Origin of the sequence: Colwellia sp. C2M11 (genome assembly GCF_018860915.1) — a bacterium.
GTDB lineage: Bacteria > Pseudomonadota > Gammaproteobacteria > Enterobacterales > Alteromonadaceae > Colwellia.
In genome coordinates, this window is record NZ_JAHKQD010000036.1 from 57,672 (window position 1) to 147,942 (window position 90,271).

General features: G+C 35.3%; 69 protein-coding genes and 1 tRNA gene. 24 read left to right on the forward strand and 46 right to left on the reverse strand.

The window, feature by feature from the left end:
- The first annotated feature begins 153 nt into the window (after window positions 1–153).
- The 5 genes from KO509_RS09270 to prsT all read left to right on the forward strand — a co-directional run bounded on the left by KO509_RS09270 (window position 154) and on the right by prsT (window position 7,452).
- Window positions 154–1,008 (forward strand): ThiF family adenylyltransferase, encoded by an 855-nt coding sequence (locus tag KO509_RS09270; protein ID WP_215972997.1) that lies wholly within the window; start codon window positions 154–156, stop codon window positions 1,006–1,008.
- An 80-nt stretch (window positions 1,009–1,088) separates the two neighbouring features.
- Window positions 1,089–2,429, forward strand: a complete 1,341-nt coding sequence (locus KO509_RS09275) for a UDP-glucose/GDP-mannose dehydrogenase family protein (protein WP_215972998.1) — start codon at window positions 1,089–1,091, stop codon at window positions 2,427–2,429.
- A gap of 129 nt (window positions 2,430–2,558) precedes the next feature.
- Window positions 2,559–3,563 (forward strand): NAD-dependent epimerase, encoded by a 1,005-nt coding sequence (locus KO509_RS09280; protein ID WP_215972999.1) that lies wholly within the window; start codon window positions 2,559–2,561, stop codon window positions 3,561–3,563.
- Between the two features lie 281 nt (window positions 3,564–3,844).
- The gene (locus tag KO509_RS09285) at window positions 3,845–4,717 is read left to right on the forward strand and encodes a PEP-CTERM sorting domain-containing protein (RefSeq protein WP_215973000.1); all 873 of its coding nucleotides are present in this window, start codon (window positions 3,845–3,847) and stop codon (window positions 4,715–4,717) included.
- 113 nt (window positions 4,718–4,830) lie between these two features.
- Window positions 4,831–7,452 carry an XrtA/PEP-CTERM system TPR-repeat protein PrsT gene (gene prsT / locus KO509_RS09290; protein WP_215973001.1) on the forward strand — a complete coding sequence of 874 codons (2,622 nt, stop codon included), beginning with the start codon at window positions 4,831–4,833 and terminating at the stop codon, window positions 7,450–7,452.
- Between the two features lie 156 nt (window positions 7,453–7,608).
- Here the strand turns inward: prsT and KO509_RS09295 are convergent, their stop codons facing one another.
- Window positions 7,609–8,703 (reverse strand): glycosyltransferase, encoded by a 1,095-nt coding sequence (locus tag KO509_RS09295; RefSeq protein WP_215973002.1) that lies wholly within the window; start codon window positions 8,701–8,703, stop codon window positions 7,609–7,611.
- A gap of 96 nt (window positions 8,704–8,799) precedes the next feature.
- Here KO509_RS09295 and KO509_RS09300 point away from each other — a divergent pair, with 96 nt between their 5' ends.
- Window positions 8,800–9,966 carry a GNAT family N-acetyltransferase gene (locus tag KO509_RS09300; protein WP_215973003.1) on the forward strand — a complete coding sequence of 389 codons (1,167 nt, stop codon included), beginning with the start codon at window positions 8,800–8,802 and terminating at the stop codon, window positions 9,964–9,966.
- On the opposite strand, the gene KO509_RS09305 is transcribed toward KO509_RS09300, so the two are convergent.
- The 4 genes from KO509_RS09305 to KO509_RS09320 form a co-directional block, all read right to left on the reverse strand.
- Window positions 9,950–10,990, reverse strand: coding sequence for a FemAB family XrtA/PEP-CTERM system-associated protein (locus tag KO509_RS09305; RefSeq protein ID WP_215973004.1), 1,041 nt, complete (start codon window positions 10,988–10,990; stop codon window positions 9,950–9,952). The two genes, KO509_RS09300 and KO509_RS09305, sit on opposite strands and share 17 nt — an antisense overlap.
- Window positions 10,991–11,062: 72 nt before the next feature.
- The gene (locus KO509_RS09310) at window positions 11,063–12,085 is read right to left on the reverse strand and encodes a hypothetical protein (protein ID WP_215973005.1); all 1,023 of its coding nucleotides are present in this window, start codon (window positions 12,083–12,085) and stop codon (window positions 11,063–11,065) included.
- 48 nt (window positions 12,086–12,133) lie between these two features.
- Window positions 12,134–13,333, reverse strand: coding sequence for a cysteine desulfurase (locus KO509_RS09315; RefSeq protein ID WP_215973006.1), 1,200 nt, complete (start codon window positions 13,331–13,333; stop codon window positions 12,134–12,136).
- A gap of 12 nt (window positions 13,334–13,345) precedes the next feature.
- Window positions 13,346–14,767, reverse strand: a complete 1,422-nt coding sequence (locus KO509_RS09320; RefSeq protein ID WP_215973007.1) for a hypothetical protein — start codon at window positions 14,765–14,767, stop codon at window positions 13,346–13,348.
- Window positions 14,768–14,951: 184 nt separating this feature from the next.
- On the opposite strand from KO509_RS09320, the gene KO509_RS09325 reads away from it, so the two are divergent.
- Window positions 14,952–15,845, forward strand: coding sequence for a polysaccharide deacetylase family protein (locus KO509_RS09325; RefSeq protein WP_215973008.1), 894 nt, complete (start codon window positions 14,952–14,954; stop codon window positions 15,843–15,845).
- Window positions 15,838–17,058: a glycosyltransferase gene (locus KO509_RS09330; protein WP_215973009.1), complete on the forward strand. Its 1,221-nt coding sequence runs from the start codon at window positions 15,838–15,840 to the stop codon at window positions 17,056–17,058. Before KO509_RS09325 ends, KO509_RS09330 begins: the two co-directional genes overlap by 8 nt.
- 4 nt (window positions 17,059–17,062) lie before the next feature.
- Here KO509_RS09330 and KO509_RS09335 read toward each other — a convergent pair whose 3' ends face one another.
- The 15 genes from KO509_RS09335 to KO509_RS09405 all read right to left on the reverse strand — a co-directional run bounded on the left by KO509_RS09335 (window position 17,063) and on the right by KO509_RS09405 (window position 38,214).
- Window positions 17,063–19,027, reverse strand: a complete 1,965-nt coding sequence (locus KO509_RS09335) for a cadherin repeat domain-containing protein (protein ID WP_215973010.1) — start codon at window positions 19,025–19,027, stop codon at window positions 17,063–17,065.
- A gap of 44 nt (window positions 19,028–19,071) precedes the next feature.
- Window positions 19,072–20,259, reverse strand: a complete 1,188-nt coding sequence (locus tag KO509_RS09340) for a glycosyltransferase (RefSeq protein ID WP_215973011.1) — start codon at window positions 20,257–20,259, stop codon at window positions 19,072–19,074.
- Window positions 20,260–22,215 carry an acyltransferase family protein gene (locus KO509_RS09345; RefSeq protein ID WP_215973012.1) on the reverse strand — a complete coding sequence of 652 codons (1,956 nt, stop codon included), beginning with the start codon at window positions 22,213–22,215 and terminating at the stop codon, window positions 20,260–20,262.
- Window positions 22,216–22,217: 2 nt separating this feature from the next.
- Complete coding sequence (asnB, locus tag KO509_RS09350) at window positions 22,218–24,101, reverse strand: asparagine synthase (glutamine-hydrolyzing) (RefSeq protein WP_215973013.1); 1,884 nt, start codon at window positions 24,099–24,101, stop codon at window positions 22,218–22,220.
- A 7-nt stretch (window positions 24,102–24,108) separates the two neighbouring features.
- A complete protein-coding gene (locus KO509_RS09355; protein ID WP_215973014.1) occupies window positions 24,109–25,164 on the reverse strand; it encodes an acyltransferase in 1,056 nt (351 codons plus the stop codon).
- Between the two features lie 64 nt (window positions 25,165–25,228).
- Window positions 25,229–26,413 (reverse strand): glycosyltransferase family 4 protein, encoded by a 1,185-nt coding sequence (locus KO509_RS09360; RefSeq protein WP_215973015.1) that lies wholly within the window; start codon window positions 26,411–26,413, stop codon window positions 25,229–25,231.
- A 113-nt stretch (window positions 26,414–26,526) separates the two neighbouring features.
- Window positions 26,527–27,675 carry a glycosyltransferase gene (locus KO509_RS09365; protein ID WP_215973016.1) on the reverse strand — a complete coding sequence of 383 codons (1,149 nt, stop codon included), beginning with the start codon at window positions 27,673–27,675 and terminating at the stop codon, window positions 26,527–26,529.
- A 12-nt stretch (window positions 27,676–27,687) separates the two neighbouring features.
- Window positions 27,688–29,139 (reverse strand): lipopolysaccharide biosynthesis protein, encoded by a 1,452-nt coding sequence (locus KO509_RS09370; protein WP_354668415.1) that lies wholly within the window; start codon window positions 29,137–29,139, stop codon window positions 27,688–27,690.
- Window positions 29,140–29,229: 90 nt separating this feature from the next.
- Entirely contained in the window at window positions 29,230–30,507 is a 1,278-nt protein-coding gene (locus tag KO509_RS09375; RefSeq protein ID WP_215973018.1) for an O-antigen ligase family protein, read from the reverse strand.
- 3 nt (window positions 30,508–30,510) lie between these two features.
- Complete coding sequence (locus tag KO509_RS09380) at window positions 30,511–31,656, reverse strand: glycosyltransferase family 4 protein (protein ID WP_215973019.1); 1,146 nt, start codon at window positions 31,654–31,656, stop codon at window positions 30,511–30,513.
- Window positions 31,653–33,548, reverse strand: coding sequence for an asparagine synthase (glutamine-hydrolyzing) (gene asnB / locus KO509_RS09385; RefSeq protein WP_215973020.1), 1,896 nt, complete (start codon window positions 33,546–33,548; stop codon window positions 31,653–31,655). The genes KO509_RS09380 and asnB (KO509_RS09385) overlap by 4 nt, the downstream gene beginning before the upstream one ends.
- A gap of 5 nt (window positions 33,549–33,553) precedes the next feature.
- Window positions 33,554–34,378 carry a glycosyltransferase family 2 protein gene (locus tag KO509_RS09390; protein ID WP_215973021.1) on the reverse strand — a complete coding sequence of 275 codons (825 nt, stop codon included), beginning with the start codon at window positions 34,376–34,378 and terminating at the stop codon, window positions 33,554–33,556.
- A gap of 14 nt (window positions 34,379–34,392) precedes the next feature.
- The gene (xrtA, locus tag KO509_RS09395) at window positions 34,393–35,892 is read right to left on the reverse strand and encodes an exosortase A (RefSeq protein ID WP_215973022.1); all 1,500 of its coding nucleotides are present in this window, start codon (window positions 35,890–35,892) and stop codon (window positions 34,393–34,395) included.
- Window positions 35,889–36,749 carry an XrtA system polysaccharide deacetylase gene (locus tag KO509_RS09400; protein ID WP_215973023.1) on the reverse strand — a complete coding sequence of 287 codons (861 nt, stop codon included), beginning with the start codon at window positions 36,747–36,749 and terminating at the stop codon, window positions 35,889–35,891. Before KO509_RS09400 ends, xrtA begins: the two co-directional genes overlap by 4 nt.
- Window positions 36,750–36,810: 61 nt before the next feature.
- Complete coding sequence (locus tag KO509_RS09405) at window positions 36,811–38,214, reverse strand: TIGR03013 family XrtA/PEP-CTERM system glycosyltransferase (protein WP_215973024.1); 1,404 nt, start codon at window positions 38,212–38,214, stop codon at window positions 36,811–36,813.
- Window positions 38,215–38,535: 321 nt separating this feature from the next.
- Here KO509_RS09405 and KO509_RS09410 point away from each other — a divergent pair, with 321 nt between their 5' ends.
- From KO509_RS09410 to KO509_RS09430, 5 genes are all read left to right on the forward strand, one after another.
- Window positions 38,536–39,171, forward strand: coding sequence for an XrtA/PEP-CTERM system exopolysaccharide export protein (locus tag KO509_RS09410; RefSeq protein ID WP_215973025.1), 636 nt, complete (start codon window positions 38,536–38,538; stop codon window positions 39,169–39,171).
- 124 nt (window positions 39,172–39,295) lie between these two features.
- On the forward strand, window positions 39,296–40,885 hold the full coding sequence (locus KO509_RS09415; RefSeq protein ID WP_215973026.1) for an XrtA system polysaccharide chain length determinant: 1,590 nt from the start codon (window positions 39,296–39,298) through the stop codon (window positions 40,883–40,885).
- A gap of 3 nt (window positions 40,886–40,888) precedes the next feature.
- Window positions 40,889–41,815: an XrtA-associated tyrosine autokinase gene (locus KO509_RS09420; protein ID WP_215973027.1), complete on the forward strand. Its 927-nt coding sequence runs from the start codon at window positions 40,889–40,891 to the stop codon at window positions 41,813–41,815.
- A complete protein-coding gene (locus KO509_RS09425) occupies window positions 41,778–43,391 on the forward strand; it encodes a TIGR03016 family PEP-CTERM system-associated outer membrane protein (protein WP_215973028.1) in 1,614 nt (537 codons plus the stop codon). Before KO509_RS09420 ends, KO509_RS09425 begins: the two co-directional genes overlap by 38 nt.
- A gap of 1 nt (window position 43,392) precedes the next feature.
- A complete protein-coding gene (locus KO509_RS09430) occupies window positions 43,393–44,445 on the forward strand; it encodes an XrtA/PEP-CTERM system-associated ATPase (RefSeq protein ID WP_215973029.1) in 1,053 nt (350 codons plus the stop codon).
- 94 nt (window positions 44,446–44,539) lie between these two features.
- Here the strand turns inward: KO509_RS09430 and prsR are convergent, their stop codons facing one another.
- From prsR to KO509_RS09450, 4 genes are all read right to left on the reverse strand, one after another.
- Window positions 44,540–45,889, reverse strand: a complete 1,350-nt coding sequence (gene prsR / locus KO509_RS09435; RefSeq protein ID WP_215973030.1) for a PEP-CTERM-box response regulator transcription factor — start codon at window positions 45,887–45,889, stop codon at window positions 44,540–44,542.
- A 126-nt stretch (window positions 45,890–46,015) separates the two neighbouring features.
- Window positions 46,016–48,043 carry an XrtA/PEP-CTERM system histidine kinase PrsK gene (prsK, locus tag KO509_RS09440; RefSeq protein ID WP_252727475.1) on the reverse strand — a complete coding sequence of 676 codons (2,028 nt, stop codon included), beginning with the start codon at window positions 48,041–48,043 and terminating at the stop codon, window positions 46,016–46,018.
- Between the two features lie 3 nt (window positions 48,044–48,046).
- Complete coding sequence (locus KO509_RS09445) at window positions 48,047–51,130, reverse strand: efflux RND transporter permease subunit (RefSeq protein WP_215973031.1); 3,084 nt, start codon at window positions 51,128–51,130, stop codon at window positions 48,047–48,049.
- Between the two features lie 5 nt (window positions 51,131–51,135).
- The gene (locus KO509_RS09450; RefSeq protein ID WP_215973032.1) at window positions 51,136–52,182 is read right to left on the reverse strand and encodes an efflux RND transporter periplasmic adaptor subunit; all 1,047 of its coding nucleotides are present in this window, start codon (window positions 52,180–52,182) and stop codon (window positions 51,136–51,138) included.
- Between the two features lie 294 nt (window positions 52,183–52,476).
- Between KO509_RS09450 and KO509_RS09455 the strand changes: the two genes are divergently transcribed.
- A tRNA-Arg gene (locus KO509_RS09455) sits at window positions 52,477–52,553 on the forward strand.
- 215 nt (window positions 52,554–52,768) lie between these two features.
- On the opposite strand, the gene KO509_RS09460 is transcribed toward KO509_RS09455, so the two are convergent.
- Window positions 52,769–55,870: an efflux RND transporter permease subunit gene (locus tag KO509_RS09460; protein ID WP_215973033.1), complete on the reverse strand. Its 3,102-nt coding sequence runs from the start codon at window positions 55,868–55,870 to the stop codon at window positions 52,769–52,771.
- On the reverse strand, window positions 55,870–56,937 hold the full coding sequence (locus KO509_RS09465) for an efflux RND transporter periplasmic adaptor subunit (protein ID WP_252727476.1): 1,068 nt from the start codon (window positions 56,935–56,937) through the stop codon (window positions 55,870–55,872). Before KO509_RS09465 ends, KO509_RS09460 begins: the two co-directional genes overlap by 1 nt.
- Before the next feature lie 413 nt (window positions 56,938–57,350).
- Here KO509_RS09465 and KO509_RS09470 point away from each other — a divergent pair, with 413 nt between their 5' ends.
- Window positions 57,351–58,541 (forward strand): PepSY-associated TM helix domain-containing protein, encoded by a 1,191-nt coding sequence (locus KO509_RS09470; RefSeq protein WP_215973034.1) that lies wholly within the window; start codon window positions 57,351–57,353, stop codon window positions 58,539–58,541.
- Window positions 58,541–59,014 carry a hypothetical protein gene (locus KO509_RS09475; RefSeq protein ID WP_215973035.1) on the forward strand — a complete coding sequence of 158 codons (474 nt, stop codon included), beginning with the start codon at window positions 58,541–58,543 and terminating at the stop codon, window positions 59,012–59,014. Before KO509_RS09470 ends, KO509_RS09475 begins: the two co-directional genes overlap by 1 nt.
- Window positions 59,015–59,263: 249 nt before the next feature.
- Here KO509_RS09475 and KO509_RS09480 read toward each other — a convergent pair whose 3' ends face one another.
- From KO509_RS09480 to KO509_RS09510, 7 genes are all read right to left on the reverse strand, one after another.
- Complete coding sequence (locus tag KO509_RS09480; protein ID WP_215973036.1) at window positions 59,264–60,898, reverse strand: M28 family metallopeptidase; 1,635 nt, start codon at window positions 60,896–60,898, stop codon at window positions 59,264–59,266.
- A gap of 127 nt (window positions 60,899–61,025) precedes the next feature.
- Window positions 61,026–62,285, reverse strand: a complete 1,260-nt coding sequence (locus tag KO509_RS09485) for a response regulator (RefSeq protein ID WP_215973037.1) — start codon at window positions 62,283–62,285, stop codon at window positions 61,026–61,028.
- Window positions 62,286–62,328: 43 nt separating this feature from the next.
- Window positions 62,329–64,503, reverse strand: coding sequence for a DNA helicase II (gene uvrD / locus KO509_RS09490; RefSeq protein ID WP_215973038.1), 2,175 nt, complete (start codon window positions 64,501–64,503; stop codon window positions 62,329–62,331).
- A 100-nt stretch (window positions 64,504–64,603) separates the two neighbouring features.
- Window positions 64,604–65,341, reverse strand: coding sequence for an HAD-IA family hydrolase (locus KO509_RS09495; protein ID WP_215973039.1), 738 nt, complete (start codon window positions 65,339–65,341; stop codon window positions 64,604–64,606).
- Window positions 65,342–65,389: 48 nt separating this feature from the next.
- Complete coding sequence (locus tag KO509_RS09500; protein ID WP_215973040.1) at window positions 65,390–66,076, reverse strand: DUF484 family protein; 687 nt, start codon at window positions 66,074–66,076, stop codon at window positions 65,390–65,392.
- A gap of 131 nt (window positions 66,077–66,207) precedes the next feature.
- Window positions 66,208–67,038 carry a diaminopimelate epimerase gene (gene dapF, locus KO509_RS09505; RefSeq protein ID WP_215973041.1) on the reverse strand — a complete coding sequence of 277 codons (831 nt, stop codon included), beginning with the start codon at window positions 67,036–67,038 and terminating at the stop codon, window positions 66,208–66,210.
- Complete coding sequence (locus KO509_RS09510; RefSeq protein WP_215973042.1) at window positions 67,038–67,214, reverse strand: lipoprotein; 177 nt, start codon at window positions 67,212–67,214, stop codon at window positions 67,038–67,040. Before KO509_RS09510 ends, dapF begins: the two co-directional genes overlap by 1 nt.
- Before the next feature lie 124 nt (window positions 67,215–67,338).
- Between KO509_RS09510 and cyaY the strand changes: the two genes are divergently transcribed.
- The 5 genes from cyaY (at window position 67,339) to KO509_RS09535 (ending at window position 72,045) form a co-directional block, all read left to right on the forward strand.
- The gene (gene cyaY / locus KO509_RS09515) at window positions 67,339–67,665 is read left to right on the forward strand and encodes an iron donor protein CyaY (RefSeq protein ID WP_215973043.1); all 327 of its coding nucleotides are present in this window, start codon (window positions 67,339–67,341) and stop codon (window positions 67,663–67,665) included.
- Between the two features lie 24 nt (window positions 67,666–67,689).
- The gene (hemC, locus tag KO509_RS09520) at window positions 67,690–68,631 is read left to right on the forward strand and encodes a hydroxymethylbilane synthase (RefSeq protein ID WP_215973044.1); all 942 of its coding nucleotides are present in this window, start codon (window positions 67,690–67,692) and stop codon (window positions 68,629–68,631) included.
- 46 nt (window positions 68,632–68,677) lie between these two features.
- Window positions 68,678–69,475, forward strand: coding sequence for a uroporphyrinogen-III synthase (locus KO509_RS09525; protein ID WP_215973045.1), 798 nt, complete (start codon window positions 68,678–68,680; stop codon window positions 69,473–69,475).
- A 69-nt stretch (window positions 69,476–69,544) separates the two neighbouring features.
- Window positions 69,545–70,822 carry a uroporphyrinogen-III C-methyltransferase gene (locus KO509_RS09530; RefSeq protein WP_215973046.1) on the forward strand — a complete coding sequence of 426 codons (1,278 nt, stop codon included), beginning with the start codon at window positions 69,545–69,547 and terminating at the stop codon, window positions 70,820–70,822.
- Entirely contained in the window at window positions 70,819–72,045 is a 1,227-nt protein-coding gene (locus KO509_RS09535) for a heme biosynthesis HemY N-terminal domain-containing protein (protein ID WP_215973047.1), read from the forward strand. Before KO509_RS09530 ends, KO509_RS09535 begins: the two co-directional genes overlap by 4 nt.
- Here KO509_RS09535 and KO509_RS09540 read toward each other — a convergent pair.
- The 6 genes from KO509_RS09540 to KO509_RS18280 all read right to left on the reverse strand — a co-directional run bounded on the left by KO509_RS09540 (window position 72,042) and on the right by KO509_RS18280 (window position 78,806).
- Complete coding sequence (locus tag KO509_RS09540; RefSeq protein WP_215973048.1) at window positions 72,042–73,574, reverse strand: flavodoxin domain-containing protein; 1,533 nt, start codon at window positions 73,572–73,574, stop codon at window positions 72,042–72,044. The two genes, KO509_RS09535 and KO509_RS09540, sit on opposite strands and share 4 nt — an antisense overlap.
- Before the next feature lie 62 nt (window positions 73,575–73,636).
- Window positions 73,637–74,470 carry a DUF4198 domain-containing protein gene (locus KO509_RS09545; protein ID WP_215973049.1) on the reverse strand — a complete coding sequence of 278 codons (834 nt, stop codon included), beginning with the start codon at window positions 74,468–74,470 and terminating at the stop codon, window positions 73,637–73,639.
- A 54-nt stretch (window positions 74,471–74,524) separates the two neighbouring features.
- Window positions 74,525–75,064: a DUF2271 domain-containing protein gene (locus KO509_RS09550; protein ID WP_159816836.1), complete on the reverse strand. Its 540-nt coding sequence runs from the start codon at window positions 75,062–75,064 to the stop codon at window positions 74,525–74,527.
- Window positions 75,065–75,088: 24 nt separating this feature from the next.
- Window positions 75,089–75,688: a PepSY-associated TM helix domain-containing protein gene (locus KO509_RS09555; RefSeq protein ID WP_215973050.1), complete on the reverse strand. Its 600-nt coding sequence runs from the start codon at window positions 75,686–75,688 to the stop codon at window positions 75,089–75,091.
- A gap of 64 nt (window positions 75,689–75,752) precedes the next feature.
- Window positions 75,753–78,131 (reverse strand): TonB-dependent receptor, encoded by a 2,379-nt coding sequence (locus KO509_RS09560; RefSeq protein ID WP_215973051.1) that lies wholly within the window; start codon window positions 78,129–78,131, stop codon window positions 75,753–75,755.
- A gap of 453 nt (window positions 78,132–78,584) precedes the next feature.
- Window positions 78,585–78,806: a hypothetical protein gene (locus KO509_RS18280; protein WP_215973052.1), complete on the reverse strand. Its 222-nt coding sequence runs from the start codon at window positions 78,804–78,806 to the stop codon at window positions 78,585–78,587.
- 25 nt (window positions 78,807–78,831) lie between these two features.
- Between KO509_RS18280 and KO509_RS09570 the strand changes: the two genes are divergently transcribed.
- The gene (locus KO509_RS09570; protein ID WP_215973053.1) at window positions 78,832–80,376 is read left to right on the forward strand and encodes a TonB-dependent receptor; all 1,545 of its coding nucleotides are present in this window, start codon (window positions 78,832–78,834) and stop codon (window positions 80,374–80,376) included.
- Between the two features lie 181 nt (window positions 80,377–80,557).
- On the opposite strand, the gene KO509_RS09575 is transcribed toward KO509_RS09570, so the two are convergent.
- The 7 genes from KO509_RS09575 to trxA all read right to left on the reverse strand — a co-directional run bounded on the left by KO509_RS09575 (window position 80,558) and on the right by trxA (window position 88,064).
- Window positions 80,558–81,460, reverse strand: coding sequence for a hypothetical protein (locus tag KO509_RS09575; RefSeq protein WP_215973054.1), 903 nt, complete (start codon window positions 81,458–81,460; stop codon window positions 80,558–80,560).
- Between the two features lie 378 nt (window positions 81,461–81,838).
- Window positions 81,839–82,552, reverse strand: a complete 714-nt coding sequence (fre, locus tag KO509_RS09580) for an NAD(P)H-flavin reductase (RefSeq protein WP_215973055.1) — start codon at window positions 82,550–82,552, stop codon at window positions 81,839–81,841.
- Window positions 82,553–82,566: 14 nt separating this feature from the next.
- Complete coding sequence (gene ubiD / locus KO509_RS09585) at window positions 82,567–84,063, reverse strand: 4-hydroxy-3-polyprenylbenzoate decarboxylase (RefSeq protein WP_215973056.1); 1,497 nt, start codon at window positions 84,061–84,063, stop codon at window positions 82,567–82,569.
- Window positions 84,064–84,140: 77 nt separating this feature from the next.
- Window positions 84,141–84,860: a transporter substrate-binding domain-containing protein gene (locus tag KO509_RS09590; protein WP_215973057.1), complete on the reverse strand. Its 720-nt coding sequence runs from the start codon at window positions 84,858–84,860 to the stop codon at window positions 84,141–84,143.
- 86 nt (window positions 84,861–84,946) lie between these two features.
- On the reverse strand, window positions 84,947–86,206 hold the full coding sequence (gene rho / locus KO509_RS09595) for a transcription termination factor Rho (protein WP_159816824.1): 1,260 nt from the start codon (window positions 86,204–86,206) through the stop codon (window positions 84,947–84,949).
- A 268-nt stretch (window positions 86,207–86,474) separates the two neighbouring features.
- Complete coding sequence (locus tag KO509_RS09600) at window positions 86,475–87,527, reverse strand: CNNM domain-containing protein (protein WP_215973058.1); 1,053 nt, start codon at window positions 87,525–87,527, stop codon at window positions 86,475–86,477.
- A gap of 210 nt (window positions 87,528–87,737) precedes the next feature.
- A complete protein-coding gene (trxA, locus tag KO509_RS09605; protein WP_215973059.1) occupies window positions 87,738–88,064 on the reverse strand; it encodes a thioredoxin TrxA in 327 nt (108 codons plus the stop codon).
- Window positions 88,065–88,235: 171 nt separating this feature from the next.
- On the opposite strand from trxA, the gene rhlB reads away from it, so the two are divergent.
- Both rhlB and KO509_RS09615 read left to right on the forward strand, forming a co-directional pair.
- Window positions 88,236–89,504, forward strand: a complete 1,269-nt coding sequence (gene rhlB / locus KO509_RS09610) for an ATP-dependent RNA helicase RhlB (protein WP_215973060.1) — start codon at window positions 88,236–88,238, stop codon at window positions 89,502–89,504.
- Window positions 89,505–89,521: 17 nt separating this feature from the next.
- Window positions 89,522–90,271: phosphatase (locus KO509_RS09615; RefSeq protein WP_215973061.1), on the forward strand; the 750-nt coding region annotated here is incomplete at its 3' end.

The following is a 90,271-nucleotide window of genomic DNA, read 5'->3' on the forward strand; positions in this document are numbered from 1 at the left end:
CAAAAAAAACATATAAGCGTTTTAATATTTTATTTGATATAACAGCTATAAATTTAAATTCCATATTGATTTCTATATGAATTATTTTCTATTAAGCACTATACTTTTTCATCTATTTCAAATAACTAGTTTTGCTTTATAAGGGAGTATTAAATGTTCGATTACGAAAAAGCTTTTTCCAGAAACATTGGCTGGGTAACAAAAGAAGAACAACAAATACTTAGAGGTAAAAAAGTCGCCATAGCGGGTGCAGGAGGCGTTGGTGGAGTACACCTTTTAACCCTCGCGCGTTTAGGTGTCGGAAATTTTTACATATCAGATTTTGATGATTTTGAAGTACATAACTTTAACCGACAATCTGGAGCTTTCATATCTACACTCGGGCAGCAAAAAGTTGATGTAATGGAGCGTATGGCTAAAGACATCAACCCAGAAGCAAATATAAAGTCTTTTCCTGAAGGTATCTTTGCACATAATGTAGATGAATTTCTTGAAGGGGTAGATCTATATGTTGATGCCTTAGACTTTTTTGCTCTTCAAGCAAGAAAAATAGTTTTCAAAAAATGTTATGAAAAAAATATTCCCGTAATAACAGCTGCACCATTAGGTATGGGCTGTGCTTTTCTCTGTTTTATGCCTGGAAAAATGAATTACGAAGAATATTTTCGCTTTGAAGACAAAAAAACTGAGGATGATCAACTCATACAATTTTTAATTGGTTTATCGCCAGCCATGCTACAGCGTTCATACCTAGTCGATAAAAGTGCGGTTAATTTTAAAGAGAAGCGAGGCCCTTCAACCTCTATGGCAGTTAACCTTTGTGCTGGAATAGCCGAAACATACGCTCTTAAAATATTATTAGATCGTGGGGAAATAATTTCGGCACCTTACGGACTTCATTTCGATGCTTATCGTAATAAATACAAAAAAACGTGGAGACCATTTGGTAATGCTGGATTAATGCCAAGAATAATGTTTAATATTGCTAAAAGAATAGTTGCCAAATAGCCTTTTACGATAGAAAACAAATCAAAAAAAAGCTATATTCTGTTTAATTATAAATTGATTGCCATCATTGAAGGAAGATAATGAAAGTTACAGTTTTTGGAATTGGATATGTAGGGTTGGTTCAAGCAGCTGTTTTAGCTTCAGTGGGTCATGATGTTGTTTGTGTTGATATAGATCAAACGAAAGTAGATAACCTTAAAAAAGGTATAATTCCAATTTATGAGCCTGGTTTAACTCCACTGGTACAAGAAACACATAAAAATGGTCAACTAAATTTTACCACTGACGCTAAATTAGGTGTAGAACACGGTGAAATTCAATTTATTGCGGTAGGAACACCTCCTGACGAAGATGGTTCTGCTGATTTAAAATATGTTCTTGCTGTTGCTGAAACAATTGCTACTCATATGACAAGCCCAAGAATAATTGTCGATAAATCAACAGTACCTGTTGGCACAGCTGATAAAGTAAAAGCTAAAGTCGTTTCAGTGTTAAATCAACGAAAAATAAACATTGAATTTAATGTCGTGTCAAACCCTGAATTTTTAAAAGAGGGGGCTGCCGTTAGTGATTGCATGAAACCAGATAGAATTGTAATTGGCACTGAATCAGAAACAGCTAAAGCTGCAATGCGCGAGCTTTATGCACCATTTAACCGTAATCATGACCGTATGATATTTATGGACGTACGCTCTGCAGAGTTAACTAAATATGCTGCTAACTGTATGTTAGCAACTAAAATTTCATTTATGAATGAAATGTCTAACTTAGCTGAATTACTGGGCGCTGATATAGAAGCAGTTCGACATGGTATTGGATCCGATTCACGCATTGGTTATCAGTTTATTTACCCTGGTTGCGGTTATGGTGGTTCATGTTTTCCTAAAGATGTACAAGCATTAGTAAGAACAGCTCATGGCATTGAATATAAACCCGCTTTATTAGAGGCTGTTGAAAGTGTTAACTACGCTCAAAAACAAAAACTATTTAACAACCTAAATACCTACTTCAATGGCGATTTAAAAAATAAAACAGTTGCCGTTTGGGGTCTGTCATTCAAACCACAAACAGATGATATGCGAGAAGCATCATCAATGGTGCTGATGGAATCGTTATGGGCCGCTGGAGCCAAAGTACAAGCTTACGATCCGGAAGCCATGGAAGAATGCCAACGTATCTATGGTGTGCGTGATAATTTATCATTGGTTGGAACCAAAGAATCCGCATTAACTGGCGCGGATGCTCTAGTAGTTTGTACTGAATGGAGTCAATTTAGAGCGCCTGATTTTGATTTAATTGAAAAATCATTATCACATAAAGTTATTGTAGATGGTCGTAATTTATACGACCCGGTACTATTGAAAGAACGTGGTTTCTCATACTATGGTATAGGTCGTGGTGACAGTATCAAAAAAATGTAAGTTGTCATTCCTTCTGACATGGGCAATAAATTCTAACCTACATAGGTAAAACCAAGGTAGGTTAGAATTTATTCTGACAACATGGGTAATGAAGTATGCCCTCAAGATAAATAATATTTAGGAAACAATGTGAAATTTTTAGTTACGGGTGCAGCTGGCTTTATTGGTTTTCATGTAGTGCAACGCTTATGTAAACAGGGACATGAAGTTATTGGTATTGATAACCTTAATGATTATTACGATGTTAACTTAAAATTAGCACGTTTAAATGAATTAAAGGCATATAAATCATTTAAATTTATCAAGTTAGATCTTGCTAACCGAGAAGGTATAGCTCAGTTATTTGCAATAGAAAAATTTAACCGTGTTATACATTTAGCCGCACAAGCAGGTGTTCGTTACTCTATTGATAATCCAATGGCTTATGCTGATTCTAACTTGATTGGCCATTTAACTATTTTAGAAGGGTGTCGTCATAATAATGTTGAACACCTTATTTATGCATCATCTAGTTCAGTTTATGGCTTAAACAATAAAACACCATTTGCCACGTCTGATAGTGTTGATCATCCTATTTCATTATACGCTGCTACTAAAAAATCAAACGAATTAATGTCTCATACTTATTCTCATTTATATAACATTCCAACAACCGGCTTAAGGTTTTTCACTGTTTATGGACCTTGGGGTCGTCCAGATATGGCTTTATATAAGTTTACTAAAGCTATAATCAACGGTGATCCAATTGACGTATACAACCAAGGTGATATGCGAAGAGACTTCACTTATATCGACGATATTGTTGAAGGCATTATAAAAATTCAAGACATTATTCCTGAAAAAAACAAAGATTGGCAGGTAGAATCTGGCTCTACAGCTGAGAGTTCAGCACCGTATAAAATCTTTAATATAGGTAATGGTAACCCTGTAAAATTATTAGACTTCATTGACTCATTAGAAAGTTCGCTCGGTATAAAAGCAACGAAGAATTTCATGCCTATGCAAGCAGGGGATGTATACCAAACTTATGCTGATATTGAAGAACTGTTTATAGCTACCGATTATAAACCTTTAGTCGCAGTTAGTGATGGTGTTAAAGAGTTTGTAAATTGGTATAAAGGTTTTTATCAATAGTATGAACTATTCATTAGAGTGCTTTATCACCCAAAAATAATAGTGGTGTGTTCCGAATAAACACAAGATAAGAAACGTGTCAGATTTTTTTACACTATTATTTATGATAAATAGTCACAGTTTATCATCACTACACTTTAACCTTTAACATCAACAGCTTAAAAAAAATAAAAAAGTTGGCACCTTGCTTGCTTATACAGAGTAGAGAATAAAATCTATTACATTGCTTTTAAAAATACTAATGCAGTGTTATTACAATTATTATGTTTAAAGGATAAATCATGAAATTAAAAACTCTATATACAGCATCTGCATTATTATTAGTATCTGGTGCTGCAAGTGCAGACCCAATTAGTATTTCTACTCCGTTTGGAGCAACATCTTTCTTTAATGCTTTAGGTGCGACTAACTTACCAGTAACATCTACATATGTTAATGATGGCACTATTTCTATGGGTTCAGAAGCTAGTGACCTTGTTGGTGCTTCTCTTGCTTTTACTGATATGGGCGTTGGTACTATTGGTCAATTATCACCTTTATTAGGTACAGGCACTACCGCTAGCTACGGTAACGATTGGGTATTAGACTTTACTTATACACTAACTGGTGTTGCAGAATTCATAGATGGTGGTGCTGTTGGTGGCCTTATTACTGATAATACTTTAGATGCAGATGGAAATGGTGTTATCGATTTTGTAGATGCTATTTCTCCTACATATACTGGCGGTACTTTTGAATTTTTCTACAGAAATGTAACTACAGCAAACACAACTAAAGTATTAGAGCTAGACTTAAATAACTTTGATGTGAACGGACCTAATGTTGTATTTAACAGTGTTGTAAATTATGACTGGTATACAGCTGGTAGTGATGCACTAGTAGAGAACTTGTTCATTGATGATTCTGGTTATACATTCTATGAGTTAGCAACTGCTGGTGGCACTATAACTGAAGCTCAAGATATATCTTTCCGTACTGATTTTAACATAGACCCTAATCTATTACCTACTTGTGACGATGCAACTTGTGACACAATATCTCGTACTACAGATATTAATCTTTCAGGTGTATTTGCAGTTCCAGAGCCAACATCAATTGCAATTTTAGGCTTAGGTTTATTAGGTTTAGGTTTAAGAAGAAAAACTAAAGCATAATGACATAACCTTATCTAGTATAGATACCAAAAAAAGTGACCTTTAGGTCACTTTTTTTATGCCTTTAACTTTATCATATGCTAACGTATCACAAATACTTTGAAGGAACTCCAATGATGAAACGTCTCCACATTCTAATAATTGTTATAACATTTACTTTTCTTAGTGGCTGCGAAAACAATAATACTCCAGAACAAGTTTTACTAATCGCTAAGCAAGCCATTGATGATAATAAAAGTAGCGAATTAAATAATGCTATTATTTCACTTAAAAACTCTATTCAACAACATCAAAATAATCCCGAGTTAAGAGCTTCTCTTGGAAAAATATATTTAATGTTAGGTGATTTAGGATCAGCAGCAAAAGAATTAAATAAAGCCGAAAGCCTTGGTGCCCCAGCGGAAAAATGGTTGCTGTCTTTAATGCAAGTAGACTATCTTCAAAATGAGCATGATAGCGTTTCACGTTTATGGAAAAAATATAACAAAGACCTAAACCCCAAAAGTCGCTATAATGCTAACCTTTTCTATGCCTTATCAATATTATCTCAAAAAGAAAGAGCTGAAGGCTTAATAGAATTAGAAAAACTTACCACTGATACAAACAATAATAATCCTAATCAAATATTAGCATTAAACTTATTAAAATTAATGTCGCCAAATATAAAAACTAATGATATTGCTAATAGTATTGCAGAACTAAAAATATTTGCTAATGAAAATAAAAAAAATTGGTTAGCCTGGTTACTACTGTCAAAAGCTCAATTTTCATTCAAAGATTTCGAAGAGGCCGCTGCAAGCTATCAGCACTTAGCTAAATTATTGCCAAAATATAGCGTTGCCAAAATTTATGAAGCAGAAAGCAATATTGAAGCTAGAAATAATGAAGCAGCAAAGGGGGTATTACAAGAGCTCCTAAAACAATACCCTACACAACCTTATATTAACTTTCTATCCGCTAAAAATAGCATAATGATGAAAGATTATACCAACACTAAAGTAGCGATAGAAAAAACCCTTGCATCTAATTACTCAAACGATACCATAAAGCTTATCGCTGGTATTACCTATTACCAATTAGCAGAATACGAAAATGCTCACTCTTATTTAACCTCTATCGCGAAAAACCTTCCTTCCGATCACCCGGCAAGAAAAATTTTAATAGCCACTCAAATTAGACTAGGCTATATCGATAATGCTTACACAGAACTAAACGATGGAACAATTGATAATGATGAAACAGTATTAGTAGCTGCTGTAGCACATTCTTTACTAGCAACAAATAAACCCCAACAAGCATCGCAACTATTAAATCAAATAAATATATCACAAGCCCCTACGCCAGCACTGGCTTTAGAAATAGGTAAATTGAAGTATAGGGTTAATGATCAGGAATCACTTGTTGGTTTAGAAGAAATAATTAAAAATATTACAAATGATATCGCTATATCAGCTACGGATGTCCAGCAAGCCAGAACAATGGAATTAGCTTCTCTAGTTCAAAAAAATCAGCTAGATAGAGCAAAGGAAATGACTCAAAATTGGATAGCACAAGAACCTAACAACATAGGGAATTATCTTCTATTAGTCGAAATAACAAAGAGAACGAAAAATACAAGTGAAATAGCTGGCTTGTATCAAAAAATGCTAAAAATTGACCCTAACTTCATTACAGCAAAACTATATTTTGCTGCAAAAAGTTTAAGTGAAAATAAAAATACACAAGCAATAAAGGCCTATAATGACATCCTCAATACAGAGCCAAAAAACGTCAAAGCAATAATTGGAAAGTATCATGCCTTAGTGGGACTGAAAAAAGATATAGAAGCTAATACCTTTATACAAGAATCGTTAAGTAAAGAAGAAGACCCTACACTTAGCTTAGTTTTAGCAAAAAGTTACTATCAAATGGGAAATATAGATCAAGCATTAAACGTGTTATCTAATAGAACTTACCTATCCAACAGGAACAACATTGAAAAATACAATATTCTTGCTCTTTCTTACTTGAAACAAGAAAACAAACCTAAAGCCATTGCAGCTTATAATTCAATTTTAGAAATAGCCCCTAACAATATCCTCGCTTTTACTAAAAAAATATTAACGATGGAAAGTATCGGGCTATATAAAGAAATATTGATTGATATTGAAAATTTTAAAAGTAATCTACCGACTGAGGATCCCCGTATTAATTTGATGCATGCAGAGTATTTAGTTAATGCAGGTAAAGCCAAGGAAAGTATGGATATTTTAAATAGTTATAAACAAACGAATATTGCTGAAAGCCCAATATACAAAGGTATTTTTGGCAAAACTTTATTTTTGTTAGAAGACTATACTACAGCAAAGCCACTACTTGAAAAAGAATACAAACGGCTAAATAGCTCACGCACAGCAACAATGTTATATAACACGTACATGCTTACTAATGAGCCTGAGCGAGCAATTACACTTGTTCAAAATCATTTGCATAAAGACCCTGATAATTTGTTATTTCTTAACCTCTACGCAGAATATTTATTTAAAACCGATAGAAATAAGTCTATCAACGAATATATCAAGTTACTTGCTCTTGATAAGACAAATGGTATTGCTTTAAATAATTTAGCTTGGATTTATTATGAGAAACAAGAGTACAACAAGGCTAAATCTTATATTGATAAAGCGCTAGAATATTATCCAAATAATAAGAGCATACTAGACACTGCAGCTAAAATTTCAGCCGCAACCAACTAAGAAATAACGAGATAAGAAGATCACACTCCCCTATAATTTCTGGTAAAATCATTTTAAATTATAGGGGATAAAATGCAATTTTTACTAATACAAAAAGCACTATACAGTTATCATCATGCCATTGTAATAATAAGTGCAAGTGTTGATACTATTAATCTACAGTAGGAGGTTTTTTCTTATCGTGTATTTCTCCATATATGCTTTAACCATCTGTTTAACAGCATATTTTTCATAAACTAATGTATATGCTTCATTCGCTTTTAATAGTCGCTTTTCACTGCTATTTTTTACTTCATTTAACTTATTTGTCAAAGCCTCGCAATTGCTAGGCTCTACAAACCAAGCTTGTTCTTCTGTAATAAATTGAGAGATACCGCCAACGTTTGTGCATATAACAGGAGTTTTATTGGCCATAGCCTCTAAAATAGTCATAGGCATAGCTTCATACAACGACGACAATACAAATATGTCAGACTCATCAAGAATGGTTGTTATATCCTCTCTAAAGCCCAATAAATGTATATGGTTTTGCATATTTAATGATTCTATTTGTAATTGTAATTCCGTAAACAAAGGGCCATCACCAACAATGTTTAAAGTACATTGTTCAAAGCTCGGAATAGATTTAACAGATTGAGCAAAGGCGTCAATTAAAAGCTTCTGATTTTTAACTTTATCTAAACGCCCTATCGTTACAAATGTTTTTGGATCATCAATACTACATTTCTTTTCTTGCGGAACTACCACGCCATTAAATAATAATGTTAGTTTAGATGGTTTAACCTTAATATCATTTAAGATCCATTGAAACAAATCATATGAAACAACAACATACTCAGTAATAAATCGAGCAATAAACTTTCTAAATGTATTATGAAGTTTATTCTTACCTAGAGGGTCATCACCACCTCTTCCGTGGTCACTATGAACACGTACAGGAACACCTGCAACTGCCGCTACAAAATGGTACTCTATTGTGCCAAAATTATAAGTATTGATTGCTCGAGGCTTTAGCTTTTTCAATAACGAAAATAATTTAATATGTGTTCTGATATCATTGCCAGACTTTTTATCCAGTACAAATACTTGGATTTTTTTATCAACTTGATCCAACATACTTACATCATCTGTTAATGACACAAGTACATGTTCAACATCATACTCTTCAGAGTTATTTATTAAATTAGCGATTACTTTTTCAAGACCTCCACAGCCAAAACTGTAAACGAGATGCACAACTTTATTTGTCATTTTCAAATATCAGCCCTTTACTTTCCATTGAACTAACAACACAATAAAAAGATAAGATTCATAAGTGTGGTTATATTATCGTAATAGGTATCTAAATTGAATTTAAAAAAAGCACAATTTGAGTTAGATAACATTCATATTACTATCCTACCGCTTATTCCCGAAAAAATTGAGCAACTTAAAAAGAGCTGGCTTCGATTAGAAAGTATTGCTTCACCTTCATTTTTTTTAACATGGCGCTGGATAGGCTCTTGGTTAGAACAAATAAAAAACACATCAAAGTTGATATTAGTAGAAGCTACACAAAATGATCGAACAGTTGCCTTGGGTATTTTTATTGAAAAAGACACAACCAAATATGGCTTATTTAAAAGAAAGCAGTGGTATCTGCATAGAACGGGGAACGATTGTAAAGACCAAATTTGGATTGAAAACAATACATTTCTAACAACGAATGAAAATAAAGATGTTATTATTCAGGCGATATGGCAGACACTACTTTCTCACTACAACCACGTTGATGAATTTATAATTGCAATCAATAATGATCAACCGTCAAAAGAGCAATTATCCTGTACAAACAAATACTCAATAATTAAAAATAATACTGAAAATGGCTACTTCATCACGCTAGATAAAATAAATACTATTGATGATTATTTTTCTTCATTATCTAAAAGTACCCGAAAACAACTCAAACGAAGCCACACGTTACTAACGCAACAAAACGAATTTAAATTTTCAGTCACTATCGCCCCAGAACAACAGACTCAAATCTTGAGCAAATGCCAACAATGGCACATTGATAAATGGAAAGACACCGAGACCCCTAGTGGCTTCACTAATCCTCAATTCACGGGTTTTCATAAAAACTTAATCCATTCTGACCATACTACTTCTAATACCGTTGTCGCCAGCTTAATGATAAACAATGAACTGTACGGTTGTTTATACTGCTTTTTAAACCATAATTGCGCTTATTTCTATCTAAGTGCTTTAAAACCAATAGCAGACAACCGTATAAAATTAGGATTGAGTTTACATGCATTATTTATTCAATGGTTAATTGAAAACAAACCTAATATAAAAAAATATGACTTTTTAGCAGGAGAAGCAAGATATAAACAATCACTATCAAATCAAAAAAATGAACACTGTTATTTAGTAATACAAAAAGAATCAATCAAATTCAAATTGGAAAATTTATTAATTAACCTAAAAAACAAATTGCAAAACGGTGATGATGTCAAGGTAAATTTTTAACTAATAATGGACCTATTGTATTAGCAATAGGTAGTGGCAATTTTTTCCACACTTTAATCGCCAAATCAAATTTAGCATTACTAGGAGATAGGTTCGGTAATTCACCACCTTCAGGAATCCAATGATACCAATAACATTGCTGTGGTTCAGACTTCCATTGCTTTTTAAATCGATACGTTCCCTCGTCGACAGTAGAACGACCAAAGTCGAACTCAGAAAGGCCTTGTTCAATGGCATATGATAGTATTTGCCAATATAAATACATATTCACTGAAATTCGGTTTGCATAACTTAAAGTGCTCGCCCAAGGTATTTCCATACGATCTTTATAACTAATTAAGAAACCAGCTGATACAGGTTTTCCTTGCCAATACACAATACAAATAGAGCAATGCTCTTTAAATGTCTCTAAAATGTTTATAAAAAAAGATTTTCCATAAACAGGTGTACCTAAATCTCTCATATTCTCACAAAACACCTGATAAAAATCATCAAATAATTCGACCTTACCTATTTTGTGACTAACCCCTTCTTTGATTGGCCGCTTAATTTGTGATCTTCTTTTAGAGCCAATTAACTTACCTAACGCTTCAGCTGTTTCAGGTAACTGTAAAACCATATTTACTTTGCCGGTAGAAACAGGTAATACATTATCAATACGTTCAACTGATTCACGGTATTGAATATGGCTTACTTTGTTTATTTCTGCTTGGTTTTGTAAGTGTTGATTTAATTGGTTAGCAATCTCACTTGTATCAGCAATAACGCCACCGTAATTAAAAAAAGGCATGCTTACAATGAAATTACCAAACAACTTACTTTTCAAGTTAACACTTGGTAATACACCACAAATATTACCGTTTTCATTTAACGCATAATAATATAAACATTCATGTCCAAACGTTTTTTCAATAAGTAACTTCCACGCAGATAAATGATATACCGATGCAGATTCATGCTGATTAACATAATCATCCCAACGTGATAAATCATTTGCTGAAATGGAATGAATGGTAATAGTCAATTTTACAACCCTCTAAATTTATTAATACTTTTAAAACACATCATAGTAAACCACCATGCGACATAACTTAAATTATTTTCTACTTCCAACAACGCTTATAGAGTTAATAAGTTGCTTTAACTCTGAAATTTCTGGTAGATAGGGATATGCCTTAAGCCTTGCATCTTCACGACTAATATACCAAGGATTTTTCTTACTAAATTCATTAGGATATAAAAAGTCACCGACAATAGTATTATCATATATTTCAACAGTATTTGCTTGTTTATGCATAATAATCACATTGGCTTTTTCTCTATCTAATAATAGAAGATTATTTCTAATTACTATTCTATTAACCTCAAAATTATTTTTTACTTTTTCTAACCCATAAGAAATCAATTGGCTATTCGAGCTATTATTCCCTTGTTGTAAAATACTATCTTGTATGATTAATTCCCCGTAATTTGCAACATCAATTAATCTACTATCTTTAGCATCGAGTGATGCTAGAATACTATTTTTTACAACTGTTTTTCTAGAACGCGACTTTAAGCCACTTCCTTCTTTACCTGTTGACAATACTTGAGAATAACTAAAATAAAACTCTCCTACATTGGCATAAATAGCATGAGCATACCCTCTACCGGTTGCTTTTCCACCTAATCGCTCAAATTTAGAAAATTCAACATGTAAAAAACCTTCGTAATTATGAGAGGTCATAATGCCTGATTGGCTATCATGAGCATACAAGTTACGAACGGTTAAATTTTTCCCTTCAAAACGAATACAAGCTCCATTATGATCACGCACACTTATATTTTGGCACTCAATACTCTCAACAAGAACATTATCACCGGAAAGAACTAGCGCTGCTTTACCATCAACAGCAGCATCATCAAAAATGACATTATCCTCACCTATTATACTGATATTATCCTCTTTTATATAAACCCCTTGAGTATATATACCTGCTTTTAAGTAAATTTGGCTACCATCAACAATTGCTGATTTAGCTTCCTCTAAAGAAAAAAATTCTTTGCCATCAACAAATACATGCTCTGCATTACAATAATGAACTGTCATAAATAAAAGCATTGCAAAAATATTCTTCATAATTACCTACAGTATTTACATGTAAAAGTATAAAAAGTGAATGCTGACTTAATTTGACTTAACTAAGTTAATAAAGTTAGCTATTCCTTTAATCGCTTGTTCAATTTCATCTTTCGTATTATACAGCCAAAACGACAATCTTATAGAGGCACCTACATTGTAAAAATCATGCAGAGGTTGAGCACAATGAAAACCTGAACGTAAACAAATACCATATCTATCACTCAAACCACGTGCAACAATATGAGGAGAAATACCAGGTGATGTTAAGCTAAATGGACCTTGAATCTTGTCTTTTCCTCCAATAACATTCACCAATGGTAAGTTCTCGCGTAGGCATATGCTTGTATATTCAGATAAGGACTTAAAATGAGATTCGACATTATCCATGCCTAAGTCTAACAAAAATAAAACGGCGGCCTGTAAACCCACAACACTTTCTATTGCTGGCGTACCTGCCTCAAACTTCCACGGCGAGTTCTTAGCTTCAATACTATGTTGAGTGACACTTTCAACAGTAGAGCCACCATGCAGCCAATAGTCCATTTCTTCTAATAGCTCGGCTTTCCCAAAGAGTACTCCAACCCCCGAAGGAGCACCCAATTTATGACCACTAAAGACCAAGAAATCACATTGTATTTTAGCAACATCGATTTGGGTATGAGGAATAGATTGAGCACCATCGATCATTACTTTTGCGCCTGACGCATGACACATATTAACGAGTTTTTCTAAATCAAGCATATAGCCTGTTACATTTGAAGCATGCGTCAGGCTAACTAGCGCTACATCTCCCTTTAACAATTCTTGCTCTAATTCAAACCAGTTAATATCGCCATTGTCATCAAGACTTAACCGATGCACATCATGCCCCTGCCAAGGTAAATAATTTGAATGATGCTCACCAACGCTAGAAATGATTCGTCCTTTACCCGAAAAAGCTTTAGCAACTAGGTTTAGTCCTTCTGTCGTGTTCCTTAAAAACACAATTTCATTGGCTTCTGATCCAATAAAAGCGGCAACAATATCTCTAGTGCTTTCATAAAGTTCAGTTGCTTCATCACCTAAAAAATGAACCGAACGATGTATATTCGCGGTTCTATTCGTTAAAACATCAGTCACCGCATCAATCACACATTGTGGTTTTAATGCCGTGGCTGCGCTATCTAAGTAGATAAGTGGCTTTCCGGTAGGTGTTACTCTTTCCAAAATAGGAAATTGTGCTCTTATTCCATTAATATTTTTCAAAATCATCCTTAATTATCTTTTATTTCTAGTTTTAACCGATAAGAATTTTCCACTTTGCTCTGGCAGAATAAATTCACTAATTTTTATAACAGGAGACTTAGGTAATTCAAGTAAAACTTGAAGTTGTTCTGATAGCTTTTTTGTATCGAAATCATTTAAACATACAATAACAACTTTAAAAATTTTAGGGGTAATAATTTCTAACTGAAAGTTAATAATATCGGGAAATTGAAAAAAAACATTCTGAATCTCAATAGTCGTTAGATATTTTCCTGATGGTAAATTAAAGCACTCCTGTTTTCGTCCTAAAATTTCTATTTTTCGAGGCAAACTATTTTTAGTGTCATATTCAATAACCTTAGCGATATCACCAATCTCATATCGAATAATTGGCATAGCATAATTATTAAGATCGGTAACAATAACTCTACCAGGTGTATTTAATTCAGCATATTCACCTGTGTTATCGAGCACTTCCAAGCATACCATAGCAGAATAAATATCAATTACATGAGAATCAGACATTGTACAGCCAATAGATCCTACTTCACCCGTGCCATATACATTAATATATTTAGCTTGAAAAACACGCGTAATACTTTCAACTAGCGCTTTTCCTGCCAAGCCACCATAAGGTAGAAGAGTTTTAACATCAGGAAATATAAGTTGTCGTTGTTCTGCACGTTTAGCTAGCCACAAAAGAAAATGAGGTAGCGCTCTAATAATTCGTACTTTATTTGCAATTATACTATCTAAATACAGATCTAATTGTTGACACATTTTCTCCCAAGGAGCGGAATCTATAGGCATTAACACTTTACGATTTAACATAATTTGTCGTTCAAACCGACCGCGTAAATCTGACAAGGTAGAAGGTGTAAATAATTTATTATTTTTGAAAGCCCACCAAAAAAAACCACCTATAGGCTCTGGTCCTTGATCAGAGAAACCACAGACAACATTACAAGCACTAGGAGGAATATCAACAGATTTATAACCCAGCGCAGACCCCGTTGCGAGTTTAAGGTTCAAATGCTCTGCTGCCCTTAGATAATCCCTTTTTACAAAGTCGACAACTACAGTCATTCTACCGGTAGTACCTGCTGAAGATAAGTATTGCCAATCCTCAGTACGATTTTTCACAGTAACTTGGTCTGGAAACCCTTGGGCATAAGTACTTTTTTGTGTGATAGGAATAATTCTGAGTAATTGGTAAGTCGTTAAACCTGGTTTTGTTTTGATTTTGTTAGGCCAAAATTCAGTATTATCAACGGCATGGTTTAAGATGTTTTCTAGCTTTAACTCTTCTGCAGTATATGTGTATGTTGAACGAGTAAGGAAATTAAGCATCTCTTTATAAATAGACCAAAAATTAGTTTTTGAGCACTTTTCAAAAAGAGGTATAAAAATCTTAGAGAGAAAAAAAGTCATCATGAAACCTATACCCCTTTATTTATATAATATTTACATCTAGCCAATTGTAAATATTACTCGATAGATTAAACTGAATACTATTAAAAACAAAAACTGTTATTAAAAGGATATAACTTCCTTCATGTTAAACCTACTATTATCGATAATTTATTGCCGCTCACGAACAAAGCTAAAAGAAAATCCCTTGGCAATTTTATATTATCATCATGTTTTTGAAACAAAAAACCAATATCATCCAGATGATATTATTGCAGTTGAATTTGATAAGAAAATAAAGTTTCTTAGTAAGTATTTTACTATATTATCATTACCAGATGCCATGAGGTTGCTAAAAACCAAGCGCCTCCCCCCTAAAGCTTTAGTTATTACCTTTGATGATGGTTATCAAGATAACTTTACCATAGCGGCACCCATATTAAAAAACCATGCATGCCCCGCCACATTTTTTATATCAACTCGTGGTGTTGAACAAGGTTACTTATGGAACGATGAAGTTGAACAGTTAATAAAAAACACGACAAAAAAAGTGATATCAAAAGATATTATTGGTGAAAAAATAACAATTAACAACAATGATGAAAAAAAACAGGCATTTGAGCTATTACTTAGCAAATTAAAATTCTTAAGCGATAATAAAAGAACATTACAATTAAAAAAACTTGCGGATGAACTAGGAAACATTGAATTTAAGCGTACTATGATGACAGAGCAACAAATTAACACATTGCATAATGACGGATTCACGATAGGTGCTCATACCCATAGCCATACCATTGTATCAACTGAAACAAACGAAAATTGCCGAGCTGAATTATTAACCAATAAACAAAAACTTGAAAGCATAATAAAAAGCCCTGTGGACTATTTGGCTTTTCCCAATGGTCTGTATGGTCGAGACTTTCAAAAAAGTCATTGTGACACAGCAAAAGAATTAGGCTTTAAAGCTGCTTTTTCAACCAATGATGGTGGCGCTATAAGCACCAATACAATATGGCAAATCCCTCGATTTATGCCTTATAGAAAACAACATTCTTTATTTTCTCTTTCCATAGCCAAAATAGCAGGCGAACATGTCTAAAACAATATTAATGATTGCATTTGAATTCCCACCAAGTAATGGCGCATCTGTACCGAGAATAGAAAGCTTTTATCGATACTTAAAAGCATGGGGATGGAAAGTTATTGTACTAACCGCCAAACCGCATGCCTACCTCAATAAAAATGAAGATTATATTCAACACAATGATGACTTAGTCTATAGAACTACTGCTTTAGATGTTCAACGTCAATTGTCGTTCAAAGGTAAGTACCTTGAAGTAATGGCAACACCTGATCGTTGGGGCTTAACATGGATCCCTTCAGCAATAGCAAAAGGACGTACATTAATAAAAAAATATCAACCTGATGTCATTTGGTCGTCCTCACCAATACCTAGTACTCACTTCATTGCTAATAAGCTATCAAAAGGATCACACATTCCTTGGGTAGCCGATTACAGAGACCCTTTTCATTATATGAATGGTACCGCTGGCAAGTGGTTAGACAAATTCCATAAACGAATAGACCAAACAACTCTAAACAACGCCTCTCATATAACGTTTGCGACATCAGCGGTTAGAGATCTTTACGAACAACAGTACCAAGAAATAATTACAAAGAAAAACACGGTAATTGAAAATGGTTACGATGAAGCGAATTTTGAAAAGCTGGCGACATTAAAAAATAAAGCAACACCTTTTTCAGAGCAAAAGTTCTCCTTATATTATAGTGGTGTTTTATACGCCAATGGGCGAGATCCTGTGCCTGTTTTTAAGGCACTTTCAGCACTCAAAACATTAGGTCACATTTCAAATGATGATTTTGAATTAGTTTTTCAAGGTGCCGGTAATGGTGAGGATTTTAATGACCTCATATCAGAGCTTAATATACAAAACATGGTTAAGTTTATTAGTCCTGTGCCATTTTTAAACGCCTTAAATAATATGACTAATGCAGATGCATTATTACTTATTCAAGATAAACGCTTTAACAAACAAATACCTGGTAAAATATATGAATACTTAAGAACCAACAAACCGCTGCTAGTAAAAGCAGACACTAATGGAGAAACCTATAAACTAGCTACTCAGTTTCAAAATGTTCATGTAGGGAATACTACTGAAGAAATACAATCATCAGTATTAACCTTAATACTAAAAGACAAAATTATAAGCGAAAGAAACCTTGATAATTATAATAGAAAAGGAAAAGCTAAAATTTTAGAAAGTATTTTGATCAAACAGATTACTTAGTAGGTTATCGTAAATAATAATCAATAATTTTTATGTTATCGGTAGGGGCGTCATGACCGTCCCCTTTATTATATGGCCAACGAGTGCCTATGTGTTTACCTAATTTTGATACATCTTTAACAGCAAAAAATACTTTTTTATAATTATTTTCCACTTCATCTGGTAGCTCAAACCGAGTCCAAACATTAGATGTCCAACCATTAGATCGTCTTAATAAATACTCACTATTCACTCCCGCAACCTCTATGCCACTATAGAACATAGGTTTAATAAGTGTTGCTGCATAGAAATTATCATTGGTAATAGGCGCTGTAGACCAACGAACTTCAAAAGTAGAATTCATGTCGTCATTATATTGTTGATAAGACTCATCATGAAAGCCTATTTCCCATACGTCTTTACTTTTCCAGTAACCTATCCACAATGAAGTGATAGATTCATCATTTTGCTCGGTTTCAACCATATCATTAGAGCTAAAGTAATTTAACTCATCAATATTAAAACTAGTTTTAACGCTTTGCTGCTCTCTGATCTCAAAATAAAAACGGCTAATCTGCTCAAAATAATTTTTTTGATATGACTCCTGTGGAGGATTATTCTGGAGTGTACCTTTACCCCCTCTTATATGTTGAGGATGTTGGTCTAATAAAACATGTATCCAAGCACCAGGATTTATAGCTAAATAATGATAGTAATGCTGATTACCTTTACCTTCATACGGACAACCATCACCAGTGCCATAAGCTGGCTCATTTGCTTCCCAACACAAGTAAGTGCCTATATGGAAATTATTACCAATACTTTCTTTACCGCCATCATCATTTAACTCCTTCATACCTTCGGTTTTCAGATAAAAACTCATTCGATCTGTTTTAGCATTGGTTATACCACGATCCGATAAAGGCTTTCCATCATACCAAACCCACCAAGTACTACGATGATCGGTGCTATTAGCTGTTTCTGTTACTTGTAAGCTACCACCTATACTAGTTGACGGACTAATATCTACAGTATCAATTAAAGCAGTATTGTCTTTACCGTAATCCCCTTTATTAAAAGAACGAGCCCCCCAACCCCATTGATATTGTTCTCCGCCACCAATAGGTCCATCATCGTTTAGTAACCACCCTGGGTTGCCGTAAGCAATATCATTATGCCAAGTCCAGCCATCGAAAAATTTCTGTGAGCCCTCATTCCAATTAAGCAAAGTATTATACTGACTTACGATAGGTATATCATTTTCATAATTAGGAAGAACATCCACTACAAATTTTTTACTGCTTGCTGTGCCATCGGTACTATTCGCTTCTATTTCAATTTCATGAGCTAGTGCCTGTTGTGCATTAAGTATACTGCCATTGGCAACCGTTACTACACCTGAACCATTATCAACCTTAAACCTTCCAGCACCATCTTCTAATAGCTTGTAAGCCACACTATCTTTAACGTCTATTGCATTCGCTGTTATTCCTACCTCTACCCCATTTTCAACACGTTCTGAAATCTCATTTGGTAGAAGATTTATATCAATTATCCCGCTGATAGGTAATTTCTCAGTGCTTACATCGATAGTAAATTCTTGTGTATTCTTTTGACCATCTTGATCAGTTGCTTGTACATTAATAGTGTGATTAGATAACAGAGACCCATTAAACAAAAGATAATCAGATACATATACTACACCACTATTTTCATCAATTGAAAATCGCCCTTCTGCAGAATCAAGCATTTGATAAGTAACTGTCCCAGTACCTTCAGCATATACAGTAATACCAACATTAACCTTATTCACTAATATGGAGTCATTTACTTGATTAGGAGACAAATCTTGATCAACAAGTTGACTTAGCGAATTATTATCGTGACTTACTTTATTTGCCAGCTGAGGTGTATCTTCGCTGCCGCATGCCTGTAAAAACAAGCAGAGCATTGTGAATAACGCAGTTAAGATAATTTTTAAATTTAGCATCAGGTAATATTTCGTGTGAGTTAAATAGCTTTGCTTTGTTTAGTTTAGTTTAGTACATCCATAACTTCTTTCGCACACCAATCCCAAGTATACTTTTTAAATACTAATGCCTGTTTATTACGATCATGCTCACTAGATAATAAATCAATAAGGCGATTAGTTATTTCATTTTGATTTTCATTCTCTACATAATACCCCAGATTATCTTCACTTGTCATAATTTCAGGCACACTACCTACATTCGTTGCCACAGCTGGCGTACCACAAGCTAATGCTTCGGTTAATACATTGGGACTTCCCTCTCCTCTACTTGACAAACAAAAGACATCCGCAGCATTGTACCAAGTAATCAATTCGCTATTAGCAACAGCACCAACAAAGACCACCTGTTCTTGTAAGTTATGTTGTTCAATAAACTGATTAAGCTCTCTACGGTAATCACCTTCTGGCCCTTGAGACCCTAAAATATAAAACTTAGTGTTTTCTAAACCTTTCGTGGCAATTATTTTCTTTAAGCCTTTAATAACCAAGTCAAAACCCTTACGATAAATAAGTGCACCAACACCTAGAATAATTTTTTCATTTAATGGCAAATTTAATTTTTCACGACATTCTTTTTTATCTAAATAATAAAACTTATTGGTATCAACACCGTTTCTTATGACCGTGGTTTTATTAGCCGTTTCAGCCAACTCATTAGCCGTTTGTGCCATTTCCTCGCTAAGAGAGATAACTTTATCTACTTTTTTAAGATAATAACTAACAATGTGCTTACGTAAGCCGGAATCTTGAAGATGAAATGCCTCCATACCACGTAAAGTAACATTAAAAGGAATATCAAATTTTTTCGATAGCCATGCCCCGGTAGGTAAATCAGGAAAGGTCCAATGTAAATCAATTAAATCAAAATCGGCCGGTAACGTTTTAACTATTGACCATACTGCCCGTCGATAACTAATAACCTCTAATGATTTTAAATGTCCTGGAATTGAAAAAAAACGCGGGTGATAAACATGTACTCCAAGAAGCTCTTCTTGCAACGGAATTTTTTGCAAACCTTTGAATTTATCAATATGCTTATGGACAGGAGAATCAGCAATCGGGTTAATTACCGTAATATCAGCATATTTACTCATCGCTTTTAAACGGTTTAATACAAAAATACCGTGATTCGGTTGTTCACTATTAGGAAATAAATAGCTAATCGCTAATATTTTTTTTCTTTTGTGCATTTATTCTCTCGTAAGTTTTAAAACGTTAAATAGTTTTGGAATTTGATCATTCTCGATTAATTCTTTACCGATTTGCCAAGACGATTGGATTTCAATATGACTCGAATCAAAATATATAGATTTTCCTCTCTTATATGGGCTGCAGCCGCCTTCACATAACACCGCATTAAAGTCAATATATTGAACATGCGATAACGTTTGAGAAAATGTTAATAATCTAGTATTTATAGCATCAATTTCGGCTTTATAGCTCTGTTCTAGATTAGAGCAATCTTTCCAAGGGTAAGTAATACTTTTAGCTAAGCAATGACGATCAAAGTTAATAAAAACAGGTGCTTTACCGATAATTATAACCTGGTGATTCTTTTTAACGAGAAAACTAATCGTTTGCTCAAAATCATCCATAAATCTAGGAGATCTTCTAGCATAATAATTATACGCCGCCGATATAAATATCGTTTTATATTGATCGAGTTTCGACTTGACCAAATCAAGAGAAGCCTGGCAATCATCATACCTTTCTACTTTTACATATGGTTTGGCATCATTGAATATAGGAGGGCATGCAGCATGAGAAACATTTCTAAATGCCCATTTTTGTTCCTTCGCTATACTTCCTAATACTCCTATATAATGAGCCGCATTAGAATCACCCCACAATAATATATTTGTATTTTTGTTACTACCAACAATACAGTCGGGATTAGAAAAATGTTTGTCTTCTAAACGCCAATATTGACAAATGTAGTCATACCGACTTGTTGTTTTAGCATAATTTGTTAATTCTTTTACTTCCGTTACATAGTTAGCGTTATAACTACGTATACCGACTCCCTTTGTAGTAATAACAAAAGCTGCCAATACAAGAATAGCCAAAGAAGGTAGAAATAATTGTTTAATTGTAAGCTGTGCAAAAGATAAATTTACATATCTAAAACGTTCTTCAACAAATTTCCAATTTAGCCACGACAAAAATAAAATACCGATAAATAACGCTATTGAGACAATGGCTGTCGGCTCACCATAGCCATAACGATAAAAAGCTAACAGTGGCCAATGTACTAAGTAGGCTGAATAAGATACTTTACCTAACCATAAAATTGGTTTAGTGGTTAACCAAACGGAAAAAGCAGATGATTGATTAAATCCAGACCAAATAAATAAAGCGGCTGATACCGTTGGAATTAAGTAAAGCCAACCAGGGAAAATCATATCTGGGGTGATAAAAAGACAAGATGCAATAATACAAATGATAGAAGTAATGAACAAAAAGCTATTATTTATAGGTTTTTTTATGACATTAAAATGTAGCAATGCTGCTAAAAGCGCACCAACTAAAAGTTCACCTGCTCTTGTTGGCAACATATAATAAACAAAAGAGTGATGATCTTTCAGTAAAAGTTGAGCAATCGTCGCAGATGCAATAATAGTCAAAATTAAAAGCGCAATAAGAATAAATTTATTGAGCCTGGGCAATAACAATAAAACCATTAATGGCCAAAAAATATAAAACTGCTCTTCTACCCCTAATGACCAATAATGTAAAAGAGGTGTTGTATAGCTTCCTACGGCAAAATAACTTGTATCTTGAAACTTCCAAAAATAAATATTAGATAAAGAAAATGTTGACCAAATACCCGAATTTGCTACTTTTACGGCATCTTCAGGTAAAAACAAAAATTGCGCGAGTAGAATAGTAATAAAAATAACCGAAAAAGCCGCAGGTAAAATGCGTTTTATTCGCTTTGCATAAAAATCTTTTATTGAAAATGTATTTTTCGAAACAGATTTGAAAAGCTGACTAGAAATTAAAAAACCAGAGATTACAAAAAAAATATCAACGCCCACAAAACCACCAGGCAAGTATTCATGGTTTATATGAAAGACAATAACTACAAATACTGCAATAGCTCTTAATGCATCAATATGTGAATAGTAGCCACTTTTATTACTCATTATTAATCCGTATTATTCCTAAGCCATTCTTCTAACACCACTAATTGCCATAATGTTTTATGGTGGTCAAACTTATCACTATTATGTTCTTGAATAAGTTGTTTAATACGCGATTTTTTAAAAAACTGATGTAACTTAGTTTCAGCTGATAACAATAAATTTTCAGCGTAATCTCTCAATTCATTTTGAAACATTAATTTAAGTGGTGTAGGGAAACCCATTTTTTTACGATAAATAATGTCGTTGGGTAAAATACCTTCCATCATTTTCTTTAATGGGTATTTGCCTTCGCCTTTTTTAATTTTATGCTTACTTGGAATAGTCGCCGCAAATTCAACTAAACGATAATCTAAAAATGGAACTCGTAATTCAAGCGATGCGGCCATACTCATTCTGTCAGCTTTAATTAGTAAATCATCAACTAACCAAGTTTTCGTATCAAAATAAAGCATTTTACTTAATGCATCGGCTTTTTTTGTTTTTTCAAAAAGGCTTTTGGTGTAATCACGGCTAGATACTTGTGAGTCTTGTTCAATTTCAGCTTTAAATTCGGGTTTATAAAGCGCTTCTTTTTCATGGTCAGGGTAAGTAGACATACCTTTATAACGTTGTTCTATGGGTAACGTAGCCATGGTTAAGTACTTAGATATTTTATGGCTCTTACCTAACACCTTATTCGACACACCAGCAAAAAAATTACTGCCAGTTTGCCCGACTACGGCACGATATTTATCTAAGACATTCATGTATTGATATAAGTCATAACCTGCAAATATTTCATCTGAACCTTCACCTGACAAGGCAACGGTTACTTTTTCTTTTGCTAACTTAGCAACAAAGAATAATGAAATAGCTGCCGCTTCAGTAACAGGCTCATCCATTAAAGAAATGTATTCAGGAATAAATTCTTTAAATTGAGCCGGTGTTATTTTTATCTCGTGATGATCTGTTTTAAATTTATCGGCAATAATTTGTGCATACGGTGTTTCATCAAAGCCTTTACCAAAGTCATAACCTATAGAAAAAGTTTTTAATGGCTCTGTAACTCTATCAGCAAGTAAACCAACAACTGCACTAGAGTCGATACCACCACTGAGGAAAATACCTAAGGGCACGTCACTGCGTAAACGTAAATCTATAGCGCTGTCTAATAATTTTTTACTACCATCAACATAATAATCAAAACCTTTGTCATCACTATTATTAGCAAACGATAAGTCCCAGTATTGTTTGATAGAAAAACTACCGTCTTTAAAAATACCATAATGTCCTGGCATTAAACGCTTAATACCTTGGTGTAAGGTGTTTTCACCTGGGATATAACCAAAGCTCATGTAACTATCGATTAATTGCACATTGAGTGCAGGCTTTTTATCTAAACCTTTTAAAATAGCTTTGGTTTCAGAAGCAAAAATAAATTCTTCATCACTTTGAAAATAATAAACAGGTTTTATTCCTAAACGATCACGCGCTAGAAATAGCTCTTTTTTATTACCATCCCAAATAGCAATGGCAAACATGCCATTAAAATGTTTTAAGCAATCAACCCCATATTCTAAATACGCTTTAAGAACAACTTCAGTGTCGGCACCGGTTTCAAAGGTGTAACCTTTAGTTTCTAGTTCCGCACGTATTTCAAGATAATTATACACTTCACCATTATAGGAAATAACACAATTATGTGCAGCTTCAACGCGTGGTTGATGACCAGCGGGTGTTGGATCAAGAATACTTAAGCGTAAATGCGCCAAGCCTATTTTTTCAGCCTCATCAAACCAAAGACCGTTACTGTCAGGACCACGATATGGCATAGTATCGCGCATTGATTTAAAACGACTTTTGTCGATTGTCCCATTAAAATGAATTTTTCCTAAAATACCGCACATAATGCTTTCAATTTCCTTTAAAAGAGGCTAGTTTCATTAGTTGTTTTTTGCAAATTCTATTTGTCGTTGTCTCAACATATTTATTAATGATTAATGCTACAAGAACACATGCCACGGTAGTGAGAATAATAGATATAACAATAGAATGCGTATATTTATACATTGACTCTATTATTACATAGCCTACTTCCTGGTGAATTAAGTATAATGAATATGATATTGCACCCAATTTTATCAGAATTCGATTCTTTAAAAATTCCAATTTATTATTTATAAATAAATGGAATAATAAAAAATACAAAGAAACTAATGTGGATGAAATAATATTAACTCTATTAATTTCAAATAGGCACAATATCCATTGAAATAACATGAGAGTATATATAAAGACATACGTAGAAATACTTATATTGTTCAAACTATTAACATCTTTTTTATATTCCCATATTTTATAAAAAACAATACCAGCCCAAAATAAATGTAGATGAGGAAATAGTGATATGTATTGTAGTTTTATATGTACGGGATATAGAATATTGAATATTGTAAAAAACAAAAAGCCTATAAAAGTTATAATTAAAGGTTTTATTGTAATCTTTCCTGATTTACCAAATAAAATGGCAATCATAAAATAAAAAAACAATTCATACATTAAGGTCCAATATGAACCATCAATAGGTTCTCTCCAAAAAAACTGTGGAGCCATTGTTAAATTAAATAAAAATTGGTCCCAATTAATAGTACTCTGCTCACGAAAGAAATAAAGCACTAAACTAGTAAAAATCACACAAAACCAATAAGTAGGAAATAATCTAGAGAATCGTGAGATAGCAAATGCAGTAACATTGCGCCCTTTCTCTAACGTTAATGAAATAACAAAACCACTAATAATAAAAAACAGTTCAACACCATAACGGCCTATACTCAATTCTAACCATTCAGGGGGATACTGCTGAGCTCCATATCCATATTTAATACCATAAACCACAATAAAATGATGCAATACAACAGCTAACGCTGCTAAGCCTCTTAAGCTATCGAGAACCTGTAATCTTTCTTTCATTTATTGAAGTTCCGCTATTTATGCTAAGCATATGAATAAACATTTTTATTAACAAATCAAAATTTTAACTAATTGATTCTACTTGATGAAATAATTTTATATAAGAAGAGAATACTACTTTACTACTAAAGCGCTTATCTATTGTAGTAGAAAAATTTTCAATTAGGCAATTAATTTCATGTTCATTTTTTAAAAACCTCACCAACTGTTGATACCACACCAGTGCGGTATTTTCCGTTATTAGTATGCCATCATAATCAGGTGAAATTATTTCTTTCACTCCTCCTACTGCATGAGCCATTATTGGAATATTTAACAAGCCTGCTTCAAGTAAAGCTAGACCAAAAGGTTCATCCCTAGATGGTAATAAAAACAACTCGGCTTTACTTAAAATTTGCATTACATGCTTATGAGAAAGATCGGTATAAAATACAATACGATCAGATAATCCGAGTTGATTAACCAAATTTTTAAGTTCCATTAAATATTCGGTTTGCCTGCCAATAAATACAAGTTGATGATTATGAACTGGATAATTTTCATTTAATAATTGAAAAGCATGAATCAATATATCCTGTCCTTTTTTAGGTTCAAATGTGCCTATATTAACAAAATAAGGATTTATTAATGATTTATTTTCATTAATAGGGAATGAATAGTTTTTTATTTTCTCGCTATCAATCCCATTAGGTATCACTACTATTTTTTCACTATATAAACTAGATTTTTTAATTAATCTTTCTTTCATTGATAAAGAACAAACAACTATTCGGTAAACAAGTCTAGAAAAATATTTTAGAGCCTTTTCTGTTGTAGTTATATGCAATTGGTCGATATCAGCCCCATGAAAACTAAAAACCAACCTAATTTTAAATAACTTACAAATGTTTAGTAAGCTCAATACATTCGCAGTTGGAAAGTGAACATTAATCACCTGAACATTATGCTTCTTAATTACCATATACCATTGAAAATACATTTTAGGCTTTTGAATAAAAAGGTACTTAATTTTTTTTGCGTAGGTATTACAACAACTTATATCTGTTGTGGGTATTCTGATAACTTCATATTCTTTGTTATCATCGTTAGTCTTCTTTTGCCAATTATTAATATGTAATATGACATTATAAGGGGAGTCTGGTAACACAAACTGACTAATGAGATCTTTAACAACTGTATTTACACCACCTTTTTTATAAAGCTCCCATGGTATAGATAGGACCACAGAGGGCTTATTACTATTTGCCATTTAATTACCCCCCCTACTCCTATAATGCTTATGTAGATTACGTATAGCAAAGTAATTAAACATAAAACAGTTATTTCAAATTTTATTTACAACATCTTGTCTTATAATCTCCCCTAAAGTATTTCCGATATAATATTTAAAATTGATTCTGTCCTCTTTTTCCATGTATTATTTTGCGCTACATTTTTACGAAGTAAAACATTTTCGTCTGTATCTTTACTACTCAATAAATTATTTATTTCGTTCACCCATTCATCAACCTCGTGTCTAATTGCGATAACATTTTCAAATTCGAATGCACTATCAATAGGAGAACAAATAATTGGTTTACCAACAGTTAAATATTCATGTAATTTAAGAGGGTAACCTGCATTTGCAAATGAATCAGGATCTGTGCGGTAGGGAATAATGTTTATATCCATAGCATTCATATAACTAGGTACATCAGCTAACTTCTGATTACCTAAAAAATAAACATTAGAAAGAGCTTTAAGTTTACCCATATCTTCATTTTGAAAGCTATCGATTGTTCCCTCAGAACCTACAACATAAAAATCACAATGACTTAACGATTGAAATAATTGCAACAGAAGTGAAATATCAATTTTTGCATTTATTGATCCTGTATAACCCACTTTAGGACGATTAATTTCACTATTAATGCCTATTACTTTGTTATTTACGTTAGAAAATAGTGTGAAATCTACGCCATTTGGTACGAAATATACCTTTTCAGGCTGATGAAAGCGCTCTATATAATTTTTTTGAAGAAGTTTAGACGTTGTAAACATGACATCTGCTTTTTTTAATAAAAGTTCTTCTCCATTTTTAGCTACATCATCAGAATACAAGCTATTAAAGTCATCATAAGGATGGTAAACAAGAAAATCATGAGGTATCTCATCAATATATTCACCATATATAGGATTGAAAACATACAAGATAGTACGATAATCAGAATCTATACGGCGTTGAATCTGCTTTACAAAATTCTTTTTTACGAGGTTGTCCCAACTCTTCAACTTTGTAATACGTAACATGTACTTAGGGAATTCTATATTATAAACGTTGTTAACCTTAGTATTGGTACCAAAAAAAGGCGCAGCCTTAAACCTCGATAATTTTCTATCCCAGTGCTTAAAAGGTGCGTTCGAATATATTACATTATGCTCTTCACCTATAATCGAAAACAAGTGTTGCCTATTCATCCAAACACCCTCCCACCTATTTGGTGCGAGAACAATAAAATTATATTTTTCCAAAACACATTCCTTTTAAATAATCTTTAATTTACTGAGCATTTGCATTTCTATCCCTTTGGGTTTACCTACAGCCCACCAAAAGAATAATATACAGCTAACGTAAGTGATGACACCAATAACAATCAATAACATCAAATTTAAAAAATCTACATCAATGATATAAAGTGATTTCATTACCCATATCATAATACTCATTATTAATGATGAGAGGACAGGCCTATATAAAATAGCCATCATACTTCTGAAAGAAATATGAATTTCAAATTTTAACCATGAAAATGAAATAAAGAAGTTAATAATTGCACTGCAAAGCAATGCCTGCGCCGGACTTGATATGTTATCAAAGGATATGATGCCAAATAACATAATTAATAAAATAATGATCCTAATACCTGAAATCATAGTGGTTATTTTGGGTTTTCCTATCGCCATAAAGATATAACCATTATTTGATGACAGTGAAGTAACAAAAGCCGCTAACGATAACAACTGAATAACTTCAATAGCCCCTATCCACTTTTCACCTAAAACTACTGGAACAAAGTAATCGGAGACACTAAACAGACCTAAAGCAGCAGGAAGCGCTAATATTGTGATCATCGAACACGTACTATAAAATAATAAAGTTAATTCTTTTAAGTTATCTTTTGCTTTAGAATATGCTGGATATGAAGCCTTATTAATTGGTGCACCTATCTCTGAAACAGGTAAAGTCGCCATTTCTTGACTTATAGAATAGAGCCCTGCAGCTTTTGTAGAAATCATTTTTCCTACAATCAAATCAATACTTTTATTGTTTATATAATAGAAAATATTATTAACCATTAACCATTTAGAGAATCTAAATAGTTCTTTTCCCCCTTTCATAGATAATGATGGAGAATAAGGTTTCATGATATAACTTTGAATTACGTTAAAAAGTGAAAGCGCTAACATACCATAAACTAATGCCAAGTAATTTCGCAAATACCACGCTAAAAATAAAGTAACGAAAAAACTAAATAATTTAGGAACTAACTGTAAGATCAGCTCTTTCTTAAAGTTCATATCCCTCTGAAAGTCTACAACTTTAATATTGATTAATGCATTAAACAAGAACATTAGCGCAACCCATCTAAACACTTCTATTAGTCGTTGATCATCAAAGAATGAAGCTAAGCTGGATGCCATAAAAAACATTAAGCTTGATGCTATTATGCCGAAGCATAAATTAATCGTAAAAGTAGTATCATAATCAGATTTTTGAGGGTCGGTTTTTTGAATAATTGCAGCATTGAAACCAAATAAACCAAATAGCTCGATAAATGAATAAATTGACATAACAATTGCTATAACCCCAAAATCCTCAGGAGTTAAAAGCCTAACTAAAATAAGAGAACTAATTATCCCTAAACTTTTTACTAACAATCTAGTAATAAGCATCCAGATAGCACTAGAGCCTAACTTTCCCGCTAAAGTAGACATTTAGGTTTAACCTTATTTATTTTCCTAAAATGAAAGATTATATAAATTAATATCGGTGTTTTTTTTATGAATTTAAGTATTATCTGCATTTTATTTCTGATTGTTTTCTACTAGGGGTCTATTCAAAATATTACTAGCAATTATTATAAGCGCAATCATCCAAATTGTTATTTCTAACACTTTACTATTGGAAAACTGACTTGCTGCCATAACCCCAATCATTCCGCCAGTTAAACCCAACATGATAAGCCTTAGATCACGATCATATTCTTTATTTTTTGACATTGATAAACCTCTTTTAACCACACCCAAAATAATCAGAAAAAAGAGTCCTCCTCCTATAATTCCATGATCAGCTAACATTGTCATTGTTAAGTTATGCGAGCCACGTAATGCTCCTGCGGTAGTATTCGTTAAGTATTTTTGATCAATATATAACGGACTTAGTAGTAGTGTTGTACGATGACCATTTCCTATTAAAATATCCTCTTTAAACATTTCTATTTGCGCATTAATAATAATCATTCTTGATTGAGCGCTAACATCTATTTCTTCAGAGCTTTCTGCTGATATAATAGATTCTATTCTATTAACAATTAAATCGATCGACACAAACGATAAGGCAATTAATGCAACAGCTCCCCACTTTATTAATGTACCTTTAAATTCTTTTGCCGAGAATAAAACTAAAAACAAGCCGGTTGCAACTAAAGCCCCTATTGCTCCGCGACTACCCGACATAATAATGAGATTACCTGCAAAAGCTAACGGGATAAGTAACCAGTATTTCTTTTTGATTGCATTACTCAGGAATAAGAAAGCTGCTGTTACTACTATAGGAATAACATGTATTGCGAGTAGATTGGAGTCATCTATACTTGGCAAGCCCGCTCGTTCAAACCTACCTCCACTGTGCGTTTGCAAAGCAGTAAAGCCAATATAAGCACAACCGATTAAGTTCGTTAAAATTACAACAATAAGCTTTTGTTTTGTATTAACTATTGTTATTAATAAAAAGTATAGAATGAGCAACTTTACTAATAAAACAAAATATATTTGATGCCATCCGGTACTTAAAACAAAAGGAAATTGAAGTCCAACAAATACTACAAACGCAATCAATAATTTTGTTTCTTTAAACTTAAGCCAGTCCCTTTTGTTTTTTTCATGTATAAATACGCTAATTAGCGTTAATACAGCAACAATCAATGTCCATCTCATTTCCGGCAAAAAAGCCCCCCAATATTTACCAGGAGGATGCATATAAAAACAAAAGAAATATAGCAAAATACCTGCCATGGGCTTTTTTAATGTATATAATGCTCCAACCATAAAAACAAGAACAAAACCAATCGCTGTAATAGGCATAACTTATCTCTTTTGGGTACTATTTTCAGTTTCAAATAGCTTAACAATACGCTTAGCGTTCTCTTGCCAAATAAATTGCTTATCTACCACACTCGATTTAACTGCATTACGAAGAACGTCTAACTCATTAATATGCTCAATAGCATACTCCAATTTTTCAATAAATGATGTTTGATTACCTTTTTCAAAAAACAATGCTGTTTCATCACTTAGTATTTCTCGAATATTTGGGTACTCTGGCGCAATAATTACACTACCGACAGCCATGTATTCAAACATTTTAAGGGGCGATGCATAAGCGGTAACGTCTGGTTGTAAAGCAATGTCAAACTGTTCAACATAATCAAGCACTTTATCGCGAGTGACCAAACCTGCGAATTCAATTTTATCACTAATACCAAGCGCCTCTGCTTGGGCTTTTAATTCTGGCAATATATTACCATCACCCACACAAATTAGTTTTAGCGGTAATGCTTTATATTTTGCTATGGCGTCAATAGCTTTGTCCATGCCATGCCAAGGGTGAATAAAACCCGTAAAACCAATCACAATGTCTTTTTTATCTTGTTGTATTGGTTTAGCAAGCATTTCATCAATAAACGATTGGTTAACTCCATTATGTATAACCGTGATATTGCTTTCTTTTACACCCACAATACGAAGATGCTCTGCTAATACGTTAGTAACTGGCAAAGTGTGTGTTGCATTCTTCCACGTGTAATTTTCAATCCATTTAGCGAACTTTACTAACGACAAACCACTATAACGACTACGCTCCTCAACCAAAGGAGCATTCACCTCTAAAATTAAGGGTATCTTAAATAACTTACTCGCCCATATTCCTGCTGGTTGATAAAGATTATATCGCTCATAAATAAATTCAGGTTTGAATTGTTTTATGGCTATCACTAACTTAACGAATATCCAAAAACTGTATGTGAGCTCTAATAACTCGTATAACGCTCTAGGTAATTGTTTTTTTAGTTTTGTTACAAAGCCACCGTCGTGGCCAAAATCGCTATTTTCATTAAGCGATGGGGCTACAAACTTAAGTTCATGCCCCTGTTCAAGAAGCGCATTAGTTAATTCTTCAACATGCACAAATTGACCATCTTTTGAAGCAATACGATGATGATATAAAATTTTCATAATTTATTATTATTTTTCCTAAAAAAAGCTTCCAAAATAAGAATTGCCCAAATTAACACGCCATTATTTTTTTTTCGTTTATGGTGATCGTTTAGTAACTGCCTAAGGTGTAGTGCATTAAAAATATTTTCTGATAGTAAATGCTCTGATAAAATACGTTTTTCTAATGTATCTAAAGGGATTTGTCTTATCCATTCATCAAGCGGGGCTGTAAACCCCATCTTCTCACGATTAAGAACAAATTTTGGAACAATACATTTGAGCGACTCAGCCAAAGCAGCTTTAACTTTTCTTCCTTTCAAGTTTACGCTAGGCGCTAAACTTAAACCATATTCTACTAGATTATGATCTAAAAACGGCACTCGAGCTTCTAATGAACCGGCCATACTTGCCCTGTCAACCTTAGTTAATATATCGCTTGGTAAGTAGGTTTTAAAATCAATATACTGAACCTGTTTTAATACACCTAGTCCTTTCACTTCACTCGCTAATTTTTGAAAAAGTGATAACGAAGTATAACCATTTAATTTGGAGATAAAATCTAATGAGTACAAATACGTAATTGTTTTATTATCAGCTAACGACATTGAATTATGGTGACTAGTTATCCCATCACTACTTAAGGAGTTGAACGTAGATTTTGCTCTCATGAATCTAGGTAGGCTATTGAAGCGTGGGTATATTTTACCTAGAAATGAAAATATTGGTTTGTTGATACCACCAGGGAAAAACCTTCTAATTTTTTCTTCCATATTAAGCATTTTATAATTCCGATAACCAAAAAAAAGTTCATCGCTACCGTCTCCCGACAGAACGACTTTAACACTTTCTTTAGCGGCTTTGCTTAGTATTAGGGTTGGTATAGCTGAGTTGTCAGCAAAAGGTTCGTCAAATACATCAACAAGTAAATCAACTAGCGATAAATCGTGTACGGACACATTAGTTGTTGAATGCTGAGTTTTAAATTCTTGTGCTACTCTTTCTGCAAAACTTGATTCATCATATTGAGAAAGATCAAAACCTATTGAGCATGTATTAAGATTTGTCGTTATTTGTTCGCTCATTAATGCGACAATAGCAGTTGAATCTAGCCCTCCGGATAAGAATGCCCCCAAGGGCACATCAGCTATCAGACGTTTTTTCACCGACTCATTAAGTAATTTTTGCAAATGTTCATTGTTACATTCTTTATTATCTTCAGAAATGAAGGTCTTAACATCCCAATAACATGTAGTTTCTACATTCTTATCTTGTTCATTAAGTAATATATAATGGCCTGCAGGAATTTTGTGAATACTTTTATAAATCGACTTGGGTTCAATAACATAACCCAGTGTTAGAAAGTCCTCTAAAGCTGCCTCATTAATACTTGAATCTATATCGCAATGTCGTTTTATTGCTTTTAATTCGGATGAAATAACTAGCTGATTTTTGTTTGTTATCGCCCAATGCAAAGGTTTAATGCCTAGTCGATCTCTAACTGCGAATAAAACTCGAGTTGCTTTATCCCACAACACAAATGCAAACATTCCATTAAATTTATCAACACATTTTGTATTCCAAGCCAGCCATGCATTAACAATAACTTCAGTATCACTATTCGTATTAAATGAAAAACCAAGTGCTATTAACTCACGCTTTAGTTCTTTAAAATTATATATTTCACCATTAAAGGTAACCGCTATAGTATTAGTTGCATCAACAAGCGGTTGTTGTCCGGTTGCTAGATCAATAATAGAAAGACGACTATGCCCTAGCCCGACATATTCATTAATATATATACCATTACCATCTGGGCCGCGATGATGTTGACTGGAATTCATGTGCTCTAAAGTATTTTTACCTTTAAAACTATCCCTGTCTAACTCATAAATTGCTACAACACCACACATAAAAACTAACCAAACCTATTTAGTCGTTTATATAGTTTATTTAATCCCCAAAAATAATGGTGTTTATTCATTAAATAAAATAACCCTTTTAAATGGGAGAAGTGAAATTTAGAAAGCTTAAAACCACGAGACAACTCTTGTGCATCATGAATAACTTTTGCGTGTGGAAGATAAGTAATTTTATATCCTTGCTCCCATACTCGTAAGCAGTAATCTACATCTTCTGGTGAATAAAATATTTTTTCATCAAATAAACCTGTCTTTTTAAACGCTTCACGCGAAAGCATCCAACAGGCTGAAATAGCATAATCAACAGTCATTGGCTCAGTAGCTAATTGAAGTGCATGTGGCTTTGCTTCAATATTTTTTAGAAATAAAAAGCGCTTTAACTTATGAATAAGTGTAGGGAAAACATCGCAAGACAACTGAAAATTACCACTATTGTATGAGAGCCTCGGTACAGCCATACCTACATCTTCATTATTTTCCAGATATGATAGTAAACCTTGAATGGCACTATGATTAATATAGGCATCTGAATCAAGTACTAAAATAAACTTACCTTGCGCTTTCTGTAATGCTGCATTTCTAGAATAAGTTGTCCCTGTGTTTTCACTAAAAAAAATAGGTTTTATTAATTCTGGATGTGAGCTTTGATATTTATTTTCATACTCTTTAATTAATTCAACGCTTCCATCTTTGGAGCCGTTATCAACAATGAATATTTCACTTTGCTCGTCAAATTCTAACAACGAGCTTATTAAATCATCTAAACAACGCTTTATTGGAGCAGCAGAGTTGTAAGAAAGAATAACGGTAGAAACTAACATAAATTACTGCATTCCTATTCTATCAAAATGGTATGTTGTTTAATTTTCATAAAACCTTCATACATAAGTTTGTCTAAATTACTATCAGCGTTAGATTGATCAGGAGATGATAATACAATAACCTCTCCACCAAAATCAGTCATCATTATTTTATTAGTGAGTTGCAATAACTTAAACTCAATTTTATTAGCTGACAGCATATTATTAACTTTATACGTAACCCTAATTTTGCGCTCTTTACCTTGTATATTAACTATAGAAAGTGATGTATATGGTATATTGTTATCACTGATATCAGTTATTTCATGAGAAGAAATACTTTTAAGTGACCAAAGATCTTCATCAAAAAATCTGTTTTGATAACTGATTATTTCTTTATCATCTGTTTCAGCATGATACTTAGCTATAAAAATCTCTACGTTGTCTGAAGTTGATTTCGATATGTATATTTCATCTGCTCGAGGGAAACTTGGTATCCAATTATTGTCAAACTTAGGGATATCTTTAAAGTTGGTTGATGTTAGTGAAATTTCATCTATTTGCTCTGTTAATAAACTTACATTTTTTTCATATTTATATTTTAACAAAGGCCCTATAAACAAAACTAATAAAGTAAATATAATAAAGACTAAAGATGGGAATTTTTGTTTTACTTGTTTTTTTTGCTTAGCTTGAGACTCTTCTGATTCAATAAGTGGGTCACTCATATAATGACCAATAACAAATATCAAGCCTAGTATAAAAGCAAAAAATACCCAGCCATAAACTAAGTGGTCAAATCCTACAGCAGCCTTCATATCAGATAAATGACCAATAAGAATAATTAAAAATGCCCTTAAACCGTTACCAATAATAGCAACAGCACAACATATAAATACAAAAAGTATTTGCTTATAAAGTTTAGTAAAGTTTAAGTATGAATATAAAACACCAATAGTAATAGTTGAAATTAAAAATCTGATACCACTACATGCTTCAGCAACAACAAAATTACCGTTTGGTATTTGTATATACATTCCATCCCTATAAACAGGAATACCTAAAATTTTAATCATATATACAGAGATATCAGCTGTAACAAACTGTAAATAGGGAATTAAAAAGTCACCTATAGGAATTGAAAAATATAAAAAAGCTAAAGGAAATCTTAGGAAAAAAACTACTTTCCAACCAAAAAAAGCCCACGTTAAGACTATAAATAAACTAAATAATGCAAACTGCTCTAAGACATTGATATAGGAAACAACACTAACAAACCAGAATAGCGAGGTTAGACCCACCAAAACCAAGCCTAATAAAGATGGTTGTGCCTCAATTAATGCAAGTTCATTCTTTTTACGATGTATTAACCATAACGTAGTAGGTAAGATTAAAAAACCATGTCCGTATGTATTGGAGTATTCCCAAATTAGTGCGAGCTTATTAAAAGAACCATTAAAAGCTAAAAGTAATGAAAAGATTAAGCTACTAATTAATATTATATTTTTTGTATACGTGCTCTGTATGATGGTCATATAACTCCCTTTTTATTTACATCATCTTCATTCAAATAAACATTCTTCATTGTTGACCATTTAAAATCCATTAATAAATGTTCTATTTTATTCTCCATTCTAGACAAATTAATATAGTGTCTAAATTTCGATTTAAGTGAAGCTTCTTTAACCCTAGGTTGTTTAGGATCAATTTCCCATGGATGAAAATAAAAATTATAAGGCTGCTGCTCTTGCTGATGGAACTTATCAATACGATTTTTAGAGAGCCAATAAGGATATAAGCGGAAATAACCTCCACCACCTATCCCTGTATTTTCATCATTTTTTCTAAGTGTAGGAATAGGAATTTCAATTATCCCTTCCTTACGCAGATGTTTGAATCGAGGCCACTTAGGTGTACCATATAGGTCGTGCTCTATTGGGTATGTGCTGGAGCTATATAAAATACCTAATTCATGTAACAACTCAAATACCCATTCATTATTTTCACCTATAGAAAAGCTAGGAGCTCTATACCCTAAAACTTTTTGCCCTGACAACTGCTCCAATAAATCAATACTTTTAACAATGTCAATTTTGAGCTCTTCTCGTGATTGCGTAGAAGCTCTTCTATGGTTATATCCATGACTGGCAATTTCATGGCCTGCATCTGCAATATCCTGCATAAGTTTTGGGAAGGCATTAGCAACCCAGCCTAAAATAAAGAAGGTTCCTTTTACTTCATATTTCGCAAATATATCAAGTATTCTTCTCGTATTATAATCAACCGTAGGCTTACAGTTTGACCAGTCTTGTGGCTGAATAACTTTTTCAAAAGCAGAAACATGAAAATAATCTTCTACATCAACTGTCATCGCATTTATAATGTTGCTCATGAATAAAAACCTTTATAGACTATAAACCAAGTAGCACTGATAAAAAATAAGCAAGATAGCATTAGCGTCCCTTACCAAACAACACAATCTCAACTGTTCTGATCAAAATTAACAGGTCCAGCAAAAAACTGCGATGCTTAATGTAATACAAATCATATTTAAGCTTTTCTAATGAATCCGCTTCCGTAGCACCATAAGGATACTTCAGTTGCGCCCAGCCTGTTAATCCAGGTTTAACATTATGACGTTCATTATAATAAGGAATATTTTTAATTAAACTTTGCACAAATTCTGGTCTTTCAGGTCTAGGGCCAACAAACCCCATATCACCACGAATAACGTTATAAATTTGTGGTAATTCATCAATACGATATTTACGTAAAATATTACCTATTTTGGTGATACGAGGGTCATCTTCCGAAGCCATTTGAGCACCAAATTTTTCGGCATCTAAACGCATACTTCTAAATTTAATTATATTAAAAGGTTCACCGTCTAAACCAACACGTTCTTGGTAGTAAAAAACAGGCGCTTTCAACCCCTCATCTAATTTAATTAACACAGCAGTTAACAGCATTATTGGCCAAGTAACAAATAATAGTATAGAAGCCATTGCCGCATTAAATATCCAATCTAATGTATTACGCAAATGATTTGCTGAAGCAAAACCGTTCGAATAAATAACCCAACTCGGATAAATAAGATTTACTGCTATTTGTCCTGTTTCTCGTTCAATGAAGTCTAAAATTTCAGTAATTTCAATACCACGAATTTTACAAGCAAAAAGCTCATCAATAGGAATGTTATTACGGCGTTCATCACTCGCCACAACGATTTCATCAATTTGATTATTTAACGCATAATTCACTAGTGAACCCTTAAGTTCGATTCTTGTTTCTTGTTTTATACCTTCTTCAGCGTCGCCATTCATAACAACATAACCATGCACTGAAAAACTTTGTCTATCGACATCTCTGCGCATTCGCCTTTCTATTATCGATGCCCTTTCACCTGCACCAAGTACTAAAACAATACGTTTATTAAAACCAAAAAAGTCTATTTGAACCGTTAAGTATCTAAAGAAGCTAATCAATATAAAGCTAACTAATGACGCTATCGCTAATACTTCTATTGGCAGCGCATAAGTACCATAAAGAGGATTAATGATAGTAAGAATAAAAAAGGCAACTGCAACACACATTAATACTCGGCGAATAACGCCTCGAAAGTTAACTCGTAATTTAGAGTTATATAAACCTAACGCGAGTGAAGTTAATTGATTAAGTAGAGCAAAAACTACCGAATAAATCAGTAAGTAATTATCAGGAATAGCAGAAAAGTGACTTTCCATAACAAAGCTACTACCATATATAACAAAAGGCAATGCACTTAAAAACAGTAGAAACTCTATTAATATCAACGATTTGCTTGCAATTGATAAATCTCGAAATTTGGGGCTAGACATAATAGACTAGATTCCTTGATGAATTATATTTGTCGGAATGAATTCCACCCAAAAATAGGGGGCGTAAATAGATGTAATTTAGAATTTATTTTAGCTATTAGGGTAAGGTTAATTTTTGATAGATATATTAAATTTCTATGAAAGACATCACCCAATTAACACAAAAAACTCACACTACAAATCTAAAAGAAATGATTCTATCAAAAATGTAGCTAAAGTTAAGGTTTTATTTACCGTTGTTAAAATGTGGCATCTATGAAAAAAATACCATACAATCAATAATCGAATTACAAATAATTTTTGATGTTGAAGGTATATACCATGGATAAAAAATTTACCAAGTCACTTAAAGTAATCGTTGTTTTACTTTTAGCTCAAATCATTTCAGCCTGTTCTACTAATCAATTACCAACAGCTACACTCCACTCTTCGAATACCGACGATATTAACTCTTATAAATACCTTATTGGTGCTGGAGATGTACTGAATATATTTGTTTGGCGTAATCCTGAGGTTTCAGGATCATTCGTTGTTCGTCCTGACGGCATGATTACTACTTCACTGGTAGAAGATATAAAAGTATCGGGTAAAACGCCTACTGAGCTAGCCCGTTCAATTGAAGAGATATTAGGAACTTATTTAAGAGACCCTATTGTGACTGTTACAGTAAATAGTTTTGTTGGCCCATTTAGCGAACAAATCCGTGTTATTGGTGAGGCAGCACAACCACAAGCGATCAATTATACTCAACACATGACATTATTAGATGTAATGATACAAGTAGGTGGCTTAACGGAATTTGCTAATGGTAATGGTGCTGTATTAGTTAGAATTGAAGATGGTAAGCAACAACAATACGACATCATGATTGACGAATTATTAAAAGATGGGGATATTAGCGCCAACGTTGATATGTTACCTGGTGATATTATCATTATTCCTGAAGCTTGGTTTTAATCAAGTAGCCTTTTAGTCTGATTAGAGAATACTAACTTATCTTCTAAGCATGATTAAACTTAATGTAGGTTGGACTTCTGTCTGACAGCGGAAAAAATATAATTAATGAAGGTTAGTAATTAGAATGCAAGAAATATTTAATGATCTACTCGATTATTTAAAAGGTATTTGGATTAAACGTCGGTATATTATTATATCGACTTGGCTTATCTGCCCGATCGGATGGGGTGTTGTTTCAATGATGCCCAATGTATATGAATCTGAAGCACGTGTATTTGCTGATACTCAATCAATATTAGCACCATTACTGAAAGGCTTAACGGTACAAACCAATCCAGACATTCAAATCAATTTAATGATTAAAACATTACTTAGTCGCCCTAATTTAGAGCGTATTTCACGAATGACTGATTTAGACATTCAAGCTGAAACACCGCAACAATATGAAGCTATTATAAATCGCTTACGAGAAAATATAAAAATAGTAAAAACCCGAGGAAGAGATAATATATTTACTATTTCCTTTGAAGATAAAAGCCCGGAAATGGCTAAAAATGTTGTACAATCAGCATTAACCGTATTTATAGAAAATACTCTTGGCCAAAATCGAACAGATTCAGATTCTGCACAGAAATTCTTAAAAAGCCAGATAGCCGATTATGAGAACAGGTTGACAAGTGCAGAGGGTCGCTTAACAGACTTCAAACAAAAATATAGCACCATGCTACCCGACCAAAATGGTGGTTATTATACTAGGCTTAATCTTGCCAAAGAAAACTTAGAAAAAATTGAACTTGAATTAAAAGAGGCTGAAACACAATTAGCATCTGCTAGAGCTCAATTAGGCACTGTACCTAATGAGTCAAGCTCAAGCCAAAATAAAATACAAACAGCCAACTCTATTAAAACTAATTTTGATGATCGTATTACGGAATTAGAATTATCATTAGACGCTTTGCTCTTAAGATATACTGATAATCATCCTGATGTAGTCGAAGCCAAAAGACGTCTAGAGCACTTAGAGAAAGAACGCAGCAACGAAATTGAAGAATACTTAAATGAAGCAAGTAATAATGATAGCAACTCATTAATCACGAGCCAAAACCCTGTTATTCAAGAATTACAAATTCAAGTTAATCAATTTGAAAATCAAGTAGCCTCAATGAAAGTTAGAGCTAATGATTATCGAAATAAAGTGAGTGAGCTTGAAAGTAAAATTCATGTATTACCTGAAATTGAAGCTGAATTGGTTGCACTAAACCGTGGTTATGAAATTACTAAAAATAAGTATGAACAATTATTGAATCGACAAGAAACCGCTCAGTTAGCACAACAAGCAGATGAAACAACCAATAAAATACAATTTAAAGTGATAGATCCCCCTAGAGCTGCAGATAAACCTTCAGGGCCTAAGCGAATACTATTCTTTATATTCGTAACTTTTTTGGGTTTTGGTGCAGGGATTGGTTTATCATTATTATTCAGTCAATTATCACCGGTAGCAACGTCTACTGCTCAGCTATCAAAAGCAACCGGCGTACCTATATTTGGTGTGGTATCCGCTAATGAAAATTTGGGCCTACAAAAATGGCATAAAAAGAAGACAATTCTTTTTATTATATCCAATCTTTGCCTACTAATTATTCTGATGATGTTTATGAGTTATTTTTTATTTCCTGATGCCATTCAAGCCCCATTGAAAAGGATATTATAAGCCATGAGCACTATAGAAAAGGCATTGGCCAAACAAAAAAAAGCGGCGCAAGACAATAAGAGTAATATTGAAGCGCAAGATATCAGCTTGAAAGAAAGTAATGATGCAACAAGTGCTGAAATATCGCACCAAATAATAGATACCCAAACTGCTTTGAAAAGCTCTACGTCTACTAAAACATCAAGAGCAAATAAAGAAGTAATCACTTTAAATGGTGAGCACCTAACTGAGCGTGGATTTATTTTCAGTGCTAACAGTGCTCATCATATACAAGAAGAATTCCGCCATATTAAACGTAAGTTAATCAACAATGCTTTTGGGCCTACCTCGAAAACATTAAAGCACAGTAACTTAATTATGGTGAGCAGCTCTAACCCTAATGAAGGTAAAACTTTTATCTCAATTAACCTTGCTTTAAGTATTGCACTTGAACAAGATAAAACTGTTTTATTAGTTGATGCTGATGTATTAAGACCAAGCATACACAGAGAGTTAGAATTTGAAAGTAAGCAGGGTTTACTTGAATATCTACTTGACGAAGTACCATCATTATCTGATGTTATTTATAATACCAGCATTGATAATTTAAAATTAATCCCTGCCGGTAAGCCACATCATTTAACCAATGAGTTACTAGCTAGTGCTAAAATGGCTTCATTAGCAGAAGAGCTTGCTCAACGCTATCCAGACCGTATTGTTATATTTGATTGTCCACCTATACTAGGTGTTACTGAGACCCCTGTATTATCAAGCTTAGTGGGACAAGCAGTTGTTGTGGTTGAAGAGTCCAAAACAAAATTAGATAGTGTAAAAAAAGCGGTTGCTCAACTTAACGAAGATATCGCTGTCGGCTTTGTAATGAATAAAACAATCAGATCTAAAAAGGATGAGTATGGCTATTATGGCTATGGCTACGGTAAGAAAAGCTAATAATTTTCACTTAGCCAATGTTTTAACATTATTAACATGCTCAATTTTCGTAACTCCGACCATGGCCGGAGAGTGGCAGTTTGTGCCCACTTTTGGGATAGAAGAAACCTATACCGATAATGTAGAATTAACGATTACTGACCCCACTTCTAGCCTAGTATCTCAAGCGATTTTAGGAGTGGGGGTAGATTACCAATCTCGCTTTGCTAACTTTTCTTTTACTGGCGAGAACAATAACCTCTTCTTTAGTCATGATAGTAGTATTGATGACAATTATTTAACGCTGAATAGTCAGGGAAGTTTATACCTCTGGTCTGATGGACCAGAGATTTTTGCGACAGCTGTCGTCGATAATACCAGTAGAAACTCAGCTAGCAATAGCCTTGCTGATTTAGTCTCTGGCGATACAGTCCAGTCTGAAAGTTATGCTACAGGTCTACGTTATAACGTCAATAACAGCAGTTTCGCTCTACAATCTGCAGTTACATATAGTACCAGTAGGTTTGAAGATAATATTGGTGATTATGATAGTGAATCTATTTATATAAATACCAACAATAATAACAATGCACGTCTCGTTTTTTGGCAGCTAAATAGTAGTTATTCAAAAAGAGAACAGAACTCTTTAGGTATTACTAGAGATGGAAAGCAATATAGTGTCGATGCAAAATTAGGCTTAATAACTCCGATAGATCTCAATCCTTTTATTCGTTTCTATGATGAGGATTTCTCAGGTACTTTTGGCAATCAAAGCCAACCGACGACGTCTTCATGGGGCCCTGGTTTCCGCTGGTTAGTTTCACAACACTTACAATTAGATTTGTCTTATAACTATGTTACCGATGATGAAGTTAGTGATGATTATGTCGCCGCATCAATTCAATGGGATCCTTCAGCAAGAACTTCATTAACAGCAGGCTACAGCCAACGTTTTTTCGGCGATTCATATGACCTCAGTTTTCAACATAGAACAAAACGTTTAACCAACACTATTTCTTATGATGAAACTCTAGAAGTGTTTGATCGAAATAGTTTCCAACAAATAGATCTAGGTGCATTCTGGTGCCCAACAGGCTCTACCATCGCAAATATTGCTAACTGTTTTGCCCAATCAGAGCAACCAGACGATAGTCAATTTCAATTAACAAACTTTTTTTACTTAGAGCCAGTTGAGAGTAACGAATTTTCGTTAAATAAACGCTTTTCTTGGAATTCAACATTACAACTTGCTAGAACCTCTTTTACTTTTAGCGCCTCAGGTACTAGACGTGAAAGTATTGAATCTGAAATAGTAGACGATACCTTGTCAGCCTCGTTCACAATAAATCGTAGAATTAGTGGTAAAAGTAAGTTAACGCTATTAGCTAAGTACGACAACAATATTTATGACAAAAATAATCCCGCAGGGAGTAGACAAGAAGATGATTACAGAACATTATCTGCCACTTACACTAAAAATTTAGCATCATCTTTATCAACTCATTTTACGCTTCAACAAGTCAATAGAGACTCAACGGTTGAGCAGTATACCTACGATGAATTACGCGCAATAATTAACGTAACCAAAGAATTTTAATATGTATGAAAGTTACTATGGTTTTAAAGAAAAACCTTTCCAGTTAAGTCCTGATCCTCGTTTCTTCTTTGCAACCAGCCATCATCAACGTGCATTATCTTATTTACAGTATGGCTTAGACCAAGGTGAAGGCTTTATTGTTATTACAGGTCCTATTGGCACAGGAAAAACGACCATTGCTCGAAATTTATTGGCTTCTATAGGCGATGAAAATATTGTTGCTGCACAACTTGTGACAACAAAGCTATCACCGGATGAATTACTTGAACTAGTCGCTGCCGAGTTTAAAATTCCTTTAAAAAGCAACAGTAGCAAGGCGGAAGTATTACGCAATATAGAAGCTTTTTTAATTCAACTTAATAAGCAAGGAAAGCGCGCCTTACTGTTAGTGGATGAAGCACAAAACCTACCTTCTGAAACGGTTGAAGAATTGAGAATGCTTTCAAATTTTCAACTTGATGATAAACCGCTTATTCAAAGTTTTTTACTCGGTCAAGAAGAGCTTAAAGATATTATTCAAGCGCCTAATATGGAGCAATTTAGACAGCGTATTATTGCCTCTGCACACTTAAAACCATTAAGCATTGAAGAAGTAAAAAGTTATATTAATCACCGATTACAACAAGCGGGTTGTAAAAAAGAAGCACTTTTTTCTGATGATGCGTTTGAATTCATTCACCAAAAAACATTAGGTGTACCACGTAAAATTAATATTTTTGTCGACCGTTTGTTATTGTTTGGTTTTTTAGAAGAAGTATCTCATTTTACAGTTGATAATATTAATGAAGTTGCGCAGGAAATGTCGGTTGAACTAACCGGTTCATTAAGCTCAAAGACTCTTGAGAATACTCAATCACCAAACCAATCCGCCACTCAACAATTTGTCGTTAACTCGAGTGAAAATGTTGAAAATATAAAAGAAGTTTTAAGAGAAGTAGAAGAGATCTTAGAAGCTAACATTAAACAAAAGATAAAAATGGCGCGTTATGTTGATAAACTACTTAAGCAGAAAAATCGCCAATACGCTCAAGAGCAAATAGAAAAAGATATATAGTCAGTACTTACAATGCTTTTAAGATTCAAGTTGTTGTGACTGTAAAAGCTATTGCGGGTTAAAGTGTTATTGATAACCCGCAATTATTAGTAAATTAACTGTTAATACTCAGCTCATATTTTTCAATTAATGAATACAGTGTAGGCCTAGTAACCCCCAAAAGTTCTGATGTTTTAGACATATTCCCCTCAGACAGCGCATATGCCTTTTGAATAGCCAAAGATTCTGCTTGCTCTCTTACCGTACGTAAATTCAATGAAAGCTCATAATTGGTATCACTGTGGTCGAAGAAGCCTAAATCAAAAGCAGTGACCTGCACGCCGGTACTCATGACCACGGCGGATTTAACTTTATTTTGTAATTCTCGAATATTTCCCGGCCATTTATGTGTGTTAATAGCACCGATAGCGTCTTCAGAGAAAGATTTGGCATTACGTTTATACTCAGTAGCATAAAGCTGTAGAAAATATTTAGCGAGAATTAAAACGTCTTCATCGCGATCACGTAATGGCGGAATATTTAACGTTATTTCACTCACACGATAAAATAAATCTTCTCTAAATTCTTTATTGGCAACCATCTCTTCTAAGTTTTGGTTCGTTGCACAAACCACCCTAACATTAACCGGAATCTCTTCTCTACCGCCTAAACGTTCAATAATTTTTTCTTGTAAAAAACGCAGTAATTTAGCTTGTAAATTAAATGGCATATCGCCAATTTCATCTAGAAATAAGGTGCCGCCTTCTGCACATTCTATTTTACCTTTCGTGGTTTTATGGGCGCCAGTAAATGCCCCTTTCTCAAAACCAAATAATTCACTTTCTAATAATGTTTCAGGAATAGAAGCACAGTTAATAGCAATAAAAGGCTTATCTGCACGATCACTAGCCAAGTGTACTGCTTTTGCCGTGACTTCTTTACCAGTACCGCTTTCACCTAATAATAAGGCGGTGATATTCGTTGGTGCAATCCGTTTGACCATAGTACATAAGCGATCAATCGCCTCACTATTACCAATAATACCAATATTACTATCGGTAACCGCCCGCATAGAGCGGTTTTCACTTTCAATATTAGCTAACGTGAAAGCTCGAGAAATAATGACATTAATAACTTCAGCATCAATGGGTTTTTGATAAAAATCATAAGCGCCTGCAGCAATCGCTTCTAGGGCATTAACTCTATCTTCATTGCCTGTAATAACAATAACTTTGGTATGAGGAGCAATAGCAAGAATTTCTTCTAACGCTTTCAAGCCTTCGCTTGCATTGGTTTCATCTGGTGGTAAGCCTAAATCTAAAGTAACTACTTTAGGCTCATGGCGTCTTACGGCAGCAATTGCAGATTCTCTATCTCCAGCTAAAATAGGGCTATAATCAGACAAACTCCATTTCAGCTGTTTTTGAATGCCTTTATCGTCATCAACAATTAATACTTTTTCCATTAGTTCCTTTCCCAATTATTTTTACTAATATACTAATCAAATCACATATTTGTGTTTCATCATAGAATGCAATTACCCTAACGCATACAGCACTAAAGTAAAGCCTGTAGTGTAAATATGCTTTATTTATATAGGTAAAGAAATCATCATTTTGGTTCCTTGCCCTTCAATACTTTCAACCGTTAAGCTACCTGCTACACTTTCAAAAAATTGTTTTGCGTCAAAAACACCTATCCCCATACCAGCATTCCCTTTGGTGGTATCGAAAGGTTTAAACAATCGAGTTTTAATGAAAGTTGCAGACATACCACAGCCATTATCGCTCACGGCTATATTTATTCTCTCTCCCTGCTTCTCTAGAATAACGTCTACCCTGCCATCTGCAGCACTTGCTTCTTGTGCATTTTGAATTAAATGATTCATCACTGAAAAGAACCGCTCGTCATCAAGTGTTGCTAAACAGTTGTCAATTTTTTGCAAGTAAACTCGCGGTTGTATTACATTTCGCTGCTCTATAACACGCTCGATAATGTCACCCAGATCAACTTTTCTACTTGTTGATTGTGCGACCTGCTTATTTCTCAGTTGTGTTAATACCTTCGCTAACCTCTCTGTTGCTGACTCTACTGTTTCAAAGACATCATCCACAAATTCAGGGTTATCCCGATGCTGTATCGCATTAGAGGTAATTAACGCTAATTGGGCTTGAATGTTTTTGAGATCATGCACGAGAAAAGCTGACATTTGATTAAATGCATCAAATTGTTTAGCTTCGGCTAGTTTATCATTGGCCTCATTTAAAGAAATAAAATTACCTAATTGTTTCGAAATAGCAAACAATAAATCTCGGTCTTCCCAATTAAGTTTATTTTCTTCATTGCTATTTGATAACACAAAAAAACCATAAAAAGTTTTTCCGATAAGGATAGGTACTAGGATATTTACCCCCACAGCATGCCAAATTTTAGGCTGAATAAATAACCCAGGATATGACAATGGATTTTCGCTGTATTCATTAATATCGATAATCCATCCTTGACGTTTAGTAAAATTTTCAAGTAGCTCTAGATCTTTGTCGAACGATTCATCTAATTCAATTCCATCACTATGAGGCACAACAAAACGATTATTCTCCATCGCTTTTAAGATAACCCCACCCGTCGCATCTACTTTAGACATCATAATTTGTAATGACATTTGATAGTAGTTTTCAGCTGTAGCCGTTTCAATTTTCTCAATTAACTCTAACCATTCTTCTCGATATTCATATTTATTCGCAAAAAAATGTTTTGAAATAAAAACCTTCACTCGACGACGTACACTTTCTGTAATGAGTAATACTGCAAGCACAATACTGCCGAGGATGAAGAAACCGAAACTAACCAATTCTCCCCACTTTCCACCAAAATAGTTTATCAAATAACCTGCGACAGCCATTGCTAATAAATACAATCCTGCAATCATTAACATTGAACTATAGAAAACGACATTACGCGACACAAATACTCGTACTGTGCCGGCTTTAAAGCGCCTCACACTGACTAATAACAATGGTACGGCTAAAGCGGACAAATACCCTCTTATGTACCAAAATTGAAACTCAATTCCACCAACCATGGTCGCTTGAGCAAAAAGCACAAAATCAAATACAGCTATCCCCCCTAAAGCGAGAACTAGCGGTGTAACAGATTCTTTTGCCTCATCATTCGCTCCCCTATAAATTTGCTCAAGTAATACTAAACTCAATAAATTTAGTATGACAAAAAGCAAAAATAAATATTCATAAGAGTAATCTAAGGTGTAGCTTAATCCCCAACAAACAATAGATGAGCCAAACCAAAACAGTAGATATTTACGTACTGTTTCATTATGTAAAACATCTTTAACATTTCCTTTTTCAATATTAAAGCTAAGGATAAAAACAGAAAAAGCGGCGATTTTAATAGCGTCAGCTAACATTGCCCATTGCAACGAAAAACCCAAGCTAACCTGCAGCGCACCAATAATATTAGCTGTTGCAGCCATTAACGCACTAAATAATAACCATTTAGCGATACTTGACTTATTATGAGCTGCGAGAATAAGCAAAGAAAAAAGAACATAGGCAATGCTCGCAAAACTATAGCCCCATATACCTACCGTATACATTTCCATAAGTTAGTTTTTTATTTCCTGATCAATAAATGATGATACGTTTGAGCGAGTAAATAACTCTGTTAACACGGGTACTAATATAAAACTTGAAATAGCAGATACACAAAGCCCCGAAATAAGGACAACGCCCAATGGTTGCCATAATCCACCACCATATAATGTTAGTGGAATTAATCCTCCAATAGTCGTTAATGTGGTAAGTAATATGGGGGTAAAACGGGTAGCGCTAGCTTTGAGTACAGACTCTTGTTTATTTAACCCCTCTGCTAAGTTTCTATTAGCACTATCAATTAAGATAATGGCATTATTGACCACAATACCAAATAAACTAATGAGACCAATAAAAGCCATCATAGAAAAAGATAACCCGGTTAGGTACAAGCCAATAACAGAGCCTGCCATCGCAAACGGAATTGAACTAAAAATAATTAATGGTTGTAAAAAAGATTTAAATTGCAGCACTAACACTGCAAAAATACCAATAGCAGTGATTAACATGATTTGTGTTAATCCCGAAAAAGATTCTTGTCTAGACTCTTCTTCGCCACCTAAGATGTAATACATACCTAGCGGCAAATCATATTGCTCGATGTATTGCACAAACTCTTCGGTAAGGGCGTTAACTGAGTAACCAGGCGCAGCATCAGCAGATACTTTTGCCATACGTAATTTTTGATAATGAAAATAATCTGTTTGCCCTTTTTGTAACTTGGCATCAACCACCTGCATTAATGGTATCTGTTGTCCTGTTAAGCTAGTGACATAGACATCTGACAAAGTGTTGATATCAGGGTTTTTATTACGCACTAAAATAGGGTAATTTTCACCATTATCATCATTAAAACGACCAACATAAGTACCTGACAATACAGATTGCAGGGTATTATCTAGCGTATTAACATCGATATTTGATAATCCTGCTTTTTCATAATCAATTTGTAAATTAAGCTCGGTATTTGCCACACCGATTGGATTATCAATATTAATAGTACCTTCGGTTTTCGCCATTTTACTTTCTAAATCTTTGGCGACACGCTCTAAGTCGGCTAGAGATTCAGAAATCAAACGAATAGCAATAGGTTGATCGGTCACTGGCCCTTGAGTAAATTCTTTTATGGTGATTTTTGCCTGTTGCCAGCGATCAAACTCAGTACGTAATGTGCTAACAAGGTCTTCAACTGCATCAGGATCAAATTCAGTTAATACAACCAATATTTGCCCATATTTAACCACACCTCGTTTAGGAATTTCATTATAATAAATGCGTGGATTAGAGCTACCGACATTCAATGCTACTTTTTCAACTAACTCTTGATCTTCAATAAAGTGCGTCATTTTTTGCATCACGTTATTGGTATGTTCTAATGATGAGTTAGGCGGTGTTTCCACATCGATTAAAATCATCGGCTTTTCTGCTTTTGGAAATAAACTTAAACCGACCTCAGAAAAAAGTGACAACATAGCGATTAAGCTTGCGATAGCAACTGCAATAACGACTACCTTCAAGTGGAAAAGTTTTTGCAACCAAGTCACATAAAAGTTTTCAGCAAAATTATTTATATAATGTTGTAGTGTTTTAATTTTTCTTTTTGTATTTTCACTAGCAGTTTCATCTTCATGAGGTAATAAAAACTTACTTGCTAGGAGCGGGGTAAACGTGAGTGCAATTAACAATGAAGCCAATAAAACTAGCACTACTGTTACAGGCATAGAACGGATAAAATCACCGGTATCACTTGCGAGCATTAACATAGGTAAAAACGCTAACATAGTAGTAATAGTACCGCTTGAAACTGCCCATCCCACTTTGCTTGCGCCCGCTGCAGCAGCTTGGGTTAGTGATGTATGTTTTTTTCTTTCCCGGTGAATACTTTCTGTTACAACAATGGCGTTATCAACCAAAAGCCCTAACGCAATGATAAGCCCAACAATCGACATTTGCTGTAATCCAAAACCAGCAAAATCCAACCAGCCAATAGCAATAACAAACGAAAGCGGGATAGCAATCATCACCACGAGTGCCTCTCTTAATCCCAGAAACAACAATGATAAAATACCGACCAGCACAAGCCCTTGCCACAAATTTTCAAAAAAGCCGTTAACTCTATTTTCAACACTATGGGCTTGCTCAAATAACACTTCCATTTTCAATTCTGGCGGAACTGTTTCTTTAAATAATGCAATTTCTTGTTGTATGGCTTGTGTTAACGAAAAAATATTCGTGTTCATACGTTGTTCAACGGTAACAAAAATTACCGGTTTATTATCATAATACGCTAAGTAACTTGGATCTTGACTACCAAAGCTAATCTTAGCAATATCTTTAAGACGTAACACAAAATCATCATTAGAAAGAATAATAGTGTCTTCTAGTTGAGATATTTTTTCAAAATTACCACTGGTTTTCACATTAAATCGACGCGTATTAGCATCAACAAAGCCAGGGGTAATATTAATTGCTCGCCCTTGCAATACTTGCATGACTTGCGTGGTAGAGATTTTATGATGTAAAAGAAGATCTAAATTAAGATCAACAGCCATAATTTGCTGGGGATATCCCCATATATCGGCTTTTTTCACACTACTTATTGTTTCTAAGCGCTTTTCTAATAATTTTGCATAAAACTCCATTTGCTTATAATCAGCTGGCTCTGTCCACAAAGCAAGCTGTACAACAGCAACTGCAGTGGGCGTTGCTTTTAATACCAGTAAATCTTGTACTCCCGCAGGCAACGACGGTTTAACCGAAGAAACCGCAAGTTGTATTTTATTGAAGGCCAATTCAGGATCGGCTCCATACTGAAATTTAACTTCAATACGAGCCCCATCATTTTTTATTTGTGCTTCAACTTGTTTGATATTCTCAATATCGGCAAATTCTTCTTCGAGTGGATCTACCACTAAAGTTTCAATATCCGTTGGCGATGCACCGGGATAAATCACTTCAATTAGGGTAATCGGAATATCAAATTGTGGATCTTCACTGCGAGGCATATTCAAATATGACACAATGCCAACAAGTACCAGTAATACCACTATAGTTAAGGTAAACTGTGCATTTTTAATTGCTAGATTAGGTAACTTCATTATGCTTACTTTTTAGTAGAAATCAGGGGGAAATTATTCCACCCTTGAGTAATAACATCTAATGCTGGTGAATTTTCTTGAGCTGTTAAGTAAATAAAATCATTGTCTAATTTATAAATAACAAAAGCCTGCTGCACAGGAGCGTTATCCTTTTCAATAGTAATCAACGCTTGTCCTTGCTCATTAACTGAATTTAGAGCTTCTATAGGTAAACGATAAATATAATTTTCACTTTGTGCATAAATAAGTATTTTAGCTATTTGCCCTACAATCAAAGGCTTCGTTAGATTTGTCTCTTCTAAAGATACCTCGATAGTAAATAAATGATTTCGACTATCGGCTATGGCAGGGATTTTACTTATCCTACCATTCACTAACCCTGCATAAGCTAAATTAACTTTGACCTCTTGATTTAAATGTACTAAAGATATTTCCTCACCCGTTAAAGATACACTCGCAATAAGATTTTTAGATAAGGTTGCCACTTGTAATGCGCCTGCGCCAGGAGCTTGTAACTCACCTAAATCGGTACTACGTTGAATTACAACCCCATCGAAGGGGGCTAATATTTGTGCTTTATTTAAGTTATAAGAAGCGACTTTGTAGGCTGCTCTGGTGGTTTCCACGGCAGTTAAAGCATCATCTAAATCGCGTTGGGAACTAAGGTTTTTTTCTAGTAAAACTTTTACACGATCGATATTACGTTTAGCTTGCAACAAACGTGAATACGTTGCGTTTTTTTCTGCTAATAATTCTGAGGTATCTAAGGCAGCAAGCAATTGATTTTTTTTAAAAACTTCTCCTTCATCAACATTTAATTCAGTTAAAAAACCCGCTGTTTTAAAAGAAAGATTCACCACTCGGGCAAAATCAACCTTACCTGTTCGTTGTATTACTTGGGTGTAAGGCTCTGCTTCAATTGTTGCTACTTGATAACCTTCTGAGGGTGAAGCATACGCAGCAGTAATACAGCAAGAAAATAAAAAAAGACCAAAGACCTTGTTATTCAACGCTTTTAATAACCTACGTTGGAAGAAATAAGATATGTACATTTTCATCATCATAAAATAGTAACTATTCAATAGTGTATTGTAAATATAGTGACTACTTTAGGCATTTTTACCATTAAAGTACATCAATATCGTTGCCTTATACTCGCTAGATAAAACAGTATTGCGTGTAATACAGAAATATTCATGTTCATCTCTAGACAAACTCCCTTATTAGCTATAGTATTTCCGCGCTTATCGTATGCTATCAAAAGCCTAGCGCGATAACCTTTCCTTTAGTGTTTACAACTATATTAAGATGTGAAACTTAGAAGAAATAGTCAAAACTAACAATATGCGCCATTAGCTCAGCTGGATAGAGCGTTGCCCTCCGGAGGCAAAGGTCGCAGGTTCAACTCCTGCATGGCGCGCCATTACCTATCTTATGTAATAATCTAACTCTGAAGTCCACCTTTCATTTCCAATATGAACCTTAGAATATCGATTAAAATATTTACCTAATTATAAGCCTATTACACTTATTAAATTGTCTTGATAATCTTTCAATTTATCATCATTAACATTACTGAATATTTCCAAAAGCATATCAAATACAAAACTCGAAATCTTAGCTGACTTCCTTTTATACCTACCTCAACTCTTCCTGTTTATAAAACATAAGTAGCATGGCAGGCAATACTGTTAAACTCACTAAGGTTGATACGGTAATACCACCTAATACTATAATCCCCACTCCACGATAAAGCTCAGAGCCCTCCCCTGGTAAAAAGACTAAAGGCGCTAAACCACATAAGGTAGTCATAGTCGACATCACAATAGGTTTTAATCGTGTTTCTAGTGCATTAATAACAGCTTTATATGGCTTAAGTCCTGAGGCTAAATTGCGACGACTTTGATCAACGATCAAGATTGGATTATTGACTACAGTGCCTAATAAAATTAAGAAACCTAACATGGTAATCATATCGAATGGTTGATGGAAACCACCAACAACAGAGCCAACACTATTAGTAATTACTAAACCAAGCAACCCGCCTGCCATGCCCAAAGGTACTGTTGCCATAATGAATAGCGGCTGTCCCCAATGCTTAAAAATAGCAACCAATAGTAAATAGCATAATGCTAAAGCGACAATAAAGTTGCCACTTAGTGCATCACGGGTTTTTTCGAGCTGATCGGCTGCACCACCAATAGTAATATTAACATCTGGAAGTAAATCGCCTTGTTTTTGTAGCTGAGGTAATAGCTCCTCTCGAACAATTTGCTGTGCTCGCTCTAATGCCACATCACGCGGTGGAATAATATATACGGTAACTGTTCTACGTCCATCAACACGGCGCAAGCTATCACTATCTGCTTTTTCATTTAAGTTTGCTAACGCATTTAATGGTAATAATCCTTGTTTAGTAACAACAGGTGCTTGTTCTAAGCCTGACAAAGATTGTTTATTGCCTGCTTCTGAGAAAATAAAAATATCGACTTTATCATCATTAATAATTAGCTCATCAACATAGGCTCCATCACTCAGTGCGGCAATGGTATAACCTAGCTCATCAGCCGACATACCAACTTCAGCAAGACGTTGCCAGCGAGGTTGAATTTCAATTAACGGTTGATCTAGTGTTAGTGAAGAAGGCTCAGAGTCCACTTGAGGATTATCAAATACATCACTTGCAAGCCTGTAAATAGCATCGGCCGCACGATATAAGTTAACCTGCTCAGGGCCACTTATATCAATAGCAACGGCTCGTGTTCCCCCATCATTACTTGAGATAATAGAGCCACGAGAAGAGAAAGCGCGCATCCCTGGATAACTCTTAAATTTTTGAGTGATAGCCTTCATCATGGCATCGATGTGTTCAGTATTACTAGGCTCACTTAAAAACCAAATACTTCCTACCCCAATTGACATAGAGTAATACTTTAAGGAAGGTAGATCGGTTTTTCCTTGTTCAAAATCACTACTAGGCGCATTTAAATGCTTATTAAAATAAGGTAATAATTCATCTCCAATTTTTTCCATATAAGTTAAATTATACCCTGGTGGTGCAATCATCATCGAAAAGGCTTTAGGTTCCTCACCTTCAGGTAAATACTCTGCCTCAGGCATAAATAACCAAGCGCCACCAATTAAACCAACAATAGCAAAAACCACACAAACAAATCGTTGACGTGTAGAAGCTAAGAATTTTTTAATAAATGCAGGCAAGTGCATTTGTGTAGTCATTGCTGATGTTTGCGAGTCTTTAGTTGAAAATTTAGCGAAGGCTGCTGGCACAACTAACAACGCGACTAACATTGAGGCAATAATTGCTGCAGAAATAGCAATAGCAACGTCTGAGTATAGCTGCCCTGCTTCTTGAACAATAAATAAGATGGGAGCAAATACCAAAACTGTCGTTAATGTAGAGGCTAATACTGCCGGCCAAACTTCTTGTACTCCGGTAATAGCAGCTTTAAATTTCGATAATCCTCGTCGCTTAGCTTGTTCAATATTTTCCAGTACAACAATTGTGTTATCAACTGTCATACCAATAGCAAAAGCCACCCCTGCCAATGAGATAACATTAATGGTTCGATTAAACAGAAGTAAGCCTAGAAAAGCGGCAATGGTGCAAATAGGTACCCCCATAACTCCTATAATAGTAGAGCGAGGGCTTTTCAAAAACCAAAACATTACCAAGGTTGCTAATAAGGCACCTAATGCTAAGTTAGTCCAAACATTTTCAATCGATCCTTTTACATACCTAACATCGTCACTAAGCAAAGTTAGTTGTAAGCCATTTTTTTCTAATAAATCATGATTTAGTCTTTCAACGACCTGTAACATTTCATCTTTGATCGCAATAACATTTGAGCCACTTTCTCGACGAACCATAAGCATCAAGTTACGTTCACCATCATTGTACGCTACGTCACGTAATTCATAATGATCTAAGGTAACTGTCGCTATATCTTTAAGTTTAACTGTACTATCTTGATCTTGTGCAATAACTAATTCTTCAAGTGCCTGTGCTGATTGAAAACGACCAACCATACGTAATAAATAACGTCTTTTACCGCTATCGATATCACCAGCAGAAGCATCTAAATTACGACTTTTAATGGCATCTCTTACGTCGGTTAAGCTGATATTTCTGCTAGCTAGTTTTTGTTGATCAACCAATATTTGCACTTGATATAACGCACCACCTCGAATACTCACTTGTGATACACCTGTAACACGCTCCATTTCTGGTCTAACATTGTCTTGCGTAAAATCACGCAACATATCAATATCTAGGTTTAATGGATTACCTGCTAAAGGTTTTAACGTGAAAAACATAAAAGCATTAGATGAAAAAGAGCTACTATACAGTACAGGTTGATCAACGTTATCAGGATAGTTAGGTACTTGCGCTAGAGCGTTACTAACATTGATCAGCGCTTCATTCACATCTGCACCAAAGGGAAATTCAAGTTCAACTTCTGCTTCGCCAGTATTGGCATAACTCGACATTCGTTTTAAATTAGGTAACGAACGTAAATAACGCTCTTGTTCTATCAGTATTTCCTTTTCGACATCTTGTGGTGTTGCACCTGGCCATTCTGTTACTACCGTAATAGTTCGTACGTCAAGATCTGGAATCATTTGTACTGGTATTTTAAAGGCCGCCACAATACCTAAAATACAGGAAATCATAACAACTACGGCAACTAAAATACCTTGCTTAACAGCACCTTGTAACATTATTTAATACCTATTTGAGAAACTACATTAACGACTTGTTTGTCTTGAAGTAATTCGTTTCCTTGGGTGACTACCCACTGGCCTGCTTGCAAGCCTTGAGTGATTTCAATCTTACTATTAATTCGTGTACCAAGAGTTACACTTTGTCTATAGGCAATACCGTCTCGAATTATAAACACGCTAAAGCCACCGTCCGGGTGGCGTAATAAAGCATCCCGATCAATCACAACACTTTCCTTAGTTGTTGCTTTTAAAGCAATATCGGCATTAGCTGATAAACCAACTTGCAAATCAGTAGTACTCTCTAATGCTAAACGCACTAAAAAGCTGCGATTACTGGTGTTAATCACGGGAACTTTAGTAATTACTGTCGCATTAAATATTTTTTCCGGTTGGGAAGCTAAGTACACATTAACGCTATTGTTTATATCAATCGCATTGAAATGCTCTTGAGGCATATACAAATCAAGCCATAATTGCTTATTATTAACTAGTTCAAAAACACTTTGTCCTCGAGTAACCCATTCACCCACATCTACCATTCGCTGCGCAATAACCCCGCTAAAAGGTGCTATTAGTTGATGACGATTTAATAATTGCTGTTGATAATATTGATTTGCTTGCTCTTCAAGCAACGTTGCTTCTGCGCTTTTTAAAGTGGCTTCTCGATCAGCAAGCTCAGTTTGGGCAAATAGGTTTTGTTCCGATAAAGATCTTGCTTCAGTGTAGCGGCGTAATGCGTCGTCAACAGCAACTTGTGCTCGTGCTAATGTAGCTTTATTAGCTTGTAGTTGTGCTTTTACTAACGCTGAATCTAAAGCTAATAATGGCGCACCTTGTTCAATTTGATCACCTGTTTCTCGATGAATTTGGGTCACAACACCATCAGTTAGCACGGAAAGATTAGCATGACGCTGCGCTTTTAATGAGCCAGTTAATGTAACGGTAGGAGCAAGCTGCTGTTGCTTCACTTGATCTATAACGACATTTACTTTTTGGTTTGCATTTGCAGAAAAAACACCTAATAAAAGTATAGGGTAACACCAAAACAACTTGTAAAAGCTCAAAATAACTCCCTAATTAACGAGTAAATAACTACAATGAAAGTGACCACTAATATAAATCAGAAAAAGTACTGAGATCAACCTTAATTGATAATAATTCTCATTTATAATCAATTAGAAGGTCGACTGTTTGTTGATAAACAAGCATCACTATCGATAATCCCTCGATAATTAAAATACAGCACCTGTTTAAACTTTGTCATAAGCCATGCTAATTTATCCAACCTTTTCAACAGCTCTCTCCCAGCAGATATAGTAAAGCAATGTAATCATGAAACTAAACTGGCATAAATTTTATACTTTTTATAGAATAATTACTTTTGCAAATAAAAATCATTATCAGTCAATTTAAATTGATAATGATAGTTTTAAGCTTTATTATGCGCGTTTATTGTCCTTTATAAGCTTAATATTTTATGGCTAAAATAAGTAATCGTTTTTGGTTTCAGCTTCACGGCTGGTTTTCATTACCCGTTTGGATCATCTTCTGCTTTGTATGCCTTACTGGTACTATTTCTGTGCTTAGTCATGAAATAACATGGCTTACAAATAATAATGCCCGTGCGACTAACCCTGAAAATCTTGTCGAGAAACCTACTGCTGAGCTTATTTCAATAGTACAAAAAGCCTACCCCAGCGCGAAAATTACAACGGTGATGACTTTTGAACCCTATTTAGTAAATGCTGTAATTTTTACCGATAAAGATAAACCTTATGCTATTGCCTATGTAAATCAATATACTGGCGACATTCAATCAATCAATGAAGGCTTAATCTTTACAGACTTTATGCGTTCATTACATGGCTGGTTACTCTTTCCATGGCATGGCAGCTATAGTGTTGGATATTATTTGGTCTGTGCTATGGCGATAGTTATGTTAGGTGCATTAGTAACAGGGCTAATTATTTATAAAAACTTTTGGCGTGCATTCACTCAGCCTAAACTTCGATTTACTCAAGGAAAAAAAACACTACTCGCTGATTTACATCGTTTAGCTGGAGTTTGGTCAATATGGTTTTTAATGCTAATGAGCCTCACCGGCTTATGGTATTTGGTACAAGCTATTTTATGGCATGCCGATTATGATATTGAACCACATGCTCCTATTGCACAGGTGTCACAGTTACCGTTAAATACAGTAGAGTCTGCTGCTAAGCTTGCCATTAACGATATTCCTCGTCCAAATTACACTTTAGATAATGCGGTAGAAATAGCCAAGCAACAATTTCCTGATTTTCATACTACTTATGTAATGTTACCCGAGCATAATCGAGATACTTTTAAAGTTTATGGTAGCGGAGACTTTATTTTCTATGATCAATATTCTTATGGGCTTGTGATCAATCCATGGACAGGTGCCATCGAAAGTGAAAGAGCACCCGATAAAATGACGTTATTACAAACCTTATCTCATATTGCTGATCCTCTTCATTACGGTACTATTGGTGGAATATGGACAAAAATAATCTGGTTTATTTTTGGCATGATATTAACAGGCATGTCAATTACAGGATTTTTAATGTGGGGAAGCCGTACCATTAAAGCCAGTAAAACGGAGCAAGTAACCATACACCATAAGAAAATAACAGCTCAGGAAATACAATAATGGCAAGAGTTAACAATACTATTTGGAATCGCTATAAATATAAATTGAATGGCTTAGTCTTAATTTTGCCTTTTATTTTTCTTTATCAATCATTAACACCTGGATTTCCACCAACTTGGCAACCTAAAGACGTAGGCAGCTTTTCGGTTACTCCAATGCCTTACAACCTTGATGCTCCCTATTTGCATCATGACACCTATACTAAAGATTTCTTTCTGATATTTACTAAAGGAGATATCAATAATATTCGCCAAGCTTATTTTACCTTAGGAAAGGAGCCTCTTTCGTTAGCAAAGCTTGAAATGGGTGACGAAGGAATATTACACGGTAGTATACATGGACAAGAAGTACATGCTATTAGCCCTAAAAAATTAACCGCTGAGGATAAAGCTTGGTTAACCATTGAAGATTGGCAAGGTGAGGTCATTATCGCTAGCTGGGACTTACCTAAGTCATTACTACAGTATAAATAGCTTACTTATTCAACTAAACTACAGAATTTCAGTGGTAATTAGGCTGGTGAAGCAAAGTATTCGAGGATAATAGATTAGTTCGCTATCAGTTAATAACGTATGCTGAATAGTTATCCCCTCACCAAAAAATGATATTAGCAGTGATTCAACAATATCACTGCTATAGCGATATATTATGTTATTAAAATTAAATGAACCACCTAGGTTCATTTAATTTATCAGTACACTTGCTCTGTTGAGCTGTTGAGCTTAACGTTTAAACTCTGATGTTTTGCTCCACTGAGGCCAAACATTTTCTTTCGATAATTCATAACCAACTTCAAAGAATGCTTGCATGTCTTCTACCGCGCCAGACAGATCCCAAGCGTCGCTATATTCATCACATAAATTATGATAGCACTTACTTAAGCTCTCGCTCAGTTCAGCACGCAAGGCTTTAGTTGCTTCATCTACTGGTGTTTTACCTGTTTTTGCATAAAGAGCAGGAATACCTATATTAGCAAAAGCAAAGTGGTCTGAACGATAGTAAATCCCCGCGGCTGGGCGTGGATCGCCTGCAATGGTGCGCCCTTGTTTCTTGGCTGCAACCGTAAGGAAGTTGTCTAATTCTGATTGCCCTAAACCATAAACAGACACATCACTACTTCGTCCATCAACACCCAAAGCGTCCATATTAATATTAGCTACTGTTTTAGCTGCTGGAATAACTGGATTTGCCGCATAGTATTTAGAACCTAATAAGCCTTGTTCTTCTGCTGTTACAGCCATAATAGTAATTGAACGTTCGGGTGCAACAGGAAGTTTAGCAAAAGCTTCAGCTACTTCAATAAGCGCCCCTGTTCCTGAGGCATTATCAACGGCACCATTATAAACTTGGTCACCGACTAAACTTTCATCTTTACCTAAATGATCCCAGTGTGCTGTATAAATAATGTGTTCATCTGGGGTACTACTCCCCGGTAAAGTCGCGATAAAGTTATATGAAACCGACTGTTTCACTGTATTCTTTACGCTAACTGATGCCGATAGATCGCCCATATCAACATGGTAACTACCCTTTGCAGCTTCTATTTTAGCTTGCTCAAAATTTAAACCGGCACGTTCAAATAACTCGGTAGCAACTTCACTGTTAATCCAACCTTCAACGGCTACACGTCCTTTATTTAGGTCTTCACGCACAAAACCAAATTGTGGCCCACTCCATGAATGCTCCACTACTGACCAACCATATGATGCCGGTGCAGTTTCATGAATAATAATTGCTCCTTCAGCACCTTGACGGCTAGCTTCCTCGTATTTATAAGTCCAACGACCATAATAAGTCATGGCATTGCCATTAAATAAATCAGGGTCTTGAGTCGCAAACCCAGGGTCATTCACTAAAATAACAACTGTTTTACCTTTTACATCTAAACCTTTGTAATCATTCCAGTTATATTCAGGAGCATTAACACCATAACCAACAAAAACTAATTCTGAATTTTTAAGCTGCTCAAAGTCACTAATACGGCTAGTACCCATTACCATTTCTTCACCATACTGATAATCTTTACCATTGATTGATAAAGTCATATCTGGTGAAGCTTCAATAGATACCATAGGCACTTCTTGTAAGAAGCTATCGCCATTACCCGGTTGAAAGCCAATGGCCGTCAATTGCTTTGTTAAATAATCAAGCGTTAACGCTTCACCTTTAGTAGAAGGAGCTCTGCCCTCAAACTCATCAGAAGAAAGCACTTTAATGTGCTCAATTAATTGCTCTTTATTAATACTATTATAACTAGCAGTGACATCCGCCGCCGTATTAGTTGTTGCAATATTATTAGTAACACAACCACTTATTACAGCAGAAACAAGTAAAGTTAAACCGATTGTTTTTTTCATTAAATTGATTCTTTTATTTAAAATGACATAATTGATTATAAACAAATATTTTCATTATTAGGTATATTTACTAACAAATAATATGTTGTTTAAATAGTTAATTGTAAAGACACTCAGACAACAACAATTAATCGTAATCTTCACTACCTGAAACAACAATTTGATTTCGCCCGCGATCCTTAGCCAAATAAAGTGCATTATCTGCATCACTCATTTGTTTTGAAAAACTATCTTGGCTATCAAAAACGACACCAAAACTAACACTAATCGATATTTCAGCATCGCCTGCAGGTATACTAGATACTGCTACTTCACGACGAAAGTCATCTAACTTATTGTACAGTTGATCAGAGTCTAAACCATGCAATAAAATACCAAACGTACCTCCACCTAAACGGGTAGTTAAACCTCCACCAAAATATTTACGCATATATAAAGCTAATACTTTTAACACTTGATCACCCGTGTCATGGCCGTAAGTGTCGTTAACTTTTTTGAAGTGATCGATGTCAAATACCGCTAAGCAATAAGGAACGTTTCGCTTAGCGTATTCAACGATACGCTGCTCTGAATTTTTAATGAATGTTCTGCGGTTTGATAATTCAGTTAAATAGTCTGTATTTGCTGTATGTTGAATTTTTGCAATATTGTTCAAACTCTCAATATTTTGAGTTATCCGACAATAAAACTCTTCTGGACAAAAAGGCTTTCGTAAAAAGTCATCGGCACCATTTTTAATAAATCGTGCTGAATGACTCCCGTTTTCTGCTCCTGAAATACCAACAATTGCTAGTTGCTCTCTCGTATACTTTTTGCGTATTTCATTGGTTAAGGTAATACCATTCATAACTGGCATTTCTAAATCGGTCACCACCAATTTAATATGTTTATGCTCGGCTAACTTTTCTAAGGCTTCTACGCCATTATTTGCAGTGTACACGGTAAAATTACGACGTTTTAATAACTCTACAATGTGAGTGCGGGCAGAGGAGGAATCATCCACCACTAGAATTTCATTATCACTATTAGTCTGTTGCCAATGCAGTATGCGCTTTAAGTATAAAAATGCTTGGCTATTTTCTTTAGTAATATAATCAATAACAGGTTGAGCTAAGATTTTTTGTCTTGTAGCATCATCCATTTTACCAGTCATGACAACGCTAGGAATCTTGTGAGATAGCACATAGGCGATAGCTTCACCGTCTAGCGCATCAGGTAAAGAAAAGTCAATTGTCGCTGCAAAAAAATCGGTATCACCCGATAGAATCTCTTCAACTTGGGCTAACGTCGTAGCCATAACAACTTCATAGTTTAACGATTGCGCTATTTGTTTAATAACGGTTGCAATAGGTTTACTGTCTTCTACTACCAATAATCTTTGTGACATTCTAACGCCCTTCCTAGTTATTTTTAGCTCTTGATACACCCTACTAAACTGCTTGTAAATTAGCATACTCAACGACTAGCCACTTACTCCCAACATCAGTAAAGTTAACCTGAATTCGAGATTGCGCTCCACTTCCTTCATAATTTAGCACAACACCTTCACCAAACTTCGCATGTTTAACTTGTTGCCCTAATTTAAACCCAGTATTCGCAAATGTTTCTAAGGTAAAAGTATTAGAAAATTTACCAACGGCTTTGGGTTTAACCACTTGGTTTTGTAAACGAATTTCGTCAATACAATCTTCAGGTAGTTCACGTAAAAAACGACTGGCTTTATGAAATTTTTCTTGTCCGTAAATCCGACGACTTTCTGCATGACATAAGTATAGCTTACTCATGGCCCTTGTCATGCCGACATAGCATAAACGTCGCTCTTCTTCTAAGCGCCCAATTTCTTCCACTGATTGCTGTGATGGAAACATGCCTTCTTCAAGACCGGCGATAAATACCAACGGAAATTCTAATCCTTTCGCAGAATGCATTGTCATTAATTGTACAGCGGCTTCAAATTCATCAGCCTGAGATTCGCCAGACTCTAACGCTGCATGCGTTAAGAATGCGGTTAATGGCGTTAGCTCTTCAGTTAATTCTGGATCACTATTAAATGTTTGGCAAGCCGTAACTAATTCATTTAAGTTTTCAATACGTTGTTCTGCACGTTCGCCTTTTTCAGCTTGGTACATTGCTTTCAACCCTGAATGCTGAACAACAAAATTAGCCTGCTGATCTAAGTCTAAATCGGTCGAATCATCTTCAAGTTGATTGATTAACTGAATAAAATGAGTGATAGTTTTAGCACTACGACCTTTCAGCTGCTCAGCTTGCAGCATTTGTTGACACGCTTGCCACAAGGTCACTGCTTGGCTTCTTGCCGCATCACGAATTAACGCCACTGTTTGATTACCAATCCCTCGAGTAGGGGTGTTAATAATACGTTCAAAGGCCGCATCATCATCTCTATTATTAATTAATCGCAGATAAGCTAAAGCATCTTTGATTTCTTGACGTTCGAAAAAGCGTTGTCCGCCATAAATACGATACGGCAACTGTCTTTGTAATAACGCTTCTTCCATCAAACGTGATTGCGCATTAGAACGGTATAAAATGGCAACCTCGTCAAGCTTACCGCCATCATCACGCCATTTTTTGATACAGCCAACAATAAAGCGTGCTTCATCTATTTCATTAAAAGCGGTATAAACAGAGATCTTTTCTCCAGCTTTATCATCAGTCCATAACTCTTTGCCTAGGCGATTATTATTGTTACTAATTAACTGATTCGCCGCATTAAGAATATTCGCCGTAGAACGATAGTTTTGCTCCAAACGAATGGTTTGAACATCATCAAACTCATTCGTAAAGCGCTCAATATTTTCAATACGTGCACCGCGCCAGCCATAGATAGATTGATCATCATCACCAACAATCATTACTTTAGATGTCGCACGACCTAACATAGTTAACCATGCATATTGAATAGCATTGGTATCTTGAAATTCATCAACTAATACATGGCTAAAACGTTGTTGATAGTGAGATAATAGTTCTGGATTATTAAGCCAAAGTTCATGGGCGCGTAGTAATAATTCAGCAAAATCAACAAGGCCCGCACGATCACAAGTTTCTTGATAAGCTTTATATACTTTAACAAAAAGCTCTTCACTAGGGTCAAATTGTGCATCAATATGTTGTGGTCTTAACCCTTCGTCTTTTTTTCCATTGATATACCAAACAAATTGTTTAGCTGGCCATTTTTTTTCATCCAATTCTAAAGAGCGAATAATACGTTTAATCAATCGCAGTTGGTCGTCACTATCTAATACTTGAAAGCTTTGTGGTAACTTTGCTTCTTGAAAATGCATACGCAATAATCGATGGGCTAAACCATGAAAAGTGCCTATCCACATACCGTGGGTATTACCACCAGTGACCTCTTCTACCCTAGCACGCATTTCTGCTGCAGCTTTATTGGTGAAAGTTACTGCTAAAATAGAATGTGGGGCTGCTTGCTCAACTTGCATCAACCAAGCTATACGCTGTACTAATACCCGTGTTTTACCCGAACCAGCTCCCGCTAACACCAACATATTTTGTTTTGGCGCTGCAACTACTTCACGCTGTTTATCGTTTAAAGAGTCGAGTAATTCTGAAACATCCATCGAGGAAACCTTTCACTTTTGAAGAGTAATAATAAAAATAACAACAGTATAGCACTGGACTTATATACAGTCAGTTAAATATTTACGTGACTAGCAACGTCTATATTTGATTAAGTTGAGTAATTTTACTCAATTCAATATGGGGTAATACGGTAATAGGCTTACCAACATCATAACAAGATAACCAAGCTGCTTGACAACCAGCCTGAAGTGCTCCTTGAATATCAGCACGACCACAATCACCTACATGCAGCAACTGAGATGATTTAATAGCGAGTTTATGACAAGCTAGCTCAAACATATCACTCATCGGTTTTTGTCTTAATAAAGTGCCGTCAGCTTGCCAGCCCGCATGATAAATATGTTGAAAATAGTCAGCTATACCTAATACCTTGGTATCGACATTACCATTACTAATAGCAACAAGAGGGTATTGTTCACTTAAACTCGCCAAGAGTGCCTTACTTGCTGCCGGTACAATAAAATCGCTACGCAACGCCACAAAGTAATCTAACGCCGTTTGTGCCTCTTGCTCAGCAGCGTTTTCAGTTAAACCAAGTGCCATAAAACCAAGGCGATAAGTCACCAACCTAATTCGAACTACGTCATGGACTAAATCAGGCTGCGCTAACACCGCTCGCTGACGAAATGTGTTCCAAAACCGGTGATCTAACGCTGAATACTGACTTAATGCTGTTTTACTCAGAGCCACTAAATTAGCAAAATAGGCAATCATTTTCTTTTCAATCGCCACCATCACTGGCTTATTACTGTAGAGAGTATCGTCTAAATCAAAACTGATCGCTTTTATGTTAGTTAAACGTCGATAAAACTTCATGCTTTTCCATAGGCAGTAAATCTAATATAAGATCTGCGCGTAAATCTCTTAAATTGCTAAATGCTGTGTTAATAACTTAGCGACTAATCGCTTGAATTGACTTAATAATAAAGTATCCATACGTGGATCAAAATGATGGGCATCATTACTACTGATAGCTAAGAATCCTAACTCTTTTTCTTCATAAGCCAGCTTGACTAACACAACTGAACCCGCACAGTTTTGCGAGAAAATTAACGCTTGCTCACTTTGCTGTAAACGACCAAAATAATAATCGCTATTACTTAAACGATTTTGCATTACACCTGTACAATCATTTTTAGACAAGGTTTCATGTTTAATTGTTGTCGCATCAAGTAAATATAATTTAAAGGCTGATAAAGATAACAATTCCGTTGTTGTTTGTGCTAAACAGTCTAGCAATTCACTCGCAGATTGGCAGTCAATCAAGCGCAGATACAAGTCACTATAAAGCATAAATAAACCTTCATTATGATTTGCTACTGATAGTAACTGAGTAATTTCGTCTTCTAAATTATGTACTTTCTGTCTTAACTGCTGCTGTTGCCTTTCCACTAATGAAACAGTACCTCTATGTGAATCATTTAGTCTTAACCCGGTCATCAAATCATTATTACGATTGAAAAAATCAGGATTATCTTGCAGGTAAGCACTAACTAACTCATCAGTAAGCGGCAGGTCATCGACATTGGTCATTGTTGGTTCATTTTTCATATTAATATCTTATTCATATTATTCATTATTCAGCTTACTCACGTTTTATTCTCTTCATTGAAAGTACACAGCGTATAAATGAACCTGCGATCCTTCAATAACGAAAGTGAAAAAACGTAAAAGATAGATGATTATATCGACAGTTGCCCGTCAAACACGTGTACTGCTGGTCCAGACATTTTTACGGGATGTCCTGGCCCCTTCCAGTAAATTCTTAATTTGCCACCCGGTAATTCAACAGTCACTTGTTTACTTAATTTATTTTGCATTTGCCCGATCACAACAGCTGCACAAGCGCCGCTACCACAAGCCAGTGTTTCTGCTGCGCCTCGCTCATAGACACGCAATTTGATTTGATTAGCCGCAACTACTTCCATAAAGCCAACATTAGCTTGCTCAGGAAAACGTTCATGTAATGACAACTCTTTACCTAAACGCTCTACCGGAGCTGAAAGCACATCATCTACCGTAACAACACAATGAGGATTGCCTAACGAAACCGCCCCGCAAAGTACTGTTTCAGATGCACTACGTAGAATGTAGGTGCCCTCAGCTTTTTGTGCCGTAAATGGAATTTTGGCAGGTTCAAATTGTGGTACAGGCATAGTCACAGAGATATTGCCATCACGCTCTACAAACAATGTGAGTTTACCCGACGCCGTTGAAACTCGAATTTTATTTTTATTACATAAGCCTTTCATACGGACAAATCGCGCAAAACAACGGGCGCCATTTCCACATTGGTTCACCTCACTACCATCCGCATTAAAAATTCGATAATGAAAGTCTAAATCGGGATCATAAGGTGGTTCAACTATCAATAATTGGTCAAAACCTACACCAAAATTTCTGTCCGCTAATTTTGCTATTTGCTCATTAGACAAATAAGCATTTTGCGTAACATTGTCTAACACCAAAAAGTCGTTGCCTAGACCATGCATTTTAGAAAAATTCACTAACATTATGGCTGTTTCTCAAGTTTTTCAGTTACCGGCGTAGATGATTCTTCTACAACTGATTTTACTTCTACATCGGCTGCTTCAACTTGATATAAAGCACCTTTTGAACCACACGCAGCAAGGGTTATGCTTAGTAAAAAACCGAGAAAGAAAAAAGAAAAATGTTTAATTAGATGCATGAGTACCAGTATTTGCCATGAAAGTCGTTTAAATCAAGCTTTTCGACTTAACTTAATGGGTATTTATTTTATCGTATTGCTATTATACTCATATGCTGATTCACCAAACAACAAAAGAAAGCTAATGAACGATAGCCAATATAATTTAATCGCAGAAGATTTGTTACTTGCTGTTGAAGAAGCCATTGAAGAAAGTGGCGTTGATATAGACTATGAAGGTGTTGGTGGTTTGTTAACACTGACCTTTAAAAATAGTACCAAAATCATTATTAATAAACAGGCTCCTTTGCATGAGATCTGGATCGCCACAAAATTTAATGGCCATCATTTCACCTATTCTGACAGCGAAGAAATATGGGTAGATAAACGTGGTGGTGATGAGTTTTGGCAATTTTTGTCAAACGCGGTCAGTATACAAGCCGAAACTGAAGTAACCCTTTCCTCAGAATAATTTAGCCCTTGGGAACAAGAAAAAATGACAACAGTAAGAATAGCAACACGAAATAGCGCCCTAGCTTTATGGCAAGCCGAATATGTAAAAGCACAATTAGAACATTTTCATCAAGACATTAATGTTGAACTTGTCCCTATGACAACTAAGGGCGATATTCTGCTAGATACTCCATTGGCAAAAGTTGGCGGCAAAGGGCTTTTCGTTAAAGAATTAGAAGTTGCTATACTAGAAAACAGAGCAGACATTGCTGTACATTCAATGAAAGACGTTCCAGTCGACTTCCCAGAAGGCTTAGGGTTAGAAGTAATTTGCCCACGAGAAGATCCACGAGATGCTTTTGTTTCTAATACCTTTTCTACGCTAAGTGAATTACCACAAGGTGCAGTTGTTGGCACATCAAGTTTACGCCGTCAATGTCAACTAAAAGCCAAACGTCCTGATTTAGAAATTCACGATTTACGCGGTAATGTTAATACACGCCTTAAAAAACTTGATGAAGGACAGTACGACGCAATTATTTTAGCGGCTGCTGGATTAATTCGTTTAAAAATGAGTGACCGCATTGCTCAATATATAGAACCTGAAGAAATGTTACCCGCCAATGGTCAAGGTGCTGTAGGTATTGAATGTCGCATTAATGACGACACCATTAAAACGTTATTAGCACCGCTTGAATGTTCTACTACTCGTACACGAGTATTAACCGAACGTGCAATGAATAAAGCATTAGAGGGTGGTTGTCAGGTACCCATTGCTAGTTACAGCGTAATTTCTGAAGACGGTAAAGAAGTCTACTTACGTGGTTTAGTTGGCGCTATAGATGGCAGTGAAATAATTGAAAGTGAGATTACAGGGCCTGTAGCGCAAGGCGAAACACTAGGAAATACCTTAGCGCAAGAGTTATTAAGCCGTGGTGCAGATAGAATCCTAAAAGAAGTTTATGCAACAAATAGCAATAACTAACCTGTACTTAAACCTGTAACTCATAAAACACTGCTCAATAAAAGCCATGTTTAATAACGCTATACCCAATAAAAATAATACGCTGAACGTTTTAATAACGCGGCCAACACAGAAAGCGCAAGCACTTGCTAAGTCGCTTGCTAATATTAATATTGCCTGCGTAAACCAACCCTTGTTTGATTATCAGCCCTTAGCTGATCATCAAACAAGTAAACGCTTATTAACAAATAATAATATTATTATTTTTGTTAGTGTTTCTGCTGTTGAATTTGCGACAAAAATGATTTCAGTAAATCAATGGAAATATAAAAAAATTATCGCGGTTGGTCGAGCAACAAAAGAAGCTTTACAGCAGCTTGGCATCAACAATATTCTGTGCCCAGAACAAGAAAACAGCGAAGGTTTATTGACGCTGCCAGTGTTAAGTAAGAAATTTCATCACGAACCTATAACCATAGTACGAGGCGCCAGCGGTAGAGAGCATTTGGCAGAGCAATTAACTAAACAAGGTGCAATAGTCACCTATTTAGAAAGCTATCAATGTGTATGGCGAACATTTACCGAAGACATAAGTAAACAGTGGTTTAAACAGCAAATAAATTGTATTGTCGTTACCAGTAACGCTATATTAGAAAAACTTATTCAGTTAACTATTGTTCAACAAGAGCATCTTGAAGCACAACAGTTAGCAGCATATTGGCGTAGTCAATGTGTGTGGGTTGTCGCTAGCCAACGTATTGCTAACACAGCAAGGCAATTTGGTTTAACTCACGTTATAATAAGCAATGGTGCGAATAAAGACGCAATCATCAACACGTTAAAGCAAGTCGAAAATGCTAAATAACGCTGTAATTATTAAGTAATGGATTAGATTAGGCCTATATTAGGCTTATTTTAGCAAGTGGGATAAATAATGACTGAATCAAAAACGCCGTTAACTTCAGATAAAGTAAACGAAACCACCACTAAAGTCAGTTTAGACAAAGATACTACGAAGCAAAACAAAGTAAACAAAAGTGATACAAAGAAATCACCACCAAATAACAATGCATCTAAAGTATCTAAATTAGCAATATTTGCTCTGCTTATCGCCATTACAGCGCCAGCAGCGCATTATTATTGGCAACAATTACAAACAGAAGAATTAACTCAAACACTTACCAATGAAGTCGTTCAAGAAAATAGTGCCGCGTTAACACGTTATCAGAATAAAACGCAGCAAGCATTAACCAGTCAAGAGCGAAGCTTCACCAAGCAATTACAGCAGGTTGCGGCAAACATTAATAGCGCCAATCAAGCCACAATCGCAGAGCTCAGTACAAAAATACAACAACTTGAAGCAGGCATTAAAGAACGTCAACCTAGTGATTGGTTATTACATGAAGCCGAGTATTTAATTCGTATTTCTTCACGTACCTTATGGTTAGAACATGATACTCGAGCCGCTATTGGTTTATTAAAAGATGCTGACGCTCGTTTAACTGAGTTAAATGATCCTGCTTTTTTACCGGTGCGTGAAGTCATTCGTCAAGACATTAATTCATTAGAGTTAATGCCTACCTTAGACACCGATGAAGTAATATTAACCTTAATGGCAATGAACAAAGAAGTATCTCAGCTGCCATTAGCTATCGTAGATTTAGGTAAAGAAGAAAAAGCAACAGATATTGACCTGTCGGATAATATCAATGACTGGCAAACTAATTTAGCCAAAACGTGGCAAAAATTTTTAAATGACTTTATCAGAGTTCGTCAAAGAACAGGCACTGTAGAAGCATTAATATCACCTAACCAACAAGAAAACCTACAGCAAAATTTAAGTTTAAAAATTCAATTCGCATTATGGGCAGCCAGTGAACGTAAAGGTGATGTTTATCAACGAGCATTAGTTGATATTCAACAATGGCTTAATGAGTTTTTCGATATGGAAAATACTATTAACCAACATTTTTTAGCTTCGTTGAAAAATTTAAAAAACAAACAAGTGTCTTATGATTATCCAAGTGAATTAGGCTCATTAACAGCGATTAGAGCCACACTAAGAAGTCAGCAAAATAAACCATCAATGCCTGCAAAAGCACAACAAGACGATACGGAAACTGAGCCTCAAGCAGAAATAGAAACCGCGCCGGCAAAAGCACCAACACCTGCTAAGCAACAGCAAGAACCACAAAGCGAGGGCAGCATATGATCCGTTTTATCATCATCATTGTACTTTTCTTTGCAATGTTGGCCTTAAGCCCTCTTTTAATTGATGAAAAAGGTTACATTCTAATTGCTATGGGTGAAACCATCATTGAGTTAACCGTACTTTCAGCTTCTATCTTGTTTATGCTGTTCGCTATTAGCGCTTTTGTTATTTTCAAAATGCTACGCGGTGGATTTAACATCAGTTTTAAAGCATGGCGTACCGTTGCTTTCGCTGGCCGTAAACGTGGTATTGCTAACTTCAATAAAGGTTTAACCGCCTACATGCTGGAAGATTATCAAAATGCGGAACAGCTGTTTGCCAAAAGTGCAGAGCCTGCCAAACGCCAACAAAGTGCTTATTTACTTGCCGCGGCCGCCTCGGCAAAACAACAATTAGATGCTAATACTAATCATTATTTAGCTCTGCTCGAAACGGTATCGGCTAAAAATAGTGATTCAGATCTTGCCAGTGTTATTGTAAAAATCAAACTACTCATGAACCAAGATCGTAGCGAAGCTTATGCGAAAGCACGCGCTTTAATTGATGAAAACCATAAACAAATTGGCCACGATGTACGACTACTCGCCTTAGAAATTGATTTATGCTTAATTGAGAAACGTTTTGAAGCCGCCGTAAATTGGTTAACATCAGCCCGTAAGCAGAAAAGTATCGCCAATGATGTACTTCAAGCTTGGGAAGAACAAGCATATTACGGTGCCTTTAACGATATTATTACCAAGCAAAACCAGACAAGTTTACAAACATATTGGCAAGCGCTTGATCGGAAAACCAAACAACGTGAAGCGGTGTTATTTTCCTATTGTCAGGTTTTAGCTGAGCAAAACATTACTGACCCGTTAATTAATATAGTAACACCAATACTCAATAAAAAGCCCAGTATCCGCTTTTTAAAATATTTACGTACTCTACCTATAAAGCAAAGCGAATCACTTCTTGCTATCGCGCAGAAGCATCTACATAGTGATAAGCATAATGCACAGTGGTTAAGTTGTTTAGGCCATCTCGCAGTAATGTGTGAACAATGGTCAATGGCAGAAAAAGCATTTAGGAGCTTACTAAAACTTGAAGCTAATCATCAAGTAAAACAATACGACAAACAAGACTTGCAAGCATTTGCTAAAGCATTGATGGAAGAAGGACAACATAAAGCAGCAAATGAAGTGTGGGTTAAGGTTAACGATTGGCAGAATGATAATAATTAATAAACGTCTCTGATATAGCGCTGTTGCAATTGCAGTGTTTCAAGCATTGATTGACCGAGAATTTCAATCAATGCTTGGTGAACCCCTTCTCCCATTCCTGATAAACATCCGCAAACATAAATCACAGCACCCTCTTCAACCCATTCTTTTAAAGTATGCTGCTCATGTAATAATATATCTTGTACATACTTAGGGTATTTTCTATGGGTTAACCCCCTCTGATGAGCATCCTCTGAGCTCACCTGAGAGTAAGCACAATCAAGTTTAGTTAATTGTGATTCTTGTAAGGTGAATAATTGCTGATTAATCGGTAATACAGGATTACTGTTTCGCTCCCCAAAAATCAACCAACTGTCACCTGTTTTCTTATGTTTAGAAAAAGTACGCGCTGCTAATTGTGCTTTTAATCCAGCTAAACCACTACCAGCACCAATTAGTATAATTGGCTGGCTTTGGTCAATATTATGATGTGAACTAACATCTCTAATTTGGCCTTCAATAATATGACCAATTTCACAATCATGACTTAAAAATCCAGAGGCTAAGCCAAATGTATTTGCTGGCTCATCTTTTTCTACAAGACGCACAATAAGCTGCAATTCACCTTCTTGTGAGACAGAAGCTATGGAATAACTCCGCTTGTGTAAATAAGGTAATTTAATAAGTAATTGATCAAGTGTATATGAACAATTTTTTGGTAATTCCCTGGTAAGCAGCCAAGATCTCAGAGGTTGCTGATGCCCTTGATGTGTTAACCAGGTATTACCATTAAACTTATTTTTAAGTAGCCAACGCTCTACAATATCTGCTGATTGATGTGGTTGTATATCAATCAGATCACCTGCTTGCCACGTAGGAAACGGGCCAATACTTTTAAAGCTTAATTGAAATAACTTTTCATCATTACAATCTGGGTTAAGTAATATACGTTGGGTTAATTGCCAATATTGCAGTGACTTTATTGCTGGATTTAAGGTTAACTCATGATCTATTTTTATCCAGCTAGGTGTGATATCAGCAAGTTTTGTGGTTTGTTCGTTATAATTATCAACCGTGATAACATCACCCAATGATTGGGCGCCTGCACTTAACATGGTTTGATTTATTTGATAACCAAAAGCACAGAATTCAGGGTATGCCCTATCACCTAAAGCGATAACAGAATACTCTAAATGGTTTAATGGATTATTTGCTAAAGCCTTGGCTAGTTTAGTAAATAAACTGCCGTTATCAGGTGCTTCACCATCCCCATAAGTACTGACCACAAACAGTATTTTTTCAATATTACATAAATGTTCAAGTGTTAATGCATTTAGGGCAATAACACTTGAATTTTCAGATAAATTTAACGCCGTTGCACATCGCTTTGCAATTGCTTGCGCATTACCTGTTTGACTTGCATAAGTAATTAATATTGATGCGTCGGGCTCTAGCTTGCGATAAAGCCGTGCACGATGTAAACGCCACATGGCAAAACACAATGCTAGCCATGTAACACTTAAAACAACAATTAAATACAAACTCTGCATAGATAAACTTCGATCGCGCTTTGGTTATAATTTAAAAAAACGTTAAATCAACAAATACTTAATTACAAAGGTAACACAGCAAATGTTGCACCGTAGCTACCCGTACGCATAGTCGCAGGAGCTTTTGCTTTATCGTCTTCATATTCAGCTTCAATTAAATACATTCCTGCTTCTGGCCATGTAATGCTGACATAACCTTTAGCATCAGTAACAACATCTATTTGATTCTGGTCATTACGGTAACGGGTATCACCCTTAACAATAGCGAGTTTAACGCCAGCTGCTGGTTCACCATGAAATAAGAACTTAAACTTAGCCGCTTCGCCCACAAATAAGTCATTTGGGTGAGTAACAGGTATTAGCTCTAGGCCTGAATTAGTCGGTTCGAATACTTTATCCGTTGGCTCACCTGAAGTAACAAATGTTTCCAAACGACGGTAGCTATCAGATACTTTTAATGAATCAGCACTTTTAGGTACTTCCGTGGCAAAATCAGCTGCATTAGCCTCTTTACCACGAGCTGGCCATCTTTTACGTTTACCTTCTTTATCTTTCCATGAAGCACGTAATCCGCCCGAAGCATAACCAATTTTATAAGTACCTTCGGTTACTAAGTTCAAATCAAACGTTGAGCGGTATTTTCCTGTATGTGCATTAACAGCCTCAATTAATTTACCTGTAGGATCTTGAACCATTAACCCTTTCATACGTAGCGGTACATGCTCAGGTACAAATAAAGAATTTGAAACTGCCGCGTCAAATGTTACCCAAGGTGCGTCACCTGATAAATTAGTTGTGCTTGGTACGATCCACGCTCGGTGAGCATTGGCGCTAAAACTTAACCCTACTATCATACCAATCGACAATAGCGCTTTTAATGGTGTATATATTTTCATTGTTTGCTTCCTTTAATAATTACGGTGTATTACTGTGGATTATATAAACTGACGTTAATTTACTTGAATAAGAACATCGCCTAACTCTGAATTACCAGAGGCTTTCAATGGATAATCACTGGCCTTTATTGGCCAAGTTAGTGGAATATTTACCACTTCTTTACCGCCAACTTCCCTAGAGGCTTCAATACGTAATTGATAATCACCAGCCGCTAACGCTTTTAGCTCTTTCGCATTCAAATCAACCGAAATAGTGTGTTTACCCGCACCTTTAGTTGCAGAGGTTAAACCATCAAATGGTTGTTCTGCTTTTCTGCCAATACGTCTCCACCACTGACGAATATCTTTTAACCACTTTGCGCCTTCATTATCTTTCATGTCTAGGTCATACCATAAGGCGATCTGAGTCGCTTTACGGTTGCTATCTTCTAACCATATAGCAACATAAGGTCTGTGGTATTCAGCAACATTCATACGTGGTATTTCAACTTCTATTAGCAATTGATTACTTGCTGCATTTGAAACACCACTAAAAACAGTACTTAAAGCAAGCGTTAACAAAAGCGCTATGCTAAATAAAATATTACGATTCATTGATTTTCCTTTTAAATACGATGATTAGTGTAAACTCATTAAAATAATAATGAGTGGTAAAAGTACGCCTAACGACACCATGGGCCAAGTAGACAAACGAAATCCTGATTGTTTATAAAGCAACCACAAGCCACTTAAACAAAAAACAATAGAAATAACAGCGAATATATCGATAAACCAACGCCAAGCTTCATTGGTATAACGTCCTTTATGTAAATCATTAAAGAAAGAAATCCAGCCTCGATCAGTACGTTCATAAATTAATTCACCACTTTCAATATCAACTGAAAGCCACGCATCTACACCAGGATTTGGCATAGCTAAATAGAACTCTCCATCACTAAGCTCACCTTGTAAGCCGCCTTTAATCGTTAAATTATGCTCACCAGCTAAATATTCACGAACATCATTTGGTAATATATTTTGGTGTTTATCAAGAGAGCGCCAAGCTTGTAATATAGACTCTGGTAGCTCAGTCTCTATGGTGGTAATATCTGAATTCGCAGGAATATCCCCTGCGTGATTCAACGTGATTCCCGTCCATGAAAAAAACAGCATACCAATACTACAAATAGCTGCACTTATCCAATGCCACTGACGTGCGTTACCTAATGCTATTTTCATATGCTGTACTTCACTATTTTAACTAACCTTAAAATCATATTAGCTTGGCATTATACGTATGTATTTAGAAAGATGCGTTAACGCTAACCCAAAAACTACGTGCTTTATCCTTAATGTTATAATCATCTGTAAAGATAACTTCATCATCGTCATACGAATATAAGCCGTCGTTATCTAAATCAACATAACTTGTCGTATACGACGTAAAATCTTCATCAAGTAGATTATTTACACGTAAATTAACGGTTAAGTTATCCGATATTTTATAACGAGCGCCAAGATTTATTGCGCTATAGTTTTTATAATAAAGTGGTTTATCTAAAATACTATTCCAATCTCTGTAACGATCTGAACGTATTTCAATTTGAAGGTACGTGTTCAGTTTTTCAGTAATTGACCAGTCGGTACTAATATTAGCCATATGTTCAGCAGTATTCGTTAAAGGCTGACCAGCATTTGAACCACTTTTTTGTTCACTATCTGTCCATGTGTAGTTGGCACTAACATTCCAGTCATCAGTAATTGAAACTCGACCCGCAACTTCAACACCTTGGATATCCACTTTGTCGATATTAATTTTTTGACTGTAAGTAGTGTAACCTAATGAATCATAGGCACCTAAATTCACACAAGGACGTACATTATTAGTCGTTACACAACTTTGAATGGTATCACCTCGAGCAATTTTATCTTCAAATTTAGTATTGAAATAAGTAATATTGAAATTATGGCCTTTATCGCTATCACTCCAATATAACGCTATTTCACTATTTACACTCGTTTCAGGTGTTAACTCTGGATTTCCGGCAAATGGCGATGTTCCTTGACCACCGAAGCCAGTTATACCGTCATAAAGATCGGTTGTTTGTGGTGTTTTAAAACCAGTACTCACACCACCTTTAATTGTCCAATTATCTGATAATGTATAAACAGAATATAAACGTGGTGACACATTACTACCAAATACATCATGATTATCGTAACGAATACCTGCTGTGATGGTTAACGGCTCAATAATAGTCCAGTTATCTTCAATAAATAATGCATACATATCTTGTTCTTGTACACCATTAACTTGGTCATCTTCCAGACCAAATACACCATCAAGTAGCTCGCCTTGTGTAACTTGAGTACCAATAACAAAAGTGTGGTAGCCTGCCAGGTTTTCTACAGGAATATCTAAACGTGCATCTAAGGTATATTGACTACTTTCTAAAGGGCGTTGATTTCTTGGTAAAAATGTTTCTGCGGCTAATGCTTTTCGATCCTCTTCGGCCATACCAGCGTAATCACCAGTGGCATAAAACATTTCGCCTAACAATTCACGTTCAGATACACTTAACGGCATAGTACGGCCATTATTCTGAGTATCTACATACGCTAAAGAAACAAATGCACGACCAAAGTCAAAATCACCATTATATGTTAATGACCACCACTGGCGATCAAATTCTTGTTCAGCTGCATAGCCCGCACGTGGGTTTACTTGGCCATTTCTCTCTGCCCAAATTGATTCGATATTATCTTTAGTACCTAATGGGTAGCTAATTTCGCCACTGTCAATATCGTAAGTTGGGGTGTTGTCATATTCTTGGTGAGAGTTGTCATAATCAAAACGCACTCGATGATTTTCACCTGGTGTCAACGAGAGTGAAAATCCATATTGTTGATTCGTATTATCAACGGTTTTACCACCACTACCAAAACCTAATGAACGGTAATGTACGTCACCATTTGAATCAGTTGCCGGTTCAAATTCTGGTGAAGAAGCTAAACGTTCATAAATACTACCGCGTAAGCTTAAGTCCAATAGGTCTTTAATTAATGGACCCATCACTGAAAAATCAGTTGTAATATCATCACCAAATTGATCGTCACTTTGCATGCTACGCCCAAAACTTAGCGAGCCTGACCATTTTCCTTGTGATTTTTTAGTAATGATATTAATTGCGCCACCTAAAGCATCGGCACCGTAAAGGGTTGATGCTGGACCACGAATCACTTCAACACGTTCAATAGAATCTAATGGAGGAATATGTCCAAACGCATTACCGCCAAAGTTATTAGGATAAATATCACCATGGTTATTTTGACGTTTGCCATCAACCAATATTAAGGTGTACTCACTAGTTAAACCACGCATACTAATTGAGCCTTGACCACTTTTGTCACGGCTTGTACCAATATCAACACCTTCTTGGTACTTAACTGCATCAAGTAATGTTGTAAATGGACGAGATTGAATATCTTCTGCAGTAATAATTGAAATACTTGCTGGTGCCGCGGTAAGTTTCTGCTCAAAACCTGTTGCAGTAACAACCATGCGTTCCACTGGCTCCGCTGCTTTAGTATTTTTCGTATTATCTTCTTGTCCGTAAGCATTTGCACCACAAACCATAGCGATACATGCTGCCAAGGTTTGATACTTGAATTTATTATTCATTTGAGACCCTTGTTTTATAAGTTGTGTTTTATGTTGGTATTTTTTTATATGTTTTTATTGCGGGGCACTGTACAAAACAACAAGAGCAATGTCAATGATAACTATTACCATTTACATTCACTGAATAACCTATATTACATCTATAACTTTAATTGGAGTTAATGCCTAATTAGATTTTAAAAGTAATAAAAACACCTTAATCAACTTGGAATCATTGTGAGGTTATTTTTCTTATTTTGAGTGAGTTTTATCAAAGAATGAATAACATTTATAACACAGCTACAGAAAGCAAAGACTAAAATGACACGGTTATTTAATAATCGCATGAAATTAAAGAGTTAGAACATTTGATGAAGTATTTTGGGTAGTTTTAGGAAGGAATAAATTGAATCAAATTGTTGATACGCAGTACATCTTAGTACTGCGCTTACAGCTAACAGGTAGTTGCGTTATTTAAATAAAAGCAAATGCATCAGCATGCATATGCGCTAATAATGCACCGCGTTTAACAAAATCATCACGAATAACACCGACCATTTCAAAGCGCCCAGCAAGATAAATATCATAAGACTCTAGATTAATAATATCGTCCATAACTACTTGATGTACTAGGCCTTTTTTACCTTCCCAGCTGTCATTTTCACCAACATTTTCTATCGATATTAGCGCTGACACTGATCAACATGGCTCAACACGATTCATGTTAGATGCAGGTGGCAAACTTACTGAAGAATTAGGTTATCGTGCGGTACTGGTAAAGCAAGATGTTAAATTTGAACGTGAATACCAAAATGGTGAAGAACGTGAACGTGACCGTTTTCTTGGGTCATTAGTACTTGATTACGCTGTCACTGATAACTTATCAGTAAATGTATATTACGACCAAACTGATGACAAAGCTGGTTTAGATACTGGCGCTTGGTTAGACAGTAATGGCGATTTAATTGGTGCTGAAAAAACTATTTATGATTTTTCATGGGCATTTACGGATATTACTGTAAACAATATTGGGGGAAAGGTTACTTACTTCTTCACTCCTCAATGGTCGATAAAAGCTGGCTATAATGAGCAAACCTTTGAACGTCAACGTTTTGAGTCAACACCAATAAAACCGGATGATTATGTTGTAGGCGATAGTTATGAATCAAGACCTTATGATAGATTTGATGATTGGCAGTTTAAAACCGCTTTTGTTGATCTAACGGGTGAGTTTTCTATTGGCTCTACTGATCATCAAATATTAGTTGGTATGAATAAGCTTGATTATTATTATGATCAACTTCGTGTAGCGGTAGATTCTCCTTACGTTGGTTATGCTGATTATATTATAGGCCAAGCAGAGCCTATGATACCCGACGTAAGCTATAAGACAGATGATACCTTATCTGTTACCGAATATGATTATTACGGTTTTTACTTCCAAGATTTAGTAACACTTAATGAACATTGGCAAGTGACTTTTGGTGGTCGTTTTGATCAACAGAGAAGTGAAGGCGCTGACAGTGACTCATTTGTTCCTAAGTTTGGTGTTTTATATCATCCAATTGCCGATGCAACTGTATATGTGAATTATTCTGAAGGTTTTGAGCCAGCGTCTAGTGAGACTCTTGATAATGAAGACGATTTAAACCACGGCATGAAACTTGATGCTGTGACATCAGAGCAAATCGAATTAGGAGGTAAGTGGCAAATATCTGAGCGCCTACTTGTTGAAAGCGCTATCTTTGATATTAAAAAACGTGGAGCTTCAATTACTGAAACAATTACTGGTAACCCTGATTATAACTCGATAACCACTCAAGCTGGCTTGCAACGTCACAAAGGTATTGAGTTATCAGCACAAGGTGCGGTTACAGACACATTATTCGTAATGGCCTCAACCATGTACCTTGATGCTGAATATGAAAAAGACGATAACTACGAAGGTAAAGCTCCTGTTGACGCGCCTAAGTGGTCTGCAAGTTTATGGTCTCGTTATGAGTTGACTGAGTCATTAGCACTAAATGGTGGTATTTTCTTCCAAGGTAAGCGCTTTGCTGACAGCGATAATGAAGTAGAAAAAGATGCTTATACGCGTCTTGATGTAGGTGCAACTTACAGTACTAAGGTATCAGATGTTGGTTTAGACTTCCGTTTTAACATTGAAAACTTACTGGATACTGACTACCTTGCTGGTGGTGGCGTAAGCTCTGTTACCGTGGGCGATGGCAGAACCGCACGCTTTGAAGTTAAAGCCTCTTTTTAAACCTTTTTAACTTTGTTTAAATAACCTGAAAGCTTGATCTATAAGTAACACAATAACACTTATTTTCTAGCTTTCAGGTTACCATTCAAATGATGGCACGCTACAGATTTCACTATTCAATTATCTTATTATAATGCTCTGTAACCCAATTAAATACATTGATGTATTGAAACCATAAAAATTAGTAACGACTACATCTAAGCGTAACAGTACACATAGTACTATCTACATTACACGATGTAGCTTGGTAGCAAGACATTCCATTATCTCTTTCATAGACAGTTTCTAAAAAATTTCGTAAATTCTTATTAAATGCAGCACCGTTATTATGATGTAAATCAAAATTTGCCATGCTATTGCTTGTTGTTGCTGAACCGGCTATTTGGTTGCAAGTTGTTCCCGAGACTGCGCAAACCAGAGTGGTTCCACTAACGGTATTGATAATCTGAAATTGTAATGGCTGAGCCGTGGCGGTTTCCATATCTTGCTTAACTTGCTGGCCATTATCGCTATAACCCAATATATTGGCTATTATGTTTGTAATACCCTCAATTCGATTGATCCCTTTATCAATAATGTCTCCATCTTTATGCTTACCGCCTTTATTTAGAATGAACTGATTGTCAGTGCCGGTATTAACATCTTCAATTAAAACGTTATCGTTTAATGGCTCCACAGCCAATATTTGATTACATCCGGTATTATCACAACAACGTTCTTCTGTAGGATCACATTGATAAATAATTTTTTCATAAAATTTGTTTTCAATGTAAGCATTACGGAATGCCCAGAGAATATCATTGGCTTGTTCATCTAATGAAAGACAATTATTTGTGCAGTTTGACACAAAATCATAATCTGCATGCACTAAAGTCCCTGTTAATTTTTCACGCACTCGTTTTACATGAACCTTATGCTCTTTGTTACTAGCATCCTTAAAATACATAGCCAAAACATCATAAGCGTAACTTTGCTGACAAATTCGATTATTACTTTGCAAGCTATCTAAACAATTATTGGCTTGTGCAAAATGAGGTGTAAATAAAAAAGAGATACTGATAATAAAAAGTAGTTTTTTCAACATATTCATTCCTTAAAATGTCGCTATTTTTAGTTTAACTTTGAATTTAGATACCCCATTTTAAATAGAGCATCAAAGAACCTTACTACAAAGGCGACACAAAGACAATCCAACAAAAAAAGTGAAATTCAATGTAAATCAATAGTAGACCATTACATCTGGTTGACTAGGGCGATTATTAGTCTTCAGAACGCTTTATTAATAAAACAACATAAAGCAAAGGTTAAAGTAACATAGCTATTGAATGATTGTGTAAAATTGAAAATTTAGAACATATGATGAAGTATTTTGGGTAGTTTTAGGAAGGAATAAATTGAATCAAATTGTTGATACGCAGTACATCTTAGTACTGCGCTTACAGCTAACAGGTAGTTGCGTTATTTAAATAAAAGCAAATGCATCAGCATGCATATGCGCTAATAAAGCACCACGTTTAACAAAATCATCACGAATAATACCAACCATTTCAAAGCGCCCTGCCAGGTAAATATCATAATCTTCTAAGTTAGCAATATCGTCCATCGCTGCATTATGCACTAACCCCGTTTTACCTTGCCAGATTTCACTTTCACCAACATTTTCAATAACAGGAATAAACTGCGCTTGTGGTAATTTAGCAATTATTGCCGCTGTTTCATCTAATTCGTATGCCGCTGCTAGTTCACGCAATCCCCAGTAAACAATAACCGGGCGTTGTGATTTTTCTTCCGCTAAATATTCAAACATTGATTTAATATAAGAAAAGCCCGTACCACCTGCTAACAATAATAAAGGTCGCTCACTATCAAGACGTAATTCAGCATTACCTAGTGGAATTTCGATACTTACTGGCTCATTAGCAGCTTGCGCAGCTTGAAGGCGTTCGATCACTTGCATTGGGTAGCTATCGGCAATAAATGCCCCTATTTGTAATTCTATCAATTCATTGTTAGGTGAGCTCGCAATAGAAAAAGGACGTTTATCCTCATGACTCATAACAAAATTTAAATACTGGCCCGCAATAAAATTCACTTTTTCGTTCGGTTTTAATAACACTTTAAATACATGTGGCGTTAACGATGTTAACGATACGATTTGACAATCAACAGTCTTCATTTTAAACCTTCTTCCTAATTAATATCTTCTGATAAAATATTGAGTTCTTCCCAGATTTCATCAACTTGCTGTTTAATATTTTCATCCATAACTATGGGTTCACCCCATTCTCTATTAGTTTCGCCTGGCCACTTATTGGTAGCATCTAAGCCCATTTTTGAGCCTAAGCCCGATACTGGCGAAGCAAAATCTAAATAATCAATAGGGGTATTTTCAATTAAGACAGTGTCTCGACTTGGATCCATGCGTGTAGTCATCGCCCAAATCACATCTTCCCAATTTCTAGCATCCACATCATCATCACATACAATAACAAATTTTGTGTACATAAACTGGCGTAAAAACGACCAAACACCCATCATTACACGCTTTGCATGTCCTGCATATTGCTTTTTGATTGTTACAACGGCTAAACGGTATGAACAACCTTCAGGCGGTAAATAGAAGTCTTGAATCTCGGGGAACTGTTTTTGTAAAATAGGCACGAATACTTCATTTAACGCCACACCTAAAATGGCTGGTTCGTCAGGCGGTCTACCTGTGTAGGTACTATGATAAATAGGATCTTTACGCATAGTGATGTGTGTGACGGTAAAAACAGGAAAATCATCTACTTCATTATAGTAACCGGTGTGATCGCCATAAGGCCCTTCAGGTGCCGTTTCATCAGGATCTAAGTACCCCTCTAAAATAATTTCTGCTGTTGCTGGTACCTCTAAGTCATTACTAATCGACTTAGTTACTTCAGTTTTAGCGCCACGCAACAAACCTGCAAAAGCATATTCAGATAGCGTATCTGGTACTGGTGTAACTGCGCCTAAAATAGTGGCAGGATCAGCACCTAAAGCAACAGAAACAGGATATTTCTCGCCAGGATTAGTTTTTTTAAACTCTTGAAAATCTAACGCACCACCACGATGAGATAACCAGCGCATAATCACTTTGTTTTTAGATAAAACTTGTTGCCGGTAAATACCTAAATTTTGTCGTTCTTTATGCGGCCCTTTAGTGACGGTTAATCCCCATGTTATTAATGGTGCAACATCACCTGGCCAACAGCTTTGAATAGGTAATTTGGATAAATCAACCTCATCACCGGTTAAAACCACTTGCTGGCATAGTGCTTTTTTTATGAGCTTGGTTGGCATATTAAGCACCTGTTTATATACAGGTATTTTTCCTAAAGCATCACGAAAACCAGTTGGCGGCTCAGGCTCTTTAAGCATGGCTAGCAGTTTACCAACATCACGCAAGGCGTTTACATCGGTTTGCCCCATAGCTAATGCTACACGCTCTGGGGTGCCAAATAAATTAGTTAATACTGGTACATTGAAAGACTGGCCATGCTCATCAATGGCGTTTTCAAATAATAGTGCGGGCCCTTTAGCACGTAAAGTACGGTCGCTAATTTCAGTCATTGTTAAATGAGTAGAAACAGGCTGAGTAATACGTTTAAGTTGACCAATTTTTTCTAATTGAGCAATAAAATCTCGTAAGTCACTATATTTCATAATTATATAATCGGAAATTTTCAATGGTATTAATAGAATTGAATTAATTATACCTTGCTACAAAGGTAAGGCATAATTTATCGAAGTAACGGATCACTCATAGCTTGACTTTTAATTTTGTCAAATGCAACTTGAATACGCTTTATTATTTCAATATCCGTTTTTTTACTTGCTGCTAAATATAATGTTACTTCAAGATCTTTTAATGGGAAGATGGGCTTAATTTGACTGCAATCTAAATTTTGTTTTTGGCAAGCTTCATAGAAATATAAATCGCTACCTGTTACTAAATCAACGCGATTGGCCAATAACATTCTTACAGATTGTTCACTGTTATTGATAAGATGAATATTGGTTAGATTTTTATTAGCTAAATAATGGTGAAATGCTGAATTTCGCCCTACCGCCAAACTAAAATTATTAATGGTTTCAAAGGAGTCCGTTGCTGTTAATTTTATGCCCTCAAACCCATACAAAGCATAATTCACTTTTTGTATTGGACCTAACCATGAAAATAAATCTTCACGCTCTTTCGTTCTTGCTAATGAATAAATAAGTACATTGGGCTGTAAAAGAGCTGTATTATAAACTCTTGCCCATGGCTGTATTATTATTTCATAATTAATATTTGCTTCTTTTAATACTTTTTCAATTAACGCAGTAGCAGGCCCAACAATTTTACCATCTTCTTCATATTGTAAGGGATAAGCATCTTCCGTATATACTTCAAGAATGGCTTCTTGTGCCGATAACGAAAAAATACAAAAATATAAAACTAATGAAAAATACAACTTCATAGTATCTATCCCAAAGCATTAATAATGCTAAACATAATAAAAAACCAGTCATGATGACTGGTTTTATAATATGGCTTGTACCGTGTTTATTTACGTTTCATAGAATCAAAGAATTCGTTATTGGTTTTACTCATCGCCAACTTATCGATGAGGAATTCAATAGCGCCAACTTCATCCATTTCATGCACTATTTTACGTAAAATCCACATTTTTTGTAGCTCGTCAGGTTTAGTTATTAACTCTTCACGACGTGTACCACTACGATTAATATGAATAGCAGGGAAAACACGTTTCTCTGACACTTTACGCGATAAATGTAATTCCATATTACCCGTGCCTTTGAATTCTTCATAGATAACTTCATCCATTTTAGAACCCGTATCAACAAGCGCTGTAGCGATAATAGTCAAACTACCACCTTCTTCAATATTACGTGCTGCACCAAAGAAGCGTTTTGGACGATGTAATGCGTTAGCATCAACACCACCGGTTAGTATTTTACCTGACGATGGGATTACCGTGTTATAAGCACGTGCTAAACGGGTAATTGAATCAAGTAAAATAACAACGTCTTTTTTATGCTCAACCAAGCGCTTTGCTTTTTCAATAACCATTTCGGCTACTTGTACATGGCGACTTGCTGGCTCATCAAACGTTGAAGCAATAACTTCGCCTTTTACTAGACGTTGCATCTCAGTTACTTCTTCTGGACGTTCATCAATTAATAGAACCATTAACTCAGCATCAGGATGATTATGCGCAATACTTTGGGCAATATTCTGTAATAGTAATGTTTTACCGGCCTTTGGTGGCGCAACAATTAAGCCACGTTGACCTTTACCAATTGGCGAGGCTAAATCTAATATACGAGCCGTTATATCTTCCGTTGAACCATTACCACGTTCCATGGTAAATCGTTCATTTGGATGAATAGGAGTTAAATTTTCAAATAAAATTTTATTACGAGAGTTTTCTGGGCGGTCAAAGTTTACTTCAGTAACCTTTAATAAGGCAAAATAACGTTCGCCTTTTTTAGGTGAGCGAATCTTTCCTTGAATAGTATCACCCGTACGCATACTAAATCGACGGATTTGACTAGGTGATACATAAATATCATCTGGTCCAGCTAAATAAGAAGAGTCTGCGGAGCGTAAAAAACCAAAGCCATCTTGTAGGATCTCTAAAACACCACCACCGAAAATATCGTTGTCGTTTTCAGCATGTTTTTTTAATATAGCAAAAATTATATCTTGCTTGCGTGTTCTAGCCAGGTTTTCCAGCTTCATCGTTTCAGCTAGTTCAACCAAGTCATTAATGGATTTTTCTTTTAATTCGGTAAGGTTCATAGGGGGTTTCTTAAATTATTTTAAGTGTTTATGTCTGGGGCGATTGCCGACAACAGTATATGTTCAATGTATTTTTATAATCTTCTTATCTAATAATAGCACTTATAATGTAGCAAATTTAGATAATAGAATTGGGATAGTGGGGCGTTAATCTTTACTCAGAATCTAAATTTAGCATTAAAAACCATCTAGGTAAAGGCACTAGTTAAAATGTAAGCAAAATATAACGACATAACTATATTTTTCTGCATAAAAAGACGATTTAACATTACTCATTATCATTCTTTTGCTGCTTCATTTCTCTTAAACGCTCACGGTATTTATTTCTAGCAAATTCTTGCATATCAGTTACCGTATCACTTTCATCAATAATTTCTCGTCCAAGCAAGGTCTCAATTGCATCCTCCAAAGTTACCACCCCAGAAGTTTGTCCATATATATCTTCAACCAAGTATAAATGTATATGATTTTTAATAAACATATCCAATAACTGCTGAACAGGTAACTTCTCAGACACCGAACTTAATGGCAGCACAAAATCAATAAGCGACCTGTCACCATAGCCATTGCGCTCTGCTTGATATAAATCCCCTTTCATCACTTTGCCTTTTATATCATCAATGGTTGTTCCGTAAATAGGAATACGGGTAAATTGAGGGGTTAATTCATGATTTAGCGCCTCAGTTACCGTCACATCTTGATGTAACATATGTACTACTGTACGCGGCGTTGATATCTGCCCGGTACGTAATTCACGTAATGATAAAATATTAGATAAATATTCATTTTCCTGGGCAAACAAACTACCATCTTTATGGCCTAACGAGGCAAGCGCAATAATTTCTTCGCGGGTAATTTCATTTTCTTTATTTTGTTTGAATAAGCGCGTTAAACGCGTTGCAACCCACACCAATGGATAAACAATTCTAACTAACCAAACAATCATATATGCCGAAGGAATTGATAAGCTACGCCAAAAGGTAGCCCCTAAGGTTTTTGGTATAATTTCTGACAAATATAAAATGGCCAATGTCAGTAATAGCGCAATTAAGGTTTCCCAGCGCTCACCAAAAATACTAATAGCTTGGGCTCCAACACCTGCAGCTCCCATGGTATGGGCGAAAGTATTTAAAATTAATATACTAGAAAGTGACTCATCTAAATTACTTTTAGCACGCGCTAATACTGCACCGGCTTCTGGCTTTTCAGTTTGGGTTTGCTCCACAAAACTAGGAGTCACAGACAGTAAAACTGCCTCGAGTACAGAACAGAAAAATGACACACCAATAGCAATGGCGAGATAGATGAAAAGCAGGGTCAAATGTTATTTATTCCTAATGATTCCATTATAAAATAGCATAGCACAACCAAACAAATAATTAAGAAGCCTTAATAGAGTCTTAATATTGTTAATAAGGCCAATTTAATTTCAGCACCCTATTCAACTGAATTAGCTCGCTACACTAGGCAAAAAAATACCGCTTACATACGAGCGGCATTAGATAAATTTAAACGATACTAACTTAGAAACTTAAAGATTTTTATCTAAAAATTCTTTTAATTGAGTTTTTGATAGGGCACCTACTTTAGTATCCGCAATTTCACCATCTTTAAATAATAATAGCGTTGGAATACCTCTTACACCATACTTTGGTGGTGTTCCAGAGTTTTGGTCTATGTTTAGTTTACCTATCGTGACCTTGCCGTCATATTCATTAGCAATATCATCAAGCACTGGGGCTATCATCTTACAAGGGCCACACCATTCAGCCCAGAAATCAACCAATACTAAACCAGGTGCTTTTAAAACATCGGCTTCGAAACTATCATCAGTTAGCTGAATAATTTTCTCGTTCATCTTGTTCTCCGTTAGTTATGGCGCTTACGCCAATCTATTAATTACAATATTAAATGTGTCTATAAAACCTTTATGGGGCTTTATTGTTTAAATATCAAGTTCGTTTTCTTTAATCTTCACTTATCAGCGCTAAAATTAGTCATTAACTAAGTTAGGTGTTAAGCTAGCGCCATGAAAAAAACACACTTAACAGAAACAAAATTCGCTGACTTAAATCTTGCTCCGCAAGTCGTCACTGGATTAGAAGCTATGGGCTTCGAATATTGTACGTCTATTCAGGCGAAATCTTTACCCGTGCTACTTCAAAGTACTGATATTGCTGGTCAAGCGCAAACAGGAGAAGGTAAAACTATCGCCTTCTTAGCTGCAACTTTCCATCATTTATTACAAAAAGAAGCACCAACACATAATCAGCCTAGAGCATTGATTATGGCACCAACACGTGAATTAGCAATTCAAATTCACCGTGACGCCATTGAACTCTCTAAAAGTACAGGGTTACGCCTTGGTATTGTATATGGTGGTGAAGGTTATGAAAGTCAACGTTTGGCACTAGAACAAGGTGTCGATATTTTAATTGGTACCTGTGGCCGATTAATTGATTACATGAAGCAAGGCGTATACAACTTAACAAATATTGAAGTAATCGTTTTAGATGAAGCCGACAGAATGTTCGATTTAGGCTTTATTAAAGATATTCGCTATATGTTCAATAAAATGCCTCCCGCTAAACAACGTCTAAGCATGTTATTTTCGGCGACGTTATCATTTAGAGTCAAAGAGCTTGCTTTTGATCACATGAATGACCCAACAAGTGTTGAGGTTGAACCTGAACAAAAAACTAACGTGCGCATTAGTGAAGAGTTATTTTACCCTTCAAATGAAGATAAAATGTCTCTTTTACAAACGCTGATTGAAGAAGATTGGCCTGAAAAAGCGATTATTTTTGCGAACACTAAACACGTTTGTGAAAAAGTTTATGATCACTTGGTTGCCGATGGTCTTCGCGTTGGTTTATTAACAGGTGATGTTCCACAGAAAAAACGCCTAAAAATATTAGAGCAATTTAGTGAAGGTAGTGTAGATTTCTTAGTAGCAACTGATGTTGCCGCGCGAGGCTTACACATTCCAGAAGTAACACACGTATTTAATTTCGATTTACCTGATGATTGTGAAGATTATGTACATCGTATTGGCCGAACTGGTCGTGCTGGCGCAACTGGCCATGCTATCAGTTTAGCTTGTGAACAATATGTATTTAATTTACCTGATATTGAAAACTATATCGAACATGAACTTCCGGTAACAAAATACGATTCAGATGCATTAATTGATGATTTACCTCAACCAAAACCTCGTCAACGTCGCCCTCGACCAAATTCAGGTCGCCCTGGTGGCAACAGGCAAGGTGGTAATAGTAATTATCGTGGCCGTCGTTAGTCAAATATAGTAAGAACATGGAAACTTCCAACACAATACCACAGTACGATGCCAGCCATTACGCTGTGGTTGACTTAGGCTCTAACAGCTTTCATTTATTAATTATCCGTATGCATAATAACCAACGGATAGAGGTAAACAAGGTTAAACGTAAAGTACGTTTAGCTGCTGGCCTTAATCAACAATTAGCGCTTAACCCAGAAACGATCGCTTCTGGTCTTGATTGCTTAAAATTATTCGCTAAACATCTCTCGACTATACCTGTAAGTAATATCAGCATTGTTGCTACCGCAACCTTGAGGATAGCGACTAATAAGGATAAATTTATAAGTCAAGCCAACAAAATTTTGCCTTTAAATATTAAGTTATTAAGTGGTGTTCAAGAAGCAGAAACTATCTATAAAGGCGCAGCTTACTCTTGTACTAATGAGCTTGAGAAAAAACGATTAGTAATTGATATCGGCGGCGCCAGCACAGAATTAATTATAGGCAAAGACTTTAGCACAAGTAAGGTCGTTAGTTTAAATTTAGGTTGTGTTAGTTTTAGAGAGCAATTTTTTACCAATGGACAGTTAACTGAGCAAAATATTACTGCTGCCATTCATGCTGCCAGTGATATTATCACTCCCATCAGTACTGGGTTTATTCAACTAGGCTGGCAATCTGTTTCCGGTAATTCAGGCACGATACAGGCATTAGCTGAAATATTATCTTATCGTCAACAAGAAATAATCATCACCCCTACTTTCTTACAAGAGATCAAACAA

What these genes read in the sequence shown, in the direction of transcription:
- KO509_RS09270 (WP_215972997.1), top strand. Translation starts at nt 154, where the DNA reads ATGTTCGATTACGAAAAAGCTTTTTCCAGAAACATTGGCTGGGTAACA.
- KO509_RS09275 (WP_215972998.1), top strand. Translation starts at nt 1,089, where the DNA reads ATGAAAGTTACAGTTTTTGGAATTGGATATGTAGGGTTGGTTCAAGCA.
- KO509_RS09285 (WP_215973000.1), top strand. Translation starts at nt 3,845, where the DNA reads ATGAAATTAAAAACTCTATATACAGCATCTGCATTATTATTAGTATCT.
- prsT (WP_215973001.1), top strand. Translation starts at nt 4,831, where the DNA reads ATGATGAAACGTCTCCACATTCTAATAATTGTTATAACATTTACTTTT.
- KO509_RS09295 (WP_215973002.1), bottom strand. Translation starts at nt 8,703, where the DNA reads ATGACAAATAAAGTTGTGCATCTCGTTTACAGTTTTGGCTGTGGAGGT.
- KO509_RS09310 (WP_215973005.1), bottom strand. Translation starts at nt 12,085, where the DNA reads ATGAAGAATATTTTTGCAATGCTTTTATTTATGACAGTTCATTATTGT.
- KO509_RS09320 (WP_215973007.1), bottom strand. Translation starts at nt 14,767, where the DNA reads ATGATGACTTTTTTTCTCTCTAAGATTTTTATACCTCTTTTTGAAAAG.
- KO509_RS09330 (WP_215973009.1), top strand. Translation starts at nt 15,838, where the DNA reads ATGTCTAAAACAATATTAATGATTGCATTTGAATTCCCACCAAGTAAT.
- KO509_RS09335 (WP_215973010.1), bottom strand. Translation starts at nt 19,027, where the DNA reads ATGCTAAATTTAAAAATTATCTTAACTGCGTTATTCACAATGCTCTGC.
- KO509_RS09340 (WP_215973011.1), bottom strand. Translation starts at nt 20,259, where the DNA reads ATGCACAAAAGAAAAAAAATATTAGCGATTAGCTATTTATTTCCTAAT.
- KO509_RS09345 (WP_215973012.1), bottom strand. Translation starts at nt 22,215, where the DNA reads ATGAGTAATAAAAGTGGCTACTATTCACATATTGATGCATTAAGAGCT.
- asnB (WP_215973013.1), bottom strand. Translation starts at nt 24,101, where the DNA reads ATGTGCGGTATTTTAGGAAAAATTCATTTTAATGGGACAATCGACAAA.
- KO509_RS09355 (WP_215973014.1), bottom strand. Translation starts at nt 25,164, where the DNA reads ATGAAAGAAAGATTACAGGTTCTCGATAGCTTAAGAGGCTTAGCAGCG.
- KO509_RS09360 (WP_215973015.1), bottom strand. Translation starts at nt 26,413, where the DNA reads ATGGCAAATAGTAATAAGCCCTCTGTGGTCCTATCTATACCATGGGAG.
- KO509_RS09370 (WP_354668415.1), bottom strand. Translation starts at nt 29,139, where the DNA reads ATGTCTACTTTAGCGGGAAAGTTAGGCTCTAGTGCTATCTGGATGCTT.
- KO509_RS09375 (WP_215973018.1), bottom strand. Translation starts at nt 30,507, where the DNA reads ATGCCTATTACAGCGATTGGTTTTGTTCTTGTTTTTATGGTTGGAGCA.
- KO509_RS09380 (WP_215973019.1), bottom strand. Translation starts at nt 31,656, where the DNA reads ATGAAAATTTTATATCATCATCGTATTGCTTCAAAAGATGGTCAATTT.
- asnB (WP_215973020.1), bottom strand. Translation starts at nt 33,548, where the DNA reads ATGTGTGGTGTTGTAGCAATTTATGAGTTAGACAGGGATAGTTTTAAA.
- KO509_RS09390 (WP_215973021.1), bottom strand. Translation starts at nt 34,378, where the DNA reads ATGTTAGTTTCTACCGTTATTCTTTCTTACAACTCTGCTGCTCCAATA.
- xrtA (WP_215973022.1), bottom strand. Translation starts at nt 35,892, where the DNA reads ATGACCATCATACAGAGCACGTATACAAAAAATATAATATTAATTAGT.
- KO509_RS09400 (WP_215973023.1), bottom strand. Translation starts at nt 36,749, where the DNA reads ATGAGCAACATTATAAATGCGATGACAGTTGATGTAGAAGATTATTTT.
- KO509_RS09405 (WP_215973024.1), bottom strand. Translation starts at nt 38,214, where the DNA reads ATGTCTAGCCCCAAATTTCGAGATTTATCAATTGCAAGCAAATCGTTG.
- KO509_RS09410 (WP_215973025.1), top strand. Translation starts at nt 38,536, where the DNA reads ATGGATAAAAAATTTACCAAGTCACTTAAAGTAATCGTTGTTTTACTT.
- KO509_RS09415 (WP_215973026.1), top strand. Translation starts at nt 39,296, where the DNA reads ATGCAAGAAATATTTAATGATCTACTCGATTATTTAAAAGGTATTTGG.
- KO509_RS09420 (WP_215973027.1), top strand. Translation starts at nt 40,889, where the DNA reads ATGAGCACTATAGAAAAGGCATTGGCCAAACAAAAAAAAGCGGCGCAA.
- KO509_RS09425 (WP_215973028.1), top strand. Translation starts at nt 41,778, where the DNA reads ATGGCTATTATGGCTATGGCTACGGTAAGAAAAGCTAATAATTTTCAC.
- KO509_RS09430 (WP_215973029.1), top strand. Translation starts at nt 43,393, where the DNA reads ATGTATGAAAGTTACTATGGTTTTAAAGAAAAACCTTTCCAGTTAAGT.
- prsR (WP_215973030.1), bottom strand. Translation starts at nt 45,889, where the DNA reads ATGGAAAAAGTATTAATTGTTGATGACGATAAAGGCATTCAAAAACAG.
- prsK (WP_252727475.1), bottom strand. Translation starts at nt 48,043, where the DNA reads ATGGAAATGTATACGGTAGGTATATGGGGCTATAGTTTTGCGAGCATT.
- KO509_RS09445 (WP_215973031.1), bottom strand. Translation starts at nt 51,130, where the DNA reads ATGAAGTTACCTAATCTAGCAATTAAAAATGCACAGTTTACCTTAACT.
- KO509_RS09450 (WP_215973032.1), bottom strand. Translation starts at nt 52,182, where the DNA reads ATGTACATATCTTATTTCTTCCAACGTAGGTTATTAAAAGCGTTGAAT.
- KO509_RS09460 (WP_215973033.1), bottom strand. Translation starts at nt 55,870, where the DNA reads ATGTTACAAGGTGCTGTTAAGCAAGGTATTTTAGTTGCCGTAGTTGTT.
- KO509_RS09470 (WP_215973034.1), top strand. Translation starts at nt 57,351, where the DNA reads ATGGCTAAAATAAGTAATCGTTTTTGGTTTCAGCTTCACGGCTGGTTT.
- KO509_RS09475 (WP_215973035.1), top strand. Translation starts at nt 58,541, where the DNA reads ATGGCAAGAGTTAACAATACTATTTGGAATCGCTATAAATATAAATTG.
- KO509_RS09480 (WP_215973036.1), bottom strand. Translation starts at nt 60,898, where the DNA reads ATGAAAAAAACAATCGGTTTAACTTTACTTGTTTCTGCTGTAATAAGT.
- KO509_RS09485 (WP_215973037.1), bottom strand. Translation starts at nt 62,285, where the DNA reads ATGTCACAAAGATTATTGGTAGTAGAAGACAGTAAACCTATTGCAACC.
- uvrD (WP_215973038.1), bottom strand. Translation starts at nt 64,503, where the DNA reads ATGGATGTTTCAGAATTACTCGACTCTTTAAACGATAAACAGCGTGAA.
- KO509_RS09495 (WP_215973039.1), bottom strand. Translation starts at nt 65,341, where the DNA reads ATGAAGTTTTATCGACGTTTAACTAACATAAAAGCGATCAGTTTTGAT.
- KO509_RS09500 (WP_215973040.1), bottom strand. Translation starts at nt 66,076, where the DNA reads ATGAAAAATGAACCAACAATGACCAATGTCGATGACCTGCCGCTTACT.
- dapF (WP_215973041.1), bottom strand. Translation starts at nt 67,038, where the DNA reads ATGTTAGTGAATTTTTCTAAAATGCATGGTCTAGGCAACGACTTTTTG.
- KO509_RS09510 (WP_215973042.1), bottom strand. Translation starts at nt 67,214, where the DNA reads ATGCATCTAATTAAACATTTTTCTTTTTTCTTTCTCGGTTTTTTACTA.
- cyaY (WP_215973043.1), top strand. Translation starts at nt 67,339, where the DNA reads ATGAACGATAGCCAATATAATTTAATCGCAGAAGATTTGTTACTTGCT.
- hemC (WP_215973044.1), top strand. Translation starts at nt 67,690, where the DNA reads ATGACAACAGTAAGAATAGCAACACGAAATAGCGCCCTAGCTTTATGG.
- KO509_RS09525 (WP_215973045.1), top strand. Translation starts at nt 68,678, where the DNA reads ATGTTTAATAACGCTATACCCAATAAAAATAATACGCTGAACGTTTTA.
- KO509_RS09530 (WP_215973046.1), top strand. Translation starts at nt 69,545, where the DNA reads ATGACTGAATCAAAAACGCCGTTAACTTCAGATAAAGTAAACGAAACC.
- KO509_RS09535 (WP_215973047.1), top strand. Translation starts at nt 70,819, where the DNA reads ATGATCCGTTTTATCATCATCATTGTACTTTTCTTTGCAATGTTGGCC.
- KO509_RS09540 (WP_215973048.1), bottom strand. Translation starts at nt 73,574, where the DNA reads ATGCAGAGTTTGTATTTAATTGTTGTTTTAAGTGTTACATGGCTAGCA.
- KO509_RS09545 (WP_215973049.1), bottom strand. Translation starts at nt 74,470, where the DNA reads ATGAAAATATATACACCATTAAAAGCGCTATTGTCGATTGGTATGATA.
- KO509_RS09550 (WP_159816836.1), bottom strand. Translation starts at nt 75,064, where the DNA reads ATGAATCGTAATATTTTATTTAGCATAGCGCTTTTGTTAACGCTTGCT.
- KO509_RS09555 (WP_215973050.1), bottom strand. Translation starts at nt 75,688, where the DNA reads ATGAAAATAGCATTAGGTAACGCACGTCAGTGGCATTGGATAAGTGCA.
- KO509_RS09560 (WP_215973051.1), bottom strand. Translation starts at nt 78,131, where the DNA reads ATGAATAATAAATTCAAGTATCAAACCTTGGCAGCATGTATCGCTATG.
- KO509_RS09570 (WP_215973053.1), top strand. Translation starts at nt 78,832, where the DNA reads ATGTTAGATGCAGGTGGCAAACTTACTGAAGAATTAGGTTATCGTGCG.
- KO509_RS09575 (WP_215973054.1), bottom strand. Translation starts at nt 81,460, where the DNA reads ATGTTGAAAAAACTACTTTTTATTATCAGTATCTCTTTTTTATTTACA.
- fre (WP_215973055.1), bottom strand. Translation starts at nt 82,552, where the DNA reads ATGAAGACTGTTGATTGTCAAATCGTATCGTTAACATCGTTAACGCCA.
- ubiD (WP_215973056.1), bottom strand. Translation starts at nt 84,063, where the DNA reads ATGAAATATAGTGACTTACGAGATTTTATTGCTCAATTAGAAAAAATT.
- KO509_RS09590 (WP_215973057.1), bottom strand. Translation starts at nt 84,860, where the DNA reads ATGAAGTTGTATTTTTCATTAGTTTTATATTTTTGTATTTTTTCGTTA.
- rho (WP_159816824.1), bottom strand. Translation starts at nt 86,206, where the DNA reads ATGAACCTTACCGAATTAAAAGAAAAATCCATTAATGACTTGGTTGAA.
- trxA (WP_215973059.1), bottom strand. Translation starts at nt 88,064, where the DNA reads ATGAACGAGAAAATTATTCAGCTAACTGATGATAGTTTCGAAGCCGAT.
- rhlB (WP_215973060.1), top strand. Translation starts at nt 88,236, where the DNA reads ATGAAAAAAACACACTTAACAGAAACAAAATTCGCTGACTTAAATCTT.